General features: G+C 65.1%; 106 protein-coding genes, 1 tRNA gene and 2 pseudogenes. 53 read left to right on the forward strand and 56 right to left on the reverse strand.

The genetic code is table 11. From position 1 onward, the window contains the following. Positions 1-268 precede the first annotated feature (268 nt). The 4 genes from ACFC4D_RS21450 to ACFC4D_RS21465 form a co-directional block, all read right to left on the reverse strand. Positions 269-625, reverse strand: a complete 357-nt coding sequence (locus ACFC4D_RS21450) for a MerR family transcriptional regulator (protein WP_376065722.1) — start codon at positions 623-625, stop codon at positions 269-271. Between the two features lie 1624 nt (positions 626-2249). After that, positions 2250-3083, reverse strand: coding sequence for a DUF5753 domain-containing protein (locus ACFC4D_RS21455; protein WP_376065724.1), 834 nt, complete (start codon positions 3081-3083; stop codon positions 2250-2252). Then, positions 3080-3586, reverse strand: coding sequence for a DUF6879 family protein (locus tag ACFC4D_RS21460; RefSeq protein WP_376065727.1), 507 nt, complete (start codon positions 3584-3586; stop codon positions 3080-3082). The genes ACFC4D_RS21455 and ACFC4D_RS21460 overlap by 4 nt, the downstream gene beginning before the upstream one ends. Further along, positions 3564-3893: a hypothetical protein gene (locus ACFC4D_RS21465; protein WP_376065730.1), complete on the reverse strand. Its 330-nt coding sequence runs from the start codon at positions 3891-3893 to the stop codon at positions 3564-3566. Before ACFC4D_RS21465 ends, ACFC4D_RS21460 begins: the two co-directional genes overlap by 23 nt. A gap of 431 nt (positions 3894-4324) precedes the next feature. Between ACFC4D_RS21465 and ACFC4D_RS21470 the strand changes: the two genes are divergently transcribed. Continuing rightward, positions 4325-4708, forward strand: a complete 384-nt coding sequence (locus tag ACFC4D_RS21470) for a hypothetical protein (RefSeq protein WP_376065731.1) — start codon at positions 4325-4327, stop codon at positions 4706-4708. Positions 4709-4876: 168 nt separating this feature from the next. Then, entirely contained in the window at positions 4877-5239 is a 363-nt protein-coding gene (locus tag ACFC4D_RS21475) for a hypothetical protein (RefSeq protein WP_376065733.1), read from the forward strand. 36 nt (positions 5240-5275) lie between these two features. Here the strand turns inward: ACFC4D_RS21475 and ACFC4D_RS21480 are convergent, their stop codons facing one another. From ACFC4D_RS21480 to ACFC4D_RS21490, 3 genes are all read right to left on the reverse strand, one after another. Beyond that, positions 5276-7102: an acyl-CoA dehydrogenase gene (locus tag ACFC4D_RS21480; RefSeq protein WP_376065734.1), complete on the reverse strand. Its 1827-nt coding sequence runs from the start codon at positions 7100-7102 to the stop codon at positions 5276-5278. 169 nt (positions 7103-7271) lie between these two features. Further along, on the reverse strand, positions 7272-8648 hold the full coding sequence (locus ACFC4D_RS21485) for an NAD(P)/FAD-dependent oxidoreductase (protein ID WP_376065737.1): 1377 nt from the start codon (positions 8646-8648) through the stop codon (positions 7272-7274). Then, complete coding sequence (locus tag ACFC4D_RS21490) at positions 8645-9346, reverse strand: transporter (RefSeq protein ID WP_376065739.1); 702 nt, start codon at positions 9344-9346, stop codon at positions 8645-8647. The genes ACFC4D_RS21485 and ACFC4D_RS21490 overlap by 4 nt, the downstream gene beginning before the upstream one ends. Before the next feature lie 270 nt (positions 9347-9616). Between ACFC4D_RS21490 and ACFC4D_RS21495 the strand changes: the two genes are divergently transcribed. From ACFC4D_RS21495 to ACFC4D_RS21540, 10 genes are all read left to right on the forward strand, one after another. Beyond that, positions 9617-11128 (forward strand): flavin-containing monooxygenase, encoded by a 1512-nt coding sequence (locus tag ACFC4D_RS21495; protein ID WP_376065742.1) that lies wholly within the window; start codon positions 9617-9619, stop codon positions 11126-11128. Next, on the forward strand, positions 11121-12017 hold the full coding sequence (locus ACFC4D_RS21500) for an alpha/beta fold hydrolase (protein WP_376065743.1): 897 nt from the start codon (positions 11121-11123) through the stop codon (positions 12015-12017). The genes ACFC4D_RS21495 and ACFC4D_RS21500 overlap by 8 nt, the downstream gene beginning before the upstream one ends. After that, entirely contained in the window at positions 12014-13384 is a 1371-nt protein-coding gene (locus ACFC4D_RS21505) for a flavin monoamine oxidase family protein (RefSeq protein ID WP_376065745.1), read from the forward strand. The genes ACFC4D_RS21500 and ACFC4D_RS21505 overlap by 4 nt, the downstream gene beginning before the upstream one ends. 137 nt (positions 13385-13521) lie before the next feature. Next, on the forward strand, positions 13522-14946 hold the full coding sequence (locus tag ACFC4D_RS21510) for an APC family permease (RefSeq protein ID WP_376065748.1): 1425 nt from the start codon (positions 13522-13524) through the stop codon (positions 14944-14946). Positions 14947-15001: 55 nt separating this feature from the next. Further along, a complete protein-coding gene (locus ACFC4D_RS21515; protein WP_376065750.1) occupies positions 15002-15661 on the forward strand; it encodes a hypothetical protein in 660 nt (219 codons plus the stop codon). Further along, complete coding sequence (locus ACFC4D_RS21520) at positions 15654-17012, forward strand: glutamine synthetase family protein (RefSeq protein ID WP_376065753.1); 1359 nt, start codon at positions 15654-15656, stop codon at positions 17010-17012. The genes ACFC4D_RS21515 and ACFC4D_RS21520 overlap by 8 nt, the downstream gene beginning before the upstream one ends. Next, positions 17009-17776 carry a gamma-glutamyl-gamma-aminobutyrate hydrolase family protein gene (locus ACFC4D_RS21525; protein ID WP_376065756.1) on the forward strand — a complete coding sequence of 256 codons (768 nt, stop codon included), beginning with the start codon at positions 17009-17011 and terminating at the stop codon, positions 17774-17776. The genes ACFC4D_RS21520 and ACFC4D_RS21525 overlap by 4 nt, the downstream gene beginning before the upstream one ends. Then, positions 17766-20192, forward strand: coding sequence for an AMP-binding protein (locus tag ACFC4D_RS21530; RefSeq protein WP_376065758.1), 2427 nt, complete (start codon positions 17766-17768; stop codon positions 20190-20192). The genes ACFC4D_RS21525 and ACFC4D_RS21530 overlap by 11 nt, the downstream gene beginning before the upstream one ends. Further along, the gene (locus ACFC4D_RS21535) at positions 20189-21319 is read left to right on the forward strand and encodes a Zn-dependent alcohol dehydrogenase (protein ID WP_376065761.1); all 1131 of its coding nucleotides are present in this window, start codon (positions 20189-20191) and stop codon (positions 21317-21319) included. Before ACFC4D_RS21530 ends, ACFC4D_RS21535 begins: the two co-directional genes overlap by 4 nt. Next, positions 21316-22776 (forward strand): aldehyde dehydrogenase family protein, encoded by a 1461-nt coding sequence (locus ACFC4D_RS21540; RefSeq protein ID WP_376065764.1) that lies wholly within the window; start codon positions 21316-21318, stop codon positions 22774-22776. The genes ACFC4D_RS21535 and ACFC4D_RS21540 overlap by 4 nt, the downstream gene beginning before the upstream one ends. A gap of 33 nt (positions 22777-22809) precedes the next feature. Here ACFC4D_RS21540 and ACFC4D_RS21545 read toward each other — a convergent pair whose 3' ends face one another. Both ACFC4D_RS21545 and ACFC4D_RS21550 read right to left on the reverse strand, forming a co-directional pair. Beyond that, the gene (locus tag ACFC4D_RS21545) at positions 22810-23985 is read right to left on the reverse strand and encodes a PucR family transcriptional regulator (RefSeq protein WP_376065767.1); all 1176 of its coding nucleotides are present in this window, start codon (positions 23983-23985) and stop codon (positions 22810-22812) included. 788 nt (positions 23986-24773) lie between these two features. Beyond that, positions 24774-25841: an AraC family transcriptional regulator ligand-binding domain-containing protein gene (locus ACFC4D_RS21550; protein WP_376065769.1), complete on the reverse strand. Its 1068-nt coding sequence runs from the start codon at positions 25839-25841 to the stop codon at positions 24774-24776. A gap of 214 nt (positions 25842-26055) precedes the next feature. Here ACFC4D_RS21550 and ACFC4D_RS21555 point away from each other — a divergent pair, with 214 nt between their 5' ends. The 4 genes from ACFC4D_RS21555 (at position 26056) to ACFC4D_RS21570 (ending at position 30297) form a co-directional block, all read left to right on the forward strand. After that, positions 26056-27621 (forward strand): MFS transporter, encoded by a 1566-nt coding sequence (locus tag ACFC4D_RS21555; RefSeq protein WP_376065771.1) that lies wholly within the window; start codon positions 26056-26058, stop codon positions 27619-27621. Positions 27622-27968: 347 nt separating this feature from the next. Continuing rightward, entirely contained in the window at positions 27969-28436 is a 468-nt protein-coding gene (locus ACFC4D_RS21560; protein WP_376065774.1) for an NUDIX hydrolase, read from the forward strand. 74 nt (positions 28437-28510) lie between these two features. Next, positions 28511-29620: a helix-turn-helix domain-containing protein gene (locus tag ACFC4D_RS21565; RefSeq protein ID WP_376065776.1), complete on the forward strand. Its 1110-nt coding sequence runs from the start codon at positions 28511-28513 to the stop codon at positions 29618-29620. A gap of 29 nt (positions 29621-29649) precedes the next feature. Further along, positions 29650-30297 carry a nucleoside monophosphate kinase gene (locus ACFC4D_RS21570; RefSeq protein WP_376065779.1) on the forward strand — a complete coding sequence of 216 codons (648 nt, stop codon included), beginning with the start codon at positions 29650-29652 and terminating at the stop codon, positions 30295-30297. A 166-nt stretch (positions 30298-30463) separates the two neighbouring features. On the opposite strand, the gene ACFC4D_RS21575 is transcribed toward ACFC4D_RS21570, so the two are convergent. The 5 genes from ACFC4D_RS21575 to ACFC4D_RS21595 form a co-directional block, all read right to left on the reverse strand. After that, complete coding sequence (locus ACFC4D_RS21575) at positions 30464-31000, reverse strand: hypothetical protein (RefSeq protein ID WP_376065782.1); 537 nt, start codon at positions 30998-31000, stop codon at positions 30464-30466. 371 nt (positions 31001-31371) lie between these two features. Next, complete coding sequence (locus ACFC4D_RS21580) at positions 31372-32664, reverse strand: PA domain-containing protein (protein ID WP_376065784.1); 1293 nt, start codon at positions 32662-32664, stop codon at positions 31372-31374. Further along, complete coding sequence (locus ACFC4D_RS21585) at positions 32648-33037, reverse strand: hypothetical protein (protein ID WP_376065787.1); 390 nt, start codon at positions 33035-33037, stop codon at positions 32648-32650. Before ACFC4D_RS21585 ends, ACFC4D_RS21580 begins: the two co-directional genes overlap by 17 nt. Positions 33038-33065: 28 nt before the next feature. Further along, positions 33066-33563 (reverse strand): hypothetical protein, encoded by a 498-nt coding sequence (locus ACFC4D_RS21590; RefSeq protein WP_376065789.1) that lies wholly within the window; start codon positions 33561-33563, stop codon positions 33066-33068. Between the two features lie 596 nt (positions 33564-34159). Beyond that, the gene (locus tag ACFC4D_RS21595) at positions 34160-34801 is read right to left on the reverse strand and encodes an MspA family porin (RefSeq protein WP_376065792.1); all 642 of its coding nucleotides are present in this window, start codon (positions 34799-34801) and stop codon (positions 34160-34162) included. Between the two features lie 293 nt (positions 34802-35094). On the opposite strand from ACFC4D_RS21595, the gene ACFC4D_RS21600 reads away from it, so the two are divergent. Next, positions 35095-36360 carry a helix-turn-helix domain-containing protein gene (locus tag ACFC4D_RS21600; protein ID WP_376065795.1) on the forward strand — a complete coding sequence of 422 codons (1266 nt, stop codon included), beginning with the start codon at positions 35095-35097 and terminating at the stop codon, positions 36358-36360. Positions 36361-36590: 230 nt separating this feature from the next. Here ACFC4D_RS21600 and ACFC4D_RS21605 read toward each other — a convergent pair whose 3' ends face one another. Further along, entirely contained in the window at positions 36591-37154 is a 564-nt protein-coding gene (locus ACFC4D_RS21605) for a hypothetical protein (RefSeq protein ID WP_376065798.1), read from the reverse strand. Positions 37155-38032: 878 nt separating this feature from the next. Here ACFC4D_RS21605 and ACFC4D_RS21610 point away from each other — a divergent pair. Next, positions 38033-38296, forward strand: a complete 264-nt coding sequence (locus ACFC4D_RS21610; RefSeq protein ID WP_376066502.1) for a DUF1214 domain-containing protein — start codon at positions 38033-38035, stop codon at positions 38294-38296. Between the two features lie 109 nt (positions 38297-38405). On the opposite strand, the gene ACFC4D_RS21615 is transcribed toward ACFC4D_RS21610, so the two are convergent. The 4 genes from ACFC4D_RS21615 to ACFC4D_RS21630 form a co-directional block, all read right to left on the reverse strand. Beyond that, complete coding sequence (locus ACFC4D_RS21615; protein ID WP_376065799.1) at positions 38406-38813, reverse strand: hypothetical protein; 408 nt, start codon at positions 38811-38813, stop codon at positions 38406-38408. A 93-nt stretch (positions 38814-38906) separates the two neighbouring features. After that, positions 38907-39875, reverse strand: a complete 969-nt coding sequence (locus ACFC4D_RS21620; protein WP_376065802.1) for a TIGR00341 family protein — start codon at positions 39873-39875, stop codon at positions 38907-38909. Positions 39876-39885: 10 nt separating this feature from the next. Beyond that, positions 39886-40092 (reverse strand): hypothetical protein, encoded by a 207-nt coding sequence (locus ACFC4D_RS21625; protein ID WP_364644775.1) that lies wholly within the window; start codon positions 40090-40092, stop codon positions 39886-39888. A 138-nt stretch (positions 40093-40230) separates the two neighbouring features. Then, positions 40231-42864: a LuxR C-terminal-related transcriptional regulator gene (locus ACFC4D_RS21630; protein ID WP_376065804.1), complete on the reverse strand. Its 2634-nt coding sequence runs from the start codon at positions 42862-42864 to the stop codon at positions 40231-40233. A gap of 282 nt (positions 42865-43146) precedes the next feature. Here ACFC4D_RS21630 and ACFC4D_RS21635 point away from each other — a divergent pair, with 282 nt between their 5' ends. Further along, positions 43147-44298, forward strand: a complete 1152-nt coding sequence (locus ACFC4D_RS21635; protein ID WP_376065807.1) for an AI-2E family transporter — start codon at positions 43147-43149, stop codon at positions 44296-44298. Between the two features lie 52 nt (positions 44299-44350). Further along, entirely contained in the window at positions 44351-44725 is a 375-nt protein-coding gene (locus ACFC4D_RS21640; RefSeq protein ID WP_376065810.1) for an SHOCT domain-containing protein, read from the forward strand. Between the two features lie 56 nt (positions 44726-44781). On the opposite strand, the gene ACFC4D_RS21645 is transcribed toward ACFC4D_RS21640, so the two are convergent. Genes ACFC4D_RS21645 through ACFC4D_RS21655 form a run of 3 tightly spaced genes read right to left on the reverse strand, consistent with a single transcriptional unit; the run spans position 44782 to position 47865 of the window. Continuing rightward, complete coding sequence (locus ACFC4D_RS21645) at positions 44782-45438, reverse strand: GAP family protein (RefSeq protein ID WP_376065811.1); 657 nt, start codon at positions 45436-45438, stop codon at positions 44782-44784. Further along, on the reverse strand, positions 45431-47167 hold the full coding sequence (locus ACFC4D_RS21650) for a SulP family inorganic anion transporter (RefSeq protein ID WP_376065813.1): 1737 nt from the start codon (positions 47165-47167) through the stop codon (positions 45431-45433). The genes ACFC4D_RS21645 and ACFC4D_RS21650 overlap by 8 nt, the downstream gene beginning before the upstream one ends. Positions 47168-47205: 38 nt before the next feature. Beyond that, positions 47206-47865 (reverse strand): GAP family protein, encoded by a 660-nt coding sequence (locus ACFC4D_RS21655; RefSeq protein WP_376065816.1) that lies wholly within the window; start codon positions 47863-47865, stop codon positions 47206-47208. A 163-nt stretch (positions 47866-48028) separates the two neighbouring features. Between ACFC4D_RS21655 and ACFC4D_RS21660 the strand changes: the two genes are divergently transcribed. The 4 genes from ACFC4D_RS21660 to ACFC4D_RS21675 all read left to right on the forward strand — a co-directional run bounded on the left by ACFC4D_RS21660 (position 48029) and on the right by ACFC4D_RS21675 (position 49989). Continuing rightward, positions 48029-48451 (forward strand): DUF6325 family protein, encoded by a 423-nt coding sequence (locus tag ACFC4D_RS21660; protein ID WP_376065818.1) that lies wholly within the window; start codon positions 48029-48031, stop codon positions 48449-48451. A 15-nt stretch (positions 48452-48466) separates the two neighbouring features. Continuing rightward, positions 48467-48790, forward strand: a complete 324-nt coding sequence (locus ACFC4D_RS21665) for an SHOCT domain-containing protein (protein ID WP_376065820.1) — start codon at positions 48467-48469, stop codon at positions 48788-48790. Positions 48791-48867: 77 nt separating this feature from the next. Then, a complete protein-coding gene (locus tag ACFC4D_RS21670) occupies positions 48868-49077 on the forward strand; it encodes a hypothetical protein (RefSeq protein WP_376065821.1) in 210 nt (69 codons plus the stop codon). Between the two features lie 45 nt (positions 49078-49122). Next, positions 49123-49989, forward strand: a complete 867-nt coding sequence (locus tag ACFC4D_RS21675) for a hypothetical protein (RefSeq protein WP_376065824.1) — start codon at positions 49123-49125, stop codon at positions 49987-49989. Here the strand turns inward: ACFC4D_RS21675 and ACFC4D_RS21680 are convergent. From ACFC4D_RS21680 to ACFC4D_RS21695, 4 genes are all read right to left on the reverse strand, one after another. Further along, positions 49975-51354 carry a hypothetical protein gene (locus tag ACFC4D_RS21680; RefSeq protein ID WP_376065825.1) on the reverse strand — a complete coding sequence of 460 codons (1380 nt, stop codon included), beginning with the start codon at positions 51352-51354 and terminating at the stop codon, positions 49975-49977. The genes ACFC4D_RS21675 and ACFC4D_RS21680 overlap by 15 nt on opposite strands. A gap of 65 nt (positions 51355-51419) precedes the next feature. Continuing rightward, positions 51420-53321, reverse strand: coding sequence for an alkyl/aryl-sulfatase (locus ACFC4D_RS21685; RefSeq protein WP_376065828.1), 1902 nt, complete (start codon positions 53319-53321; stop codon positions 51420-51422). A 450-nt stretch (positions 53322-53771) separates the two neighbouring features. Then, positions 53772-53960 (reverse strand): YegP family protein, encoded by a 189-nt coding sequence (locus ACFC4D_RS21690; protein WP_376065830.1) that lies wholly within the window; start codon positions 53958-53960, stop codon positions 53772-53774. A gap of 122 nt (positions 53961-54082) precedes the next feature. Then, a complete protein-coding gene (locus ACFC4D_RS21695; RefSeq protein WP_376065833.1) occupies positions 54083-54511 on the reverse strand; it encodes a hypothetical protein in 429 nt (142 codons plus the stop codon). 204 nt (positions 54512-54715) lie between these two features. Between ACFC4D_RS21695 and ACFC4D_RS21700 the strand changes: the two genes are divergently transcribed. After that, complete coding sequence (locus ACFC4D_RS21700) at positions 54716-55075, forward strand: hypothetical protein (RefSeq protein WP_376065835.1); 360 nt, start codon at positions 54716-54718, stop codon at positions 55073-55075. 125 nt (positions 55076-55200) lie between these two features. Here ACFC4D_RS21700 and ACFC4D_RS21705 read toward each other — a convergent pair whose 3' ends face one another. Together ACFC4D_RS21705 and ACFC4D_RS21710 are read right to left on the reverse strand one after the other, a co-directional pair. Then, the gene (locus ACFC4D_RS21705) at positions 55201-55971 is read right to left on the reverse strand and encodes a 2-phosphosulfolactate phosphatase (protein WP_376065838.1); all 771 of its coding nucleotides are present in this window, start codon (positions 55969-55971) and stop codon (positions 55201-55203) included. 395 nt (positions 55972-56366) lie between these two features. Beyond that, entirely contained in the window at positions 56367-56750 is a 384-nt protein-coding gene (locus tag ACFC4D_RS21710; protein ID WP_376065839.1) for a hypothetical protein, read from the reverse strand. 213 nt (positions 56751-56963) lie between these two features. Here ACFC4D_RS21710 and ACFC4D_RS21715 point away from each other — a divergent pair, with 213 nt between their 5' ends. Next, positions 56964-57584: a DUF4304 domain-containing protein gene (locus ACFC4D_RS21715; RefSeq protein WP_376065841.1), complete on the forward strand. Its 621-nt coding sequence runs from the start codon at positions 56964-56966 to the stop codon at positions 57582-57584. A 51-nt stretch (positions 57585-57635) separates the two neighbouring features. On the opposite strand, the gene ACFC4D_RS21720 is transcribed toward ACFC4D_RS21715, so the two are convergent. After that, complete coding sequence (locus ACFC4D_RS21720) at positions 57636-58532, reverse strand: tachylectin-related carbohydrate-binding protein (RefSeq protein ID WP_376065844.1); 897 nt, start codon at positions 58530-58532, stop codon at positions 57636-57638. A gap of 267 nt (positions 58533-58799) precedes the next feature. Here ACFC4D_RS21720 and ACFC4D_RS21725 point away from each other — a divergent pair, with 267 nt between their 5' ends. The 3 genes from ACFC4D_RS21725 to ACFC4D_RS21735 all read left to right on the forward strand — a co-directional run bounded on the left by ACFC4D_RS21725 (position 58800) and on the right by ACFC4D_RS21735 (position 62226). Next, a complete protein-coding gene (locus ACFC4D_RS21725) occupies positions 58800-59234 on the forward strand; it encodes a hypothetical protein (protein WP_376065847.1) in 435 nt (144 codons plus the stop codon). A gap of 236 nt (positions 59235-59470) precedes the next feature. Further along, entirely contained in the window at positions 59471-59956 is a 486-nt protein-coding gene (locus ACFC4D_RS21730) for a hypothetical protein (RefSeq protein ID WP_376065848.1), read from the forward strand. Then, the gene (locus ACFC4D_RS21735) at positions 59953-62226 is read left to right on the forward strand and encodes a M48 family metalloprotease (protein ID WP_376065851.1); all 2274 of its coding nucleotides are present in this window, start codon (positions 59953-59955) and stop codon (positions 62224-62226) included. Before ACFC4D_RS21730 ends, ACFC4D_RS21735 begins: the two co-directional genes overlap by 4 nt. A gap of 163 nt (positions 62227-62389) precedes the next feature. Here ACFC4D_RS21735 and ACFC4D_RS21740 read toward each other — a convergent pair whose 3' ends face one another. Genes ACFC4D_RS21740 through ACFC4D_RS21775 form a run of 8 tightly spaced genes read right to left on the reverse strand, consistent with a single transcriptional unit; the run spans position 62390 to position 71274 of the window. Continuing rightward, positions 62390-63655: an alpha/beta hydrolase family protein gene (locus ACFC4D_RS21740; RefSeq protein WP_376065853.1), complete on the reverse strand. Its 1266-nt coding sequence runs from the start codon at positions 63653-63655 to the stop codon at positions 62390-62392. Between the two features lie 52 nt (positions 63656-63707). Beyond that, complete coding sequence (locus ACFC4D_RS21745) at positions 63708-64829, reverse strand: amidohydrolase family protein (RefSeq protein ID WP_376065855.1); 1122 nt, start codon at positions 64827-64829, stop codon at positions 63708-63710. A gap of 39 nt (positions 64830-64868) precedes the next feature. After that, on the reverse strand, positions 64869-65879 hold the full coding sequence (gene dmpG / locus ACFC4D_RS21750; protein ID WP_376065858.1) for a 4-hydroxy-2-oxovalerate aldolase: 1011 nt from the start codon (positions 65877-65879) through the stop codon (positions 64869-64871). Further along, the gene (locus tag ACFC4D_RS21755) at positions 65876-66817 is read right to left on the reverse strand and encodes an acetaldehyde dehydrogenase (acetylating) (RefSeq protein WP_376065859.1); all 942 of its coding nucleotides are present in this window, start codon (positions 66815-66817) and stop codon (positions 65876-65878) included. Before ACFC4D_RS21755 ends, dmpG begins: the two co-directional genes overlap by 4 nt. Beyond that, a complete protein-coding gene (locus ACFC4D_RS21760; RefSeq protein ID WP_376065861.1) occupies positions 66814-67632 on the reverse strand; it encodes a 2-keto-4-pentenoate hydratase in 819 nt (272 codons plus the stop codon). Before ACFC4D_RS21760 ends, ACFC4D_RS21755 begins: the two co-directional genes overlap by 4 nt. Further along, positions 67629-69383: a bifunctional 3-(3-hydroxy-phenyl)propionate/3-hydroxycinnamic acid hydroxylase gene (locus ACFC4D_RS21765; protein WP_376065863.1), complete on the reverse strand. Its 1755-nt coding sequence runs from the start codon at positions 69381-69383 to the stop codon at positions 67629-67631. Before ACFC4D_RS21765 ends, ACFC4D_RS21760 begins: the two co-directional genes overlap by 4 nt. Next, positions 69380-70408, reverse strand: coding sequence for a VOC family protein (locus ACFC4D_RS21770; RefSeq protein ID WP_376065865.1), 1029 nt, complete (start codon positions 70406-70408; stop codon positions 69380-69382). The genes ACFC4D_RS21765 and ACFC4D_RS21770 overlap by 4 nt, the downstream gene beginning before the upstream one ends. Then, entirely contained in the window at positions 70405-71274 is an 870-nt protein-coding gene (locus ACFC4D_RS21775; protein WP_376066504.1) for an alpha/beta fold hydrolase, read from the reverse strand. Before ACFC4D_RS21775 ends, ACFC4D_RS21770 begins: the two co-directional genes overlap by 4 nt. A 157-nt stretch (positions 71275-71431) precedes the next feature. On the opposite strand from ACFC4D_RS21775, the gene ACFC4D_RS21780 reads away from it, so the two are divergent. Beyond that, positions 71432-72070: a TetR/AcrR family transcriptional regulator gene (locus ACFC4D_RS21780; protein WP_376065867.1), complete on the forward strand. Its 639-nt coding sequence runs from the start codon at positions 71432-71434 to the stop codon at positions 72068-72070. Positions 72071-72088: 18 nt separating this feature from the next. On the opposite strand, the gene ACFC4D_RS21785 is transcribed toward ACFC4D_RS21780, so the two are convergent. Next, entirely contained in the window at positions 72089-73123 is a 1035-nt protein-coding gene (locus ACFC4D_RS21785; protein ID WP_376066507.1) for an amidohydrolase family protein, read from the reverse strand. 247 nt (positions 73124-73370) lie between these two features. Between ACFC4D_RS21785 and ACFC4D_RS21790 the strand changes: the two genes are divergently transcribed. Next, a tRNA-Arg gene (locus tag ACFC4D_RS21790) sits at positions 73371-73443 on the forward strand. 886 nt (positions 73444-74329) lie between these two features. Here ACFC4D_RS21790 and ACFC4D_RS21795 read toward each other — a convergent pair. The 3 genes from ACFC4D_RS21795 to ACFC4D_RS21805 form a co-directional block, all read right to left on the reverse strand. Beyond that, positions 74330-74821 (reverse strand): hypothetical protein, encoded by a 492-nt coding sequence (locus ACFC4D_RS21795; protein ID WP_376065870.1) that lies wholly within the window; start codon positions 74819-74821, stop codon positions 74330-74332. A 1-nt stretch (position 74822) separates the two neighbouring features. Continuing rightward, entirely contained in the window at positions 74823-75410 is a 588-nt protein-coding gene (locus ACFC4D_RS21800) for a hypothetical protein (protein ID WP_376065873.1), read from the reverse strand. Positions 75411-76015: 605 nt separating this feature from the next. After that, positions 76016-76663 carry an MspA family porin gene (locus tag ACFC4D_RS21805; RefSeq protein WP_376065876.1) on the reverse strand — a complete coding sequence of 216 codons (648 nt, stop codon included), beginning with the start codon at positions 76661-76663 and terminating at the stop codon, positions 76016-76018. Between the two features lie 390 nt (positions 76664-77053). On the opposite strand from ACFC4D_RS21805, the gene ACFC4D_RS21810 reads away from it, so the two are divergent. After that, positions 77054-77512 carry a family 1 glycosylhydrolase gene (locus ACFC4D_RS21810; RefSeq protein ID WP_376065878.1) on the forward strand — a complete coding sequence of 153 codons (459 nt, stop codon included), beginning with the start codon at positions 77054-77056 and terminating at the stop codon, positions 77510-77512. A gap of 140 nt (positions 77513-77652) precedes the next feature. On the opposite strand, the gene ACFC4D_RS21815 is transcribed toward ACFC4D_RS21810, so the two are convergent. After that, positions 77653-78468 carry a helix-turn-helix transcriptional regulator gene (locus tag ACFC4D_RS21815; protein ID WP_376065880.1) on the reverse strand — a complete coding sequence of 272 codons (816 nt, stop codon included), beginning with the start codon at positions 78466-78468 and terminating at the stop codon, positions 77653-77655. 137 nt (positions 78469-78605) lie between these two features. Between ACFC4D_RS21815 and ACFC4D_RS21820 the strand changes: the two genes are divergently transcribed. From ACFC4D_RS21820 to ACFC4D_RS21855, 8 genes are all read left to right on the forward strand, one after another. Next, positions 78606-79337 (forward strand): SDR family oxidoreductase, encoded by a 732-nt coding sequence (locus ACFC4D_RS21820; protein ID WP_376065883.1) that lies wholly within the window; start codon positions 78606-78608, stop codon positions 79335-79337. Positions 79338-79340: 3 nt separating this feature from the next. After that, on the forward strand, positions 79341-79703 hold the full coding sequence (locus ACFC4D_RS21825; protein WP_376065885.1) for a nuclear transport factor 2 family protein: 363 nt from the start codon (positions 79341-79343) through the stop codon (positions 79701-79703). 191 nt (positions 79704-79894) lie between these two features. Then, positions 79895-80326, forward strand: coding sequence for an Rrf2 family transcriptional regulator (locus ACFC4D_RS21830; protein WP_376065887.1), 432 nt, complete (start codon positions 79895-79897; stop codon positions 80324-80326). 92 nt (positions 80327-80418) lie between these two features. Beyond that, positions 80419-81174 (forward strand): SDR family NAD(P)-dependent oxidoreductase, encoded by a 756-nt coding sequence (locus ACFC4D_RS21835; protein WP_376065889.1) that lies wholly within the window; start codon positions 80419-80421, stop codon positions 81172-81174. Positions 81175-81186: 12 nt separating this feature from the next. Next, positions 81187-82296, forward strand: coding sequence for an agarase (locus ACFC4D_RS21840; protein WP_376065891.1), 1110 nt, complete (start codon positions 81187-81189; stop codon positions 82294-82296). A 1252-nt stretch (positions 82297-83548) separates the two neighbouring features. Then, positions 83549-83899: an STAS domain-containing protein gene (locus ACFC4D_RS21845; protein ID WP_376065893.1), complete on the forward strand. Its 351-nt coding sequence runs from the start codon at positions 83549-83551 to the stop codon at positions 83897-83899. Between the two features lie 362 nt (positions 83900-84261). Next, entirely contained in the window at positions 84262-84453 is a 192-nt protein-coding gene (locus tag ACFC4D_RS21850; RefSeq protein ID WP_376065895.1) for a hypothetical protein, read from the forward strand. A gap of 289 nt (positions 84454-84742) precedes the next feature. Continuing rightward, the gene (locus tag ACFC4D_RS21855) at positions 84743-85084 is read left to right on the forward strand and encodes a glyoxalase (RefSeq protein ID WP_376065897.1); all 342 of its coding nucleotides are present in this window, start codon (positions 84743-84745) and stop codon (positions 85082-85084) included. A gap of 150 nt (positions 85085-85234) precedes the next feature. Here the strand turns inward: ACFC4D_RS21855 and mqo are convergent, their stop codons facing one another. After that, positions 85235-86731: a malate dehydrogenase (quinone) gene (mqo, locus tag ACFC4D_RS21860; protein WP_376065899.1), complete on the reverse strand. Its 1497-nt coding sequence runs from the start codon at positions 86729-86731 to the stop codon at positions 85235-85237. 92 nt (positions 86732-86823) lie between these two features. On the opposite strand from mqo, the gene ACFC4D_RS21865 reads away from it, so the two are divergent. Then, a complete protein-coding gene (locus ACFC4D_RS21865) occupies positions 86824-87735 on the forward strand; it encodes a LysR family transcriptional regulator (protein WP_376065901.1) in 912 nt (303 codons plus the stop codon). Positions 87736-87894: 159 nt separating this feature from the next. Here ACFC4D_RS21865 and ACFC4D_RS21870 read toward each other — a convergent pair whose 3' ends face one another. From ACFC4D_RS21870 to ACFC4D_RS21880, 3 genes are all read right to left on the reverse strand, one after another. Beyond that, on the reverse strand, positions 87895-88230 hold the full coding sequence (locus tag ACFC4D_RS21870) for a hypothetical protein (protein ID WP_376065904.1): 336 nt from the start codon (positions 88228-88230) through the stop codon (positions 87895-87897). Positions 88231-88450: 220 nt separating this feature from the next. Then, on the reverse strand, positions 88451-89188 hold the full coding sequence (locus ACFC4D_RS21875) for a hypothetical protein (RefSeq protein WP_376065906.1): 738 nt from the start codon (positions 89186-89188) through the stop codon (positions 88451-88453). 175 nt (positions 89189-89363) lie between these two features. Further along, the gene (locus ACFC4D_RS21880) at positions 89364-90500 is read right to left on the reverse strand and encodes a DUF3558 family protein (protein ID WP_376065909.1); all 1137 of its coding nucleotides are present in this window, start codon (positions 90498-90500) and stop codon (positions 89364-89366) included. A 525-nt stretch (positions 90501-91025) separates the two neighbouring features. Here ACFC4D_RS21880 and ACFC4D_RS21885 point away from each other — a divergent pair. Beyond that, complete coding sequence (locus ACFC4D_RS21885) at positions 91026-91514, forward strand: hypothetical protein (RefSeq protein ID WP_376065912.1); 489 nt, start codon at positions 91026-91028, stop codon at positions 91512-91514. Positions 91515-92889: 1375 nt separating this feature from the next. On the opposite strand, the gene ACFC4D_RS21890 is transcribed toward ACFC4D_RS21885, so the two are convergent. Together ACFC4D_RS21890 and ACFC4D_RS21895 are read right to left on the reverse strand one after the other, a co-directional pair. Next, on the reverse strand, positions 92890-93780 hold the full coding sequence (locus ACFC4D_RS21890) for a hypothetical protein (RefSeq protein ID WP_376065915.1): 891 nt from the start codon (positions 93778-93780) through the stop codon (positions 92890-92892). 218 nt (positions 93781-93998) lie between these two features. Next, the gene (locus ACFC4D_RS21895) at positions 93999-94385 is read right to left on the reverse strand and encodes a hypothetical protein (RefSeq protein ID WP_376065918.1); all 387 of its coding nucleotides are present in this window, start codon (positions 94383-94385) and stop codon (positions 93999-94001) included. Positions 94386-94758: 373 nt separating this feature from the next. On the opposite strand from ACFC4D_RS21895, the gene ACFC4D_RS21900 reads away from it, so the two are divergent. Further along, complete coding sequence (locus tag ACFC4D_RS21900; RefSeq protein WP_376065920.1) at positions 94759-95343, forward strand: hypothetical protein; 585 nt, start codon at positions 94759-94761, stop codon at positions 95341-95343. 285 nt (positions 95344-95628) lie between these two features. On the opposite strand, the gene ACFC4D_RS21905 is transcribed toward ACFC4D_RS21900, so the two are convergent. Continuing rightward, positions 95629-97533 (reverse strand): alkyl/aryl-sulfatase, encoded by a 1905-nt coding sequence (locus tag ACFC4D_RS21905; protein ID WP_376065922.1) that lies wholly within the window; start codon positions 97531-97533, stop codon positions 95629-95631. Between the two features lie 118 nt (positions 97534-97651). Continuing rightward, the gene (locus ACFC4D_RS21910; protein WP_376065924.1) at positions 97652-98215 is read right to left on the reverse strand and encodes a TIGR03086 family metal-binding protein; all 564 of its coding nucleotides are present in this window, start codon (positions 98213-98215) and stop codon (positions 97652-97654) included. An 839-nt stretch (positions 98216-99054) separates the two neighbouring features. Between ACFC4D_RS21910 and ACFC4D_RS21915 the strand changes: the two genes are divergently transcribed. From ACFC4D_RS21915 to ACFC4D_RS21925, 3 genes are read left to right on the forward strand one after another with little or no spacing between them, the layout of a single operon-like run. Beyond that, entirely contained in the window at positions 99055-103032 is a 3978-nt protein-coding gene (locus ACFC4D_RS21915) for an amino acid adenylation domain-containing protein (protein WP_376065926.1), read from the forward strand. Continuing rightward, positions 103029-103727: a DUF6875 domain-containing protein gene (locus tag ACFC4D_RS21920; RefSeq protein WP_376065929.1), complete on the forward strand. Its 699-nt coding sequence runs from the start codon at positions 103029-103031 to the stop codon at positions 103725-103727. Before ACFC4D_RS21915 ends, ACFC4D_RS21920 begins: the two co-directional genes overlap by 4 nt. A gap of 39 nt (positions 103728-103766) precedes the next feature. Then, positions 103767-104738: an alpha/beta hydrolase gene (locus ACFC4D_RS21925; protein ID WP_376065932.1), complete on the forward strand. Its 972-nt coding sequence runs from the start codon at positions 103767-103769 to the stop codon at positions 104736-104738. On the opposite strand, the gene ACFC4D_RS21930 is transcribed toward ACFC4D_RS21925, so the two are convergent. Next, positions 104735-106294: an MFS transporter gene (locus ACFC4D_RS21930; RefSeq protein ID WP_376065934.1), complete on the reverse strand. Its 1560-nt coding sequence runs from the start codon at positions 106292-106294 to the stop codon at positions 104735-104737. The two genes, ACFC4D_RS21925 and ACFC4D_RS21930, sit on opposite strands and share 4 nt — an antisense overlap. A gap of 120 nt (positions 106295-106414) precedes the next feature. Between ACFC4D_RS21930 and ACFC4D_RS21935 the strand changes: the two genes are divergently transcribed. Beyond that, the gene (locus ACFC4D_RS21935; protein ID WP_376065936.1) at positions 106415-106750 is read left to right on the forward strand and encodes a hypothetical protein; all 336 of its coding nucleotides are present in this window, start codon (positions 106415-106417) and stop codon (positions 106748-106750) included. Positions 106751-106857: 107 nt separating this feature from the next. After that, complete coding sequence (locus ACFC4D_RS21940; RefSeq protein ID WP_376065939.1) at positions 106858-107295, forward strand: VOC family protein; 438 nt, start codon at positions 106858-106860, stop codon at positions 107293-107295. A 76-nt stretch (positions 107296-107371) separates the two neighbouring features. On the opposite strand, the gene ACFC4D_RS21945 is transcribed toward ACFC4D_RS21940, so the two are convergent. Continuing rightward, positions 107372-107692 (reverse strand): hypothetical protein, encoded by a 321-nt coding sequence (locus ACFC4D_RS21945; RefSeq protein ID WP_376065940.1) that lies wholly within the window; start codon positions 107690-107692, stop codon positions 107372-107374. Between the two features lie 248 nt (positions 107693-107940). Then, the gene (cynR, locus tag ACFC4D_RS21950; RefSeq protein ID WP_376066510.1) at positions 107941-108843 is read right to left on the reverse strand and encodes a transcriptional regulator CynR; all 903 of its coding nucleotides are present in this window, start codon (positions 108841-108843) and stop codon (positions 107941-107943) included. A 132-nt stretch (positions 108844-108975) separates the two neighbouring features. Between cynR and ACFC4D_RS21955 the strand changes: the two genes are divergently transcribed. The 3 genes and pseudogenes from ACFC4D_RS21955 to ACFC4D_RS21965 all read left to right on the forward strand — a co-directional run. Beyond that, a complete protein-coding gene (locus ACFC4D_RS21955; protein WP_376065942.1) occupies positions 108976-109569 on the forward strand; it encodes a carbonic anhydrase in 594 nt (197 codons plus the stop codon). Positions 109570-109677: 108 nt separating this feature from the next. After that, entirely contained in the window at positions 109678-110148 is a 471-nt protein-coding gene (gene cynS, locus ACFC4D_RS21960) for a cyanase (RefSeq protein WP_376065945.1), read from the forward strand. A gap of 26 nt (positions 110149-110174) precedes the next feature. Then, a pseudogene (locus ACFC4D_RS21965) lies at positions 110175-110418 on the forward strand (nucleoside deaminase); the annotation flags it as partial. 66 nt (positions 110419-110484) lie between these two features. On the opposite strand, the gene tnpB reads toward ACFC4D_RS21965, so the two are convergent. Together tnpB and ACFC4D_RS21975 are read right to left on the reverse strand one after the other, a co-directional pair. Beyond that, on the reverse strand, positions 110485-111942 hold the full coding sequence (gene tnpB / locus ACFC4D_RS21970; RefSeq protein ID WP_376065946.1) for an IS607 family element RNA-guided endonuclease TnpB: 1458 nt from the start codon (positions 111940-111942) through the stop codon (positions 110485-110487). Then, positions 111942-112127: pseudogene (locus ACFC4D_RS21975) on the reverse strand (IS607 family transposase); the annotation flags it as partial. The pseudogene ACFC4D_RS21975 and the gene tnpB, both read right to left, overlap by 1 nt. Before the next feature lie 607 nt (positions 112128-112734). Here ACFC4D_RS21975 and ACFC4D_RS21980 point away from each other — a divergent pair. Further along, positions 112735-113226, forward strand: coding sequence for a hemerythrin domain-containing protein (locus ACFC4D_RS21980; RefSeq protein WP_376065948.1), 492 nt, complete (start codon positions 112735-112737; stop codon positions 113224-113226). Positions 113227-113341: 115 nt separating this feature from the next. Here ACFC4D_RS21980 and ACFC4D_RS21985 read toward each other — a convergent pair whose 3' ends face one another. Next, the gene (locus ACFC4D_RS21985) at positions 113342-114550 is read right to left on the reverse strand and encodes an FAD-dependent oxidoreductase (RefSeq protein WP_376065950.1); all 1209 of its coding nucleotides are present in this window, start codon (positions 114548-114550) and stop codon (positions 113342-113344) included. A gap of 139 nt (positions 114551-114689) precedes the next feature. On the opposite strand from ACFC4D_RS21985, the gene ACFC4D_RS21990 reads away from it, so the two are divergent. Further along, positions 114690-115289, forward strand: coding sequence for a TetR/AcrR family transcriptional regulator (locus ACFC4D_RS21990; protein ID WP_376065952.1), 600 nt, complete (start codon positions 114690-114692; stop codon positions 115287-115289). Positions 115290-115343: the final 54 nt, after the last annotated feature.

The raw sequence follows: 115343 nt of genomic DNA on the forward strand, positions 1-115343 counted from the left end.
AGTAGACATCCACGTATCACGCGTCCGTGTCGGCACGAGCGGACAGGGTGCATGTCACCGGCCTCAACGGCCGGAAATCGATAGAAAAACCATTGAATCCGACCCTTTGACTCGATCTCGGGCCCCGGCGCACACAGCGCCGGGGCCCGAAATCGTGACATCACACCGAGCTGCCTTACCCGCGGTCGCGCCCTGGTCTGCCGATCATTGGAAGCTGGTGTGCGCCAGCTCGATACCGCACCCGAGCCAGGCCGGTTCGGCGCGTGTTCTACGGCCGCCCGGCAGGCGCGGCTGAGTTGTCGGCCGAGTTGTCGGCGCCGGCAAGTTCGGCGTTGAGCCGAAGGGCTTCGGCGAGTTGATCTTCGAGGATAATGATGCGGCACGCCGCGTCCAAGGGCGTGCCCTGATCGATGAGTTCGCGCACGCGCGCGGCCAGGCGGAGTTGATAGCGCGAATAGCGGCGGTGCCCGCCTTCGGAGCGCTGGGGAGTCAGCAGTCGTGCCTCGTCCAGGCTCCGCAGGAACGCCGGGGTGACCTCGAGCATTTCCGCGGCGCGGCCCATTGTGTAGGCGGGGTAGTCCTCGTCGTCGAATTTTTCGGTACCGGTTTGCTGGTCAGGGGGCATGTGTTCCTTTACAGGACAAGGACCCCGGTGCCGCGAGGCGGCACCGGGGTCCGGGTGGATGCGACCGTCCCACCGAAGCGGGGGGAATCAGTGGGCCCGCCGGGAAGATAGGCGCGGGTCGCCGGTCGCGTACTTACTGTTTCTTGCTATTCCTCTTACTGCTGTCCTGCTCGGGGACCGCAGCGAAGTCGTTCTCGCATATGCGGTCCCCGTCCCATCGACTTCGCGGGCAGTTCGTCGCCTCCCGCGCCCTCAGGATCTTTCTTCATTCTCAACAAGATTGAACCTACATGCATGATGCCGCTATGTCTATACCCATCACTACAGTTTTTCTGGCGTGCCGGACATGGGAAGTTGCCTCGCCCAGTGGGGCGATATGCCTGCACTGCAGCACGCGTGGAGCAGCCGATGCCTGCCGGCACCGCGACGGTCCTCGACCAGGATCGGCAGTTCGGTGGTGGAGTAGTCCAGTGGCAGGTACAGCTGCGCGCAGAAGGCAGCAACGCTGCCACACCCTGTCCCTCATCGGCGGTGTCGACACGTGTCGAGATTTCTTGCCGTGAATTCGCGGGCACCGATCCTTGCGGGGTGCGCTATCCGGAGGGATCCTGTCGGCGAATGTGTCAAAAGACCACGGCGTCTACAGTTTTCGCTCGTCGAGCGCTTCGCCGGTTTCGCCCCTTTGCTCGCAGCCGCCGACAACCTTTCCGGTCGGCACTCGTTGGGCACTCGTGCCTCCAACGACTGCTGGTCCCGGTGCAGTATCGACGGGCGTTGCATCTGTGCGGTTGTCGAGATTCGTGCACATACCCCGCGGAAGTGGGCGGGCGCGCCAGAGCATTGCCCAGGGGCCGTCCGGGTCGCATCTGGCTGATCGGGTGACGAGCCGAAGGGCAAGCCACTGCCGTCCCGCCCTTCGGTTCTCATCGATCAGGGCTCACCGCCGCCGCGGCTGTGCCCGGTCGTCCTGCCCGTCGTCGTCAGCGTTGACCGGTTCGTTCCAGTTGTCACCGGCCTGACCGTTGGGACCGGGTGCCCACATCAACTCGTTCATTGCTCACCTCCTCCGGCGAATCGATCGTGCGGAGGTCTGGTGGCGATCGCGCCGAGGTGCGACGGGCCGCGCACTGCCACACCGCCTCACCGGTGGTGGACGGGTCGCCCCGGGCCCAGTTCCAGCGATGGAGCGTTCGATCGCATCCACGAGCCCCTCCATCGCGGCCAGCGAGGAGAACGGATCGGTGTGGATCAGGCCGGGAAACTGATCCGAGCGCGCCACGAATGCGGCATCGGCTTCGGACCAACGCACCTGAATCGAGGACAACCTGATCCACTGTCGCGTGCCGTGCATGATCTACTCCTTTCCGGGGGCACTCGACAGCTCGACGTGTTCACCACAACATGATGGCATCGGCCACATGATCAAAGTAGTTGTACCGCACAGTTTTTCACCCAGGTTGACAGATGCGACACAGCTCGGGGGACGTGCGCGGATCGGCCAGGCCCGCCCCTCAGCACGCGATTTTCACCCCCGTCGGAATGTGCGTGTTTGAGCACGAGGTTCATGCAAGCCGCACTGTCACATGAAATGTCTAGTGCGGCATACTTACTCGACGCTTCACGCTCAGCTTCGCATCTGAATCGCTTGGGAGATCAAGGTTCGAGCCGCATCACCAGTTGCCGACTGCGCCGCCAACGTGTCGAAGGCGCGACCATACAGCGCGATCTCCCGAGGTTGGGTAATAGAGATATTTGCGGAGTGTCCCTCAACTTTCACCAACCGGTCATCGAACATGAAGAAGTTTTCGACCATAACCAATCCCATGGCCATCCGGGGAACGATGCCGAGGGTTACGCGTGGCATTCCAATGATCGCGTACAACCGGTCGAGTTGCGCAATCATGACCTGGTCGTCACCAAACGTGGTGTAAAGAGCTTGTTCTCCCATCAGGAAGTGAAACTTCTTATCCCGACGATAAAGAATTAGCTGGCGCTCCATACGGGCGGTCACCGCATCCTCCAGATCGTTTGGTATCCGATAGAAGGAAATTACATTTCCCATAACCGCAGCCGCGTAGTCAGCGGTTTGGAGAAGGCCCGACATCATTGCCGGTTCCCAGTTCCGGATAAACGTTGCCCGGGAAGCAGCTCGGTTCGACTCCCGCTGCCGACTCGCCATTCCAGTGCGTAGTTGCTGCCGCCACTCCACGTATGCAGTATCGATGTTGTGGAGGCTTGCCAGAAGGTCGTCCAGTTGGTCTTCGGCGTTGCAGTAGTGGCAGTAAGCGCGGATGTCGGCGTCGGAGGGACGCGTGACTCCATACTCGAGCTTGGAAATCTTCGACTCGTGCCAGTTCTTGGCATGAGCAAGCTCCCGACCGGTGACCGCCGCCCTACGGCGTAGTTCGCGCAGTCGCTTGCCGAGAGCCTCCCGTTGCTCCTGAACCGAACTCGTCACTGTGCGTATTTCACCAACGGCGTCGCCAGCGCCCAGAGACGCTCCCTGGTCCGCTGGCAGTACGCCACCAGCTCAGGATCGGTGCTGATTGCCGCCCCGCCCGGGGAGCGGCCATTCCTATCTGACAGACCGAACACGACTACTCGGTTGTCGATCACCCAGAAGTCATCTGGCGGAACCTGTCCCGCTTCATTCCTGGGCAGATAGCGCACTTCCTCGCCGGCCTCCACGTTCATAGGAGCGATGGTGAGCGACCAACGCACATAGTCGCTATGCGGGACAGTGACTACCCGCAGCCGACTGACAGCTACCTGGCGGTCCGTGAGGCCTTGGACGAACTCAGTCCAATCCTTAAACCAGCTTCGGTAGTCGAACGGTTCGGAGTTCAAGAAGCGCTGAAACGGTTCGTCCTCGCCTGGTACGCCATACTCGTCTCGCACCTCCAGATGGAACGCATCGTGTTGCGCTTCCCGAAGTAGCTCAATCGTGGGACGGAAGTCCACCGAAGTAGTCCCTCTCTGCTCGAGGTACTTCAATCACCGTCTCATATGGCTCGATCTTTATTTGAGATAAAGTCTCCTCAGCGGTTACTGGCTTCCCAGTGAGAGCGAACGTACCGCGGCCCGTATCTCTCAGGGGCGTATCCAAATAGGTATTCTTTTCCAGAAACCCCAGCAATGCATGCGGAATCTCTACGATTTCGACCTGCTCTGTCTTCCAAGCGACCACCACGTATCCGTCTTCCGCAGCGAAAAGTTGCGGGCACTCATCCTTATTAGAGCCAATTCGGCCCAGAAAACGCAAAGTCATGATTCTTGATCCTTGCTAACGGGTGTGCGGCACCTTGCAGCACCGCACCTCCAATGATGCCGCAGCCAGGCTCGCATTGAGGCTGAACCAGCCGGGTTCTGCAAGTCTCTGCAAACCAGTGGACTAGCAGGCAAGCCGTCCATAACTTCGAGCTAGGCACTTGGGATCGGTCTTCGCCGTCCCTCTCCAAGACGCCACCCACTGCAAGAAGACGGCGAAGGAGCGGCGATGGCTCTTACCGAACACGAGGCGAAAACCCTGGACACACTGGCCGGTCTCGACGTCGCGGGCGCGCTACCTATACGTGAACTCAGCGGGTGTACAGGGCTGACCGAATCCTCGATCCGTAAAGCGCTTGTGCGCCTTGTCCTTTCGAGGCCATTGCGAGAGGCCCAGGCTCGGACTGCCAACCAGCGGCGAAAGGGGCGGACATGAACCAGGCCGAGAAGGCCGTGATCTACATCAATCTGGGTGTTTCGACCACCAAGACCGCGCGGGACTGGGCGGAGGTCCACGCGCGGCAACGGGCGCTCGAGCTCGGGTTACGGGTGGCGGACGTGATTGTTTTGGGCAATTCGGACGGCGCTCACCTGCGGACCCTGTACAACACTGTCCGCAAGGTGGATGCGGGGATCGTGATCACGCCGAATCTTGGCCACCTGGGCGGGGATTCGGTGGATGTCACCGCGTTCGCCGAGCTTCAGACCGCCGATCCGGCGATGCGGTACCGGTGGCGTTTGCGGTTGTCGGAGAGGGACCTTCACGACGCGTTGGACTCGCGTCGCCCCCAGACCCACCAGGCCCAACCGCGATAGGCCACCGCACGATGCTCGGGAAGAAACGGAGGTGACCCAGAGACAACATCCAGGACTGAGCACTCGATCACCCCCGGGGTTCGGTTGATACAGGCAACCGCAACTACCTATTCGACCAGTACGTGCCCCGGGGGTCTTGCGCCCCTGACCTTGTGGAGAGCGATAACCATGCGCGCTATCGGATACGTGAGCAAAACCCTCGCCGGTGACCGGCGCTCGGAGATCGAACACCAGATGTGGGACACCGCAACACGATTCGGCATCGAGTTGACGATGATCGCCTACGCCGAAGCACCATCGATTGACCAACTCGAACGCCTGGAAACCCTTGTGCGGACCGACGACCCCTCATATGTGCTCGTACCCGACCTGGCACACCTCGGCGACATCGATCCCGTCGACATCGACGGCTGCCCAGACGTGTATCTGCTCGCCGAACAACGCCTGTACACGATCTATCTCGACAATGAGGAGCAACCCGAGGGCACTCCGAGGATCATCGAACCCTGGACCGGACCAGACGAACGATGATGTGTCAGCTCGGATGAGGGGCGGGACGGTGCGGGGTCAGAATCCTGCCTCGTCGAGATCCATGATGGTCAGGTCGGTGCCTGCGATCACGGCCAAGTCGGCGGAGATGTGGGGAAGAACGGAGTTGGCGAAGAAGGAGGCCACGGCGACTTTTCCTGCGTAGAACGCGGTGTCGTGGCCGGTGTCGATTGCGGCGAGGGCGGTTTCGGCGCCGACGATGAGGCGCCATGCGACCAGGAGGTCGCCGATGGTGAGCAGGAATCGGACGGCGTTCACGCCGATCGCGTGCAGCCCTTGCGGTTCCGCGACAGCGTTCAGCAGCAGGGTGGTGAGCCTGCCGACCATGTGGTGGACGTCCTCGAGCGCGTGGGTGAGCAGGATCTTCTCGTTCTTCAGCCGCCCGCAGTCGGAGTCCGAGACAGCGGTGGCGCGGACTTGGCCGAGGACATGGGTCAGGGCAATGCCGTTGTCGCGGGCGATCTTTCGGTAGAAGAAGTCCTGGGCCTGGATGGCGGTGGTGCCTTCGTAGAGGGAGTCGATCTTGGCGTCGCGGATGTACTGCTCGAGGGGATAGTCCTGCAGGAAGCCCGAACCGCCGAAGATCTGCAGGGATTCGGTGAGGTACTGGTAGGCGCGTTCGGATCCGACCCCTTTGACAATGGGCAGGAGCAGATCGTTGACGCGGGCCGCGAGGTCGGCGTCGGCGCCGGAGATGTGCCTGGCGACAGCCAGGTCCTGGTGGCCGGCGGTATAGAGGTAGATCGATCGCAGACCTTCGGCGTACGCCTTCTGCATCATCAGCGAGCGCCGGACATCGGCGTGATGGATGATGGTGACCTTCGGTGCGGCCCTGTCCGTGGCGCGGGTCGCATCGGTGCCCTGAATTCTGGTCTTCGCGTAGTCGAGCGCATTGAGGTAGCCGGTGGACAGGGTCGCAATGGCCTTGGTACCGACCATCATTCGTGCCTCTTCGATGATTTTGAACATCTGGGCGATGCCGCTGTGGACCTCGCCGACCAGATACCCCACCGCGGGGACGCCGTGCGCGCCGAAGGTCAGCTCGCATGTGGCCGATGCCTTGAGTCCCATCTTGTGCTCGACGTGAGTGACGAAGACGCCGTTACGCGCGCCGGGCTCGCAGGTGTCGTGGTCGAAATGGAGCTTGGGAACGAGGAATAGGCTCAACCCCTTGGTGCCCGATGCCGCACCCGCGGGGCGGGCCAGCACCAGATGCATGATGTTCTCGAACAGGTCATCCGAATCGGCGGAGGTGATGAAGCGCTTGACTCCCTCCAAATGCCATGAGCCGTCGGGCTGTTCGGTCGCCGACGTGCGCCCGGCCCCGACGTCGGAGCCGGCGTCCGGTTCGGTCAACACCATGGTCGCGCCCCAGTTGCGCTCCACCGCTTGCGCGGCCCATCGTCGCTGCTGCTCGGTGCCGATATCGGCGAGGACATCCGCTATCAGCGGACCGCTCAGGTACATGTAGGCCGCGGGTTGCGCACCGAGGACCAGTTCACTGATCGCCCAGTTCAGCATCGATGGCGCCGGCACTCCCCCGACCGCCTCGCTTTTCGCGATCCGCCACCATTGCGCGTCCTGCCACGCGCGCACCGCCTTCTTGAACGGTTCCGGGATGCGCACCGAGTGTGACTCGCTGTCGAATACCGGTGGGTTGCGGTCGGTGTCGGCATACGGCTGCGCCACCGGCCCCTCGGCCAAACGCGCGGCCTCGGCCAGCATCGTCCGCACAGTGTCGGCGTCGAGGTCACCGAACGCTGCGGTATCGAGTACCGCGCTCAGGTCGTAGACCTCGAACAGGTTGAACTCCAGATCGCGGACATTGCTCTTGTAATGGCCCACCGGACCCTCACCTCTCGATCGAGCCCGTCACACTCGGACGGGCGAGAACAATCACGGTGCGGTGTGCTGGACCGCACCGGTCATCGAAATGTGCTGGGGCACTACGCCATCGGAGTAGCCATCAGCGATGCAGGGCACCCGTGGAATCAGGGCCCGCGCGCACCATGCGCTATGCGCGAGTCATCGAGCCGCGCGGAGCAGCGGCAAATCCCTTGCGCGCGTTGCGCTTACTGCCATTGATCATGTCGTTGAACCTGTCCACTGCCCACGCCGCGCGCAATCCCGTGCGCCCCATGATCGCTGGGACCGCGCGGCCGAATCCGGGTTCGTCGACCCAGATGGCACGCAGATCCTCGGGGGTCGCGCCGGTGGCGATCCGATCCGCGATGAGGGACCCGATGTAGGTGGCCTGGGCGAGTCCGTGGCCGTTGCACGCCAACGAGTAGTAGACGTCCGCGCCGAGCGAGCTGGCCACCGGCAACCAGGTCGAGGTGATCCCGATCCAGCCGCCCCACGCACGGTCGATCGCCACGTCCGCCAGCGTCGGGAAGCGCCGCGCGAACCCGGCCGCGAGATCGGCGACCACCGCCGGATCGGGGGTGCGCTCGGGAAGGGGATAGTCCGAGGCGCGCTCGATGCGCCGGACGCCGAACACGATGGTGTTCCGCGCGGTGAGCCGGTAGTTCTCCATGATGTTGTGCTGGGTGATGAGCCCGGACCGACTGGACCACCCGAGAGCGGCCAGCCGCTCGGGCGCGATCGGCTCGGTCTCCACCTCGGTCACCCACATCGGCGACGACAGGCGTTTCGGCGTGATGTCCCACTCGCCCGCATAGGCGTTCGTGGCCAGCACCACCCGCTGCGCGCGAACCAGTCCCTCGCGCGTCTCGATGGTGACTCCGTCCGCACCGCGCACGATATCGACGACCCTCGACTGTTCGAAGACCCGCACGGTCGAGGCGAGCACCGCACGGCGCAGCCCCCGCAGCAGCTTTCCGGGATTCATGATGCCGCCGCGGATCTCACGCATACCGCCGAGGAAACCGTGCGGGATGCCGAGTTCGCGGGCCGAACCCTGCTCGACATGGGCACCGGCACGTCGCAGGATCTTCGTGATGCGACGCGTGCGTCGCAGCTGCCCACGCGATACGGCGGCGAATACGTTGCCAACGGCCTCGTAATCGCAGTCGATGCCCAGCCTGTCGATGAGGTCCTCGACGTGGCCCGCGGCGTTCTCGGTCAGACGCAGGATCGCGGGCATGCGCTTGCGGTAGAGCAGGTTCAGCAGCTGGATATCGCCACCCGGAGCGCTCGCCAGTTGACCGGCGTTGCGCGAGCCGGAACCGTGGCCGCAGAACTCCGCTTCGAGCAGGACCACGTCGAGGCCGTACTCCGCCAGGCGCAGCGCGGTCGCCAAGCCCGCGAGACCGCCGCCGAGGACCGCCACCGAGCAGGTCAGGTTCTCCCTCAGCGGCGGCCGGATATCGGCGGGCGGATCGACCCATCCGGTGAAGGCGGTATAGGTCGTATTCGCCGTGGGACTCATGCGATATCAACTCCGTGGACAGGGGGCGCAGCCGTCGGACCGAGACCCGAGGCGCGCTCGTTGTGGGCGGCGAAGGCCGTATACGCGCGGTAGATGACGAGCATCGCCAGGCCCCAGGTGAACAGGGCCAGGATGTAGAAGTGGGTGTGGTCGGCATCGTCGCCGGGGATGCGCCAGAAGTCGTAGATCGAGGCGACAACCACATTCAGTGCGGTAGCACCGCCCACCCATCCGGCGTGGGCGCGCTCGCCGATCTCCCAGAGGCGCCACGCGAAGTAGCACAGGAAACCGGAGGTCGCGAGTGCGGTGATCAGGAAGAACACCTTGCCGGGAGTGCCGATCTCCTCGGCGAACTCCGAGAGCAGGAACCCGAGAATCGCGGCGAGGGCGAAGGCGCTCACCTCGATCCGGGTGGCGGGTGTGTACCCGTGGGTGACAACCAGCAGCCCGAGAACCAGGATCAGCGTGAACCCGATCGAGCGCGAGAACGCATCCAGGAAGAACGCAATATGGTGTGCGGGCGAATCCGGACCGGCTTTCGTCATACCGTAGATCAGGAAATTGGATCCCGAAATAGCCATGATGATCCATTCGAGGCCGATCAAATAATTGTGATGGGTCCGAATGAATTTCACGCCACAGATGAATCCGGTGGCGATCATCCAGATATCCGCCGCGGCGAAAAGTATATCGCGCATGGCAGCGCCTCCTCGGGTGTGACCGTGATCTCGTGCGGCTTTCACAGTCGCCTGCGGTGGCAGGCTCCCGCTACGCCGAGGTGCAACCTCATCCCGCGCCGGACGCAACAGAGTGCACCAGCATGTGGTGTGACGGCGGCCTCGAGGGCTCCGGTAGTGCAGTGTGCACCACACCCTCGCGCAGGAGGGGGCACTGCGGCGTAGAGGCCGGGCCACCGCGGTGGGCACCGTGGAATCACAACGACGTGATCACCACCGAAAGGCCCCACGATGAACGCACCGAAGCAGCCACCCGAGCAATTCGACATCGTCATCATCGGTGCCGGCATCTCCGGCATCGGCGCCGCGCGCTACATCGTCGAGGCATTTCCCGGAAAACGCGTCGTCGTACTCGAGGGGCGCGACAATATCGGCGGCACCTGGGACCTGTTCAAATACCCCGGCATTCGGTCCGATTCGGACCTGCACACTTTCGGCTACGAATTCAAGCCCTGGAAGGATCGCGCCGCCATAGCGGAAGCCCCCAAGATCCTGAACTATCTGCACGAAACGATCGAGGAGAACGACCTGGGCGGCCTCATCCGCCTCGGACACAGCGTTCGCCGCGCCGAATGGTCCAGCGCCGACGCACGCTGGAGCATCGACGTCCACACCGCCGACGGCGATACCACCGTCACCGCCAACTGGATCTTCGCGGGCACCGGGTACTACCGGTACGACGAGGGCTACACCCCGCGATTCGAGGGCCGCGACGATTTCGCCGGCGACATCATCCACCCGCAACAGTGGCCGCAGGGATACGACTACGCGGGCAAGAAAGTCGTGGTGATCGGGAGCGGCGCGACCGCGGTGACACTGATCCCCGCACTGTTGAACGGCGAGAACGCCGCCGCCCAGGTGACCATGCTCCAGCGCACCCCCACCTATGTGATGCCGTGGCCGAAGGTCGATTCTCTCGCCCTGCTGCTCACCAGGCTCTTCGGCGAACGCCGCGGTTATGCGATGACCCGGTTCAACAACATCTGGATCGATCGGGGCGTGGTCAAGTCGCTGCGCACCTTCCCCCGGCTCGGGCGCGCATTCATCCGGCACATCAACAAGAAATCACTGCCCGCAGGCTACGACGTGGACACGCATTTCGCTCCGCCCTACGACCCGTGGGATCAGCGCCTATGCCTGTCCCCCGACGGTGATTTCTTCGCCGCGATCCGCGAGGGCAACGCCTCGATCGTCACCGATCGAATCGCGCGGTTCACCGCATCGGGGATCGAGCTCACCTCGGGTGAGCGGCTCGACGCGGACGTGATCGTCACCGCGACAGGGCTCAACGTGCGCCTGCTCGGGGGCATCGACCTGGTGGTCGACGGTGCGCCGGTCACGCTCGCCGATTCCGTTGTCTACCGCGGCACCCTGCTCTCGGGGATTCCCAACCTCGCCGTCGCCATCGGCTACACGACCTCGTCGTGGACGCTCAAAGTCGGCATCCTGTGTCGCTACTTCTGCGACCTGGTCAGGCATATGGACGCCTTCGGCTACGACAGCGTCCGGGTCGAGGCCGATCCCACCATGCCCACGCGTCCGGTCATGGACCTGAGTTCGGGATACGCGCAACGCGCCCGCGAGAGCACACCGAAGCAGGGCACCGGCAGGTGGCAGATGTCGATGTCGTACCCGCAGGACGCCAAACTGCTGCGCGGCCCACTGCTCGACGACGCGCTGCGCTTCGCCTCCACCACCGACGACCATGCGTCCTCGACCGCGAAAGAGGCGAGCCATGCATGAGAACACCGCAGACCGTTTCGTCACCCTGCCCGGCGGCACACGACTCTGCTACCGCATCGACGGGGAGTACGGCCCACCGGTGCTGTTGATCGCCGGTCTCGCGGAGGACCTGACGACATGGTCACCGCGATTCGTCTCCGCGCTGGCCGCGACCGGTTTTCGGGTGATCCGGCTGGACAACCGCGATTGCGGCCGATCTTCCTACGCGAGCACCCCGCCGCCGAGCACCCTGCGCCAGCTGCTGGCCCGCCCCCGCCGGGACGCGTACACGCTGGCCGATATGGCCACCGATGCCGCGCAGCTGATCGAGCACCTCGGGCTGGGACCGGCGCACCTGATCGGGCGCTCGCTCGGCGGGATGATCGCCCAGACCGTCGCGGCCCGGCATCCCGCACACACCATGTCGCTGACCAGCCTGTACTCCACCACCGGCGACCCGAAGGTCGGACAGCCCGCCCCGTCGACCCTGGCGTTGCTCGCCGCCCCGCCCCCACGGAACCGGGTGCAGGCCGTGCGCGCGCACCTGCGCCTGACCGCACACCTGGCCGGCACCGGATTCCCGATCGACGAGGTCGAGGAAACCGACCATGCCGTGCAGACGTGGAACCGCACGGCCGGCGACGCCGCAGCGGGCACCGCACGGCAGGTCCAGGCCATTCAGGCCTCGGGTGACCGGACAGCGGAGATCGCCGGAATCACCGCTCCCACGCTGGTGATCAACGGCGATCGCGACCTCATCGTCGCACCATCGGGGGGCGAGGCCACCGTGGCCGCGATCGCGGGCGCACGGCACGTGGTGATTCCCGGAATGGGGCACCACCTGCCCGACGCGCTCGCCCTTCTCATCGCCGACCACGTTGTGGGTCATCTCGAAGGAGCCCACGCATGACCGAACCACGCCGCACCGACGTCGCCATCATCGGCGCCGGGATCTCCGGGTTGACCGCGGCACGGCGACTGACCCAAGCCGGGCGGTCGGTCGTGGTGCTCGAGGCCGATGACCGCGTCGGCGGCCGCACGATGAATCTCGACGTCGCTGACGGAGTGATCACCGAAGGCGGCGGCCAATGGGTCGGCCCGGGCCAAGATCGGGTGCTGTTGCTGCTGGACGAGCTGGGCTTGCAGACCTTCACGACCTATATCGCGGGCAAGTCGATCTACCACCGGCGCGGTCGGTCCAAGCGCTACGACGGCCTCATCCCCCCGCTGAACCCCCTCGCTCTCGCCGACTTCGCCCAACTGCAACTGCGTCTGGAACGGATGGCCAGGACCGTACCGCTCGATGTCCCGTGGACCGCGCGCCGCGCTCGCTCCTGGGATGGCGTGACCTTCGGACACTGGCTCGACGCGAACGCTCGGACCTCGGAAGCCAAGGCGATGGTCACGATGGGGTTCACCGTCACCAACGCCGAGGACCCGCACACCACCTCGCTGCTGGTCCAGCTGGCGCGGATCCGGGGTGGCGGCGGGATCGACCACATGCTCAACATCACCGGCGGCGCCCAGGAATCGCGGGTGGTCGGTGGCACCGTCCGCATCGCGCAGCGTCTGGCCGAGGATCTCGGGGACGCGGTGGTGCTCGACTCGCCCGTCCGCGAGATCTTGCAGGACGCCGACGGGGTCTCGGTGCGGTCGGCGCGGGTCGAGGTCCGCGCGGACCGGGTGATCGTGGCCATGTCACCGGCGGACGCGGACCGCATCCATGTCACGCCCAGCCTGCCCACCCGCCGCGCGATGCTGCAGCGCCGCTGGAGCAGTGGCACCGAAAGCAAACTCTTCGCCGTCTACGACCGCCCGTTCTGGCGCGAGCAGGGGCTGAGCGGTCAGGCGGTCTCGGACCTGCCGGTGGCCCAGTACGTCGTGGACAACTCGCCACCGGACGGCAGTGTCGGGATTCTGCTGAGCTTCCTCGGCACCGCCGGGTCCGGCAGTGGACAGCACTGGCCCGATGAGATCCTCGACGATCCCGCCGCGCGGCGCGCGGGGTTTCTTGCCGATCTGACCGTGCTGTTCGGGCCACAGGCGGCGACACCGACCGCGTACCTCGAGAAGGACTGGACCCAGGAGCGGTGGATCAGCGGCTGTGTGGGCTCACGCGCACCGGGCTCGCTGACCCAGTACACCGACGCCGATCGCCGCCCGGTCGGGCGGATCCATTGGGCCGGTACCGAGACCGCGACGACCAATCAGGGCTACCTCGACGGTGCGGTGAGCGCCGCGGAGCGCGCCGCCCACGAGGTATCCACCACCCGGTGACGGCCGCTGGCGATTTCCCGGATCCTGTTCGCCGCGAACAGAACTCGCGGGTGCCTTGGTCCCGACATCACCTACCGAACGATCGGAAAGGCCGGTGGCCCGATCACGGACAGCAGTACGAAATGGAGTAGTTCATCATGAGTCCACACGACGAGAAGGCCCAGGCGGCACCGACCGATCTGGATCGCACCCTCGGTGTCCCGCACATCGTCTTCATGGTCGTGGCCATGGCCGCGCCCCTGACGGTGTTCGCCGGACTCATTCCACTGATGCTCGGCTCGGGAAACGGCATCGGAACCCCCGTCGACTTCGCGATCGTCGGCGTCGTACTCGTGCTGTTCACCGTGGGGTATTCCGCGATGACTCCCGAGGTCCGCCAGGCCGGTGCCTTCTACTCCTACATCCAGCGCGGCCTGGGCACCGGGATCGGGCTGGGTGCGGCGATGCTCGCCCTGGTCACGTACTGCCTTCTCATCGTCGCGGTGGGCGCCTATCTCGGGGCCGCCGCGCGCACCGTGGTCGAGACCTTCGCCGGTGTCACGGTGCCGTGGTGGATTCTGGCCGCCGCCGGACTCGGGGTCATCTGCTATCTGGGATACCGCAACGTCGAGGTCAGCGCCCGCGTGCTCGGCGCGCTGCTGATCGCCGAGGTCGGAATCGTTGCCCTCGTCGACCTGGCCATCGTGCTGCGCGGTGGCGACCACGGACTGTCCACACACCCGCTCAGCTGGGACGCGTTCACCAGCGGAGCCACCGGCACCGGGATCATGTTCGCCGTCTTCGGCTTCGTCGGTTTCGAGGCCACCGCCGTCTTCCGATCCGAGGCGAAGGACCCGGACCGCACGATCCCGCGAGCCACCTATATCGCGGTCGTCCTGATCGCGGTGATCTACGCCTTCTCATCCTGGGCCATGATCAACGGCCTCGGCCTCGCGCACGCCACCGAGGCCGCCGCGAACGACCCGCAAGGACTCGCCCCCGAACTCGCCACCCGCTATCTGTCCCGGGCCGCTCACGACGTGATGCAGGTGCTGCTCGTCACCAGCTTCTTCGCCTGCGTGCTCACCGCGCACAACGTGGTGGCTCGCTATCTGTTCGCCCTCGGACGCCAAGGGGCGCTTGCGGTGTCGCTCGGCTCGGTGCACCCCGCACACCGGTCGCCGTATGCGGCGTCGCTGCTGACCTCCGGGGTCGTCGCCGCGCTGCTGGCCGCCACGGCGATCGCCGGGCTCGAGCCGGTCGTGCAGATCTATGCCTGGTTCGGCGGCGCCGGAACCCTCGGACTGATCGTGCTGCTCGCCCTGACCAGCGCGGCGATCGTCGTGCATTTCCGCAGGGTGCGTACGGCGACCGCGTGGACGGGCACCGTCGCGCCCGCCCTGGCGCTCGGCGCGCTCACCACGATCCTCGTGCTGGTCATCGGCAATTTCGAGCTGCTGATCGGGTCACGCACCGGAGCGAATGTCTTCCTCGCGGTCGTCGCCGCGGCGTTCGCCGGCGGCCTCGCATGGGCGGCGCTACTGCATCGGCGCCGACCCGAGGTCTACGCCGCTCTCGCATGAGCGCGGATCCCCCAGCCCCCCACGCAGCACCAATGCCGTCGAAGAAAGGTACGACATGACGGACACCCCCACGATCTCTCCGGACCCGATAGCGCAGCGCGCGCCCACCCGGATCGATATCGACAACGATGCCTCGCCCATTGTCCGGCTGCTCGGCCGGACCCTGCGCGACGCGGTCCACGCCGGCCACGCGCTCGAGATACTCGAGCGCGGCACCGGAACGGTCGCGGTCCGCTCGCACAACACCCCACAGGCCGCCACCCTCACCATGCGCGACGGCGCTGTCGCCGTGGCAGGCGGGGTCTTCACCTCGGTCGACGCGACGCTGGTCGTCGACCTCGAATCCCGCTTCGCGCTCAGACAGGATCCGGCCGGTGATACCGAACTGGCCGAGGGGATGGTCCGCGCCCTGCGACCTCCCCTGCCGCCGTGGCGCCAGGCCGCCGCGCGCTTCTGGGAGCTGGCCCGCGCCATCGACGGCATCCCCGAGGTCCTGGTCGCCATCGCGCAGGGTCCCGACGGTCCCGAGGAGTCCTGGTTCGGGTCGGGCCCGACGACGTACCGGATGGTCGGCACGCCCGATGCGCTCGCGGGGGTGTTCACCGGCACCGACTACCTGCTCACCGCCCTGGATTCGGGTCTGCGGGTGCAGGGGACGCTCTCGCAACTATCGGTCATGACCGCCGCCTCGTGGAAGGTTCGCTTCGATGTCTGAATTCACCGAATCCACCCGGTCGGTACCCGCGAGAGCGGTCCGGCTCGAGGCCACCGGACACGACGGGAGCCTGCTGGGAAAGACCATCACCCCGGCGAAGTTCGCCTCGGGCAAGGAGTCGGGCTTCGCCTTCGCCGACATCCTGTTCGCGATCGACCTGGGCGATGCGTTCGTGTTCGGCGACGCCTTCCCGGACTGGCGCGGCAACCTCTACGACATCGCGATGGTCCCGGACATGGACACCCTGGTGCAGTGGAAACCGGGCCTGGACGCCGTCATCGGTGACTACTGGCTCCGGGACGGACGACCGGTGCCGATCTGCCCCAGAAATATGGTGCGCAGACTGGTCGAGCACCTGCAACGGCTCGGGTACACCGCCACGGTCGCGGTGGAGATCGAAACGACGCTGTTCGAGGAGTCCGTGCAGCAGGCGCGCGCCCGCGGCTACCGCGATCTCACCCCGCTCGGCGGAGACACCGGGGCCACCTACCATCTGGCGCGGTCGAAGGACTGGGTCGATTACATGGACGCGGTCACCGATCGGCTCGACGAACTCGGCATCGTCTGGGAGGCATGGACCGACGAGGCCGCCGCCGGCCAGACCGAGTTGAACCTCGCGCCCACCGATCCGGTATCCCTCGGCGACTCCTGGGTGCGCACCAAGCAGGTGATGCGTGAAGTGGCGTTCGAGCAGGACCGGACGGTGACCTTCATGGCCAAGCCGACCGCCGGTTTCGGGCAGGGCGCGCACATCAACCTCTCGCTGCACCGCGACGGGCACAACCAGTTCTTCGCACCCGAGGGACCCTCCGAGACGATGCTGCAAGCCGTCGGCGGTCTCCTGGCCACGATGGCGGGAAACACCTTGCTGGCGCTGCCGCAGATCACCTCGTACCGGCGACTGGTCGACATCAGCGGCCCACCGACCACCATCTCGTGGGGCGTCAACAACAAGACCGCCGCGGTGCGGGCCATCGTCGGGCACCCCAAGTACTCGCGGCTGGAATACCGGCTGCCAGGTTCGGACGTGAACCCCTACTACGCACTGGCTGGGGTGCTGGCCGGAGTAGTGGCCGGTATCGAACGACGCATGCAGGCCCCACCCCAGGTCGACGATATGGCGTGGTGCCTGCCCGATGACTGCGGGGTCGAGCGGATCCCGGACTCGATCACCAAGGCCATCGCGGCGTTCGAGCGCGACGAGGTGCTGCGCGAGTACCTGGGCGAGGAGTTCGTCGCCTTCTGGGTAGCCTCGCGCCGGTGGGAATGGATGGAATTCCACACCAAGGGCGGTGACCCGTACGCCGAACTCTCCGCGTGGGAGTCCCGTCGCTATTTCGAGTTCCCATGAGCGGCAAACCCCTGATCGGGATCACCGGCCGCCGATTCCAGCTCGGCCTGATCACCGGAACCGATGACCGCTACGCCAAGGCGTGCGTGGACTCGTTCATGTCCGCCTTCGCCACCCGCGTCGCGGCGGCGGGCGGCGTGCCGGTGCATCTGCCCTACGACGCCGATCCGATCGATGCCTGCGCGTGGCTGTCGGGGGTGGTGATCACGGGCGGGCAGGACGTGCACCCGGCCCGGTGGGGCGGTGACACCTCCGGGGTTCGGCAGGTCGACCCCCGCACCGATCCCCATGCGCACGACCCCGAACGCGACGACTACGAATTCGCCCTGACCCGCGCCGCCATCGACTCCGGTCTCCCGCTGCTGGGGGTGTGCCGCGGCATGCAGCTGCTCAACGTCGCATTGGGCGGCACGCTCATCGCGGACCTGCCGCCCGGCCCGGTGCCACACCTGTCGCTGCTGGCCGCGCCCACCGACGGCGACGCCGAGCACCTGGTGAGCTTCACCCCCGGCTCGACGGCCGCGCGGATCTTCGGTGACAGCGCCGTCACCAACTCCTGGCACCACCAAGCCGTGGACCGGTGCGGTGCGGGACTGGTGGTCACCGGCCGCGCGCCCGACGGAACAGCCGAGGCCGTGGAGGTTCCCGGCGCGCCGATCCTCGGGGTGCAGTGGCACCCCGAGTGGATGGAACGCGACGACCCGGCCATGGCCTGGATCGTCGATGAATCGAGAAAACGGCAGGAGTCCGATAATGCCCGCTGACAGGACACCCCTGACAACGCCCGGCGAGGCGATAGCGCGCCGGGCCGCCGTCACCCCCGATTACCTGGGGGACGCGCCCCGGTTGCGCACAGTCACCGCCCTGCTGGCGGACGGTACCGCCCGCACTCCCGGTGCGGAGCTACTGCGCTTCGGGCAGGAGTCATGGACCTACGAGCAGGTCGACGTGGCGTCCTCGCGGCTGGCGCACCGCCTGATCGAAACCGACGGCGTGGTCCCGGGTGCCCGCGTCGCGATCATGCTGCCCAATGTCGTGCAGTGGCCGCTGACCTGGTTCGCGGTGCTCAAGGCCGGCGCTGCCGCGGTGCCGGTCAACTCGGCCTATCGCGCCGCTGATCTGGCGTTCGTCCTGAGCGACTCCGGCGCGGGTGTGATCGTCACCGATACCGAACATCTCCCGCTGGTGCACGAGGTGGTGTCCGGCGATCCCGCTCTCGCGGGCATTCGCGTCCTCGACGTCGCCGACGCCGACGAGGCGTCCTTCCCGGCCACCGCCCCCGACGTCGCGATCACCCCGGGCACACTGGCCAACCTGCAATACACCTCGGGCACCACGGGATTCCCGAAGGCGTGCATGCTGACCCACAACTACTGGACCCGCATCGCCTGGAGCTGCGCCGCGGCCGCGGGCCTCGGCGAGGATGACGTACTGCTCACGGCGCAGCCGTTCTCCTACATGGATCCGCAGTGGAACGCGGTGCTCGCCCTGACCGCCGGTGCGCCGCTGGTGGTGCTGCCGCGGTTCTCCGCCTCGGGGTTCATGGCCGATGTACGGCGCCATCGCGTGACCTTCTGCTACGTCCTGGGATCGATGCCGACCCTGCTGTTCAAACAGCCGCCCGCAGCCGAGGACCGGGACAACCAACTACGGGCGGTGTTCTGCTCGGCGATCCCCGCGGCGCTGCACGCCCAGCTCGAAAACCGTTGGGGCGCACCGTGGCGCGAGGTCTACGGCATGACCGAGAGCGGGATCGACCTGATCAGCCCGCTCACCGATACCTCGGCCGTCGGTAGCGGCAGCATCGGGCGGCCGGTCCCCGGTAAACAGGTCGCGATCGTGGACTCCCACGGCGCCCAGGTCCCCGCGAACATCCCCGGCGAGCTGACAGTGTCCGGCGCGCCGATGATGCTCGGCTACTGGAACCGGCCCGGGGAGACCGCGCGGACGCTCCAGGGTGGATGGCTGCACACCGGCGATATCGCGGTCGCCGACGACCGCGGCGAGATCCGCCTGGTGGGCCGCATCAAGGATATGGTCCGGCGCGGCGGGGAGAACGTGGCCAGCGCCGAGGTCGAGGCCGCCCTCGAAACCGACGACCTGATCGTCGCGGCCGCGGTGGTCGCCGAGCCCGACGAGGTGCTCGGCGAGGAGGTCAAGGCGTTCGTCCAGCTCGCGGCGGGCGGTACCGGCGACCGGGCAACGGCCGAGGCCATCATCGCCCGGGTCGCGCAGCGGCTCGCGCGGTTCAAAGTGCCGCGATACGTCGAATTCGTCGCCGACTTCCCCCGCACCCCCTCGGAGCGAGTGTCCAAACCCGCGCTCACCGCGCGGGCCGTCGACAACCCCGGCACTACCTTCGACCTGCGCGAGCGGACCCCGACGGCCCCCTCCGTTGCCTCGGACGCGGCCGACCACGTGCTCATCGAGGTGATCGGCGATACCGCGGTGATCACCCTGCGTCGACCGGCGAAACTCAACGCGCTGACCGTCCCGATGCGCCTGCGCCTGGCCGCGCTCATCCGCGAATACGGCACCGGTGCGCGAGCCCGCGGCATCGTGATCACCGGCACCGGCCGCGCCTTCAGCGCGGGCGAGGACCTCGGCGCGCCACCGACCACCTTCGCCGAAATGCGAGAAACCTTCGAAAGCTTCCACGACATCACCCGCGCGGTGATCGAGACCACGGTCCCGGTCATCGCCGCGATCAACGGCATCGCGGTGGGCGGAGCCTCGGAGATCACGCTGTGCTGCGACGCGCGCCTGGGCACACCGCAGACCACGTTCTTCCAGCCGGAGAACGCCCGCGGCCTCACGATCTCCAATGCGTCGAGCGTGCTGCTGCCCCGAATCGTGCGCACCCATGCGATGCGGCTGGTGCTGGGCTCCGAACGCATCGATGCCCAGCAAGCGCTGCGGATCGGACTGATCGACCAGATCGTCGAGGCGGACGAGCTGCTGAACCGCGCGATCGACACCGTCCACGCCTGGACGCCACCGGGCGGCAACACCGCCCTGCATCTGGCATTGCTGCGGCCCTCGCTCGAGGAGATCGAACGCGCCTTCGTGCGGGAGGACGCCGCCGCCGACGCCTCCTGGCACAGCGGGGCGTTCACCGCGGGAATCGAGGGCTTCTGGAGCGCCAGGAAGTCCGCCACCACGACCGGAGAGAACCGATGATCCGCACCCGCGCGGCTGTACTCACGACGGTCGGCGAACCCCTGCGCCTGACCGACATCCACGTCGACGACCCCGAACCGCACGAGGTACGGATCGCCGTCACCCATGTCGGGCTGTGCCACAGCGACCTGCACTATATGAGCGGCACCGTCGCCACCGAACTTCCCGTGGTGGTCGGTCACGAGGTCGCCGGAATCGTCGAGACCGTCGGCTCGGCCGTCACGCATCTGCGACCGGGCGACCCTGTCGTCGGCGCGCTCACCCCCTCGTGCGGGGAATGCGCGAACTGCAATACGGCGCGTTCGACACAGTGCCTGCGACTCGACGAGATTCGTCGCCGTCCCCGGCCCGCGTACACCCTGCCCGACGGGACGCCGGTCTCCCGGCTCGGCGATCTGGGCGCGTTCTCCGAGCACATCCTGCTGCGCGCGAATGCCGCGGTGAGGCTCCCCGACGATGTGCCCACCCGCGTCGGCTGCCTCCTGTCGTGCTGCGTTGTCACCGGGGTCGGCGCGGTGTTCCGCGGCGCGCGGGTGCGGCCGGGCTCCACCGTGGCGGTGATCGGCTGCGGTGGCGTCGGCTCGGCCATCATCCAGGGCGCGCGCCTCGCGGGCGCGTCCGCGATCGTCGCGATCGACCTCGACGAGCAGCGATTGCGCGCCGCCCGCGGCTACGGTGCGACCCATACCGTGAACGGCGGCGTCGACGATCCTGCCGGTGCGATCCGCGCCCTGCTGGGCGAGGGCGTCGACTACTGCTTCGAAGCGGTCGGATCCGCCCGCACCGCGGCCACCGCCCTCGCGGTGGTGCGCCCCTCCGGCACGGCCTGCCTGGTCGGTATCGCACCCGGCGGCACCGAACTGACCCTGCCCGCCTCGGACTTCTTCTTCGGTGAAAAGCGTCTGATCGGCTCGTACATGGGGTCGGGGCAGGCCCGCGAGGACATCGCGCAGCTGGCCCGGCTGTACCAGCACGGCCGACTGCTGCTCGACGAAATGGTCACCGAGGTCATCGAATTCGATCAGATCAACGAGGGCTTCGAGGCGATGACGTCCGGTGCGGTGACCCGCATCGTCGTCGCCATGCCGGGCTGTTCCGACCACTCCCCGACACAGGAGCTCCGATGAACACCACGACCCCGCTCACCCCGCCGATGAACTACATCGCCGGCGAGTGGCTGCCCTGCCGCACGCTCGATGCCTGGAACCTCGACCCGAACACCGGCGAACCGATCCACCGCTCGGTGAGCACCGCTCCCGCCGACCTCGAGCGCGCACTGCAGCACGCACAACGCGCCTACGACACCCAGAACTGGGCCACGGATGACTTCCGGCTCGCACGGGCCGAGGCGCTCGACCGGGTCGCGGACAACATCGAGCAGCGACTCGAGGAGATCGCCCGCACCGATGCGATCACCAGCGGCACCGCGATCACCGCCACCCGCACGCTCGCCGCGTTCCTACCCGCCCGGATCCGGGGCGCCGCCGCCGAGACCCGCGGAATACCGCGAGTCACCGCGCTCGCCGCGGGCGGGCGGGACGTCCGGCTGCATCGAGTGCCGTGGGGGCCCGCCGCGATCCTCACCCCGTGGAACGGCCCCAGCTTCATCCCGGCGGCGAAGGTCGCCAGCGCGGTGGCGGCCGGGTGTCCGGTGCTGCTCAAGCCATCCGAGCACGCGCCCGCCAGCGCGCAGGTGATCGTCGAGTGCTTCATCGACGCGGGCCTGCCCGAGGGTGCGCTGCAACTCGTGCACGGCGCAGGTGATGTCGGCGCCGCCCTGACCGGCGACCGCCGCGTTCAGGTGGTGTCCTTCACCGGCGGCCCGGGTGCCGGGCGCGCCATCGCGCGCGCCGCGGCCGAGGACTTCACGGTGCTCCAGCTCGAACTCGGTGGCAACAACCCGGTACTCGTACTCGAGGACGCCGACCTCGAGGTCACCGCCGACGGGATCCTCACCGGCATGACCAACCTCAATGGCCAGTGGTGTGAGGGACCGGGCAAGGTCTTGGCACCACACCGGCTCGTGCAGCCGCTACGCGAGGCGCTCGTCGAACGTATCGCGCGCTTGCGGATCGGGCACTCACTCGATGACAAGTCCGACATCGGCCCGATCTCGAACGCCCCGCACTACCGCACCCTGATCGAGCGCATCGAGGGCCTGCGCGGGCTCGGTGCCGAGATCGACCAGCCCGGGGAGCTGCCCGGGCTGGCGGGCTTTTTCCTGTCCCCCACGCTCGCCACCGGGTCCGACCCGGACCGCACGACGGCAGAGCTGTTCGGGCCGGTCATCTCGTTGCACGGTGTGGATTCGGACGAAGACGCACTGCGTGCGGCCAACGCGTACCCATCGGGACTGGACGCCTATGTGTTCGGCACCGACACCGACCGCGCGATCGCCATCGGTGCCCGTGTCATGTCCGGTGAGGTGCGGGTCAACGGCGCGAAACTGGCCGATTTGGGCGACGACTCCGCCCAGAGTTTCTGGGGCACGTCCGGCATCGGCGGACACGGACCGGCGGAATCGGTGCGCGTGTTCTGCGGCGACCGGGTCGTTGGGGTCGATTCACCGGATCTGCCGTTGTGATCAGCCCGCGAGCCAGATCAACTCCAGCGCGGGTCAATCCCGCAATTGCACGAGCATGAGCGCCGCGACCACGCTCGCGGCGTTGTCCGAGAGCGGCACCGGCAGTAGCTGATCAGCGCGTGCCAGTCGGCGCTCGACGGTGTTGCGGTGCGTGAACAACCGCTCCGCGGCGGCGGAGCCGTTGAAGCGTTCGCGAACGTAGGTCAGCACCGTCTGGCGGAGCACCGGGTCGGCGGTCGCGAGTTCGCCCAGGGTGTCGGTGACGAATTGATCGGCCTGCGCCATATCGGCCGTGAGCACCGACACCAGTGCGACATCCTCATAGCGGACGATCGCGCGCGCCGAGCCCATCCGCGCCAGTAGCCGCTGTGCGGCGGCGGCATCGAGGTGACTGCGGCGAAAGCCCTCCAGATCACGCCCACATCGTCCGAAGGCGACATGGATCCCGGGCCGGGTCGCCAGGGCGGCCTCGGCCGTCTCGGCCGCGGGGACCACGTCCGCCGGAATCCATACCCAGAGCGCGGTGGCGCTCGCGTTCAGAGTGAACCGTCGTGCCGCGCCGCATAGCTTCATCATCGCTTCGGCCGCCGCATCCAGTGTTGCGGCCTGATCGGCGGAGTCGCTCCAGATGATCGCGGCGAGATGGGTGCCCGTCAGCGCGTACCCGAGACGCGTTTCGGCCAGCGCCCTGGCGATAGGTGCGCCCTCGAGCAAGAGCTGCACGGTGGTGTGCCGTTCGGCGCTGGCGCCGCGGGCCAGGTCCTCCCTTTCCTGCTCGACGAACTGGTCGAGCGCCGCGATCGAATCGTCGATGAAGGTCACCATCGACCGTTCGGACACCTTCATCAAATCGCGCAGCTCATCGACGGCGGCGGTCGCCGCGAAACAGGCATCCACCCACAGATCCCAGGCGCCATGCTGGGCACCCCGCCACGATCCGAGGTCGTGCATGTCCAAGCCGCGTCGCACCAGGTCCCGCGCGAACTGCAGAACTTCCGGGTCGACGCACGGCTCGACTCGCGCACCCGGGTTGTGCAGAGTGGCCGAGAGCCAGTGCCGGAAGTAGGCCTTGCTCATATGCCGGTCGGCCGCCGCGAGCTGCGGATCATCAAGCAGTGCACGGTATTCGGCGCCTCGATGGGCAGCTGCCACCACCTCGTCGACCGCCGCGCTCGTCGATGCCAGCAAACGCTCGGCGGTGTCCCGCATCAGTTCAGCGGTACGTTGGTTCGGTCGCGGCCATCGTGAGTCCACCCGTTGCACTGTAGCGCCCCACGACGCATCGAATATCCGGCTCGATCAGCATGATCGCCGCGCCCGTCGATATCCGGAGGCCACCTTGTCAGTCGGCGCCGCTGTGGTCGCGAGAAACGTGGTGCAGGTGTTCGATCGATCAGGGGGTGGTCGTGAACTCGACCCAGATGAACGTAGAATCTTCGGACGATTCAGCGTGGACACGGTGGAGCCGACCCGAACAGCTGGCCGCTCGAACAGAGTCGCTTTTTCCGCCGCGTAATGACCGTGCCGCTCAGGACGGGGCCCGCATAGGCGGCTGCAGCTTCAGCCCAGCCATGGTCTACCCGTACGCGCCAGAGATGTTGCCCGACAACATCGTTGGTCTTGTCATCGACCCCCACCCGAAATCCTCTACGAAGCCCATCATCCTCCGTTTCCGACCTTGTGGGCGGTCGAGCGGATTCTCGAAGCACGTATCTCTACCTACCGATACGAAGTGAGCAGGAGGCAACGCACCGCCGACGCAGAGTAACCACAGCTCCGGCAGACCGGCTGGATCGAACCAGCCGACCAACGACATGTTGATCTTCGAGCCACAGCAAGGCATGGTCCGATGACCGACCAGACAGCGGATTGTGTTCGCGGGCACATGCTTTCGCACAACACAAGGTCGCCCCAGCGGTATGCTGGGCCAAGTTTCTGCACCGCTGACCGCAAGACTGCGGAACTGAGGTTGTGTGGGCGGCGCGGCCAAGACCGATTCAGCCCGACGGCATCGAGGCTTCGGCACGACCGGTATCGCGCCGCATCGGCTCCGGACGCCGCCGGTAGGCGCTGGGTGGATTGCCGGTCCATCGAGAGAACGATCTGCTGAACGCCGCGGCGCTGGTGTAGCCGAGGCGGGCCGCGGTCTCTGTGACCGTGAGATCGAGGACTTCGAGCATGTCGACTGCCAGCGCACACCGAGTCTCCTCCTGCAGGATTCGGAAGTTGGTCCCCTCCTCGGCGAGTCGTCGGTGCAGAGTGCGGCGGTCCATGTTCAGTCCGGCCGCGATCTCGGTCGTAGTAGGCGCGGTGTGGATCTTGTGCAGAAGTATCGCGCGGATTCTGCCAGCGAGCGGGCCGCGGGCGAGCCGATTCTGAACCAAGTCCAGGCAATGTTGCTCGCATAGTGCAGCGGTCGCCGGATCCGGCATCGACATCGGTTCGGCAAGAAGATCGAGGGGAAACGTCAGTTCGGTCGTCGGTCGGTCAGCGATGATCCGGAGCCGTCCCATCGGATCGTGTGCGAGGTCGGTGAGCATCGCAGTCATGCCATCGATCAGTTTCGCCGCACGGTCCTCGGGAAGCGCCAACTCCAAGCGGGTATCGCCGAGACGGTCGACGAGTTGCGGACTGAGACAACGCAACACGATCACTCCGAAGATGAGGGCGATGTCACGTTCGAGCAGGAAAGTCCGGACGTCGACGGGAAGGTGCTTGTGCTGGAACGTTATTCGCCCTGTGGTCTGGGTGAAGCTGACGGTGATGTCGATGAATCGGTTGCCGATCCGCAAGGTTCGTAGTGCAACTTGAAGAGCTTCGCCGGCGGTGGGGCTGCTGAGCATCGCGAAGCCCAGTAACCCGAAGTTCGTCAGCGAGAAGCGCATCGCGACCTCGGTGCCGAGCCCCGGGCGGTCTCCGAGTGTGTGCACCAGGTTTCGCGCGACCGAGAGCTCTTGCACGCCTTCGACTTCCAGGTCGTCGGCGTCCAGATCGGCGAGAACAAGCCCTGTCGAGGCGAGCAGGCGGCGTTCGGAGATCCCGTGTTCGACTCCGACCTGGACCATATGCCGAATGCCGATGACGCCGCGTCTGAAATCCCACGACTTTCCCTCCACCGCGCCGAAAGTATCACGGTCCCGTCCCATCGGATCATTCCCGCGGTTCCGGGCGGCTCATACGGTTGCCTGAGGCCGTCCAGAAGTCGGCGCATGTACCGGGGCGATTCGCTCCCAGCTCCGACGCGGTACCGTCCGCCACAGACGAGAAGGTCCAAAATTGATGCGTTCCATGGTGATTCGATGGCTGGGACTGGCGGCGTTGTGCTTTGCCGAGCTGCTGGTGTTCCTGGACAACACCATCGTCAATGTGGCGTTGCCGAAGATTTCGACGGATTTGAATGCCGGCACCTCTGGTTTGCAGTTGGTGGTCGACATGTACACGCTCGTGTTCGCCGGCCTGCTTCTGACCGGCGGGTATCTGGGTGATCGCCTCGGCCGCAAGACCGTACTCCTGATCGGAATCACAGGTTTCGCGGTGCTGTCCGCACTCGCGGCGATATCGACCGACCTAGGGCAACTGATCGCCGCGCGAGCGGGCCTGGGACTGTTTGCCGCACTTGTCTTTCCGGCGACCCTGGCCATCGTGGTGATCCTGTTCGACGACCTCCGCGAACGCGCGATCGCGGTAGCCACCTGGGCCGCGGTGGCCGGAGTCGCCGCCGCGATCGGCCCGGTGGTGGGCGGCTGGTTGCTCGACCGCTACTCGTGGAGTTCGATCTTCTGGATCAATGTTCCCGCCGGTGCCATCGCGCTGGTCGCGGTCGTGGCGCTGATCCCGCCCAGTCGCAATCCCGACACCGGACGTTTCGATCTCGGTGGCATGGTGCTGTCGATGGTCGGGATCTCGATCGTTGTCTACAGCGTGATCGAGGCACCGAACCACGGCTGGCTGACCATTCGCACCCTCGGTGGGATCGTGGTCGGCGCAGTAGTCATCGCAGCGTATGTGTTGTGGGAGAACCGATTCCCGTCGCCATTGTTCGACATCCGCCTCTTCCGTGACCGCAACTTCGCCGCGGCGGCACTGCTGCTGACATTCGGCATGTTCGCGCTCATGGGATTCGTGTTCCTGATGACCCAATATTTCCAAGGCGTCAAAGAGTTTTCGCCCCTGGAGACCGGCACCCGCACACTGCCCTTCGCCATCGCGATGACACTCTTCGCCGGACCGAGCATGTGGCTGGGTTCGAAGATCGGAGCGGGTCGTACCGCCGTACTCGGATCACTCGTCATGGCCCTGGCCTTCTGGCTCACCATCCGGTACGACGCGATCACCTCGTACTGGGGAGTGATCGTGCCCGTCATGGTCACCTTGGCCGCAGGCGTGTCACTTGTCGCGGGACCGGCAACCTTGATGGTGCTCAACGAGCTCTCGACCGGACAGGTCGGAGCGGGATCGGCGGTCAACGACACAAGTCGCGAACTTGGTGGCTCTCTGGGAGTTGCCGTACTCGGCTCGATCCTCGCCTCGATCTACTCCGCGAGGATCACTACCGATATGGCCGACATCCCGTTGCCTCAGGCCGCACACGACGCGGCGACGAACTCCATGCTGGCAGGGATTCAAGCCGCGCGATCCATTCCGGATCCCACCGGTGCCCAACTCGGTGATCTTGTCAAAACCGCCTTCCTGCAAGGCTTTCACATTGCCTCCCTTACCGCTGGAGGTGTTGCGGCAGTCGCCGCCATCGCTGGCTGGCTCTTGCTCAGACCGGGCCCACAACCCCAGACGAGCGCTGACAACGTCACGGACGTGTCGGAGACGAACCCGTCGTCGGTGACCTGACGCTGTCGAACCACCCATAGTGACCAACGATCGCGGCACGATCGATACTGCCGTGGACCGGAAACGTTGAGATGCGAACGCGCTCTGTGGCCTTCGATATCGGTGCCACTGCAGTCAAGCCCGGACTGACGTCCGCGTCGCCGCATTCTCGATTCCACCGGAGGCTCATCCCACGTCGAAACATCGACGCCGTGATCGCTAGCAAAGGCAATGAGTTGCGCAGATCGGCAACCCCGCGTGGTCGAGCAAGCCGAATGATGAGTGGCAAGGACCACCAATTCCGGTTATATCGGAGCTGGTGATTTTCGGATTGCCGCCGAGAATACGCTCCAAGAACAGGAACGAAAATGACTGATATCACCAAATTCCAATATTGCCAGAAAATCTTCGTCATGAACGAGTCCAACTCCACCGCACTGCTGGCGCGCCGCGCCGGAGAGGCCGACTATGATGGGGCCTATTCTCTGATCGGCGGCAAGATGGAGCACAGCGACGGCGATATCCTCACCGGCCTTGCGCGTGAGAAGAACGAAGAAATCGGATCCGATGCGATTATCGAAGTGATACTGAACTACTCCTACAACACAACATTTGAAAAGAAGGACGGAAGCTTCATGATCCTTCCTCACTATTATGCGCGATACGCGGGGGGTGAAATCATACTCAACGAAGAGTACTCGGATTTCACTTGGGTTCCCCTCGCAAAATTGCCCACGTTCGAACCACTGATCGCGAATGTGCCCGAGATCGGAACGATCTTGAGCAAGTTGGTCGAAATAGCCACCCCCGAAGACTACGTTCGGCTGCCGTCCTAGGAACGAACCTCCAACCAGGTCGGCGTTGGTACGCTCGCTGAGGATCACCATTGCGATGATCCCGAATTGATCGTATGACCTGGTGGATGATGCCGAGATTCAGCCTCTACTTTGGAATGACATTCGGCCAGGTGCTGCGCCAACTCAGAAGAACCGCTGGGCTGAATCAGCACGACCTGGCCGTTTTCATCGATCGCGAGCACACCTACATCAGCAAACTCGAGGGCGGCAAAGTCCATTGCGCACCGGATGATGTGACCTTACTGGCCGACGCAGTCAAAGCGGACGCGGACGATCGTGCCGCTCTCTACCAGTCGTACGAGAATGAAACCGGTCGATCGGTTCTTGGAATCGACGGTGACGAAGTGTCCAGGAACATCGACGCACTCGTTCGTTCCACTCAGACTCTGCGTCTTTTGGGCGATCCCCGACTCGCCTACGAACTGGCCACCACTCAATTCGATCCGATCATGCGAGTTCTCCGCAGTGGGCAGGCATTGACTTCACGAGGTTCGCCGATCTTCCCACTGGTCTGTGAACTGGTTCTCGAACAGACTAAATCCGCCCTCGATTTCATGACCAGGCCTCAGGTGGTCAACGGGTCGTTGAATAGGGGGCTCGGCATCCAGCGTCAACTATCGGACCTCACTGCGGATTCGACGGCCACCGTGGCAGCGCACTTGTCGTGCGAGGCCGTACTCTACGCCAGCGGAGATATCCACCGAGCACATGAAGTCGGCTTGGAGCTAATTCAGGATTTCCCCGACTACAGCCCGATATGGGCATCGGAGGTGCTCCGGTCGGTCGCTATCAACGCAGGCCTGATCGGCGACGCCAGAGCGTTGAACGTTGCGCGCCAGCGTTTTTCGACGAGCCGGGGTCTGTTCACCGCCGAACAAGCGAGCTTCATCCTGGAAGGCCTGGCCCGCGGCGGAGTGCACATCAACCCGGCACGCGCCCGGGCAGACATCGACGAAGCGCGTGATCTGTATCAGCGAGTGTCATTGGTTCCTCCGATCAGGATGGTGCAACTGGCACGGGCACAGGCACTTTCGGACTTGTCCTCCGACCGTCGGAGCATCTCCGACGCGAGCCGGATCGAACTGGAGCAAGCCCTGGCCACCAGCCGAGCGAAACGCTATCTGAAATACGACAAGGAAATCGAAAGATTTCTCCTGATGTAACGCCTCCATACACGATGAGTAGGTGCACGATGGAGCTCATTCTTGTTCAGGGGAAGCCCGGTTGCGGGAAGAGCAGCGCGTCCGAAGCCGTGGTATCGGAATTGCGTCGACGCCATGGCATCGATGCGGTCTTCGTGTCGGTCGGTGACCGCCTTCGCGCGATCCGCGCCGGCACCGTCACATCGAAGTTCGCCGAACAGGTCACAGGAGCTGCGAAGGCATTGTCCTCTGGCCGACGTGTCACCGACGACCTGGTGACGGCGGTCGTCGACGAGTTCCTCACACTGAGATCGTCTTCGCAGGTACTGATCGTGGACGGCTATCCGAAGTACCGCCAACAGCTCGACCCGTTCGAATGCGCCGTCGCCCGCGCATCCGGCCAGATCAGGGGCGTGGTCTACATGGATCTTCCGGACGAGCTCGCCGTCGGTCGAATCGTCCGGCGCGGATCACGAATCGGCGAGCAGGCGTCCGCACAGCAGTTCGCTCGTGACCGAATCGCCTTGTACAACAGCGAGAACCGGGATATCGAGTCGATGCTGCGCGCCAGGTATCGAACGATCCGCGTCGATGCCTCGAACGACCGAACCCAAAGCTGCACGGCCGTGGTCAGCGCGGCCATGACCCTGCTCGCCGACCACATTCGGCGGGATACATCACTCTTACGCAGCCTTTGATGTCCTGCCCGACAACGGAATCCGTATCAGGACAGTTCGCCGAGTCGCGATATTGCCCCCAATGCGCACACGCTCGCCATCGAACCAACGAGCACAACACCACAGGCGGTCCGTCCCAGTTGCACCGATCGCGACAGATGGTTTCGACATGTAGAAACTCGAATGACTAACGCTGTTCGATCATGGTCGGCAGAGGGGCTGCGGTCCCTGTGGCTGTGCGGGAGAAACACGGGGAGGTCCCGCCGAGAATGAGGACGTCGGGGCCGACCCCGTCGTCGGTCGCGTTACCGTGGCGGACGATCAATTGATAGCCATCAGAGGTGGCGGCGATCGACTGCACGGCAAGTTCTGTCTCGGTGACGTTCCATCCTTGGCTGCCCCAGTACTTGCGTACATCGGTGAAGTATTGGTCTGCCTGACCCGACGGGATACCCGACACGTAGTACACGACCTGTGTCTTCACCGGTCCGGTCGTATCGTTCAGATCGCCGTCGCACGGGGCCGCGGCCATCGGCTGTATCAACTGATCGACAGAATGGCCTTCGGCCAGTCTTTCGGGAGCGAGAGTGAGGCGGACTCCTCGGGGCAGTGCGTTCAGGGTCGCCGTGAGGTACGACTCAATGCGGTCACGCGCAGTAGCCTGAGTCAAAGTCGGCGACGCCGATTCATCAGCGTTCGAGGTGCAGCTCGCTGTGAGCACCATCGTGGCCGCCGCCGTCAGAGCAGCTGTCACGCGGCCGCGGCGGGTCCGGCGACCTCTCACGCTACTGGCCGGGTTGAGGGATGACCAGGACAATGGCTCCGATCCTTTCCAGTTGGGGCACCTGATCGATCGAGATGTGGGTCCACTCGGACGGCCGGCCGACAATTATCGTGCCCATGCTGTCCATATCGGCAACGACGCGACGCGACAGACACATGGCGCCGGTGCCCGCATCGGCGGTGGAGGCGGCGGCCCTGCAGCTACACCCTGAACCCACTCTGATCCCACCCGCGGTTGTGTAGCGCCATAGGGAAATCTCCTCCGACGGCAAACTGGCCGCGACCGCCTAATCACTTTCATGCTCCGATTGGCTAATTTGCCCAGCGTGCGGCAGCGTAGGCCGATGCTTTCGCTGGGGTCAGTAACAGCGGAGTTCGAGAATCAGTGGCCGCCGCGGAGGTGAGTGCAATTCCGGTGACCGGAATGCCTGTGCTGGGAAAGCCTGCGGCGTTGGGTGATTCGTCCGCAGGTGCGGACCGGTAGCTGACGTCGTTGGCCTTGAGATAGTCGGTGAGTGTGGTGGACACCGACTGCGCACCGGTGAGCTTTTCACCTTGAGCGGGAGCGTCGTACACGGTGATCCCGGTGCCGCGGGTGTCGGCGATCGTCATCGCCAGGTAAGCCGACTCCTTCCGGGCATCGATGGCGATACTGGTGATGAAATGCCTGGATCCTGTTGTGTCAGTGGCACTGTCGGCCCAGAACCCGAACACGACGGGTTTGGATGGCTTGGTCTTCGCGAATTTTGTCGCGAGGTCGATCAATGCTGCCGCAGCGTAGATGGCGCCAGCGGGATTGGGTTGGGGGCCGATGCCAAGCGAGGTACCGACAATCAGCACGCCCTCAGTGCTATCGGGTCCGGTTCGGGCAACGACATTACGCGAATCCAGTTGTCGGATAACGTTATCGAGGACCACGACGGCGTTCGCATCCTCGCCCATGCCTCGCAGACGACTGCCATCCTCACGTGAGATCGCCACCATCGGTAACACAGCGGGTGGGTCGGGGGTCATGGTCCAGTCGGTAGGCAGATCGCCATCACTGACGATGATCATTGCCGCGGCCTCGGCGCGGCCAGCGTAGGACTGCTTTTGATGGAATGAGCAACCACCCCGGTTGACCACAACGATGGCATTGCGGACTCCTGCCGTGCGGTAGTCGTCGTTGTCGCAACCGGCGGAGTCGAGCATCACGAGACGACCGGTGACCCCTTGCTGCCCTGAGCTTTTGGAGAACGGCATAGGGTAGGCGGGAATGTCACTTCCGTTGACCGTCAGTGATACGGAGTTAGCGGAGTCAGTCGAGGCGGTGAAGGGTTTGTCATCGACAGCCAGCCCTGCACTCCGGAGCTTGGTCGCGATGTAGTCGGCGGCGGCGTCGAACCCTGAGGACCCGGGAGTACTTGCACCGCCGTTCTTCTCGATCAGTCCCGCGATATCGTCGGCATATTGAGCGATCGCGGCACTGTCCAAACTTGCCGCCAGATTCTCGGCGGTCTGGTTCGAATCTGTCGAAGACGTGCACCCGGCGACGAGCAAACTGATCTGGAGTAGTGCGACGATGGCAAGCATGGTGCGACCGGAGAAACTAGCTGGCATAGCCATGGCGGTTCACCTCATCCAGAGTGTTGGGGAGATCGGGGATTTGCTTGGTATCGCCGTACCAGAAGAGCTCATGGCGCTCGACCACGTCATTCGGTGCCATCGCGACAGGTTCGTATACGCCGAACATCGCCAATTCGATGCCCAGCCGCTGCGGGTCCGCAGTGTAGGGCTCAGTGATGCCGGTATCGGTGTCGGCGACGAATCCGTATAACCCAGGCCAGCGGGTCTGCTCATACACAACGAAGACGAATCGGCCTTGGATCCACGAAGCACGGACTGTGATGTCGGTACCCTTGAGTGGGGAATCGGTATCGATGTAGTCCAGCAATGCGGACAACACTCGTTGAGCTCGATCATGATCGGTGTCGGTCATCGAGGCGCTTCTCTCCAGGCGGTTGGGATCACGCTTGCGGACGGATGCCCGGGTCATCCGGGTTCAAGGGCTGGCCGTAGACGGTGCCGACAAACCCTTCTCGGCTGACCCAGCTGGGGCATTCGACAGTGCCTTCGCAGAACGCGGTGATGATCCCCTTCTGTTTTCCGTCGCCTTCAGGGTTCGCGGTTTCCACGACCATCTTCACGGTCACCTCCGTGTCGGTCTCAGTACAGATCATTTCTCGCGGGTTGGCCCAGGCGGAGCAGTCCTTCATTTTGATTGTCTTGTTGTAGATCAGGGTGCTGCCGCCCGGCTTCTCGGGCACTCCGCAGGTGGACTCCACCAGCTGCTGGACGGTGTCCATGTTGGTGATCTTGTGCTTGTGATTGATCTTGTCCCACCCGAATCCTTGAGGCTTACTGTTCTCGTCGTAGTAGCCGCGCCGGAGAATCACCTTGTTTCCGCACTTGTCGGTCGTCTCGAACTCGATCTCGTTGATTGGGTATGGCTTGTCGGTAGACACCCGAGGCACGACATCCGGTCTGAGTGTCGGAGCTTCCGGGACAAACGGAGTCGGCTGGCCCACGTCGGAAGGGCGTTGCGGAGCCGGAACCGCCTGCCCTGGCGCGATCGGCGGCACCGCAATGTTGGGTGCACCCGGGACCGGCACGATGGGCGCGCCGTTGCCAGGCCCTACCGGGGGCGGGGTGAGTGCGCCAGCGTGGGCACCCCCGCCAGTGCTTGGCTGGGACTGACTCGGCACCGGCGCTGTCGGCAGTGGCGGTGGAGTACTCGGCGGGCCGGGGGGTGGCGGTTTGGGAACTGGAATGCATGGCCAACCTGGGTGCATCTGCTGCCACTGTTCACACGGAATATCGGGCTGCGCGGACGCGACCGAGGCGTCGACAACCATCGTGGCAGCCGTGGCCAGGGCGAGAGTCATCAGGACTACCACGGTGCGCGAGCCTCGGCGCACCCCGGGCGCATCAAAAGTTCTCGGGACAAGTTCGGTGTGCATCGTTGCTCTCTTCCCTAGAGCCAGATGGGTCGCCATAGACAGCGACGGTGTGTCCGCGGTCGAGGTGGAAATGCGCGACAAGAGGTGGGGCGCTGGTGGTCTCACAACCAGATCGGGTCGCCGTAGACGGTTACGGAGTTATCGGCGGTCGGGGTGGAGATGCGGACCGTGGCGTAGGAGCGCAGGGTTACCGGTCCCATGCAGGCGTCGATCTTGACTTCGACCTGGTCGGCGGTGATGGACGCACGGTTGGTGGCCAGGGGTTTGGTGCCGAAGTCGATGGTGGCGATCGAGCCGGGTCGCAGGGTGGTGGAGATGTTGGGGTTGACCGAGGCTTGACCACCGATCGTGGCACCGGGGAATTGGGAGATGGTGACCGAGGCGTTCGGGCCGATGGAGAAGCCCATGCCCAGGGTCAGACCGCTGGAGACGTCGACCTGGCAGCCGATCTGATAACCCAGGGTGAGGCTGCCGGCCGAGACGGGTTGGCGCCCGGCACCTTTGACCTCGGCCACGGCCTTCAACGCGACGAACCCTTCGCGGGTGAACATGGTCGCGGCCAGGTTCGGATACCGGTCGAGGTTCTCGGCGGTCTTGGTGATCGAGAGCTGCCAGCCGTCATCGGTGTCGACGACGCGGTTCTTGTCCGGCACCGTGTCGGCGCCGGCGATTCCCGCTGTGAGCGTGCCCGCGGCGACGGAGGCGAATACCGCGCTGGTGAATACGGTGCGTGCGGTGACCATGTCCTGGGCTGCCCTTCTCGAAGTGACCCGCTCCGAACCCGGCGGCACTGCACGGGTTCGGAACGGGGGTCGATGAGTCGGCGGTGAGCGGACGAGCATTGGCGACCGTCACCGCTTCGACTTGGCAACTACAGCTGGAACCCTTCTGGAAACGGAAGCCCGACCGCCGTCACACCACGATGTAAACCCACTGTCACAGCGAGGTTTACACAGGTGAGAACTGCCAGTTCGCGTCGGAATCGCCCTGGATGATCCACGCCACAGTGACACCGCAGCGCCTAGAATTCGTATCCGTGAACCACCACGATCAAGGCCGAGAAGCGCTGGCCGAGCATCTTCAGCTACTTCGTGGTGAACATTCGGAGCTGAGCTTGCGTGCCATCGGTGACCGCGCACAGGTCAGTCACACCACGGTGGCACGGGCGTTGTCGACGGCCGACAAACTTCCGTCATGGCCCTCGATCGCCGCGATTGTCCGAGTCCTCGGCGGCACGGACTGCGAGGTCGAGCCCCTGTGGCTCTGGGCCTCCAGCGGCACGCCCCCGACAGCCGTGGACAACTCGGAGACTCCCGCACCACAAGCCGAGCCCGGCACACAGCGCTGGCCACGCTGGTTCATTTCAGTCTGCGTGGCCCTAACCGTCGCGATGATGATTCTGGCCATCGTGCACAGCGCCGTGCCGCCACAATCCAGCGCGGACCGATGGCTCGGCGATCTGGCCCAGACGGTGTTTGTCGCTGCGGCGACCGTGGCATTCGGCATCAACGGAGTGCATGCCCGAGGACGTGAGCGACAATGGCTATTGTTCGCCTGCCTGGCCAGTGGCTGCTGGGCCGCGGCCATGCTGTCCTGGACCATCGTCCACGAAATCGGCGGCAACCATGACCGCGGCACCCTGCTCGCCGAACTCGGCTTCCGCGCTTACTCATTGCTGATGCTCATCGCGCTGTGGCTACGCCACTCCCCCACCCGCGGCCGGGCACCGCGCAATGACGTCGTCCGCACCCTCGCCCTCACCGCCACCTCCGCCCTGTCGATCCCCGCGCTGATCTGGATCCTCGCCGCGCTACTGCACACCCACCCCGCGGAGCTACCCGACAACACCGCGATCCGACTGACCTACCTCTACCCGATCGCCGACGCCGCCATGCTGGCCTTGGCGCTACTCACCGATGCATGCGGGCACCGCATCACCCAATCACGTTTGCTCGCAATGGCATTCGCCGCTCACGCCATCGCCGCGACTCTCGCGACCATCGATACCGCCGCCGACGCCACCACCGACCTGGTCGCCAGCTCCGAACTCGGATTCACCATCTTCACCGCGCTACTCGCCGTCGCCGCCATCGCCCCCACGGACCACCGCACCCGCCCGTCGCGCCACCACCACCTCATCACCCGCGCACTGCAGAGCACAGGACTGATCGCCCTCGCCATTTACATCCTCACCCCGGCCATCGGCTCCCTCCCACCTGCCGTCAGCCCCCACATCGCCGCCGGTCTCACCCTCGCGCTGGCTGTGGCTCTGATTGGCAGCTTTCACCACACGAACCGCTGAACGTCCGATACCCGGCACCAATCTCGCCCGTGCGTCCCTCCCGAACGGAGGCATGGAGCAGGTCCGGGAGGCTGCAAGCCGAGGTGTGGCACCGGGAACCGGAACGGCTCGCCGTATGGTTTTTCGTCGGGCATGACACGATCATGAACGGCATCCTGCTCAGGTTCATGACGCTCCGTGACCCAGCCGATCAGCGCGCCCTGCGGCAAGGTGGGGCGTTCGCTGTGTGCTTACTGCGGCTGCACGTAATCGTCGATTCTTTGCGTAACCAAGTCACCTATCGCCCGCCGAAGATCGTCCGCAACCCGATAGAACATGTCGTCGACCTGGCAGAGCGACACCGGTTCGGCGTGTTCAGCGAGTGCGGCCCGTTCGGTTGCGAAGTACCCGTCGAAAACCTCTCGTGGCCCACTCAACACCGGTCGCTCACCACCCCAGGCGGGCAGCTGCGAGGTGGAATGCACATGATGCGCGGCCGACAAACAGGCTGAGGCCAGTTCTGGATGGCCCAGTAACCGCAGCGTGCCGGGAACATAGAACAGTTCGGAGGGGTGGTTGTACAGGAATTGCTCGTAGCCGCCGTTGCGGATCTCGTTCTCGAACACGCTCATCAGTACGACAATCCCCACAGGAGGAGTAATCCTGTCGAGCGGGATGCCCCGACGCCCGCTGCGCCAGTCGGCGGGGTAGGACGAGTTGCGCACAAAGGCCAGCGCGGCGACCTCGCCGATATCTCCTGCAGCGGCTAAGTCCAAGAGCCTTTGTCGATCGGACGCGGGTAGTCGGTACTCCACTCGGCAAAGATAGCCGAACGATAGCTGTCGTCGCGACCGCAGTCGCTTCGAAGTGACATCATCGGCACGATGATGCGTTGAGAAGCTGCTGTCGGACAGCCGGATTGGACAGCCGACCGACGCGCGGCTCCCGGCAAAAGAGTACGTCCGTCAGATCACGTCGTAGCACCGCCAGGGTAAGCCGTCCAGCGTTGACCAACCTTCCTGGCGAGTCGGGGTGAGGGATGCCGACGTATCGGCGGTGTTATATGCGGCACAATGGCCGCATCCGTAGTAGTAATGACTCAGTCGGCAAAAGCTCACGGTAACTGCCTGAGGATCAAATACACGCGCATTCCACCGGGCGCCTCATGGTGGCCCGACACCTAGAGTGGAGGCAACTGTCAATGAAAGTCTTGGAGTTGTATAAGGCTGGTCGCGTCGCCTCATATAAAACGATGTGGCGCGCAACGACCACTATCGTTTCGTTAGTCTTTCTGATTGCTGTGGCGTCCGCGCTCACGTGGCACACACGGGGATCGATGACAGGCTTCCTGACTCAGACCTTGCCAGCCGCCATCTGCATCTACATTTTGTGGATCCCCATTACTATTCGCTGGGCGCGAGCCGATCAGGTGGAGAAGAAGGACTAGGCCATACCCGAACCACGATGGGTTCTGCTGAACTGTGCGAGCTGAAAAGACTTGACGGTATGCGACCGGCGTGTAGCCGCCGGTTGGCGGCGCGGTTATGAAAGAAGACGTTATGGCCAACGAAGACACTGATGCGACAGCCGGAGCGGACAATACCGCCAATCCCGTGGCAACAGTTCGTCGCGGCACGGCGTTACGGAGATTCGCGGTCACGGCGGCGTCGACCGCCGCAGTTCTCTGTGTTCTCTGACCCTCTCAAACCCCGAACACTTCTTCGCGCCCAACGACCTCGAGCGCTACTCGCTGGGCACCAAGAACAAGACGATGAGCACCGGCCCCGACGGCACACTGACGCTGTACATCCAGCACAACTCGCCCGGAGCGGACCTCGAATCGAACTGGCTCCCCGCGCCGCGCACCGAGTTCGAGCTGACCCTCCGCACCTACTGGCCCAAACCCGAAGTGAACAAAGGTGATTGGACCCCGCCGCCGGTCCACCGGACCAACTGACTCCGCACCAACGGGTACCACCGCGATTCGGCATTGCCGTTATCGCGGTGGCCCGAACGCGGAACATTCACCGTGGCCGGTCAATGTTCGGGTTGAATGACGCTGCCTCTCAGACGATTTCAGGATCCCAGGTCGCGGCGGCCCAGATGACGACCGCGTCGAGGGCGATGAGGACGACCGCCCACCACGAGGCGTAGGGCAGGGTGAGGAAATTCAGGACCATCGACAGGGCGGCCAGGCCGATGGCGAACATCCGGCCCCAGACCGCGCCCATGATCAGGCCCAGTGCGGCGATGGCCAGTAGTGCGCCGACCACGATGTGGATCCAGCCCCAGGTGCTGAGGTTGAGGCGGTAGGAGTAGTTGTGTACTTCGGCGAAGAGTCCGTCGTCGGAGACGGCTGAAATCCCTTGCAGGATGGACATGGCCGCGACGGCGAGCAGCAATGTGCCTGCGGCGAAGGAGATTCCGAAGGCGAATCCCTGACGAACGGGATGCGCTTTGACCGGTTCACTCATGACAGCACCTTTCCGAATCGGGCGATAGGGCCACTGTCACCGACGCGTCACGCGGTGCGCCTCACCTGAATCGGATGAGTTGGAATCGGTGGATCAACGGTTTTCGGTCCGGCTGCCGACGGTGTGCACGATGACCACCCGCGGATTCCACGGCACGATATCGTCGACCTTGCGTTGCAATTGCTCGACGGCGGGCAGATCGGTCGGCGCGAGCACGTTCACGGTCGCGGTATCGCTGTGCAGGGTCACCTCGGTGACCTGCGCGCCCGGTATGTCGGTCAGCCATTCGCGGGTGGCGTTCGCGATCCGATCGGCCCACAACGAGGACAGCGAATTCACCACCATCGGTACCGCGACCAGTGCCAGCGCCGCGGCCAGAACCGCGTAGGCGTGGCCCCGGCGGGCCTCGCCCACGCCCGCTTCGTGGGCGTACCCGGTGGCGACGAGCACCACGGTGGCGGTGATGATCATCGCGATCATGTTGGAGGCGAACAGGATGAACGCGCCCAGCGCCAGAGACGGGGCATGCGAGCCCAGGCACACCCCCACCACGGCCAGCGGCGGTACGAGCGAGATCGCGATGGCCACACCCGGCAGCACGTCACCGACATCGCGGCGGATCATCGCGATCACACCGACCAGTCCGGTGGCCAGTGCGGCCGTGAGGTCCATCAGCTTCGGCGAGGTGCGGCCCAGCACCTGGGAATTGGACAGCACATTCGTCGGATTGGGCAGCACCTGCGCGAACAGGTACCCGACCACGATCACCAAGAGCACCCCCATCGCGACCAGCAGCAGGCTGCGACCGACGAGAGTCGCTCTGCCCGTGGCGATTCCGAGCGCCACGCCCAGGATGGGGACCGATAGCGGCGCCACGATCATCGCCCCGATCACCGTGGCGGTGGAATCGCCGATGACGCCGGAGATCGCGATGACGCTCGACAGGGTGAGCATGATCCAGAACGCCGACCGCTTCGAGCGTGTGTCCCCGACGGTGAAATCGAGCCGATCGTGCAGCTCGTCGAGGGTTCGGCGTTGGCTGCGCGGTGCCAGCAGATCCATGACGCTCTCCTCAATCGGGTAGTTGGCGCATCTCCAGCAGGGTCAATCCGAGGTTGTCCAGACGCGCCAGAATGCCCCGCATCGCGGTGGCATCGGTGACCGCGCCGAACAGCGTGGTCGTACCGTGCGTCGGAGGGGTCCACGACAGGTCGGGAAACGCCGCCAGCGCGCGGTCGGACAGCTCACCCTCGACCACGAACTGGTATCTCGTCGACATCGGCCATGGACCTCGCTTTCCCGCCACGCGTGTGGTTCGGGCGTCGGCGAGCCACCCGAGCTCTGCTCGTGTGGCAGTCTGCGCGCACCGTGCGCGGGCGAGCTTCATCCGATACGGGTGAATTGGACTGGGCGAGGTTCAGAGCAGACCGCTGCGGCGAGCCACGGCCATGACCTTCACCCGTGAGTTGGTGCCGAGCTTGGCGTAGATGCCGCGCAGATGGGTTTTGACAGTGTTGATCGAGACCCCCAGATCGTCGGCGATCTGCTGGGTGGTCCGCGCGGACGGCAGGTGCCGCAGCACCTTGAGTTCGGTGTCGGTGAGCGCGGGGTGCCGAGAACGTCTGTGCACCAGGGGATGTCGGCGAATGAACGCGGCGAAGCCGTCCTGGTGGGCGAGGCTGCCGGCGAAGGCGTCCAACAGCTCGAGCGCGCCGCCGACATCCAGGAACGGTCGCACAATGCCTTCGGGCGCGGCACGACGCAGCGCGTTCTCCATACCTTCGCGTGCATGGGTCACCGCGCCCAATTCGTGGTGTGCGCGAGCGTGCAGCAGCCACGCGGTCACCGCGTGGACCGGATGGGTGGGCGCGGCCGGGTCGAGCAGCGGCCGAACGAGGTCCAGCACCGCACGTGAGCGATTGGCCGCGGCCTCGAGCGCGGCTCGGGCCACCATGACCTCGGGCGAGTCGCCGTACACGGTGCGTGCTTGATCGACCAGCAGTTGCGCCTCGTAGGTCTGCGACACCGCCAGCAATCGCCACACCACGAAGGGGATCAACCCGCCGCTGTTGGTGGCCGGATGCGTGTCGAGCAGACGACCGAATTCGTGTCGCAGCGTCTCGGCGTCCCGGCTCGGATCGTCGGTGCTGTCGGCGCAGGTCAGCACCGCGACGATATGGGCGAGCCAGCCCCCGAGCGGACCTGTCGATCCGTCGAAGTGCTGCTGCTCCCATCGCGCGGAACGCGGCGACGCGATATCGGAATGCTCGCCCTGCACATACGCGCCCAAGCCCGCGATCGCCGCCGCGTGCGCGGCTTCGGCCGTATCGTCCAAGTGCTGTTCGTGTGCGAATTCCAGTGCGGCTTCGGCACGTTGGCGCATGGCGGTGAGGCTGCCGTCGAGGCCCGCGCTCAATGCCAGGCGAGTGCGGGCGCGCAATCGCAGTCGCGGGTGTGCCCGCTGATCGGCCACCGCGATGGCCGCCCGCAACCTGCGTTCGGCCTCGGGCACGTCACCGGTTGCCAGGAGCGCGGTCGCGGATTCGACGGCAAGGTAGAAATCCACATCCGATTGTCCTGTCGCGGTGGGGATTTCGGTGTCCACGGTGCCGGAGAAGGTACCCGTGGCCATGGCCAGCTCGAGATCGACGGCGCGGGTGAGGGCAGTGAGAGTCTCGGCGTGGACCAGCGAACTCGCTTGTGGGCGAGCCTGTTCGAAGGCGTCGTGGTAGGCGCGGGCGGTGGCGAGGTCGGTCCGGCTCAACGCGTCCACGACATGGAGTAATCGAACGAACGGGTCCGAGAGCGACCCGGCGTCCATTGCCGCCAATCCATCGAACAGCAGCGCGCCCTGTCCCTCGACAGTCAAGGCCAAGGCGTGCTCGTTCACGAAGTCCCGCAGCGGCTGCTCGCGCGCCACGGCCAGCAGATGGGGCAGCGCCGCGGCGATTTCGCCGATCGATTGCAGGTATAGGGCGGTCCGCAGCTGGAGCTCGTCCGCGATTTCGGTGCCCAGGCGGTTGAGTTCGGCCCGAAAGTACGCGCGCAGCATCGGGTGGAACACGAACCAGGTGCTGCCGTCCCGCCGCACGCTGGTGAGTGGATAGTTCAAGCAGGTGAGTTCATGCATCCACTGGGCCGTGCCGCCGCCGATCAGGCTGTCGGCCAGCTCCTCGGTGAATTCGGCGGGAATGCTCGTGTAGGTGAGGAACAGGCGCAATCCGGGAGACAAGGTGCTGATGAGCTCCCCTGCCAGCAGGTCGGAGACCGCTCTGGGCAGCGTCGCGAGCGCGGCGAGGGCCTGGGCCGGCTCCTCGCGTCGTGAGGAGAGGTAGATCGCGGCGATGCGCACCAGCGCTGCCCAGCCGCGGGTGAGGTCCATCAGCGCGTCGACACCGGATTCGTCGAGCGCGCAGTCCTGTTCGCGGCACAGCTGCTGAACTTCTGCCGCCGAGAACGCGAGATCCTGTGCGGACCAGCGGCGCAGTTGCGAACTCAGTTCCAGCAGGTGCCAGCGGATGGGAGGGTCGAATCTGGCCGAGAGAACGATGCGCACGCAGGCGGGGGCGTGCAGGAGGAAATGCTCGAGACCGGCGAGGGTCACCGGATCGGTGGCCAGATGTGCGTCGTCGAGGACCAGCAGGGTCGGCACGTCGCGTTCGGTGAGCGCGTCGGCGAGATCCGCGGCTTCGCTCAGGGGCGTGGTCAACAGGCCCCGGGCCGGGGCGGGCAGGTCCCATTCCGCGCGCAAGCGCTGCCACAGGGTCGGGGTCGAGTGCGGCCCATCGGTCAGGGTCACCCATGCCACGCCTCCGGGGAAGGCTCGTGGAGAGTGCTGGGAAACCCATTGGGTCAGCAGGACGGTTTTGCCGGTTCCGACGGGAGAGCAAATGAGTAGCACGTTCTCGTCGGAGTCGATAATCGCGTCATTCAACTGCGCCACTTGGCGGCGTCGGGGCACCGCGGAAAAGGCCAGTGTCGGGATTCCGTCTCCGGTCGTCGAAGACTGGCCCGGTCGCCGTGCCGGTCTTCGACTGTGGGAAACGGTCATCGTGGCTCCTGCGGCGGTCCGATAGCGGTCTATGGCCCTCGACAAGGCACGTTATCGGAGTCAATCGCCCATATTGGACACCCGACAGGAGTGTGTCCGAAACTTCACCCGGAACGGGTGAAGGGATATCCGCACATGTCGACCTAGCATTTGCGGTCCGATGCGCTCGACATTCCCGGACGGTCGGACGAGCGGATCCACGCGGTGCGGCACTCGGACCGGAGTCGCCGTTATCGCTCCGGGGATGAGGGTCAGCAACCTTTGAGCGGGAGGTGGGCCAGGGTGCCGGACACCGACGCAGCCGAACCCGGTGCCGTGCGGGTTCCCTGGTCCATCCCGCGCGGATTGATCGTGCTGCTGGCCACCGCGAGCACGGTGATCTCGATCGCGGGCATGAAGGTGTTCGCATCGATCATCGGACCTGTGTTCCTGGCGCTCATGCTCACCGTCGCGGTCCAGCCGATCCAGTCGTACCTGCGCCGCCGCGGCTGGCCGGCCTGGCTGGGCATGGTGACGGCGCTGATCGCGGCGTACGCGATCGTGGTGGGTTTGCTGGCGGTGCTGGTGGTCTCGGTAGCCCAGTTGGCCACCGAATTACCCGACTACTCAACACGTTTCGATGATCTGCTCGGTGGACTTCGCTCCACACTCTCGGGGCTGGGTGTGGGTCGGGACCAGATCCACGACCTACTCAGTGGATTGAGTTTCCAGCAGTTGCTGTCCGCGCTCGAGACGACGCTGAGCGGGCTCGCGAGGGTGTTGTCGAACCTGGCGTTCGTGCTGGCGCTGCTGTTGTTCATGGCCTTCGACGGCATGTCGATCGGGCGGCGGATGGAGATCGTGGATCAGGTGCGGCCCGACATCGCTTACGCGCTGGGCTCTTTCGCATCCGGAACGCGCCGGTATCTACTGGTGTCAACGGTTTTCGGGCTGATCGTCGCGGTGCTTGACGGGCTGGCGCTGTGGTGGCTCGGGGTGCCGCTCCCGCTGCTGTGGGCGGTGCTCTCGTTCATCACGAACTTCATTCCGAACATCGGTTTCGTGGTGGGGCTTGTGCCTCCCGCACTACTGGCTCTGCTCGAAGGTGGACCGCGGCTGATGATTTGGGTCATCGTCGTGTACTGCGTGATCAACTTCGTCATCCAGTCGATCATTCAACCCAAGTATGTCGGCGACGCGGTGGGCCTCAGCGTCTCCGTCACATTCCTGTCGCTGATCTTCTGGACCTGGGTGCTCGGCGCGTTGGGGGCGTTGCTGGCGATTCCGCTCACCCTGCTGGTGCGGGCCCTGTTGCTCGATATCGACCCGACCACCCGCTGGGTGAGCGCGTTGATCAGCAGTGCGCCCGGTCCGGTCGGCGGCAATTCCGCTGGGGCGGTGTCTGCTTCACCCGAATCGGGTGAGTCCTCGACCGCGCGCCGCGCACTACCGTGACCGGATCGCCCCACACCGGGCGGTATACCGCCGACGCAAATCGAGGTGCACCATGTCGTTCTGGGACGCAATCTGGCTCATCATCGTGAGCTTCGCGTTCATCGCGTACCTGCTGCTGCTGTTCTACATCATCGGCGATCTGTTCCGTGACCGGCAGACCTCGGGCTGGGTGAAGGCGATCTGGATCATCTTCCTGATCTTCCTGCCCATGCTCACCGCGCTGGTGTACCTCATCGCGCGCGGCAGCGGCATGCAGGAGCGGTCGGAGGCGGCGGCCAAGCAGATGCAAGCCGCGCAAGCCGATTACATCCGCGACACCGGGGGCACCAGTCCGGCGGCCCAGATCGCCGACGCCAAACGGCTGCTGTCCGACGGCACGATCACCCAGCAGGAATTCGATCACCTCAAGGCCAAAGCACTGGCATGAACCATCGGTAAGTATCACGCCCGCCGCCGAATTCGACCTTCGGCGGCGGGCATTTCTCAGCTCAGGTTCACCACGCCGCGCACGGTGAACAAGGCTCCGAAGCCGAACAGCACCACCAGCGATAGGGCGCGGCTGTGGCCGAGCATCCAGGACTCGGCGCGATCGAGTCCGGTGCGGGCGCGTTCGCCGAGCGCGGCGAACACGATCATCGGGATCAGGAAGTCCAGCGAGGCGGCGAGCAGCAGGATCGCCGTGGTGATGAGGGCGGCCGCGGTGCCGACGTGCGAGCTCGACACCGTGCTCATCGCCGCGATCATGATGAACAGATTCGGGTTGATCACCGCGAGGGCGACGCCGATGACGAAAGCCTTCGGCGGGCCTGCGGTGTCGAGTTCCAGGAGCAGGCGAGGCCGCTTGGCGACCGGTGGCGGTTTGCGCAGCGCCATCCAGCACCCGATGGCCAGGAACAGCAGCCCGACCGCCAGCCCGGCGCCATGTGAGACCTCCGGTGAGGTCGCTCCCGGATCCGACGCACCGCCCAGCAGAGCCGAGAGCGCGATCATCGAATAGACCACGAGAAATCCGGCACCGAACGCCGCGGCATTGGGAATCGGTGCCTGCGAGTGCAGTAGCAGGATGCATCCGATCACCGCGCCCGGCGTGATGAGCAAACCCACCATTTCCGGAAGTAGTTCCAGCAGTAGCTCACCCATGCTCGGCTCCCGGTCTCGGTGTCGAATCGCGCTCGCCGCCACCGGGTTCGGGGTCAGCGGGGAGATCGGCGATCGCGGATCGGATCGTCGGATACACCGCCGAGGTCAGTGTGCTGTTGTCGGTGGAACCCAGTTCGTCACCGAATTGCCCGATCGAGCGGGCGATGCGGAAATCGATGCGCCGTCGAGCAAGGCTGTCGCGCAAGGCCGTCAGCATCGCGGCGGCGGTGACGTCGATGGACGGGGAGGTCTCCGCGTCCAGGACCACGAGCCGGGTGCGCTCGGTCCACAGTTGCTCGATGCGCTCGCGGACATAGTCGGCATTGGCGAAGAACAGTCCCGATTCCACCCGCACCACCACCACATCGGGCCGCAGTGGCAGATCCGGATGCCGCTGCGCGTCCAGCCAGAGCGACCCCTGCTCGGCCAGCTGCGCCACATGGGGCTGGGAGGCGCGATAGACCAGCAGCAGCATGGAGATTCCGATGCCGATCAGCAGACCGGGAAGCGTGTCGAACAGCAGCACCCCGGCCATCGCGGTCACCGCGCCGATGAAGTCCGCGCGTGCGGCGCGGCCGTAGATGCTGCCGAGGCGTTCGGTCCAGACCCGGTACAGCGCGCGCAGTGCGGCGATGTCGACGAGTTCGATCACCGCCGCGATCACCACGCCCGCCAGGGTCGCCTCGGGCAGCTTCTCGAACAGTCCGGTCAGGAACAGCAGTGTCAGTACGGTCAGCGCCGCGACGGTCAGTCCGCTCAATTGTGTTTTGGCCCCGGCCGATCCATTGACCGCGGTCTTGGACAGGCTGCCGTTCACGACCATTCCCGAGGCGAGCCCGGATCCGAGGTTGGCCGCGCCGAGCCCGAGCAATTCCCGATTGGCGTCGACGGTGTAACCGGCTTTGGCCGCATACGTTTTCGCCGCGCCGAGCCCTTCAGCGAAACCGATCAGCACGACACCGACCGCGGGGCCGAGTAGATCGAGGTAATCGTGCAGGCCCACGCCGCCGGGCAGCCCCACCGCGGGCAGACCCGAATCGATGTGCCCGACAATGGCGACGCCGTGATCGTCCAGGTGCAGCACCGCGACGGCGGCGATGCCCAGCAGCACCGCCAGCAGTGACCCCGGCACCAGCGGTAACCAGCGCCGCAGCCCCAGCACCACCGCCAGGGCGATACCGCCGACAAGCAGTGCGCGCCAATTGGTGTCGCCGAGATGAGTCAGCACTCCCCAGGCTTGCTGGAAGAAGTTTCCCTCATGCTTGTGGATGCCGAGCAGTTTCGGAACCTGGCCGATGATGATCGTGAGCGCCAGGCCGACGATGAACCCCTTGAGGACCGGTTCGGAGATGAACGCGGCCACGAATCCGAGCCGGATCAGTCCGGCCAGCAGCCCCACCAGTCCGGTCGCGATGGCCAGTGCGGCGGTCAGGGCGATATAGCGGCCGCTGTCGGCTCCCGCCAGCGGAGTGATGATCGCCGCGGACAAGGCCGCGGTCGCCGACATCGGCCCGACGATCAAATGGCGCGAACTGCCCGCCAGCGCGTACAGCACCAGTGCGGGCAGTGCCGCGTACAGTCCCGCGACCGGCGGGACCCCCGCGATCGAGGCGTAGGCCAGGGCTTCGGGCACCATGACCGCCCACACGGTCAGGCCCGCGATGAGATCGGGGCGCAGCCACTTGGACTGGTAGCCCTGCAAAGACCCGAACACCGGCCACGTCGTCATCGGCTACCGTCCATCCTGTCGTCGACCGCTCGTGTCGTTCACAGACCGCCCACACCCTTGCCGATCACGACCGCGCCCATCACCAGCAGCACGATCGCCATGACCGCGTGATTGTTGGATTGCAGCCACCGCCGGGTGGCATCGAGGCTCTCGCGCAGGCGGTCCGCGGCCACCGCGTAGCCGAGGATGACCACCAGCACGCTGGCGGCGGCCAAGACGGTGAACACCACCACGGCCACCGATTTCTGGCCCGCAGTGAGCGAGCTGGATCCGATGGTCACACCCGCGGAGACGCACAGCAGCAGGTTTTTCGGGTTCACCGCCGACAGCAGCAGACCCAGCCCCACAGCTTTGGCGGTGGTGAACTCGTCGATGGCGCGCATCCATCCCGGCGGCTGCTCATCGGAGCGTTTGCGCCACTGGGATACGGCCAACGCCAGCAACACCACACCCAGCCCGACCTTGACCCAGGACCCGGCGGTCGAGGGTTCCCGGTCATCGGAGCCGCCCAGAACGCCGGACAGTACGACGAACACCGTGGTCGCCACGGCGATACCGGCTACCCAGCCGAGCGCGAACCCCGTCCCGGACCCGGACGCGTTGCTCGACAGGATCATCAAAATGGCGGCCACGATCGGTATCGGGGAAATCGCCACACCCACCGCCAGCGGGAGTAGATCACCCAGGACGCTGCCCATCCGGGCACGGTAGGCCGATGTCCACACCGGGCTGCTCACACGTTCCGGGTGAAATCGAATGCCGATGCCCATCGCACGCCGGTCATGGGCGGGACGGGCCGTGATGTCCTTCATCCGTTTCGGGTGAGGTGGGACGGGGCGAGGCGCTGACAGCATCAGCGCCATGACCGAATCATCGAACCCCGGACCGGTCGAACTGGTCGTGCTCACCTTCCCCGGCACGCGTGTCGACGCAGCGGTGCGGGCCGCGCTGAGCGAGGTCGTCGATCGGGGGTACGTCACGGTGCTGGACCTGATCTATCTGTCGAAGGATCTCGACGGCTCCCTCACCGAGGTGGAGATCGATGAGCCCCTCGAAGAACTCGGCCTGGCCGGGGTGAGCGTGGACGTGCGCGAGGTGATCAGCGACGACGACCTGGACCTGGTGCGCGACACCCTGCGCCCGGGAACCTCGGCGATCGTGGTGGTCTACGAACAGACCTGGGCCCGCGGACTCGCCGACGCGGTCACCGCCGCGGGCGGGGAAGTCACGCTGCACGTGCAGGTCCCGCACGACACCATCGAGGCCGCCCTGGCCATCCCGTGAGAAAGGTTGCCGCACATGATCATGCGTAGAGGCCGAATCGGCCGACCCGGCTTACTCGGAACCGTGGCCCGCACCGCGGTCGTCGCGGGTACCGCCAGCGCCACCGCCAACGCGGTCAACCGGCGGTCGCAGCAACGGACGGCCGAACAGGAGGCGTTCGCGGCGCAGCAAGCCCCGGCCTATCAGCAGGCCCCGGTCTATCAAGCGCCACCGGCCCCGGCGGCCCCGGACAGCGGTGACGATCTGGTCGCTCGGCTCGAGAAACTGGGCTCGTTGCACGCTTCCGGCGCGCTCTCGGATGCGGAGTTCGCCGCCGCCAAAGCTCGATTGCTCGCCTGAGTAGGGCCGAGCGGCGACTCGCGAGTGGTTGAAATGCCTATCACCCCAATGATTCTCGATCCGAAGGAGTGGCCGACATGTTCGCTGGAATCGCCCGTGCGGCGGTGGGCGCCGCGATCGCCGTCCCGCTCGTTGCCCTCGCCGCACCGTCCGCGTCCGCGGATCAGCCCGCGCCAACGGTGAACCAGCCCGGGAGAACGTACGTGGACGCGCCCTACATCTCGATCACCATCTGCGTGCACATCCCCACACCCGGATCGGCCACCTTGGACTGGTGCTGGCCGTAACGCCGGCGCGGCGGGTGATCCCTCGTGCGTTCGATGAGATCGCGAATGTCGTTGGCGCAGCGGGCCGCCGAGTTTCGTACCGCGGCGGTCGGCGGCTGGTTGCGCGATACGCGCCCCGGCCGGACCGTGGCGCGGGTGGTGCACGGGTTGGTCGAGATCCAGCTCGTGGATCGGGCCTTGGCGCTCGCGGCCCAGATGTTCACCTCGGTGCTGCCGGTGATCATCGCCGCGTCGGTGTTCAGCGGCTGGCATACCGGCGCGGAGACGATCAGTGACCAGTTCGGTTTCAGCACAGGGACGTTGGCCGCGCCCGATGCGGACACCTCGGATCCGTCGTTCGCCGCGTTCGGTGTGGTCGGCCTGCTGATGGTGGTGCTCAGTGGCACCTCCTTCGCCCGCGCGCTCGGCCGGGTGTACGGCGCGGTGTGGCAGGTGCCGTCGATGGGCCCGCGCGATGCGTGGCGATGGCTCGCGGCGCTGCTGGCGGTGGCGCTGTCGGTCGGGCTGGTCGGGCAGACCCGCGACCTGTCACATGTGCACTATGTCGGTTTTCCGCTCGCGGTGATCGGCGAACTGGTCGTGTGGACGCTGGTCTGGACGTTCGCGGCGTTCCTGCTGACCAAGGGTGCGTTGACCGGCCGCCTGCTGTGGGTCACCGGTGCGCTGACCGCGATCGGTCTGACGGCGGTGCACGCGGCCGGTCGCGTCGCCCTGCCGCGGATCACGGCGAACGCACAACAGCATTTCGGGTCCTTGGGCCTGGCGTTCACTTCTGTCAGTTGGCTTTTCGTGATGTCGATCGTCATCGTCGGTTCGGCGGCCATCGTTCGGGCGTTCGCCGACGACGAGACGTTCATCGACCGCTTCCTTCGCGGTCCCGATGGCGGAGCCGACGTATCAGATCGACTGTGACTCAACCTTTTCCGTGCGCGCCGCTGCGCGCGCATCGTCGGGTGCCGATACAGCCGTCACTTCCAGCACCACCAACGCCGCTGCCGCGATGACTGCCGTCACGATCACCACCAGCCCGGTCGGGTATCGCCAGAAGATCAGGGTGATCGCCGCGAGAGCCACGATCAGCACCCGCAACGGACCCCGGAAGCGGCCCAGGGCCACCGCGATCGAACCAGGTTCCCGCGCGTCGCGCCGCGACCGCAGCACGCCGATCGCCCGCGCGTACGCGGTGCGGATCGCGACCGCGCCGCGCGCGGATCCGCTGAGGTATCCCGCCAGCGCGATCACCATCGCCAGCACGAACACCGCGCGCATCGTGGTCCGCAACGGCACCAGCACCGTATCGATCAGGGTCGCGGCCACCGGTTGGGCGAGCACGTCCGCCGGTATCGCGCGCAGGTATTCCGCTCGTCCGATGCCGAGCGCGATCGCCAGTACCAGCATGGCAAGACCGAGCGCACCACCCACCCACGAAAACGCCCGTCGGCGAGCGCCTTTGGGCGCAACCCAGACCGCGGCCGCCGCGACGAGCACCGTGAGCCACGGCAGGACACCGGCCGCGCGATCGAGCAGCGCCACCCACCGCTGTGCGGTGACCAGTTCGGGAGCCCGGAACAGTACGAACGATTCGTCGATCGCGGGCACCCGCTTGGCGAAGGTGAAACCGCGCGCGGTCAGCGCGGTGCGCACTCGGTCGATGATCGGACCGAGTGACACGCTCACGGTGCCGTCCGCGTCCATGCCGACCGCGGCGGGGGTATCGCCGTTCAGCACCGCGACCACGCCCTGGTGCGCTCGCCGGTTCGCTTGGATCCACAGCGCCTCGAAATCGTCCGAGGCCAGCACCGATTCGGTTGTCTCGGAGACGAATTGCCGGGCTTGCTCCTGGACCAGCGGAGCCAGGCCGACAATGGCGGACGGGACGCGCGGGGCGTTGTCGGCAATGGCGGTCAGCGCTTGCGCGGTAATGGATTCCACGTCCAGGCGGGTCATGATCGCGTCGGTGACCCGGTTGGTGAGCCCACTGCGCAGCACCGGATCCGATCCCAGCGGCGTCACCGTCGTCACATAGCGATCGGTATCGAGCAACTCGGAGTTGACAAATCGCGCCAGGACCGACGAAAGACCTAGCAGGGCAACGAGAAACACCAGCACGGCCGTCGCGGCCCAGCGTGCTACTCGATACCGCCGCCCCCGAGCGACGCCGACCGCGTCGCCCCGCTCACCCGGCGAACCGTGCCGCGCCGCGGCTTCGCGGCGCAGCCGGATGAGCTCCTCGCGTTCGGTCTCGTCCAACGGACGGTCCGGATGCTCGGCGTCCATGCGATCAGCCTCGTTCCTGTCGGCCCCGGCCGAACTGCCACGCGCAGTGCCGAATCGGATCGGCGCTACGGTGCCTCGGGAGTGACGATCGCGAAGTTCTTGTCGCCGGGATCGAGCACCGCGACCAGGCGCTGCAGCACCGAGCCGTCCCCGGACAGTTGGCTTGCGGAGTTTGTGATTCCGTCCGCGCTCAGTCCGCCGAGTATCAGGAGCGGAAGTTCCTTGCTCGTGGCGGTCAGCGTCGCCTCGGGAGCGCCCGGCTGCGGGCGAGCGCTGTAGGTCAGCACGCCGTTGGCCAGGGTCAGCCGGTAGGTCTGCCCGGTATCGGTCAGCACGACATCGAGCGAGAGTTTCTCATCCCACGCGCTGGGGCCGTCGATCTGAATCGCGATGGCGTCGAACAACATCGCGGGCGTGAGCTGATTGAGCACATCGGGTGCGTTGGTCTCGGTCGGGGTGCCGAACTGTCCGTCGCGCAACTCGGTCGCGCCCGAGAGGTAGAAGTTGCGCCAGGTACCGTTCTCGGCGCCGTACCCGAGCTGCTCATAGGTGTCCGCGAGCAGCTCGCGCGCCGCGCCATGGCCGGGTTCGGCGAACACGACATGGTTGAGAACCTGTGCGACCCAACGGAAGTCGCCCTCGTCATAGGAGGCCCGCGCTTTGTCCACGACCGCGTCCGCACCACCCATGAATCGCACGTAGCGGATGGACTGCTCCACGGGAGTGTGTTCCCACAGGTGTGCCGGGTTGCCGTCGAACCAGCCCAGATAGCGCTGGTAGATCGCTTTGACGTTATGGCTGACCGAGCCGTAGTAGCCGCGCGCGGACCACGCGTTCTCCAGAGCGGGCGGCAGCGTGATCTGCTCGGCGATCTCGGGTCCGTTCAGGCCCTTGTTCATCAGCCGCAGCGTCTGATCGTGCACGTAGGCGTACAGGTCGCGCTGGGTCGCCAGGAACTCCCGCACCCGCTCGTTGCCCCAGACCGGCCAGTGATGCGAGGCGAACACCACCTCGGCGTCCCCGCCGAACAGGTCGATGGTTTCGGTGATGTAGCCGGCCCAGCCGTGCGGATCGCGCACCACCGCGCCGCGCAGCGTCAGCAGGTTGTGGAAGGTATGAGTGGCGTCCTCGGCCGCGCACAGCGCTTTGAAGTCCGGGAAGTAGACCAGCATCTCCGACGGCGCCTCGGTATCGGGGGCCATCTGGAACACCATCCGCACACCGTCGATGGTCTCCTCGTGGCCGGTGGTGGTGATGAAATCGGTGGGCGCGATCAGCGAGACGACGCCGGTGGAGATCGTCTGGCCGAGGCCGGCACCCACCGCGCCCTGCGGGCCGCGCGCCAGAGCGGCGCCGTACATGTACGCCGCGCGCCGGTTCATGGCGGTACCTGCGTAGACGTTCTCCGAGACCGAGTGCTCGATGAACCCTTCGGGCGCGAAGATCCGTACCGCGCCGTCATCGACTTCTTGCTGGGAGACAAAGCCTTTCACGCCGCCGAAGTGGTCGGCGTGCGAGTGGGTGTAGATGATCGCTTTGACAGGGCGGTCACCGCGGTGCTGCCGGTACAGCTGTAGTGCCGCGGCACCGGTCTCCGCGGTCAGGAGAGTGTCAATCACGATGACGCCCTCGTCGCCCTCGATGAAAGAGGTATTGGACAGATCCAGTCCGCGTACCTGATACACCCCGGGCACGACCTCGAACAATCCCTCGATAGCCGCCAGCCGCGACTGTCGCCACAGGCTCGGATTGACCGTGTCGGGGGCATCGCCCTGTAGGAAGGAGTAGGTGTCGTTATCCCAGACCACCGTCCCCTCCGCATCAGTCACCGCGTTGGGCTCGCGGCGGGCGACGAGCCCGCGGGTGGCGTCGTCGAAATCCTGGGTGTCGGTGAACGGCAACTGCTCGAGCAGCGCCTTGTTCTGGCGGACGATGGACTCGGATGCCGGATTCGGGGTAGCTGCCATGGCGAGAGTCTGCGATCCACGTCACGCGAGACGGTTCACCCGAAACGGGTGAAATCGACACCCGTCCCCCACCCGCGCACATCCGCACAGTGCTGCATTCTGCGTGAATGGTTCCCCTGTGGCCGCTCGGAGACCCCTGGGCCGTACCTGCCTGGAACCTGCCAGAAGATGCGGCCGAGTCCCATGCTCGGCCCGTTGATCTTCCAGCCCTGGCTGCGTCTCCGTCTCGAACCGCGTGAGTCGAGGCACAAGCGTACGTTCGGTGCCGCACCGGCATGGATCGCAATCGGCTCGATGTTGCTCTGCCGCAAGCATTCTCGACTCCGCACTGCGAGTCCGCCGAAGACATACCGGTGGAGAGCACGCCAAGGGTCGGCCAGTTGTACACGGACCGGATACCACGGCGCCCCAACCAGTTCCCACTGGTTGGGGCTCCGAATCGCTGGTGCTCTACTTCGCGTCGGTCAGGTCGACCAGCGCGGCACCCGCGGAGTTGGTCTGCACCGAGGCGATACCCTTCTTAGCCGCTTCCTTGCTCGCGTACGCCTGGCTCTGGGCGATGACCTCGCCGTTGCCCGCCTTGAGCCGCCACCGGAATTTGTCTGCCGCATCGGCGAACAGCTCGAATTTGCCTGCCATGACTACCTCGCTCCGCCTCATCGAGAAACGTGCATCTGACACGCATCAGCGTAGAAGCGAACAACCCGGACCTGGTGCACCAACATGCCCACAGCGCCGCCGGAATCGCCCGGGTCGCGGCGTCACAGGATATTTGTGACCTCGAAATCGCCACGCTCACCAAGGATGTACTGCTTCGAATAGCTGCCTTGGCTCTGTATCTGCGCGGAAGCCCATTCATCAGGACCAGGATCGAGGTCGAGTACGAATTCTGTCGGCGCCGCCGCGACCGCCAGTCCGTCCGACAGCACGCGATACGGATACTGCCTGCTCTCCACGAATCGGTACTCATGAACTCCGTGAACGATCAGCCGCACCTGACACCACTCGAACTGACGTCCACCACCGGTCGGAGCGATCACCGGTCTCATGCGGTCCATCGCCTGCAGCTCAACGGCTATTGTCGCGAACTTGCCAGGCAGCGCCCGGATATCGACGCCGACGATCACGGCGTCATAGAATTTGACGAACCGCTCCAGGAACGCCGCGGAGTTCTCGCTGGTGATCTGCACCGGAATCCCTTCCGTCGAAGATCTCAATGCCCAGAATGACTTCCAGCCTGACGATAGTCGGCCATCAGTTCACGACATGAGCTGCGGCGCGGGCTGCCGGTGGTCTCCGCGATGCGACGCTGGCATTTACGGTGAGCGCGCCACACGGTATTGAGCTCGTGCCTGGTGTGGTGTGTCGCCCCCCACTGGCGAGAGGAGAGCATCGTGGACCGACAGTTCGTTGTCCCCCATGAGGACGAGTTCATTCAAGAGTTGGGCATCGAACTCGAAGGAGCGCACTCCGGCGGGAGTGAGACCGTGCGGCAGGTGACACTCGATCTCGGTCCCGATGATCACGTGGTGTTCTCGTTCGACGTCACTGGCATGTCGGTACGCTTCCGCCGGGTCACCAGCGGTACCGTGCTGACCGATATCTATCGAGAGGCAGCCACCCGGCTTTCGATCGGCTGGGCCGGTGAATCCCGCCAATTCGTCACCGAATTCAACACCGATTCACTGGCTGGCAGACTCGTGATCACGGTCGGCCACTCGGTGGAGATCCTCGATCACATGCTGTTCGTCTGATCCGGGGCGCTCAGGGAGGTCGAAACCAGCGGCTGCCAACAACCATTCGACTGGCCCCTCAACCGCCTCGCGCTGACCGCTTCGGTCAGCGCTTCATGCGTCATGAGCGGATGCGTAAGTGCTTTTCACGAAGCGTGCGTGAAGGCTCCATCGACCACTATCGGCACAGCCTGGCTGGCGCCGATTTCTGTCGCGATGGCCACGTCCTCGCCGAATCCGATCGCAGCAAGTTCCCGACCGGACGCGCAATTGCGGATCAACGCACCGATGTCATCGATACCGTCGTAGCTGGCCTTGACGACCGATGCCTCCGGAGACAGTGGACCGGAGCCACGTTCGGCGAGCGCGGCAATGACCGCGGCGGCACCGAGCCAGTCCTCGACCGCCGGCCGAATTGCACCGCTGCCGGCGGGCCAGTGTTCGCCGGCAGCGATCACCGCAACGGGTTTCCACTGGGTTCCCCAGCCCTGGCCGGCAATCCAGTCCGCGACCGCCGAGGCGTTGCGAAGGCACGCCGCGATCACCGGAATTCCAGTCACAGCAGCGCTAATCGCGGATCCGTTCGGTGAGGGAAGCACCAGGCGCGCAGGAGCGGGCGCACGGCGCAGAGCGGCGGGAGACAGCGACCACGGATGTTGTTGCGAGACAGCCGTGCGACCGACTGCCAACTCTGCGTCCTGCTCTGCGGCGAATTCCGCAGCGTTGCCGTCGCGCCACCGATACGGCAAGACCCGGGTCCCAACGTCGACCGCGACCGAAACCGTTGTCGTGAAAGACAATACGTCCACCACCACGACAGCGGCGCTCTGCGGACCGAGCGCCTGCGCGCCCGCCAATCCCCAATCGAATCGCACACCGGATCCCAATTGCCTTGACCACTCCGGAAACTCGGACATCCTCGATCCCCTCCCATGCCCTGACTTACCACTCGATCAGCAGATCAGTGTGTCAAAGATCAGACACGTGCGCTGAACGACATCGCGGCGATTGAGCCTCTGATCGGCGCATGCGTTTCGGAAGTACTGGCGGACAACCGGTTTGGTCGACGAGCCAACGTGCGTCACGCGGCAGATGAGTGAGTTCCGGGGACAGCCGGTCACGCAGATACGCTCCGCGCACTACGCACCGCCGAGTCGAGCAGCTGTCTGGTGCGGCCTGCCCCGCCAGACATTCATCGATCCAGCACGGGCTGCGGGCAACGCACTGATCGCGGGACTGGAGTGTTCGCTCAATCCGCCACACCGACCGGGGCCCCGAACGCCCGGATCGCGACATGAGCGTGCGATTGCAGTCAGTCAGCTCGCAAATGATCGACGTACTCACGCATCCAGCCACGGCGCGTTTCGACGTGCAACAAGCGCTGCTGATCCCAGATCAACGCTCCGCCTCGGTGGGCCGCCTCGAACATGTCGACCACTCGCTCGGGCTCGCTGGCGCTCAACTCTGCCAGTTCGATCACCGATGCCCCTGTGGTGACCCCGGGCTCGCCAAGCAACTCCAACCCGAACCGGGCCGCGTACAGATGAATCAGATCGGTGCCGTCGGCGATCGCACGGTACCGCCAAACCGGAACATCGGGCCGGTCGTCCGAAACTGTCGAATCCCAGACCGGTACATGCGCCGCCTCCGGCGGAAGCTTCGCCCGCACCCGTCGCGTGTACTCCGATTCATCCATGTCAGAGCCTCGTCCTGCTCGGCTGTACACCACGGTAACGGCGATAGCCAGCAAGAAGCTACAGCTGGTTCGGGACGTCAGCGAGATCGCGTCATCGGCATGAGCGCGCACTCGAGTCAACTGAAGCCAACAGGCACGACCACAACCGATGTCGAGAAGGACCTGTTTGCTATTCGATAGCCTGAACGTTGACCGTGACAAGACAGGACAACGATGGACCAATTCGACTGTACGAAGAGCTATCGAGAGTTGCTTCGCGACCAGGTAGGACCGGTGCTGCGGTCGGCGGGATGGAAAGGAACCGCGCCTACGTGGACCATGACCAACCCTGCGGGCAACCGGGCTGTCGTCAACTTCCAAGGAAACAAGTACTCCCGACGCGAGCAGGCAAGGTTCTTCATCAATCTGCGAATTCAGCCGAAGGTGTGGGTCGAGTACTGGAAGGCCATATATCCGGATCAGCAGTTGACGACGAAATCCGGCCTCTGGTTCGAGCGAATGGACCCTCTCGGCGCCAACGAGTGGAACTTCACCACCGCCGCGGAAGCCGAAGAGTGCTTCGACCACATCGTCGCTCGGCTGAACGGCGAGGCACTCCCGACGATGCAGGAACTACTGGACAACGAGCGTCTCATCGCACTACTGACCTCACGCAGCGCAACCCATCCAGGAGTCGCCGTGCTGTTGACCGAAAACGGGCCGAGCAAGGAATTGACCGAACTCTGCCGGGCGCTGCAACAGCCCGCGGAGGACCAACTACGACGACGGTATCGCGACCAAGCGCTCGACTGGATCGAAACCAAGCTCGGCCCTATCGAGACATGGGCACTCTGAGGATTCGAATCTGCCGACGTTTCTCGATGGCAATATCAGTCCCTTGTGCGGTTACCATCCGTTCCCGATGATGTTGCGCGAGTGGGGATGCCAGCCAGTGCTGCCGGAAGGGTCCTGTGCTCCGTCGCCGCCGTAGCCATACCAACGCAGGTCCCCATTCTCCTCGACACCCCACAACGTGTCATAGCCGACGTCGATCCCATCGGCCCCGGCGATGGAACTGGGCCCGGCGAATAGGGACCGGAATCCGGCCCATCCTCGGCCGATCTGATTGCCGTTGTTGGCATGTGCCCCGGTGGCTCCGGACGGATCATTCTCACCATTGCCGGTGTACCGGTACCAGTGCAGGGCGCCGTCGTCGCGTACCCCGTAGATCTCCGGACCGATCCCGACGATGAATTTGAATCCGAACCAGCCATTGCCGATGATGTTGCCCGAGTTGGGATGCCAGCCGATCGCACCCGAGGGATCGTGCTCGCCTGTGCCCAGGTAGCGGTACCAGTGCAGGAATCCGTCGTGGTCGACCGCGTAGATCACCCGCTCGGGTTCGAATCCCAGCGGTCTGACGAAGGCTGCCCGGACAAATACGTGCAGGAAGTTCTGCCAGCCGTTGCCGATGGTGTTGCCATTGTTGGCATCCGCGCCCACTGCGCCCGCGGGGTCCTGGGTACCGTCGCCGGTGTACCGGTACCAGCGCAGATCGCCATTGTTCTGGATGCCCATGAGCACGCCGTCGCCCATGCCGAGAATATGCTGGAAATCGGTCCAGCCATGCCCGATTGTATTGCCGGAGTGCGTATCCCAGCCGGTGCTTCCGGAGTGGTCGGCGGTCCCGTCGCCGAGGTATCGGTAGTAGCGCAGATGACCGTCGGGTTCGACCCCGAAGATGCGCCCGGCGAACGGCGCGGACAACCCCGAGCCGCCGTGGCAGATGAGCCGGAATGACATGGCGTCCTCCTTGGATCGGCCGATAATGTCCCCGACCTTTCACATACTGGCGCGCGGTGCTGCGGTGGGCCTGAGTACCGGACCACTCGACTTTCACCGCATGGGCTCGGCATGACCCCTCCTTAGGCATATCCCGTTACTGCGCACTCGTGCGCAGCCGATCAGCGGGCTGCGGCATACGCGGATATCCAGTCGCGGGCGTGGACGTTTGTCTTTAGGGTCACGACGTGGCCGGGACATCTGGTCAAGGTCGAAAGAGGTTGTGGGATGAGCAGATTCGCTGAAGTCATCGTTCTGGCACGTGGGGCGGAGGAGGTCACGGAGCATCTGGAGCAGGACGACGATTCCCGGCGGTGGCATCAAACGTTCATTGCGATCGATGACACGAAGTTCTCGGGGGCGGGGTTTCAGTATCGATCGAGCGAATGTTACGCCTGGATTATCCAGTTCTCCCGAAACACCTGGGGCGGGCTGTTGTCGTATCTCGAAGCCTTACCGTGGCCACGCCCGGACTCGGTGCAGGTCCTCGTCCGCGACGAGGAGGACGACTGCTTCGGACTGTGGATGATCTACGACGGCAAGCTGACCGAAGTACCTCTTCCGCGAACAGAACGGGTCGAATCCCCCGGCTACTCCGTCACCGGTGTGTTGATCAGAGAGGACCGGCAAGAACCGCCTGAGCCCGCAGGCAATATCGGATGAGCTGAGCCGCAACAGCTCTGCTCGCCTGTCACCGTGCGGCGGCGTCGCGGCTCCGCACAGAGCGCATCATCTGGTGTAAGTGCGGCTCCTTCCGCAGGCCGCGCGGCAGGAGGCCGACGTGATGCAGACCGGGCGGCCAGACACGCACTGCCCTTGCGGGAAACGCCCGAAAACCTGAGTGTCGCACAGCTATTCGCGTCACACTGGAGCCCGCAGTGACCGATGGAGGGTGAGGAATGTCCGATCCGCTGGTGTCGACTCTGAGTAGGGACGTTGTGCGGGCGGCTTTCCCCGAGGAACTGCCGGCCTTCGACGCTGTCGCGGGCGCGTACTTCAAACGGGGTGACCGTCTGCTGCGCCGCGGGCGCGGTTCGCACGACCCGCTGGGGTTCGGTCTCGCCGACGTGGAAACCATTGCCACCGCTTACACCCTGGTCTATGCCAACGAGATCGTCAAAGAACTCGGCCTACTCTGGCTGAAACGCACTGGGGCACAGGCGCGAACCCGTTTCGAACGGTTTCGCCGTCGGCGCACGCCCCTGCCCACGCCCGAACAGATGCGAGAAGTCTTGGCGAGCCTCACACCTGAGCAGCGCGCGGCCATACTTTCGGTGGCCGGCACAGCCACCCGGAAGGTGGGCGCTCCCGCCGATCTGGCGGAGCGGATCACCTATGAGATGGACCTGCGCCTGCGTGCCGAGACCGACCCCGACGCCCCTTGACCCGCTCCCGCCCGCCCACGGGTACCACGATCCGCTTCATCGTGCTCATCCTGCTGGTCGCTGTCGCCGGGCTGTTCAGCTTCATCCAGCTCTTCTATCTGTTCCCGCCCAGCGCGAACCGCTTCTTCACCATCATCGGCGACTGCTTGACGGCTACGACCGGCTACGACCCGAATGTCGACGTGGGGGCCGTCACCGATACCTACCGCACGTGCGAGTCCGACGCCTTCCGCCTCGAATTGTGGTGGTTCCTGGGCGGTTTCGCGGTGCTGGTCGGACTCACAGTGCTCCTGTATCTGACACACCCGGCGTGGGTCTCGATCCGCAACGACATGAAGCCCTATCTACCCAACGAATACAACGCCGCAGTGTTGCAACGGTTGTCGATGCTGGCGGACCGCATGGACGTACATCCCGCCTGGTATTCAGCCGGGCGCGCTGTCGGATCCGCGGGCGGGCGCGCGTTCGGCCTGCCTGGACACCGCCGCGTGAGCATCAACCCTCCGCTGATCACACTGTGCACCACCGATCCCGAAGTATTCGACGCGACCGTGCTTCACGAGCTCGCCCACCTGCGCAACCGGGACCTGGACCTGACCGCGCTCACCATCGCCATCCTGTGGTCCTTCGTCGCGGTGGCCGTCGTGCCCGTGTACGCGCTGGTGCCGCTATCTCGCACCGAGTGGTATCAGGCCAAGCTCGTAACCCCTTCGGCCGCATCGCTTCTGGTGGATTGGCGGCTACTGCTCATACAGTCGCTGGCGCTCACCGTTCTGGTTTACCTGGCACGAAACGCCGTACTGCGGGTGCGCGAACTGCAGGCCGACGCGACCAGCGCGGCCTACGATCGGGCCACCCCCGAACTTCTGCGGCGGCTCTATCGGCAGTCCAACAGACACGGCCTCATGCAGTGGATCGTCCGTCACAACGGTACTCATCCCTCGGCCGCCACCCGCCTCGCGGCCCGCGAGCAACCGGAGCTCGCGTGGCGCCCAGCGTTGCCGGAGCTGACGATGATCGGCCTGGCCGTCGGTCTGCTCGCGTCCAACCTGCACCAACTCGGCAGCCAGGTGTATGTCGATCTGCTCCGCAGCATCAACACCTTTCATCCCGACGCACTCATCGGCCTATGCCTCGGACCGGTGTTCGTCGCACTCTTGTTGATCTCGTTGTGGCAGCGCACCGGGGAACGACGAGCCCCGTATCTGACCCACCCGATCGCCCTGCTCAGCGGTCTGTACCTGGGTCTGCTCGCTCCGCTGCTGACCCGCAGGCTCTCCAGCCCGGTAGACGGTTCAGCCGCGGTCACCCGCTGGTGGCGTGGTGATGTCGTGCCAGTGCTCGGTATAGGCGCGGCCTTGCTGGTGGGGGCGATCGTGCTTGCTTTGTGGTTCCGGGCCGCGACCGAACCTGACGCGTGCCCGCCGCACCGCACCCGCTGGGTGATCGTGAGCGCCACTCTGGCCGCGAGCCCATGGTTCGCCGCCTGGTACGTCTGGACAAGTTTGCCGCCGATCGCACGCACGAACGGCCTGAGCTGCTGGATAGATGGCGCCACTCAGGGGCGGTACGCGGAGGCGCTGCGATGTCCGCCCGCATTTCCCGCTCTCAACTTGGTGGAGGTCAATCCGGCGTTCCTGCTCGGCCTGACCCTGATGTGGCTGCTCCCACTGGGATTCGCCGGGCCGCTGCGAGTTCCGCTCATTGCGGGTGCCTGCGCGGGTCTCACGCTCGTCGGGGCGGGCATCGGATTGGCCTTCTGGACCAGGGACCGAGTGCCCGAGGCCAACCGCAAACTCAACACTGCCGCAGGTGTGGAATTCTTCGATACCTACTGGCACACCTATCTGGCGATGGTGCTCTTGGTCCAGATCGTCACCGCGGCAGCCCTTCTCGCCCTCGTTCGCAGTCGCCGCGCCCGCACCGCACTACTGACCATGTCGATCACCGCTGTACTGGCCACCTTCGCTCAGCTCGCCACCTGGGCCACCGCGCGTTGTCTCGATCTGTGGGGACGCCATCCCACCACCTGTGTCCCGCCGCTGGTTCCAACCAAACTTGCCGCGGACCTGCACACCATCACCCTCTACAGCCTGCTGGCGGTGACACCGGTGATCCTGCTCGGCTCGGCACTGCCTCGCATTCCGAGCCGCGCCACCGGCCCCACTCGCGCCGGTGGTGTCGCACTGACCGCGGTACTCATCTCCATCCTGCTCGCCGTCGTTCTCAATTGGCCTCTGGCATGGACGAACTGGGTGCGCTGGGGCTGACCGGGCGAACAGTAAACGGGGATCCACACCCGTCTTGCCAGAACCAGTACGAGCGACGCGCGGGTCGCGGCATGCGCGTGCGTTCGCATGATGTTTGTACAGGCGGAGTAAACGGTCACCGCGTCTACGAGTGCGGTCACAGCTGTGTGCAGCTCGGCTCGGATCAGCTCTGGCTGTGGACGGCGGCGATCACACCCGCTGCGGGCGCGTCGAGTTGCCCGCCGGTGCTGGTGTCGTTCTTGAGATAGCGGTCGAAGAAGGCGGTCGAGTACCGCATGTACGCCTGCGCTTTGGCTGTGAAATCGGCTTTGTCCCAAGGGAGTTGGACTGCACTGAAGTAGGGGTTCAATGCGGCGGCGTCGCTGACCAGGAAATGGTCGGTATCGCTGATTTCGACGAAGTATTTCGGTCCGTGGGCCGCGGCGTACACCTGCCACTGTGGTGCTCGGGAGGCTTCGAGGTAGGGGTCCGCACCGGTGATGAACATCAGCGGGATAGAGAGGTCAGCGGCGGCCTGTGGGATGTACGCGTCGCTGACGAAAACCGGTGAAGCGAGCGGCACGATCGCCTTGATTCGAGGGTCGCGGATCGCGTCCGCGGATGGCCATGCCTGTCGCGCGGGGAGGGCGCACGGATCGATGGCGGTGACAGGTGTGTGCGCGTCGATGGCGGGGATCGGGTGGTCGCACGGAATGCTCATTCCGCCCGTGAGGAGCGTGTAGGCCGCTCCCAGCGAGTGTCCGCTCATGCCGATCGCGTCGGGGTTCATCGAGCCGCCCAGGAGGTCGGCGTGATCGTCGTTGCGTCGCAGTGTCGTATCGAGTGCGGTACGGATTTCCTGCGGGCGGTAGGTCATCGCGAACTGGGTTCGTCGGAACCACTCGCCGTACAGGGAGAACACCGAATCGCTCGAGTTCTGTCCCACCAAAGCTTGCAGCCCCGCGGCCAATTCGGGGCCTTGCAGCCCGGGTACCGCGTCGGTGGCGTCGTCGTGATCGATGCCCACCACGACATATCCCTGACTGGCCAGGTTCTGGGTGTAGAAGTAGTAGCCGTCTCCCGGTGCGCCGAGTCCGGGCGAGAACATGATCAGTGGGTACGGTCCTCCCGAATGGTCGAGTGGCGCGTTTTCCACCGCCGTGCCGGTGATGCCGTTCGGGGTGACGAACGGTGGCTGCGAACTCGCCTGGGCCGGATACCAGGTAATCAGTCGCAGGTCACGACCGTTGTAGGTATAGGACGAGATGTTCACTCCGACGGGGTACCGCCCCAAAGGTGCTGCGGTCGTGACCGGTTCGGGCGGCGGCGGAATCGGCAGAGCCCGTGCCGATCCGCCGTGCACCACCGAGGTCACCGCGACGATGGCCGTGAACGAGATGGCTGCCGCGCAGTACCGCCGCAGGCGCGACTGCGATGTCGAGCGCACCATGGTTACTCCTGACGAGAGATTTCGATTCGCTCCGCCCTGTGCTCGAGGGCGGCTATGTCGCGACGGCTTCGGCCAGTCGCGGGAGTTGACGCAGGGGGTTGTGGTGTTCGACTTCCATGCGTTGATCGGCGTCGAAGATGTCGCTGAGTCCCGGTGCGGGGTCGTGGCTCCCTCTCTGAGGCAGGGTCGCGGCGCTGAAGGGCCAGTCCGATCCGAACACGATGTGATCGCGGCTGGTGACGGCGAGGACGCTGGCCATGGCCGCGGGGGCGCCGCTGAGGGCGGTGTCGTAGTAGAAGCGGGAGATCTGGGTGGCGGTGTCCAGGACCGAGGGCCGGGGCAGGGTGTCGGGCCACAACTCCCCCAGCACGGTCTGCGAGGCCACCCCGATCCGGTGCGATACGAACGGCAGTGTGCCACCGGCGTGGGCGAGCTGGAATCGGATGTCGGGGTAGCGCTGGGTGACGCCGGTGAACATCATCAGGGTCGCGGCCCGGGTGGTGTCGAAGGTGAACTCTTCCAGGAAATCCGGAAGGGGCAGTTCGGGTTTGGCGTCGGGCGCGATGGCCGCGGGGTGGACGAACACGAACGCGCGCCGGCGATTCAGTTCGGCCATGAGTGGTTCGAATCGTGGGTCGCCGAGGTAGATGCCGTTGTAGGCCGACAGCAGCACCACCCCGTCCAGGCGCAAAGTGTCCAGGGCGAAGGCGATTTCGGCGATGGATGCGGCCAGGTCCGGCATCGGCAGCACCGCGAAGGCGCCGAAGCGAGTGGGGTGGGTGCGGAACAGGTCCGCGGCGTAGGTGTTGCAGTAGCGGGCCATGTCGATCGCCTCCTGACCGCCGAGGAAGGACACACCCGGATCCGAGACCGACAGTGCTTGGGCTTGGATTCCGTAGTAGTCCATGAACCCGATGGCCTCCTCCGGTGACCAGTTCGGGGTCGGGTAGCCGCCGATCGTGAAGTGGCCGTGTTCGATCAGGGCGGCCCGGTAGTCCGGTGGCAGGAAGTGCGCGTGCAGGTCGATGCGATAGGTGCCCGACGGAGGCTGCTGGCTGCGCGCGGGCCCGGCCGCCATCGCGGTTCCGAGGGCGGCGAATCCCAGTGCGCCGGCGGCTGTTCCACCGAGGAGGCGGCGTCGACTGGTCTGGCGGGAGGAAGGAAAAGAGGTCACGGTCTCACTCACGGTCGGTGGAAATGGACAGGGTCGGATTCACCTGGACGCGGCGCACAAATCGAGCGCGACATCGACGATCATGTCTTCCTGACCGCCGACGAGTCCGCGCCGCCCGGCTTCCAGGAGCAAGGTGCGTACATCGATTCCATATGTGCGCGAAGCGGTTTCGGCGTGGCGCAGAAAGCTGGAGTACACCCCGGCGTAGCCCAGGGTCAAGGTTTCGCGGTCGACCTGCACGGGTCGGTCCATGAGCGGGCGGATGAGGTCCTCGGCGGCGTCGGTGAGCGCGTTCAGGTCAGCGCGGTGCTTCCATCCGCTCAGATCCGCGACCGCCACGAATGCCTCGAGCGGTGTATTGCCCGCTCCCGCACCGAGTCCGGCGAGCGAGGCGTCCACCCGGGTGACACCTTCCTCGACAGCGACGACGCTGTTGGCGACCGACAGGGACAGGTTCTGGTGGGCGTGCACACCGATCTCGGTGCTGGGTGCGAGGACGTCGCGATAGGCGCGCACGCGGTCGCGAATCCCGTTCATGGTGAGCCGACCGCCCGAGTCGGTGACGTAAACACACTGTGCGCCATACGATTCCATCGCCCTGGCTTGTTCGGCCAGCCCGGTGGGAGTGTTCATATGGCTCATCATCAGAAAGCCCGACACGTCCATGCCGAGTTCCCGGGCGAATCCGATGTGCTGGGCGGCGATGTCGGCTTCGGTGCAGTGGGTGGCCACCCGCACCGAGCGGACTCCCAGGTCGTAGGCGCGGCGAAGGTCGGCGATGGTGCCGATCCCGGGCAGCAGCAGTGTGGTCAGCCGAGCGTGGGTCAGGGCCTCGGCGGCCGCTTCGAGCCATTGCCAGTCGGTATGGCTGCCGGGGCCGTAGGTGAGGCTGCCGCCGGAGAGCCCGTCACCATGTGCGACCTCGATCGCGTCGACGCCCGCGGCGTCCAGCGCGGTCACGACCGCGGCGATGGTGGCGGGAGTGATGCGGTGACGCAGAGCGTGCATGCCGTCGCGCAGCGTGACGTCCTGCAGGAAGAGCTCGGTCATCGGATGTGCTCCCGGGTCGAAGCGATCTGTTCGGCGACGCGCATCGCGGCGGAGGTCATGATGTCGAGATTTCCGGCGTAGGCGGGCAGATAGTGCGCCGCGCCTTCGACTTCCAGAAAGACCGAAATCTGGTGTGTCACAGGCTCACCGCCGGTCAAGGTGTGCACCGGGCTGTCGTGCGGAATCGGGGTGATCTGGATCTGCTGTTTGAGCCGGTAGCCGGGCACATAGGCCGCGACCGAGTCCACCATCTCGCGCACGGCGCGCTCGATCGATGGTGCGGCTGCCCCAGCGGGGTCATGCACCAGCGCCAGGACCGTGTCGCGCATGATCAGCGGTGGTTCGGCGGGGTTGAGCACGATGATCGCGCGCCCGCGTCGCGCGCCGCCGACATCGCGGATCGCCGCGCTGGTGGTTTCGGTGAATTCGTCGATGTTCGCGCGCGTTCCCGGTCCGGCCGATTTCGAGGCGATGGAGGCGACGATCTCGGCATAAGCGACCTCGACCACTCCGGAGATGGCCGCCACGATCGGGATGGTGGCCTGCCCGCCGCAGGTGACCATGTTGACGTTGCGGGCGTCGCGGTGATCATCGAGGTTGACCGCCGGGACCACGAACGGGCCGACCGCGGCGGGGGTGAGGTCGATCAGGAACTTGCCGAAGGGCTCGAGCGCGGCCGCGTTGGCGCGATGCGCGCCCGCGGAGGTCGCGTCGAACACGATGTCGATCTCGTCGAAGCCGGGCATCGCGATCAATCCGCGCACACCGGCGGCGGTGACGGGCACTCCGAGGCGTTGTGCGCGCGCCAAACCGTCCGAGTCCGGGTCGATTCCGACCATCGCGGCCATCTGCAGGTGTTCGGACAGCCGCAGCACCTTGATCATCAGATCGGTGCCGATATTGCCCGACCCGATCACGGCTACTTTGGTGCGAGTCATGCGATCTCCCAAGTGAATTCGACCGAGCTCAGGATCGCGGTGCCGAGCGAGAGCTCCGCGCGAACCTGCTCGCCGGGAATCAGTGGAGCCATCGGGCCCAGTGCACCCGAGAGGACAATGTCCCCCTCCCGCAAGGGATTTCCGAGTTCGCGGGCGGTACGCGCCAGCCATGCCAGTGCATTGAGCGGGTCGCCCAGGCACGCGGCGCCGGTGCCTTCGGAGACCAGATCCTGGCCGATGCTCATGCGCATGGTGATCTCGCGTGGTTCGAACTCGCTCAGCATCAGATGCCGCTCACCGAGGGTGAACCAGCCACTCGAGGCGTTGTCCGCGACGGTGTCGGCGAAACTGATATCCCATCCGGCGATACGACTGTCGACGATCTCGAGGGCGGCGACGGCATAGGCGACCGCGCCACGCACGGTGTCGGCGTCGAGTCGATCGTGATCGAGATCCGCGGCGAGCACGAAGGCGAGTTCGGCTTCGACCTTGGGCTGCAACAGAAGTGGACGTTCGGCCGGCGGGGTCTGCGGAACCTGCATGTCGTGGAATAGCACGCCGAAATCGGGCCGGTCCACCCCGAGCTGCTGCTGCACCGCGGGCGAGGTCAATCCGATCTTGCGTCCGATGATCCGTGCCCCGAGAGCGCGCCGGTGGGCGACTCCGATGCTCTGGACCGCGTAGGCCGCCTCGATATCGTCGCGGCCGATCAGATCGCGGACCGGAGCAACCGCGGTGCCGCTGGTCGCGGCCGTACGCAGGCGTTCAGCGGCGCTCTGCAGCGTCGAAACCTGTTGGGTGCTCTGGAGTTTCATCGGGTCTCCTCGTAGTGGTTGCCGATCAGGTCCGGCTCCACCGGGGCGCTCGGGGTGCGGAGTGTCTGCGCGGGGCTCGAATGTGCCGCGAGGCCGAGCTGGCCGGTGAGGGCGGCGATCAGGGTGGGAGCGTTCTCGGGGGTGGCGGTACCGAAGACGAAACGGTCCGGGCGGATCAGCACGACCGCGCCCGCTCGCACACGCGCGCGCTGGAACCAGCGGGTCAACACCCCGGTGTGATCCTCGATATCGGTCACATCGTCGCGCCCGTCACCGGGTTTGCCCTGCGGGCGTCCACCGACGGGATAGACGGTGACGAACCGCGTGCCCATCGCGCGCAGGGCCTCGAGGTCCCGCGCGCCGAGTGTGGTGCGCGGATCCACACCGAGCCCGACCAGTGCGAAACCGAGTCCGAGGGCGTCGTCGAATCGCTGAAGTTTGCCGTCGTAGGTGCGCACCTGCGGCTGGGGTGTGAGCCGACCTTCGATGCCGAACAGGATCGAACGGTCCATCCCGAGATAGGCGCCGCGGCGAAATCGGGGTGCGGGCTTCATCTTCGCGCCGCGTACCCAGCCACCGAGGCCGGGTACGCGTACCGCGGTGGCGAGTGCGATATCGCGGAGGGTCGCGAGCACCGGATTATCAAGGGAGACAAGGTTCTTGTTGAACACCGACAGGTCGATCATTGCCTTGGCGTGCGGTCGGCGTTCGGTCTCGTAGCTGTCCAGGATCGACCCGTCCGCGCCGTGGCGCAGGATCGCGGTGAGTTTCCAGGACAGGTTGTCCACGTCGCGGACGCCGGAATTCATTCCCTGACCGATGAATTGGGGTGTCATGTGCGCCGCGTCGCCGGCCAGCAGGATTCGCCGGTCGCGCCAGCTGTCGGCGACGACGGCATTGAAGGTGTAGACGAGTTTGCGCAGCACCCGCACTTCGCTGGTGTCCACGAAACGGGAGATGTGCCGCTCGACGGTGGCGGGGTCCTCCATCTCCTCTTTGGTCTGGTCCTCGCGGAGCATGAACTCGAACCGGTGATGCCCATCGGGCTGCGGGCACGACACGATCGGCATGGCCGGATCGCAGACGAAGTCGAAGTAGGGCAGGTGCCGGAAGGCATCGATACCGTCGCGGGCTTCGAGGTCCACGACCAGCCACCGTTCGGGAAAGCTGGTGCCGGACATATCGATCCCGAGCCGGGTGCGCACAATGCTGCGGCCGCCGTCGCATCCGATGAGGTAGCGCGCCCGGACCCGCTCGCGGCTCCCGGGTTCGATCTCGAGGGGACCGGTGCCGTATCCCGAGCTGGTGCAGTGCTCGTGGTCGATCACCACCCCGTCGGCGTCCTGCTCGAAATCGGTGACCGAGCGGCCGCGACGAACGGTGACGTGCGGGTACTGCTCGAGTGCCCGTTCGAGACTGTTCTCGAGATAGGGCTGATAGAGAAAATTCGCCACCGGCCAGCCCAGCGGACGTTCGACCTGACGGAACTGCGCCAGGACCCGGCCGTCGCGGCGCACCCATTGCACGGTGGAGTCGGTGTTCATATCCGCGGCGAGTTCGTCTGCCACACCGGCGGTTTGGAAGATTCGCATGCCTTCGTCGTCGGTATAGACCGCGCGCGCCAGGCCGTAGTAATGCGGTTCGCGCTCGAGCACCAGCACGTCGATCCCGCGCCGGCCCAACAGGTTGGCCAGGGTCAACCCGGTCGGCCCGAGGCCGACGATCACGACCTCATGATCGAATTCGCTCATTTGCCTGTACTTCCGATGAGTTCGGGGACGGTGATTTCCGGGGTGCGCAGGCGCGCAACGACATTGCGCAACTGGTCGAACCTGTCCAGCGGGCTCTGCGCGACGGTGTTGTGCCCCCAGATGCTGATGCCCTGGTAGGTCGTGGCCGTCCAGGCGCGGTCCAGTTCGGGGGTGATCACGACCGGGTTCCAGCCGACCTCGAGTTCGAAACCCGAAGGGGTGACGCAGTAGAAGGACAGTTCGCGGTCGTTGGTGTGCTGCCCGACCGACCACGCCATCCGGAATCCCAGGTCGGTGACGCGTCCGAACGCGGCGAGCATGTCCTCGAGGGTCGCCGACTGGATGTTGACGTGCTGGACGCGGGTCCGGATGGGGTCGATCTTGAGGCCGCGGATATTGGCGACGGCGATCGAATGATGGCGTTCGTTGACGCGCAGGAATCGGATCTTCATCCTCAGTCCCGAGACGTTCTCGTCGATGAAATCCGACAGGCGCGAGTCGAACAGGGTGCGGTAGTAGGCGTGCATGAACTCCGGCTCGCGGGACACGATCGCCACGTGGCCCAGGCCGGCCTCGCCGGTCACCCATCCGGAGCTGAGCATCCGTAACGGCTCATCGGTGGTGATCGGGGTGGTGAAGACTTCTGTCTCAATGCCTTTGGGGCCCGGGAAGCGCCAGAGCCTTTCCACACCTCGCAGCGCGCAGTCCTCGGCGGTGCCCTCCCGGATCGGTACGCCGCGGTCGCTGACGCGGGCCAGAATCCGGTCGAACGTTTCGTGATCGTCCACATGCCAGCCCAGCGCGGTGACGTCCTCGGTGGTGCCGCGCCGGATCAGGAATCGGCATGCGCGGTCATCGAGCCGAAAGCGCAGTGTGTCCGCGTCGGGCCGGTCGGTGTGCAGTCCGATCGCGAGCGCACCGAACCGGTGCCAATCCGCGAGTCGCTGGGAGTGCACCACCAGATAGCCCAGATGTACTGCGCCATACACTGATTCGCTCGGATCGATCCGGGGGCGGTCACTCATGCCGACTGCCCCAGGAACGCCACGACGAGATCGTTGAACAGTTCCGCGCGTTCCCACTGCACCCAGTGGCCGGTGCGCGCGGCCAGATAGAGATCGCAGTTGGGCATGCGGTCGGCCAGCATGCGGGCGCCCTCGGGCCGGTTGACCTGATCGTCGGCACCCCAGATCACCAAGGTCGGGTGAGTGACCGAGCTCAGGCGCGGATCGCGGGTGAAGTCCATCCGCCATAGGGTGCGCAGCGCGCCGAGTCCGGACGGACGACGCAGCGGCGGGTTCGCCACCACCTCGGGATCCATACTCGCGCGGTACCGTTCGTCGATGATGTCGTCGGTGATCGCGCTCGCGTCGTACACCAGGTAGTCGCGCAGGAATTGCGCGAGTTTCTCCCGGCTCGGGCCCTGCCCGGTGTAGTAGGACAGCAGGGACTGCAAACCACTGGTCGGCAGCGTACGGGTAGTACCGACGCCACCGGGGCCCATGAGGATCAGCTTGCCGACCTGTTCGGGCCGGTCCATTGCCAGCCGCAATGCCGCGGCACCGCCGTAGGAGTTGCCGATCAGATGGGCTCGGGGCACCTGCAGCGCCTCCAGCAGTCCGCCGATCGCGGCGGCGAGATCGCCGAACGGGTCGCGCTGATCGATGTGCTTGCTCGATCGGCCGTAGCCCGGCAGATCGGGCACGATCACCCGGAACCGGCGGGCCAGGACCTCGATATTGCGTGAGTAGTTCGACAACCCCGACGCTCCCGGTCCACCGCCGTGCAGCAGCACCAGCACCGGGCCGGTGCCCGCCTCGGTGAAGAAGATGTCGCGGTCACCGACGCGGACCGTTCGCCCGGCCTCGACCTTGTTGTCTGTGCTTGTCACGGCTACCTCCAGAGCGTTGATGATGAAATCATCAGTCAAGATGGTTTCCTCTGTCAAGCAAGATTTGATGATTTGATCAGAACTGTGAGTTGCATCGTAAATCGGAGCTGACAGATTCCTCAGATATGATTTGGCTTCCAAGAGGGAAGTAGGTCCGATGACTGCCGAACCCGCGGCGCCCACCCGCACCGACCGCCGCCGCGAGCGCACCCGCAACGCGCTGCTGGCCGCCGCGCGTGGGTTCCTGTCCGAAGGCCGGTCCTCGGTGAGCATCCAGGAAATCACCGATGCCGCCGACGTCGGCTTCGGCAGCTTCTACAACCACTTCGACTCCAAGGAACAGCTTTTCGACGAAGCGGTCCGCTCGGCCCTGCTGGTCTACAGCGAGATGCGCGATCAGATCGTGGCGCTGTACGAGGACCCGGCCGAGGTGTTCGCGGTCAGCTTCCGGATGACCGGGCGCCTGCAACGCCGCATACCGGAAATGGTGAAGGTCGTGCTCAACTCGGGGATGGGCGTCATGCTCCGCAACGAGGGACTCGCCCCGCGGGCACGTCACGATATCCGCGCGGCCCAGGACGCCGGGCGCTTCGAGCCGATGGACGCGGATCTGGCAGTCATGTCCGCGGGCGGGGCCCTGCTGGGACTACTGCAATTGCTCGACGCGGACCCCGGCGCGGACGCCGACGCCCTCTCCGACGAGATGACCTATCGCATGCTGCGCATGTTCGGTATGAACAAGCGCACTGCGGAACGACTCAGCACCGGCGCACTGCCCGAGATTCCGGAACTCTGAATCGGTTCCGCTGCCGAGTCACCGGCGGTTCGCGGCGCGCGCCACCGCCCGAAACACGCGCGTGCGCACCTCGTTTCGCACTCGGGTGCGCAATGACCGCTCGCGCACCGGAGCCGCCACGCCACCGAAACGCGGGAATAATGCGGCGGCGTTCGCGCGGTCGATCGCCGCGCGCGTCGTCTCGTCGACCCCTCGAAACTCGGTGAGACCGGCCTGGAAGTAGTGCACGGCCGGTTCGGGGGCGAACGGCCAGTCGCTGCCGTAGAGCACATGGCCCGGTGCCGCGAACTCGAGCAGCGTGGGCAGGGCGGCCGCGCTCGAAGTCAACGCGGTATCGAAGTAGAAACTCGCGAGCTCATCGAGAACCTCGATCGGGCTGCGCCCGGTCTGGGTGAAGATGCTCAGCGCCATGCGATGCGAGGCATAGGGGACGAATCCCCCGCCGTGACTGAGCACGAACCGAATGTTCGGGTATTGCTGACGAATACCATTGCGCACCAGCAGATATGCCGCACGGCTGGTATCGAGCAGGAAGTCCGCCGCGAACGGCAGCACCCCCGGGACGGTGGGGCCGGGCAGATCCCCCGGGTGCACGAACGCCACCGCCGCGCGCTCATCGAGCACGCGGAACAACGCGTCCTGGCCCTCCTCACCCAGGTAGGTACCGCGCGAATTGCCCAGCAGGACAACCCCATCCGCACTCAGATCATCCAGCGCCCGGGCCGCCTCCTCCGCCGCGGCCGCCACATCGGGAAGAGGAACCGTGGCGAAGAACCCGAAGGTCTCCGGCGCGCCCGCCGCCAGCTCGGCGGCGTAATCGTTCGCCGCTCTAGCCAGCTTCGCCGCTTCAGCGGAATCGGACAGGAAGGTTGTGCCGGGAGTCGACACGGACAAGATCGCCGATCCGATACCGGAACCCGCCATCGTGTCGATGGCTTCCCGCGGGCTCCAGACCGGAAGCTCTCGGCCACCCGCCACTGTGATGCCGTGCGAACGGAGCGCTTCTGCATAGACCGGCGGAATCATGTGCTGATGCACGTCGATTCGGTTCAGCGACATGCCGAACGTCCTCTCAGTCGAACTCGGAGTCGTGTGGTTCATGCACCACAACCTTTTCGACAGTATGATCATTTCTGAGACTAATATCAATAATGGCAGAGGCATGAATCGTGCCTTAGACATGCCGAGCAACGTTCAGCCTGTTGATCTTTCGGGATGCCAATTGGCCGGTGCGCGCCATGAGCGGACATCCTCGCCGCTACCCTCTCCTTAGGGAAGCAGGTATGTTTCTGATCGGGCTGCCCTCGTAGCTCAGGGGATAGAGCGACGCTCTTCTAAAGCGTGGGCCGCAGGTTCGAATCCTGCCGGGGGCACCGTCAAGACAGTCTTTCACTCAGATCGGCTGAGCCGCTGGATCTTCCATCGCACTGCTCTAGCCGGTTCGATCGGCGCGGTATACGGCAATGGCGTGCGCTCGGAACCGGCCGCCTGCGCGACGGGGGAACCACGCCGAAAGCACATAGGAGCGGGATACTCGGGCTTCCCGGCAGCATGATGATCGCGTGGACTCTGCCCCAACCATCGGGCTCAATCTCGAGCACGAGTGATCACCGATGCCCATAGACGTCTCGCGGAGGATTTCGCTGTCATTGCCTCTCCGCGGTGGTCGGAGCGCGCACTCTCCGCATGCTTGAACCGGCTCATGACCAGCACCGTCACGGGAGTCGTCGCACATCGCTGTCCAGGATGCGTGGGCAGAGGACGAGTGGACGGTCGTGGTCGTCTATCGATCCCCCTGATCGGCCCAGAACGAGACCGAGAATGCCAGCTCATCGCCGTGGTAGTCCGTGCGGATCCGGAATCGCTCTCCCGGCCTCAACCACCGATCTTCGCCCAGCGGTTCCAGCCAGAGGATGAGCCATCCGGCGGAGTCATTGCAGACATCCATACCGCAGCGTAGCGACCACTCGCAGATGAGCCTGAGATGATCTGGGCGCGTTGGTGCCGCGGGGCTTCGAACCGCGCGATCAGCGGCAATGCAGTGCGCTCCAGTGGGCCTCGGTCAAACCTGGATCCGGTGGTCAGTCACTCTCATTCGCTCACTTCACCTGATCCGGTCAATCCGAACTTTCTGACTCGCGCGGCAACAGTCCTGTCCCAAGCCCGCTCCCGTCGCTCCGCGAGGGTCCACAGCAACCCACTCGAGCATCCGAGACTGGCAGCTTCCGGCGAACAGATGTCGCATGATTCCAGACCTGGTCAGGAGTCTGATACAGGCCAGCCGCTCATGTCGTTTCTGCATCCCGTTGTCTTCTCGAGTGGATTGGGGACAGGTGCATGTACGCGTGCGAGGTCTATGTCCTCTTGTGAGACTGAAGACCGAGGCGCGACGCCGAAGTAGATAGTCAGAGGATTGGCGTTGAAGTCAGGAACGCAGATCCCCAGTACGACGAGTTGTTCTTTCGGGACGCCATCGAGGTTGTCGCCGTCCCGAAGTGGGACAACGCGAGGCTGACCGACGGGACGCATCACCTTTCCGTTTGAGAGTCCGAGTGAGTCCTCGGCCCGCGGTAGGGTTTCGCCGATTACGGAGTCGAAGAGTACGAGGTGATTAGGAGCGGGGTTCTCTACGCGCGCGGGTTCCGGTGCACGCCAGTTGATGAATATGATCACAATGCCGACTAGCGCAGCCAACACAGCCACTGCGACAACCGCCAGCGTTCGCACCGAGATCTCAATGGTCTTTCGCATATCAGGGCTCCGGTTCGACGACGGGATTAAGCGAAGTTATTGGGTTGTAATACGAGCCACTGGCAGTTCCCGTTTCCATCGTGGGCCTACACCCCTTCAGCCAGCTGCTGCAGTCGTAGCGCTGCCAGATCCCCTCCCAATCTGAGCGTGTGTACTGCTGATAGAAGGCGATCTGCTGGCCAGGTGGGATATCATATTTTGAACAATCAACCGTGACCGTATCGCTCAGCCCACTCGACGTCGATTCCGAGTTGGTAATCGAGACGTTACCACTTGCCCCACCAGCGCCGGCGCTCCCGCCGACCGATGTACTAGTTACGCTGATCGCCTCCGAAGACCAAGTCTTCGTATAAGAGTTCTTGTCGCCCGACTTACAGACGATCAACGGATTCTGCTTCAGCGGCGGATTGCTGGAGCCTCGGTTCTCTACACGGTTGATTACCCAGTGGTAGTAGTCGTCTTCCCGACTCCAGATTCCCGGCAGCGGCCCAACATCACCTGGAATAATGTTGCCATTCTTGTCCTTTGGGCAGCTGGCGCATCCATTACCATTCGGACCGCTACCAGGTGGCGGTTCCTTTGCGTCCAATTGGACAGAATGTAAGGGAAGATCGGGGCGCAGAGGTTGTGAATTCGGTGCGGGTGGAGTCTGCGCATTCTGCGGTGGCTGTTCGGCAGGAGCTGGCCCGGTCGGTGGCGGAGCGTCGTTCGGGCCGGGGCCTGCGGCCGGAGGCTGCGGTGGAGCCGACACGGCAGGCGGAGGTGGCGCGTTGCCGGGTCCAACGGGCGGGGTGTAGCCCGGGACCGGGACGATGGGGGTGCCGTTGCCGGGTCCGACCGGTGGCGGGGTGAGCGCGCCGGCGTTGGTGCCGCCGCTGTTGCCGGTCGAGGGTTGGCCCGGTATTACCGGGGTCGGCAGCGGTGGTGGGGTGGACGGCTGGCCCGGCGGCGGGGTTGGTGGTTCGGGGACGTCGATGCACGGCCATCCTGGGTGCATCTGCTGCCACTGCGCACAGGGGATATACGGTCCGGCCTGCGCGGGCGAGGCACCCCGGCCCTCGACGACGAGTATCACGATAGCGATCACGAGCAATTGCGCCGCACCCAGCGTCCCCGTGGTAACGGTTCGCCGCCGGTGGATTCCACGGTCTTGTCCGGCCATGAAGGCTCTCCTTTCGACGGATCGAAACTGGTTCACAGCCAGATGGGGTCGCCGTAAACGGTGACGGTGTTGTCCGCGGTGGGGGTGGAGATGCGGGCGGTGGCGTAGGAGCGCAGGGTGACCGGTCCCATGCAGGCGTCGATCTTGACTTCGATGCCGTCGGCGGTGATCGAGGCGCGAGGTCCGGCCAGGGGTTTGGTGCCGAAGTCGATGGTGGCGATGGAGCCGGGTTTCAATGTGGTGGAGATGTTGGGTGAGACCGAGGCGCTGGCGCCGACGCTGACCGACGGGAACTGGGAGATGGTGACCGAGGCGTTGGGGCCGACAGAGAATCCCATGCCGAGGGCGAGTCCGTTGGAGACGTCGACCTGGCAGCCGATCTGGTAGCCGAGGGCGACCGTGCCCGTCGAGATGGCTTGGGTGCCGGTGCCGCGTACTTCGGCGACGGCTTTGAGGGCGACGAAGCCTTCGCGGGTGAACATGGTGGCGGCCAGGTTCGGGTAGCGGTCGAGATTCTCGCTGGTTTTGGTGATCGACAGTTGCCAGCCGTCGTCGGTGTCGACGACGCGGTTCTTGTCCGCGACAGTGTCGGCCTGGCTCGTACCCGTGCCCAGGACCGGCAGGGTCGCGGTGATGGACGCCGCAAGTACGGCGGTGAGTGTGGTGTGTCCGGTGACCATGGATGTCACCCGCTCCTTCGTGGGAGGCACCTGCGCGAACCCGGCGGCGTTGCGTGGGTTCGGGTGGTGTCGTCGAATCGGGATGTCACCGCACAGCAGCGACTCCGCTACTAGAGCTGGAACACACCTGTCAACGGAATGTGGTCACCTGGCACACCAGGTGGAAACCTGGCGTCACACCGAGGTTTACACAGGTGGTGGAGCCCTTCTTCGACCTGATTCGGGGGAGTGAGCTGCGTCACCGTGCTGCGGTGGGTGCCTGGAATCGGTACCCGTGAACCACTGGGAATCGGGACAGGCGGGTCTTGACTCACCGACTCCGCAACTTCTAAGCGAATATTCTGGTCTCACACGCCAACGCCGGACCCTGGGCAGATCGTCAAGGCAGCCGTGGCCGCATCACTGGCGGCCGTATCGCTGGTGGCGGTCGGCTGCGCCGGTACCCGCTCCGCCACTCCGGATACGGGTGCGGCCACGGGGATCGATCCGCTGGGTGCGGCTTTCCTCTTCGGTATGGCTACCGCCAGTTTCCAGGTCGAACGCGCGACACCGGACAGCAATTGGTCGCGCTACGCCAACAGCGGCGCGGTCACCCATCCCGTCGGTGACGCCACCGACTTCTATCACCGCTACAACGACGACATCGTCCTCGCCCGGGGCCTGGGTGCCGAGGTATTTCGGATCAGCGTGGAATGGACACGCCTGCAACCGAACCCAGGAGAGCGGGACCCAACAGCGCTCAAGTACTACGACCGTGTCCTGGCCTCGATCCGCGCCGCGGATATGCGGCCCATGATCACACCCGACCACTCGGTCTATCCGGGCTGGAAATCCGATCAGGGCGGATGAGCCGACCTCGGCTTCGTGACCGACTGGACGGCTAACGCCCGCACGGTCGTGGACCGGTACTCCGGTCACAGCCCTCGCCCAGCCGCAGAAGAGGACGTTGGGGAGGCCAGGGGCAAAGTGTCGCCCTCGAGGTCGACGGCTCAGTGTCGGATCGAATCGGCGCGTCGTGTCAGGGTCGAGAGGGCTTCGACGCTGCCGGGTGCGGCTGTGCCGACGAGCAGTTGCTGTCCTGGCGTGTGTTGGACGTCGAAGGTTTGGTAGATCAGCTCGACTCGCCCGCAGCGTGGATGGTCGAAGACTTTGGTCTTGCGGCCGAGACTGTGCACGTCGTTGGTCTGCCAGAGTGCAGCGAATTCGGTACTGGTGGTGAGGAGTTGGTCGATCAGGGCAACGGTACAGGCATCACGGTCGTGGCTCGTAGCCAGGCGCAGCGCCTGCACGGTGTCGCGGGCAATCTCGGGCCACGCGGCGAACAAGGTCCGGGCGGCAGGGTCGTGGAACAGCGAGTAGACCATGTTGCGGGTGTCGGCGAGCGGTTCGAGCAAGGCGTCCGCGAGGGCGTTCGCGGCGAGGATGTCGAGACGCCGGTTGACGATGTAGGCGACCGCCGTAGGGAAGGCGTCCATGAGGCGGCGCAATTCGGGGTCGACCTCGTCGGGTGCGGCGGTGGTTTCGGGACGGGGCAGCAAGCCCGCGAGCCGGAACAGGTGCCAGTGCGCGTCGGAATCCAGGCACAGTGTCCGCGCGAGCGCGTCGACCACTTGCGCGGAGGGGTTGGTCTCGCGGCCCTGCTCGAGCCGGGTGTAGTAGTCGGCGCTGACGCCGGACAGCACGGCGACCTCTTCGCGGCGGAGGCCGGCGACTCGACGCGGACCGGTGGTGGGCATGCCGACCTGTGCCGGGGTCAGCCGGGAGCGGTGGGCACGCAGAAACTCACCGAGTTCGTTGCCGGTCATCAGCCCAGCCTACGTCCGGAGGATCCTGGGTGCCGCACTCCTAGGAAGCCGGGGCCTGGGTATTCGCGGTGAATGATCGGATGCTCAGGAGTGCGGCGGCCGAACGAGGCCACCGATCACCGACAGAAGGGGAAGATGTGCCTGAGGCGGACGGCAAGGTTGTGCTGATCACCGGAGCCAGCAGCGGAATCGGCGAGGCGACCGCTCGCATCCTGGCTGCCGCGGGTCATCTGGTTGTCCTGGGCGCGCGGCGAGTGGATCGAATTGAAGTGCTGGCCAAGGAGATTCGAGCCGAGGGCGGTAACGCCGAGTACCACGCGCTGGATGTGACCAGCCTGGAAGATACGCAAGCGTTCGCCGCGCACGCACTCGAACGGCACGAGCGTATCGATGTGCTGGTCAACAACGCGGGAGTGATGCCGCTCTCGCGGCTGGACGCGCTCGCGGTCCAGGACTGGGACCAGATGATCGATGTCAACATCCGGGGCGTGCTGTACGGCATCGCCGCGGTGCTGCCGTCCATGCGTGAGCGCGGGCAAGGCCACATCGTGAATCTCGCGTCGGTATCCGGGCATCGAGTCGATCCGACCGCCGCGGTGTACAGCGCCACCAAGTACGCGGTGCGCGCGATCTCGGAGGGCCTGCGGCAGGAAAGCCGCGATATCCGCGTCACCGTCATCAGCCCCGGCCTGACCCGCAGCGAACTGACCGATGGCATCTCCGACAACGACATCCGTGAGGCGGTGCGCGACAGCATGCGTGAGGCGATACCCGCGAGCGCGATCGGTGCCGCGATCCAGTACGCGATCACCCAGCCCCAGCAGGTCGATGTCAACGAGATCGTCGTGCGTCCCACGGTCCAGGGCTGAACCATGGCGATCACTGAGCATCAAGTCCGGACTTGGGTCGAGGCATACGTGCGCGCGTGGAATACCAACGCGGCCAAGGACATCAGCGCCTTGTTCAGTCCGGACGCGGAGTATCACGAATGGCCCTACGCCACTGACTGGATCGGACGCGAGGCCATCATCGAAGGCTGGCGCGGTCGCCAGGCATGGCAAGAAGGCGGCTGGACCTTCGACTGGTCGCTCCTGATGATCACCGGCGACACCGCCGCCATCCACGGCGTCGGTCACTACAAAGAGCTCGGTGAATTCGCCAACCTGTGGACCGTCACCTTCGGCACGCGCGGCAAATGCATCATGTTCCGGATGTGGAACAACCAGCTTCACTGAAATACCGAACGAGGCCCAGCCAGAACTCGCAGACCGGCACATCGCGCTCATTTTGCAGTTGCGGATACTTCGCAGACCCCAAATCGGCTCGGCCGGTTGATCTTCGGCAGTTCAGTGCCAGCAGGCTGGGATAGGTTGCAAGATTTAGTCGTAACTATTATTGTTACGTTCGAAGGGAAGGTGAGGATGCCGTGAGCGCGAACAGCAAGCTGACCGTCGCCGCGCATACCCTGACCTGGATCGGGCTGTATCAGCGCCGCGGCAACGACGTTGCCACCTCGGAGCAGATCGCCACGAGTGTCAACACCAATCCCGTGGTGATCCGCCGGCTTTTGGCCGAGTTGCGCAGGGCCGGTCTGGTCGATTCCCGGCGGGGCGCCGGTGCCGGTTGGATGCTGACACGGAACCTGGCGTCGATCAGCCTGCTGGACGTCTACGAAGCGATCGAGCCCGGGCCGATCTTCGGCATGCACCCGTCTCCTCCAGACCCCGAGTGCGTCGTGGGCCACGGTATCGGACCCGCAATGACCACCGTGTACGACGGAATCGAAGCCACTCTGCGCACCGAATTGGCCCGAACCACCCTCGAAGACGTATTGCGGGATGTGCTGAAAACCGCCTGACCACAGTCGTCGACGCCTTCTCGACACGGGAAGGCTCACGCCACGCTCGTCGATGTAACAAAAATAGTTACCTCAAAGTATGGGAGAAGACCATGGGTCAACTGGACAACAAGACCGCTCTCGTGACCGGAGCCTCCACCGGCATCGGCTTGGCCATCGCCCGCCGGTTCGCCGCCGAGGGAGCGACCGTCTATCTGACTGGCCGCCGCAAGGCCGAACTGGACGCCGCCGTCGACCGGGTGGGCAGCCGGGGAATCGGTATCCCAGGCGACGTGTCCAGCCTCGAGGATCTCGACCGGCTCTACGCTCAGATCGGTGAGCAGAGCGGCCATCTCGACATCGTCGTGGCCAATGCCGGGGTTGGGGACTTCGGTCCGCTCGGCGACATCACCGAAGCCGACTATGATCGCACCACCGCCATCAACCTCAAGGGCACCGTGTTCACCGTCCAGAAGGCGTTGCCGCTGCTGTCGACTGGTGCGTCGGTGATTCTGCTGTCCTCGAGCGCGGCTCTGCGGGGCGTTCCGGGCCTGGGCATCTATGCCGCGACCAAAGCCGCCATCCGGAGCTTGGCTCGCACCTGGGCCGCCGAACTGGCCGGCACCGGTATCCGGGTCAACGCACTCACCCCCGGTCCTGTCACGACCCCCGGCGGCGAGGAACTACGGGCCGTGTTCCCCCAAGACGACCGCACCGGCCCGGCCGCCGAGTCCGCAGCGCCGACCCCGCTCGGCCGGGCTGGCCATCCCGACGAAGTCGCGGCAACCGCGCTCTATCTGGCTTCGGACCAGAGCTCCTTCACCACCGGTGCGGAACTGTTCGTCGACGGCGGCGCCACCCAACTCTGACGAAGGAGCCCCATGATCAGCCACAGTCCGGCGTTCCGGATCCAACAGACCGGGGCCCGTTGGACATTCGTCGACCCGGCCGGAGCACAGTTCGTCAGCGTCGGTGTGGCCCACGCGGACGAGACCAACCTGATGTACCCGCACAATCTGCATGTGTGGCGTCAGCGTTATGGCAGCAAAACGGCCTGGCTGCGCAATGGTTTGGAAGCGGACCTGTCTGCGTGGGGATTCAACACGATCAGCGCCACCGAGGAGGTCGTGGCCGGACACGACCTCGCCGCCGCAGGCGGCCCGGTCGACATCGCGCACAGCAGCGGCTGGCCGGCACCCGACTACCAGTTGACACGCATGCCCTATTGCGTTCCCCTGCGGCCGCTGGAAATCGAGTCCTGGAACGGCTTCCCCGCCTACCGAGATGTCGAGTCACCGAATTTCGCCGAATACTGCGACTATCTCGCGCGCCGCCACGTACTACCGCACGCCGGCAATCCACTGCTGCTCGGATACTTCCTCACCGATGCCCCACGCTGGCAAGACCATCCATCCGGTGCCGGCTTCGCCGGAGCCGATTCCCCTGACCGCCTCTACGAACTGGCGACGGCCTACTACCATGCCGTCACCACCGCCATCCGGCACTACGACCCGCACCATCTGATCCTCGGTGACCGCTACGGTCTCGTTGCCGGGATGCCCGAACCGGTACTCACAGCGGCGACACCCTACATCGACGCCTGGTCGGTCCAAGTCTTCACCGGCGCCGACCCGGGCAAACTACAGCACGCCCTCGACACCTTCGACGCGCTCTACGAGCGGACCAGCAAACCGATCCTGATCGCCGACACCGGAAACTGGTGCGCTACACCGACGAGTCCCCACCGTGTCTCCGACATCCCCGACCAACGCAGCCGAGCCATCCACTACCAGCGAACGATCACGGCCTACGCATCCCGCCCCTGGCTGCTGGGCTGGCATTGGTGCGGATATCTGGAAAACCCAGCACGCGGCGTCGGCATGAAAAGCCCCGACGACGAGCCCTACCTCGCATTCGTCGAGCCCGTAAGCGAATTCAACCACGCCACCACCACCGCCCTCGGACACGGCCTCCACACTCGGACACGATGATCGCGCAACCCACGCAATGACATCAGGCCGCCTCGGCGAGATAGTCTGCGCCACAAAGAGATCCAGCCGAACTCGGATTCCGCGAGCCGGATCAATTGAACCCTGGATCATCACGTAATCGGCAGTTCAGTGCGTTCGGTCAGCACCGGATCACCACGGCCGGTTGATCTTCCATCGCATCGTGCTGGCCGGTTCGTTCTGCGTGGTATGCGGTGTGGCCTCAGGCGGTAGCGGATGTTTCGACGGGCTCGGGTCCTCATGGGTGGTCGCGCTTCCGCTATGGCAGCAATAGGGTGAGTTCTGCGGCTGGCTGCGGACAGCGGCTGCCTAAGTCCCCTGGGAAGGCGATGGTCGTGACCAACTTTCCGAGAGTTGTAGAGCCTGCACTGTTGGAACTCGCAGGTCTGATGACGGCAATGACCGACACCGAGCGGGCGACATTGGCTCCGCGCCTGAACGCGATCGCGCAGGTGTTGCGCGGGCTTGCGGTGATCCTTCCGCCCGACCCGCGGTCGAACTGACATCGGCTCGGATGATCGAGGGGCTCGGCCATATGGCGTGCAGTACCTCTCGGCGGTCTTGGACCTCCACTCTCTGTTGGTCCGCTGCCCACAGGGCCGCTTTGTCAGTGCGCCACGCGGCAATATCGAACGCCCTGTCGGACTTGGACCTTCATAACTGGTTACCGCTTCCGCAGTCCCGCGTCGACCGCTTCAACTGGCGCGGTATACGGCCAGTTGGACACTTGTTGTCAGGATTCGTTGGGACACCTCTCGAGGGGCGTCGAGCAGGCAAGGCAGTAGTCAACCGGCCGTGCCGTCTCTGTCAGGGAGGCCAGGTGGCCCGGACGCTGGGGGGTGGGTGCGTCCGGGCCTGGTCTGCCCGAGGCTGTGGCCAGTTCCAGGCAGTCGGAGTTGGTCGCCGAGCGGAGCGGGTCACCGGGTGGCGGGAGCTGGGTACACCACCTGATGACGCGCGAGTGCGGGAGGACCGCACGGCGGCCGTATGCCCGGTGGGGCGGAGCCTGGGCCGACACCGGCGAGCGCGCCGCCGGTGCTTCCAGTGTGAAACATTGTGTGCTGCTCCGCATCTCGTGCGCGGTACGACTCCGGATCGGGCACGAGGGTCGGCGGTGACTGGTCGGTCGGATTGGCACGAATGGTCAGTGGGAACACCAGTACCGAAGTTGCCGGTGAGGTGGTAAAACCCATTACGGGATGGTGTGGATCGGCCAGCATGAAGGAGCTCACTGATGCACGATCCGGACCGGACTCAGCTCCTGCAGGTAGAGCTCGACGAAAACGCCGCGATCCCGGTGGTGACCGCTAGCGGGGAAATCGACGTGACGTCCGCTCCCGTGCTGGAGCGGGTACTGCGTCGAGCATTGCGGGCGGGCCCGCGCACCGTGGTGGTGGTTATGACGGGGGTCAGTTTCCTTGGCTCGGCCGGGATCACTGTCCTGGCCGCGGTGGCGGAAGAGTGTCTCGAACCGCCGCGCATCGTGGCCTCGTACCCGGTGCGCCGTCCGATCGAGGTGACCGGCGCGGACGCCTTGTTCGTACTGTGCGACAGCCTCGCCACTGCTCTGGGCCAGTCCGTGTAGTCCGGCGCGAGGGTTCCCGCCGTCCCTCTCGGGTGGTTGGTTAGCGCCGTCGAAACGAGGGTAAGAGATCGTGTGTCGACGCCTTCGGGACAGAGACCGAAAGTGCCGATGTGGTGTGTTGCCCGCCCATCCTGCCTGGACGCACCCCCGTTCACGGGGCGGGCAATGCCCACACCTCCGGTATCGAGCCACCACCTCGGGCGCCTTTCCACGCGATGACGGAGTGGCCCGACGCTCACCTGATGTGAGCCAGGTAACATCATCTTCGGTGTGAGAAGTGTTGCGACGGCGTGTTTTTGGGTAGAACGAGCGGTATCAGGCCGCGGTGTGGCGGGTGAGCTTCTTAGTTTGAAGGAGTGCTCATGTCGGTAGCCATGATGGTGACGGTGGGTGTGCTCATGCCGGTGACGGTGGTGGCCGCGGCGTACGGGGTTGTGGCCGTTATCTACTGGTGGGAAAAGCGCAGCGTCCCGGCTCCCCGCTCGCGGGTGCTGCCGGGCGAGATGACCCTCGTGGAGGGTGGGCTGGTGCGGCAACGGATCCGGTGGCCCTGAGCCTCTCACGCCAGATGGATAGTGCTGGTTGAACTTCCGTGGCACCGCGTTGGCCGTTCCGGTCGACGCGGTAACGGCAATTGAGCGCGTTCGGTGCGCGGAGGTTGTGCCATCAATATGTGTGTGCGTTCACCAGCGGCCAGCTCGGAACCCGCCAACCGCACGGTGCGAGATGTTCCGCCAGGCGGCGGATTGAATCAAGCAGTACGCTTGTCCTGCAAAGAGTGTCAGGAGGGGAACCGTGATTCACCACGTACAAGTCGCCTGTCCACCGGGTGCCGAAGATCGCATGCGGTCCTTCTACACCGGCGTCCTTGGCTGGGTGGAACTTCCCAAACCTCCATTGCTTGCTGCCCGCGGCGGCTGCTGGTTCATGGTTCCGGGCATGGGCGGTCCGGATGGCGAACTTCATGTGGGTGTCGAGGAACCCTTTCACCCCGCACGAAAAGCTCATCCCGCCTTCATCGCGGACGTGGACGCCCTCGCGACCGCTCTCACGGCGGTCGGCCATGAAGTCCGTTGGGCCGACCCCGCCGAGATTCCCGGCCGCCGCCGTTTCCACACCACTGACCCGGTAGGCAACCGTCTCGAGTTTCTGGGCGGCAAATCAGTTGTCACCGAGACACACTAGGCCAAGCACACCCCCGCGATCCTCGCGCTCCTCGGCAGTAGTGTGCGTTCCGCACCCTCACCGGTTGATCTTCCACCGCATCGCGCTGGCCGGTTCGGTCAGCGCGGTATGCGGCATGTTAGTACGTTCGTCATCCCGTAGCTTGGTGCTCTAGCTCAGCGCCAGGTGCTGTGCGGTGAGTGCGTAGGTGTCGTCTACGCGTTGTTGTTCAGTGCCGACCGGTGTGGTCAGGCCCGGCATCATCTCGTGCAGGGTCGGCTCCCATTCCTGGTGGTGAGTCGGGAAGCATCGTTGCAGGAGGCCAGTCATGATGGCGGGGGCGGTCGAGGCGCCGGGCGAAGCTCCCAGCAGCCCCGCGATAGTGCCTTCGGCTCCGGTCACGAGTTCGGTGCCGAAGGTCAGGACACCGATGGTGCGTGGGTCTGGTTTGACCAGTTGGGCACGTTGCCCGGCGTGGATCAGGTGCCAGTCCGCGGGCCGCGCGTTCGGGTAGAACCGTTGCAGCTGTGCGAATTTCCGGGTGCGGGTAGACAGGAGCTGCCCGATTAGATAGCGCACCAGTCCGATGTTCTGCAGGCCGACCGCGAGCAGGACCACGATGTTGCCGAGACGCAGTGTGGTGAACAGGTCGGAGAGTTGGCCGTGTTTGAGCAGTCGGGTGCTGAAGGTGGCGTAGGGACCGAACAGGAGTGATTCCTGTCCGTCGACGATGCGTTTGTCCAGGTGTGGCACCGACATCGGTGGCGCTCCCAGCGCGGCTTGGCTGTAGATCTTTGCCTCGTGCCGTGCGACCACCTCTGGGTTGTCGGTGCGCAGGAACTGCGCGCCGAATGGGAACACCGCGTATCCGCGGACTTCGGGGATGCGGGCCTTCTGCAGGAGTTTGAGGGCGTATCCGCCGGCACCGACGAAGACGAATCGGGCTCGAACGGTGAAGCGCTGCTTGGCTTTACGGTTACGGCCAGTGATTGTCCAGATACCCTCGGCGTCGCGGCATAGTCCGGTGACTTCGTGGGAGAGGTGCACTTGTGCGCCGACCTCGACCATGACGCGGGTCAAGGATTCGGTGAGTGCGCCGAAGTCGACGTCAGTGCCCGCGGCGTAGCGTGTGGCGGCGATGGGCTCGCCGCGATCACGCCCTTCCATCAGCAGCGGAGCCCACTCGGCGATGACCGCGGGGTCCTCGGAGTATTGCATCGCCGAGAACAGCGGCACCGACCGCAGCGTCTGAAAGCGCTGTCGTAGGTAGCGCACGTCTCGGTCACCGAACACCACATCCATATGTGGTGCGGAATGGACGAAGGCGGCAGGTTCAGGCAGATCGCCTTGAGTAACCAGTGCGGTCCAGAACTGCCGGGACAGGTGGAACCACTCGGCGATCTGCTCAGCTTTGGCCGAGTCCGTGGGATCGGGCATGTAGTTCAGCTCGCATAACCCGGCATGTCCGGTGCCGGCATTGTTCCAGGGGTGAGAGCTTTCGGCGGCGATCACGTCGAGGCGTTCGAACATCGCCATCGACCAGTCGGGTTGAACCTTGGCCAGTATCGCGCCGAGCGTGGCGGACATGATGCCGCCTCCGATCAATGCGACATCGAGAATCGGTTCCGGTGCAACCGATTTCGTGTTGGTGATCCTTGGTGAATGCATGTGAGATCTCCCCTTGCTGCTGTATCGAGGCAATCGTCACGCGCATCGCATCGATCCGTCTACAGGCAAGATCTGATGATTATCATCCGGGAATGGATGAATTGAATTCGGCTGAGGTCGAGACGTTGGTGCCGTTGCTGGCGGCGTTCGACGTGGCCGCACGCGAGGGACACATCACACGTGCCGCACAGGTGCTGGGCGTTCCGCAATCCTCGCTGAGCCGTCGGTTGAAAGCTGTCGAGAAAACCGTGGGTGCGCAGCTATTCCAACCGGCGGGGCGCGGCATCACCCTTACTCCAGCTGGACGCGAGCTCTACGAACGCACACACAACCTGGTGCACTTGCTGCGCGACGCGGTCAGTGTCGTTCGCGGCAACGCCGACCCCGACGCCGGTCTGGTGCGGTTCGGTTTCCCGCTCACACTCGGGCCGGTCAGCGTGCCCTCGCTGCTGGCCGATTTCCACACCGCGGCACCACGCATTCGATTGCACCTGGTCCAAGCGCACGGTGAAGCACTGGCCGCCATGACCCGCGAGGGACTGCTCGATCTCGCCGTGATGATCCCCGCGCCCACCGATCTGCCCTTTGTGATCCTCGGGCACCAGCGCATCCATCTCTACACCGCTCACGGCCACCGTCTATCCGGGTACGACACCATCGACCTCACCGAGGCAGCAGGCGAGAACTTCATCGCCAATCCCCCGAACTACCACCTGCGCCGCATGCTCGACACCTGGTGCGGCGAAGCGGGATTCACACCACACGTCGCGTTCGAGATCACCGAATTCGAAACCTTGCGCGCCCTTGTCGCCCACGGCCTGGGAGTCGCACTACTACCGGATCCCGAAACCCCGCACCCCGGTCTGCACCGCATCGCCTTGACCCACCCCCGTGACCGCACCATTGGTCTCGTCTCCGGCCACCAAAAACCAACCCCCGCGGTCGCCCGACTCCACGACTACATCGCCGAACACGCACCCACCCGCCTCGGAACTGACCTGTAGTGGCTGCCATAGCTTTCGGGCATGCCCCTCGTTGGATCAATGGACTCGAAGGGGCCCGGATCGCCAGGGGCGGTTGATCTTCCACCGCATCGCTCTGGCCGGTTCGGTCAGCGCGACCGGCGGCAAGACAGGGTTTTGGGATCTGCGCTGGCCGTTGGGTCACTGTCCGACGATTGTCCACGGACCGAGGACCTCCGCCCGAACGTCGAAGAGGAACGGCAGACCGCGGCGGCTGGTGATCCACCATGGGCTGACCGTGGCTATGTCACCGTTGATCTCTTCGATCGAGCATGGAATGGAGGCCGGTCGCGGGTACGTCGATGTCGGCAGCAGGTCGGCAGCAAAATCGACACTCTTGCCGACCAGCCAATGCGGTCGGCCCTGGGCGTCAACGAATTCGACCAGGACCAACCCCGGCTGTGGTTCATCGCAAAGCCAGTGGTCCACGATGGCCGGTAGCTCGCACTTGTCGCCCTTGGCCCAGCTCGTTGTCATGTCTGGACGATAGCGGCACAACCCCAGAGAAGCGATCCGTCGGACAAGGCGTTCAGAGCAAGAGTCATTCGTCCGAAACTCGGCATGATGGTGCGTTCCGCCGGCCTCGGACGCGCACGGCCAGTTGATCTCCCGAGGTGCCGCGGTGGCCGTTCCGAACAGCGCGCCATGCGGCAGGAGAAGACGTTCTCCGCAGTGTCGCCTTCCTCCGGACCAGTGCTCAGGTGACAGCCTTGCCTAGCCAATGACGGGCGTGGGGATCGAGCGGCTTGCCGATGATTGTGGAGACCGAGTCGAGGTGTTGTGGCTCTATCCGTATCCCCAACGCACGGGGCCCCGGGTTGCCAGCGACGGCGAAGATCAGGGGAATCAGATTGTCGGGGATCTGCCATATCTGACGTTTGATGGTCTCGCCGTTGATCGTCCCGTCCGCGGTGTAGGTACTGGTCATCTCCCAGATGAATGGAGCGTCGAGGGGTTGAATCGAGGGATCACACAGACGGCATCCAGCCTCACCCCGAAAGACCATGTGCCGGACGCACATTTCGAGGCGATACGGCTTCGGCGCAATGGTCCAGTCACCCATGTGGCTGTCGATCTTCGGGCTGGCGCGAAACGTGGTGAGCATCCGCATGAACGCGCCGAGGTTGTAGTCAGCCGAGGGCGTGTAGTGCAGTTTCTTCCAACCGGTCCGGCGGATCGCGCGGTCGAGTACGACGATGAAGAAGTCCTGCTCGGCTTGGTGGTCCTGAGTCCATGGAAGCTCAGCCAGGTCGAACCCGCCCATTCCGATGGCGTATCGCACCAGGTCGCAGAAATGCAGCATCAGGTTCTGTTGCCACACGGTTCGGGCCACCGAACAGCCCGCCAGCGCCATCACGTCGCAGAACACGTCGGTACTGCCGTTGTTCATATAGACGTCCAGACCGAGCGCGTCCGCGCTGAAATGGTTGCCCACGGCCGCCACCCTAGTCGCGCTGAGATACCCAATCCGTTGCGACACTTCGCGTTGCATTCGGCTAATAGAGTGCGTTCCTCGGCCTCGGATCGCCACGGCCATTTGATCTTCCACCGCATCACGCTGGCTGGTTAGGCCAGCGCGCTATGGGATGGGGGCTCAGGTGGTCATCTGGTCAGGTCGTGGCGGGTAGCGCTCCTGCTGTTGCGTTCACGACTCGTTTCAGCTCGTCGCACAATGCGGCCTGTGGCCGGTCTTCGTTCAGTGAGGCCTCGAGAGTGAGTGTGCGGCCGCCCTTGTCGGCGATGTTGGCCTCGCCGGGCACCTCGAAGAGCAGTACGCACCATAGATTGCTGTCGCGCCAATGCATTTGGACCGCGCGGCGGTCACCGATGGTCACCGGTTTCGGGTCGACGTATGCGGAGTCTTCGTAGGCAGACCATTCGAAGGGGGCATCGCTGGAGGACACTTTCAACTGGTACCAGCCGCCGCTCCACACGCATGTCGCGTAGTCGACGGAGTTGTCGCCGTGTAGTTGAGAGCCAACATCGAGTCCGGCGGCCGTGAGGCTGGCCGCGGGGAGTTGGCAGGGATCCCACACTTGCACGACGGCTTTGGTCGGGGTGGGTGTGCTGGTGTGGTGAGTCTGCGACGGCATGGTCAGTGTTGCTGTCGGAAGGGTCGAAGGGATTTGTCGGGCAAGGGACTTCGCGATTGATTCGGTACCGGTGCGGAGATCGGCTCGCAGGTCCGGGGAGTCTGCGACCGGGAAGGTTCCGGGGACGCCTGACCAGTCTTTGCCCCAGGTCTCGACGGTGACGATCAGGTTGTCGATGCTGAACTTCACGCTGACCCGCCGCGGATCCCCGGCGGTTTCCCAGATGATCGCGGCCTGGCCGATATCGGCGATCGGGGTAGGGCGCGGACTGTCTGTGCGCGTTGATCCGGGCACGTAGTCGATGAGTTGTTGAGGGCTCATTGTGTGGCGGTCGGGATATAGGGACAGGAAGTAAGAGATAGACACGTGGCGCCACATGGGCGTGCGGTCCGTCTCGAGCGGTCCACGTTGGATCGAGCTTCCGAACTTCAGCGCGCAGGTCAGCCCCTGACTGGTGTCGTCGACCTCGCGTGCGGCGTCGGCCGCATCGGCGAGGGAGTCCTGCGCTTTCCCCGCGAAAGCCTTCACCTCTTGCTCGGCGGGCTTCCACGCCTGCGAGCAGCGGGCGGGCAACTGCGAGAATCCGATGCTGCCAGGCGGCCCGGCAATCCGGGCGCAGCTGCTCATACCGACCATCAGCAACAGCACCAGCACCGCCGACACCCCACGACCACGATGCATCCTCACGACCGAACGTCCCCCCGATTGAGTCACCCATGCGCGACAAGGTGTCCGAGTCTGTCGGCAGGTTCTAGGCCTGTCAAACCGGTCCGGATCGCCAGGCACTCTGTGGCGCTGCGTTATTCGAGGTCGTCACCTGACCCGCCACTTCGACGCTGTCCAGCGCCGGAGGCGAGCTCGGCGTCGAGCACCAGGGGCGAGGGCTCGCGGCGGACTTGATAGCGGTCATCGCTCATCTGAGCTCTGACGGCCGCATATCGGCGCGATACTCGGCAAGGGCGGACGACCGGGACGGGTCAGTTCGACACGGCCGGTTGATCTTCCACCGCTCCGCGCTGATCACTTGGGTCAGCGCGGCATGCGGCAGAATAGTTCATCTTCAGCGGTCGCTATCGTTTGCAGTCGATACGGTCCGGCCGGATTTGCGGTCCCTCGGTCCGGAGAGAGCGCGGCGACGGACGGGACAGAATGACTGAACTCCCACTCCGCATTCCAGCGATGCCGGACAGCATGGGGATGCTCGGGGTAATCGATCCCAGCGCTTACCATCCGATGGTCGAGGATCATGACAACTGGCCAGCGGTGTTGTCGCACTTCGACCTCGAGATGGGGAGGCGCACGCTGCTGCTCTGGGCCACGGGCGCCCAGGATAGTTGGTCTGTCGATGTCTCGGTGTCCCCGGTGGATCGGGGAGGATCGATCCGGACGCAGGCGCGAGGTTCTATCGCTGTGACAGCGGGCAGGCTGGTGTTGGTCAACAGTGAGATGCTTCAGACGATCGCCCAGTGTGAGAGCGAGGATCTCTGGGAGGATCTGAACTGGTACGACAACAGGTTCGAGTTGCCGGACGGCTCCTACGTGTGCACGGTGACGATGCTCGGCAACTCGGAAGATCTCACTGAAGCGGGCAGATTCCATCTGCAGTTCGAACCCGGTGAGGTCACGGTGTGGCAGGAACCCGCTTGGTTCGAACGTTGGCGCTGGTAGCGCAGTCTGGCGACCGCTTGCTGTTCGGCAGTTCAGTGCGTTCGGCCCGGCCGAGATCGCCTCGGTGCGTTGATCTTCGGCCCCCGCCGCGTGGCCGATTCGAACCGCGCGCCACGCGCCATGAGCGGATAACCTGGAAGTTGCGCGAGCTCACAGCCAGCGAGTCAGTCTCCGAGTGGCCCAGAGCTCTTGTATACCCTGCCTCGAAAGTACCCGCCTCCCATGATGTACCAGGGCAAACGCTCGAGTACTGCTGGTGCTTCTTGCGGGGTCAGCGACTCAGCGACCTCGGGGGTGATGATGCCGAGGTAGAAGCGGCCGGAGCTCCGGTACGCCTCAACCTCATAGAAGTAGTGCAGCCACTGCGTGCCGCAGCTGATGCAGGTCTTGACCGTCACGTCCGCGTAGCGCCAACTCGAGTTGTCCATGCCAATCCACCGTCCCTCGTTGCCCAGCGGCCCGAATCGCTCAAACGGCTCGAACGGAGCTGTAGTGCAAAGGCATTCAGACATCGACTCACTCCCTGTTCGAAGACGAATCGCCGGACCCGAAATCGGGACGCCTCTGAATCTCCTCCATCACACGCCCACTACATCACGCTTCCCTACCATCTACCACCTCCACCTGTTCGTGGTCATCGGCAATTCAGGATGTTCCGTCGGCCGCAGATCGCCTCGGCCGCTTGATCTTCGAGAGCGTCGCGTTGGCCGCTTCGGTCAGCGCGCCATGCGGTAGGAGAGGATGTTCAGCACGGCCTTGCGATGCACCTCTCAGTCGCTCATCGCTGCCGCCAATTCGGCGCACAGACCCGCGAGTTCGGAGGAAGGGATCCGGGGCGCATCCGGTGAATCGGCGTTGTGCCACGCCACATCTCGTGCCGTTCCGATGGGCCGGGTGAAGACGTGTTGATGGAGGTGGACCCCAGCAACACTCAATCCCGCGACAAAGGTGAAGACATGGGCGGGTTCCAGGACCCTCCGCAGTGCGCTGATCGACGCCCGGACAGTGCGAGCGAAGGCAATGGTCTCGGTGTCGTCGAGTTGATCGAGTGTCGCAACGTGGCCTCGAGGCTCCACGAACAGATACCCCGGCCGGACCCAGTCTTCCTGCGGTGGACGGTGAGTCACCACCACCAGCTCATCCACATGCACAACCGGACTCACCAATGGCCCGGTCCCGTTGTGTTTATCGCAGATCACGCACCCCCACATACAGGTGACGATATCGCTGAGCCCGCGGCACCGCCCATCCTCAGAGCGATCTTCGACAAAGCACGGGCGCACCCCGCTGGTCTGCTGAATCCAGGCGGGTCGCGGCATTTCCGTACGTTCGGCGGCGAGCTGGGCGAGACGGCTCGGGTGGTTGTCCGTAAGAGTCACTCAGCCCATGAGAAGGAATCGACCCGCCACAGAGTGTCTTCCTTTGTCACGCCGACGATCGCTTCCCGGTCTGCCAGGCCCGATGCTTCCGGAAAGCTAGCCATGGCCCGGAGACGAGGCCGGCCTGGCCCCCACAGGTCGAATGTGATCGCGGTGTAGCTGAACTCCGGGACGATGCCGCCCAGCCACATCAGTTTTCGGAGCCGATCGACCGCCTCATCGGCGGGTGAGTCGTCGAATTCACCCCGACAGCGAGCGGACAAACGGTGCCGGATGACGGCCGGCAGAGCCAGGGATATTCCACGCTGCAGCTCGATCAATGCCTCCGACGAACCCGCGCGATCCCACTGCTCGGGAGGAAGATCGTCGCTGTCGTCGTCCCGGCTCTCGGCCTCTCCGATTACTGTGTGCAGTGTGTCGAGGAGATTGCCGAAAACCTCGGGCTCCCAACGGCAATACGCCACGTCGCTGTCACTCGCAACGTCCGCTACCGGGAAGTTTGTGACCAATGAGCCCGCGAGGTCGATATTCTCGCCGATCAATGTGTGTGTCCGCCCCGCAGGCGCGGGGTGGAACCTTCCAGGGACGGACTCGCCCCCGACACGGTCACCGTTGAGAAAGGGTTTATCGGCGGGATGGAAGTATTCGCCGACCAGAAATTCCGCGCTCGCCCCCCATCGCTGCGAGCCCCCCAACTCCGACACCGGGTAAAGAAGCCACGACCCGAGCCCCTCGATACCGCTGCACATTGCCATGAGCTCGCGGTATTGGCCATCGAACCTCACCCCCAATCGTTGCTCGGCGGCGGCGAGTTCGGCCTCCGACGCCGGAACTCCCGGTGTCGCTCCGATCGCCACAGCTCTGGCAATAAGATCCCGAAGCGCCATGGAAATGGACTCTACCAGCGCAAACAGGCCGTTCAGGCGTGCGGCCCACCACGGCGGCAATGGTCTCGGACCCCCATACGGACCATCGCTGGTTCGGCCGACGCTACATACGGCTGAGCGGACACGGCGATGGCCCGATATACCTTAGGGCCGTTGATCATCAGCTAGGTCGAGTTGACCACTGTGGAACGCCCGGGAGGCGGTGCGGGCCCAGGCGGTCATACTCTCTGGGCAAATTCGTTGGTGAGGTGCACGTGTGACGGCAGGCTGAGGTTCAGGTGTTCGACCGCCGCGCGGACACTGACGTCGAGCTCCCAGTGCAGGCCTACGACATGACCCGCCCACACGTCCCACAGGCAGCTGACAGTGTCGTCGATGATCAATCGAAGCGTCGAACCAATCTCCGGATCACCGGGATCATCCATCCATCCAAGCTGTACGTCGTACGTTCCCCGAAGAATGAGGCGCCACCGATTCAGCTCCCCATGCGAGAAGAACCCGTCGTTCAACTGAACGATAGCGATACCAACTGTCACAGAGGGCACTTCCGGTGATGAGGAGCAGCAATCCAAACCGATCACCATCCAATCGTCGCTGTGGATCACGTCCTGGACAACCTGGCCGCCCTACCGACCCGGACTTCGCGCTCATCGCCACTATGGTGCGTCGCCCGTGACTGAACGGCCTTCTATCCCTGGATCTTCTGCAGGCCCGCGCTGGCTGAGTCGAACCCTGCGGTTAGCGACATTTCAGAGCGATCGTCGCGTCCATTCGACCCGCGTCGAGTTGCTGCCGGTCGGCCTCTAACCAGCCCCAGATCAACTGCCCGACCACATTGACATCGTGGATCTTGGTGTCGAGGGGGTCAGGGGTTCGGCGTGTCTGTCAGGTAGTGGGTGTCGCAATAGTGGGTGGCGGCTGTTCTCGGTCGGCTGCGCGGTGTCGGAAATCGTTGAGAGGCTGGCAGAATGGCGCGGCATGAGTGGGTTGCGTTGCGGCGCTGCGATTGTCGTCGCGGTGTGTGCGTTCGTGTTGTCGGGGTGCAGTGAGGATGCTACGCAGCAGTTGCGGTTCGGGGAATCGGTGACGGTGTCACGGATCAATGGGACGGTGGGGATCGCTGTGCTGCGCATCGATCGGGGCTCAGCGTCGGATCTCGAAGGGCTCACCGGTGCTTTCACCAACCCGCTCGCCGACCCGCTCGCGAAATCCCCGGCGATCGATGGCACTCCCTACTACGTTCGCTACCGCCTGACCCGTACTTCGGCCGGTGCTGACGTCGGCACCTACTTCGTCGTCAACACGGGCCGCAAAAGCGTTGGGCAAATGACTATTAGCCCGGCGCCGTTTTCGGGGCTGACCGGGTTCGCCGAGAAATCCGGCGTGGAAAAGCTATGCGCGGGGGTGGGCCAGGACGAGTTCCGGGCATTGAGCCAGGGACAGAGCCTGGAAGGGTGCACGCCCTTCCTCGTGCCTTCGTCATTCGGCCCCGAAGCTCCGACTCGAGTCCAGTGGGTGCCGTACAAGGGCAACGTGGTCGCGACCTGGTTCTCCGGTACGTAAGTCGACGAGCGGCGCTCTGCCCGGCATATACATGCGGCCCATTTGGGGCAGCGACCAGGGCCGGTGAACGACGCCCTCGAGTAGACACAAATCCGAAGTCTGATGGAATGACGCCCGGCCGCGCAATTCTCCCAGTCGTCGGCATGAGCGGATGCCTCTGCGCCACGGTCGATCTCGCCGCCAACAGCGCACTCCGGCCGGTTGAGTCAGCGCAGTATGCGGCAGAGCGAATAGTGTTGTGGGTCGGCTCGGGCGTGAATCCAGACTGCCCGAGCCGACCTGTTCTCATGGGGTGACGATGGCGAACGCGGGATCGAATTCGTCGAGCAGGGAGCTGTAGGTGTCCAGCGCGGCGGTGTCGCCGTCGAGGGTGATTTTCCCGTCCTTTGCCAATCCGGCGGCCGCAGAAGGTTCGAGCAGTGTGGGGACCATCAGTTCTTTCGGTCCGGTGATGGTCAGTTGGGCGTCTGCGGAAGTACCGGGGCGGGCGTTGAGAACGCCACGCCGGATCCACATCGTCCATTGTTCGCCCGCGTCGGTGAAGTGCAGGTCGATGCGCAGGTCCGCGGTGGCGGCCTTGTCGCCGATGATGTGCACGGCGACAAAGTCGAACAGGATGTCGATCGGCATGGCCAGGATGGAGTCCCGGCTGGCGGTGGCGTAGGGCGGCGGCTGGGTGCCTTCGCGCAGTTCCAGTGCGGCGGAAAGGAATACGCCGCGCCATTGCGGTCCTTCGGCTTGGTAGCCCATCTGCTCGTAGGCATCGGCCTGCAGGTCTTTGGCGCGCTGGTTGTCGGGTTGGGCGAAGACCAGCGGGTGCAGGATCTGTGCGGCCCATCGGTAGTCGGCGGCGTCGATGGCGCGTTGGCCTTCGGCGAGAATCTTGTCCGCACCGGCGAATTCGACGAATCGCTTCGACGACTCGACCGGCGGGTGCGGATGCAGTGAAACCGGGTCGCCGTCCCACATGCCCAGTTCCTTGGTGTACACCGCGCGCACGTCGTGGTGCAGGGTGCCGTGATAGCCGCGATTGGCCCAGTTGCGGCCCAATTCCTCGGGCAGCTCGATCACCTCGGCCGCTTCGAGCGGGGTGTAGCCCTTGTTCGCGAGCCGCAACGCCTGGTCGTGGATGTATTTGTAAGTGTCACGCTGGGATTCGAGCAATGCGGTGACATTCTCGTTGCCCCACACCGGCCAGGTGTGCGGGCCGTAGTGCACCTCGGCCTCGTCACCCCACCGTTGCAGGGTTTCGTCGAGGTACCGGGCGAAGTTGCGGGCATCGCGGGTGCGCGCGCCACGCAACGTCTGGATGTTGTGCAGGGAATGGTTGGCGTTCTCCGCGCACGTCAACGCCTTCAACTGCGGGATCCAGATATGCATTTCCTCGGGCGCCTCGGTATCGGGAGCGTAGAGAAATTCGAACTCGATCCCCGCGATCTCCCGTCGCGCACCGGTCTCGGTGATCAGATCCGTCGGCGGAATGTAGGAGATAGTGACATCGCGGGCGGTGACCGCGCCGATGCCGCAGGAGACGAACCCTTCCGGGCCCGGGGGAAGGAGTCCGCCGAAAGCGTAGAAACTGCGCCGCGACATGGCATTACCGGCGATGATGTTCTCGCCGATGGCGTACTTGTTGAACTGCAGGCCCGGCGCGATGATCGGCACCTTGCCCGAGGCCACGTCCTCGGCAGAGACCACACCCTTGACTCCGCCGTAGTGATCGACGTGGGTATGGGTGTAGATCACCGCTTTCACCGGTTTGTCGGTGACATGCTCGCGGATCAGGCTCATGCCCTGGCGCGCACTTTCCACACCGGCCATACAGTCGATGACGATGATCCCGTCCTCGCCCTCCACGACCGTGAGGTTCGCGATGTCGTTATTGCGTGCCTGGTACACGCCCTTGGTGACCTCGAACAGGCCGCCGACTGTGACGAGCTGCGATTGCCGCCACAGACTCGGGTTCACCGTGTCCGGGACCGGCGGGTCACCCCGCAGATAATCGAACTCTGCCGGGTCGAAACTGATCTTCGACGGATCGCTGTCGGAATAGACAGGTCCCGGCAACGACGCGATCAAACCCCGCTGGGCATCGGTGAAGTCCTGCCGGTTGGCCATGTCGTAGAGCTCGGTAGCAGCCCGGTTGGCCTCCGCGGTCGCGGGACTGGCAGGCTTCGGCTTCTGGCACATGGGCACGCTCCTGTCGGAAAACACGGATCGAACCTTCATGCTCAGCCCGTTCGTGGACTGCGTGCCTCACCCGAAGTGGGTGAATTGGCCGAAGCGCGCCGCAATCCGGATCGCACCGTCAGGGTTGCCGTCCACCGAAGGCGGCGAGGCGGTCATACAGTCGTGCGTCGTCCGAGGTCGTGACCACGGGCGCAATATGGAATCCGTCGGCTTCGGCGCCCCGGACCTGCGGGACCAGATTCTCCCGAGCCCACCCCAGCGCGAGCTCACCGAGCTCGGGATCCAACTCGAGGGATTGCCCGGTGGCCTTGGCGATATCCCAGGCGTGGATCGCGAATTCCGTGGTCTGCTGCCCGATCGCCCATGCGGCCGGCACCGCACCGCCGGGAAAGGTATGCGTCCGCTCCATGGCGTTCGGCGCCCGCCACGCCGCCCGCAACCGCGCCGCGGCCATGGCGAACGCCGAATCCCACTCCGCCCCTACGTAATCGCCGTCACTGGACCCGCGCCGCCCGGTCTCCACCGACTCGGCGAACCGATAGGTCTCATCGACCACATGATTGACCAGATCACGAACGGTCCATGCCGCACACGGTGTCGGCAGGCCCGCCTGCTCCGGCCGCACATCCGCGATGAGCGCACCCAACTGGTCGAGAGCGCGAGACAGGTGATCGATCCTCATGATGTTCCTCCGGGTATGCGTGTTACCCGTATCGACGGAGTGCGCCACGGAAATTCATCGCACCACACAGCCGATTCGATCAGCTACGGTCGCCCGGTAGGTATTGAGGTTCTTGCTGGCGTCCCTCCCTGTGCGGTCAGCCAAGCGGTGTGGACGCGGTGAGGCTGCCGAGTAGTTGCGGGCGTTCTTCGCTGGGGATCCGGGTTCGGTGGTGAATCCGCGGTCGGGACTGCAACTCGTGCGGCGTACAGCCTTTCGCTCGGAACACAGCGAAAACCTGCTCACACGAGGCGAGAATGTGGCATTGCCCGCCCCGGGAACGGGTGCGTCCAGGCAGGATGGGCGGGCAACACACCACATCGTCACCCTCGGTCTCTGTCCCGACGGCATCGACATCACGCACATACCCGGCCTCGAACGCCCCAATCACCCACCGGCAATGAATTTTTTGCCAGCATTCGGGCAACTGGCACCGAGCTTCCCGCCCCACGACAGCCGCGGGTCCACCCGAATTCGCGATGCCTGAACACATCGCCCCGATGAAAAGCAAAGCCGCACAAACAGATCGGACTTTGATAGAGGTCAACCGCCAGATGGCGAGACCACGAATGCACCCCAGCCGTCCACCTCTCCCGCCAGGTGCACCTCGGCCTCTCTGCGATGGAAACCCGCACCGTTTCGCGCACATCGCCGTCACGACCGCGGCCACACCCCGTCGGCTACGACATCCGCGGATCAACGGTCGCGGCACAGCGGTTCCTCCACGGCTCGAGGGGGTGTGTGCAGTAGGTTCCGACTGGACGGTTCGACCGAAGGCGCTCGGGGCGTGAGGAGGCACGTTGACGCGGACCGATGAAGACTCGATATCGGGGTCCGCGGCGCGGACCATAATCGCCGAGGCTGCCCCCGACACCGGGCTGCCACTGTCCGCGGCGCAACTGCGCTGGTGGGTGGCGCAACAGTTGTATCCCGAGGTGCCCAATACCGTCGCCCTGTATCTGGCGCTGCGCGGGCCGCTGCAGGTGGATGTGCTCAGAGAGCAAGCCGGGCTGGCTGCGGCCGAGGTGCAGTCGCCGCTGCTTCGCTTCCGGATCGAGGGCGGCTATCCCACCCAGTATCTGGACCCGGACGCGTTCGGGCCGATGGGGTTCGAGGACTTCAGCGCGCTGCCCGAGGCCGATGCGGTTGCCGTCGCGATGCTGCGGATGGAACGCGATCACGGTTCGCCGCTGGACCTGATCGCCGATCCACCGACCGTGGCCACGGTATTCCGAGTAGCACCCGAGTATCACCTGCTGTATCTGCGCAGCCACCATATCGTGCTGGACGGAATCGGTGCCGCGGTGATGCTACGGCGCACCGTCGAGTTGTACGCCACCACAACAGGTTTGGCCGAGGCAGACGGACCCGCCCGTACACTGCCCGGTTGTCCGATGACAATCGCCGAACTCCTGCACGACGAGCGCGCCTACTGCGAGTCGGCCCGAGCGCGGGCCGATGGCCAGTACTGGCGCGAGCAGTTGGCGGGTATGCCCGAACCGGTACGGCTGGCGGGACGTCCAGCGGTCCGGCCGCGCACACCACATCGGGTCAGCGCCTCCGTACCGTCGCATACAGCGCAGCGGGTGGCAGTGTGGCGTCAGCGCGGATACACGCTGCCGGAACTGACCATCGCGGCATTCGCCTCCTATCTGGCTGCCCTGACCGGTGCCGAGGACATCGTGCTGTCACTGCCGGTGGCGGCGCGCCCGACGGCGGCGCTGCGCCGATCGGCCGGGTCGGTGTCGAACGTCGTTCCGCTGTGGCTGCGCGAGTTTCGTGACGGGACCGCTGCCGGTGTGGTCGAGCAGGTGCGCGCCCGCGTGGTCGGGGCTTTGCGGCACCAGCGGTACCGGTATGAGGATATTCAGCACGATCGAGGTGAAAGCCACACCGTGCGAGGCGGTTTCGGTCCCGTGGTGAACATGCTCGGGGCAGTCGCACCGCTGAACATGGGACCGCTCACCGCGCAGGTGCAGCTGCTGGCCTTGGGGCCGGTGGAGGACCTGCTGGTCAACGGCTATCAGCTGGGGCCCGACGATGACGCGATCACCATTGGCATGCAGGCCAATTCGGAGCTGTACTCCGCGGACTCGGCGCAGGCGCTGCATCGAGGATTTCTGGCCTATTTCGATCGCTTCCTCACCGACCCCGACCGCCCGATCCGGAACGTCGCGCCGGGCGAGCGGCGAGCGTTCCCGGCGGCCGAGGGTACCGATCGACTGCTCCCGGATCTGCTCCGCGGCATGCTCGTCGGCCCAGATCCCGAACCGGGTCCATTAGCTGAAGACGTTGCGCTACAAGATGGTTCGCGCTCCTGGTCCTATCGCGAACTGGACCAGATGTCCTCGCGGTGGGCGCGCGAGCTGATCGATACCGGAGCGGGGCCGGGCACCGCGATTCTGGTCGCGATTCCACGTTCGGCGGAATCGGTGCTGGCGGTGTGGGCGGTGGCAAAGACCGGAGCCACCTTCGTCCCGGTCGATCCCGCCGACCCAGCGCATCGACTCGGCGTTGTCGCTGCGGATTCCGGTGCGCGCCTTGGGCTTACCGTCGCAGCGGTCCTGGACCGCTTGCCCGCCGGACCGCAGTGGCTGGTGATGGACGATCCGCACGTTTGCGCGCAGGCGCGGCGGCGGACGGGCACTGCGATTCAGGACACCGAGCGGACGCACCCGCTGCTGCCGGACCATCCGGCATATCTCATCTTCACCTCGGGGACCACCGGCACCCCGAAGGGGGTGGTCGTGACCCATCGCGGACTCGGACCGCTGACCGACCATATTGTCGAACACTATGGGGTAGAGCGAGATTCGCGCGTTCTGCACGCCCATGCCCCCTCCTTCGACGCGCACCTGCTGGAACTGCTGGCGGCGTTCGCCGCCGGAGCCACCCTGATCGTCGAACCACCGTCGGTCATGGCGGGCCCCGCCTTGGCCCGGCTGTTGAACGAGGCGGCTATCACGCACTTCCTCACCACCCCCGCGGTACTGGCCACGCTCACTCCCGAGCAGGTGCCGTCGCTGCGGGTCGCGGTCGTGGGCGGCGAATCGTGTCCGGTGGATCTGGTCCGGCGTTGGGGCCCGGCACTGCGACTGTTCAACGGCTATGGTCCGACCGAATCCACGGTGATGGCAACACAATCGGCGGCTCTGACACCGGCGGGTCCGGTAACCATCGGTGCGACGCTGCCCGGGTCGCGGGCCTTGATCCTGGACCATCGACTGCGTCCAGTGCCCCCGTGCGGCGCGGGCGAGTTGTACCTGGGTGGCCCAGGTGTGGCGCGGGGCTACCTCGGGCGGCCGGTCGCCACGGCCGAACGCTTCGTCGCTGACCCGTCCGGGACCGGCGAACGCGTCTACCGCACCGGCGATCTCGTCCATGCGGCGCTCGATGGCACCCTGGATTTCCTCGGACGGGCCGACGACCAGCTCAGCGTTCGCGGGCGTCGCGCCGAACCGGCCGAAATCGAAGCCGCGCTGACGACGCTGCCGGAGGTCGCACACGCCGTCGTTACCCCTCACGAGGGACCTGGCGGCATCCGCCTGATCGGATATATCGTTGCCGCGCAACCGCATCGACTCGACCACGCCGATATGACAGCGCGCCTGCGCGAGCTGCTGCCCGCCGCGCTCATGCCGGCACAGCTCGTCGAGATGGATCGGCTTCCGGTCACCGCGCACGGCAAGATCGACCGCTCGGCACTTCCGCTGCCGTTGGTCGTGCGCCAGCCCTACCGCGCGCCGGAGTCGGATCTGCAACACCTCGTCGCCGACCATTTCGCGCAGATCACCGAGACCGCCCGGGTCGGCCTCGACGACGACTTCTTCGAGATCGGCGGCAATTCCCTGACGGGTGTCGCGCTGTCGGCCGAGCTGGCCGCGGCCACCGGACTTCCGATAACGGTGCGCTGGCTCTACACGGCTCCGACCGTCCGGGAGCTGGCCGCACGGCTGGCCGGGCACGACGGCGGAACCGCCACCGACGACGCGCTCGGCATAGTTCTGACATTGCGCCGCAACGGATCTCGCCCGCCACTGTTCTGTGTGCATTCGGCGGTCCCGCTGGCCTGGTGCTACGCCGCATTGGCACAGCAGCTCGACGACCGCCCCGTGTACGGCCTGCAAGCCTTGACCCTCGACGGTGAACCCCGCGCGGGGGCCACTATCGACGACCTCGCGGACGGCTATGTGCAGGAGATCCTGCGGGTGCGGCCCACCGGCCCCTACCATCTGCTGGGTTGGTCGCTGGGCGGGCAGATCGCGCATGCCATCGCCATTCGGCTGGCCGAACGCGGCGCGAAGGTCGCCACACTGGCCATGCTCGACAGCATCGTCTTCCCCGACGATATGCCCGCTCCCCCACTCCCACGCATGCGTGATCTGCTGACCCATCTGCTCGGGGACGAACCCGACAACGGCGATGACCTCCCGGACCTCACCGCCGAGCAGGCCGCAGCCGAATTGGCCTCTGCCCCGGCCTCATTCGGCACCGGGCTGACAGCCGAACAACTGATCCGGCTGCACCGCGGCTATGCCGACGGGGTTCGCCTCTCCCACGGTGCCCGCCCCGGCGTGTTCAGCGGTGATCTGCTCTACTTCTCAGCCACTCGCGGCGCGACCGAATCTCTCGACGCGCAGATGTGGCAACCCCATATCGACGGCACGCTCATCGAGCATCCGATCGCGACCACCCACGCCCAGTTCTGCAATGCCGACGTGGTCGCGATCCTCGGCCCATTGCTCGCCGCGCACTTGGACGCCGGTGATGACCGATGAGGACCGGGTCCCGCTCGGGCGTGCGCTGGTGGAATGTGTACGCGGACACCGGACAATGGGAACGGCAAGGGCCCGAGGCCGCCGCACTGCTGCGATGGATGACCGAACACCTGCCGCGCCCACATCCGGAGCTGGGGCGCACCGGGCCGGTATGCCCGTTCGTGCGCTCCAGCGCCGCACATCAACTCATCTGGGCGGGATCGGTGGACGGTGGTGATGCGCTGACGCGGGACCGGCTATACCTGGCGATCGACGACGCGTTCGAGGTGTATCACGGGCTGCTGCGGGAGAACCCCGCGCAGGCACGACGGTTAACGCTGGTCACTACGTTTCCCGGGCTCACCCGCTACGACCTGATCGACGCGGTGCACCTGGCGCGCAAATCCGAGGCCGTGGCCGATGGGCTGATGCTGGGACAGTTCTATCCCGGCTGTACGGTGCCCGGGCTATGGAACCGCCACTTCCATCCGCTCGACGCGCCGGTGCCGATGCTGGTGCTGCGTCCGATGATGAGCACCGACTATCCCTTCCTGGTCTCGCGCACCGAATGGCTGTACGCGTACTTCACCCAGTTGGCACCGAATCTGCCCAGGGCGCTGCGATGGTCGATTGCCGAGCGAATGCTGGTCTGCGGTCCGAACGCGAATGAAATAACCGCTCTGCGAATACATTCCGTCGACGAACACGCGCGCTGATACCCCCTATTCCAGCCCTGGCCGGTTGATACTGGACTCATGCACCGAATCCTGCGCTGTTCCCTCGTGCTCATCGCCGCATTCGCTGCCCTATTGCCGATACCGGGGCACGCCGATCCGGGCTCCTCGATTCTGGAGGTACGCCCGCTCGGTGGCCGGCAATTCGAAGTCACCGTCTTCTCTGCCGCCATGAACAGGGCGATACCGGTATGGGTGTCGCACCCCGATGGTCCCGCGCCCGCGCTCTATCTGCTCAACGCGGTCGACGGCGGCGAGAATGGCGGGCCGTGGACCAACCGCACCGATATCGCTCAATTCTTCGCCGATAAACCGGTCAATGTGATTCAGCCGATCGGCGGGCGCGCCTCCTACTACACCGACTGGGTGGCCGACGATCCGGCGCTCGGGCGCAACCGGTGGTCCACGTTCCTGATCGATGAGCTGCCTCCGTTGCTGGAGAACCACTTCGGCATGACCGGCCGCAATGCCGTTGCCGGAACATCGATGTCGGCGACCTCGGCGCTGAACCTGGCCATCGAGGCTCCAGGCAAGTATCAGGCCGTGGGTTCCTACAGCGGCTGCCCGCGCACCAGCGATCCCGTCTCGACCGCGTACGTGTACTCCCAGTTGCAGCCGTACGGTGCGAGCGCGTCCAATATGTGGGGCGCACCGGGCAATCCGGCCTGGGCCGCACACGATCCGATCGTGAACGCGGACCGCTTGCGCGGTGTGGCACTGTACATTTCGGCCGGAGACGGCACGGCCGGTGTGCACGACACGCTTGCCGATCCATCGATCGGCGGTGACGCGGCACGACTGGCCGATCGTATGCTGGTGGGCGGCAATATGGAATCGGTTGTGCGCGGATGTACCGCCACACTGACCGATCGACTTGCCGCACAAGGTATTCCGGCTCAGGTCGTCTACCGGGCCGGTACGCACGCCTGGCCGTACTGGCAGGACGACGTACACGACTCCTGGCCGATGTTCGCCGCCGCGCTCGGGGTCTAGCCCGCGTCCTCGCCAGTCGCGGGTTCGGGCAATGCGAGCGTGAGCACCCCGATAGCCACGCCCACCACCGCGATCGCGGTGAACATGGTGACGCTTCCGGCCACGGTGTGCGCACGGAAGAACACCGCGCTCAGCAGTGCCAGCCCCAACGCGTTGCCGAGCTGCTCGATGGTCGGCACCATACCCGAGGCCGCGTCCAGCTGCCGCTGCGCCAGACCCGAAAGCATGATCGGTTGCAGTGGCACACAGAATATTCCGACACACAGACCCGCCAGCAGAACCGGGCCGATCACCAGTGGCACCGAGACAACACCCGCGCTCACCCGCAGATAAATCGCCCCGATCGCGACCCATATACCGAAACCGGTGATCGCCACCGCCAACGTGCGAACTCCCCAGCGCCGCACCAGAAACGGCGAACCGAGCGCGCCCGCGCAGGCACCCACCGCGAAGGGGGTCATCACCAGACCGGTGCGCCAGGCGGAGAAGCCGAGTTCGTCCTGCAGGGTGATCGACACCGCGAAGACGAAGGCGGTGAACATGCCGAAGAACGCGGTCACCAGCGCGCATCCGATGGCGAATCGGCGGTCGGCGAACAGATCGAACCGCACCATCGGGCAGCGGCCACGCCGCGCCTCGCGTCGCTGTTGGACGACGAATACCGCCCCGCACGCGATCGCACCGGCGATCATCGCCGACGAATGCAGCCGCCAGCCGTGCTGCTGAACATCGGTGAGCGCGTACAGGAGTGCGAAGAGACCGACGGTGGACAACGCCGCTCCGGCGGGATCGAGCCGCTCGCGATTGTCCGGTCGACCGAGATGCAGATACCGCAGCGCCAACACCCAGGCGACCAACCCCAGCGGCAAATTGATCAGAAACACCGAATGCCAACCGAGCCCGAAGAGATCGGCTGTAACCAGCGCGCCACCGAGGATAGGTCCCACCATTCCGGCGAATCCGGCCACCGCACCGTACAGGGCGAACACCTGCTGATGCCTGTCCCGAGGAAAGGTGGCCGCGACAATGGCGATGGTCTGCGCGGTCATACCCGCGGCCGCACCGCCCTGCACAACCCGTGCCACTACGAGTTCTGTTGCACTGCTCGATATTCCGCACCACACCGAAGCCGCGGTGAATACCAGCACCGACGCCACGAATATGGTCCGCCGCCCCACCAACTCGCCGACGCGCGCCGCCGTCAGCAACGTGCACGCGAAGGCCAGCGCATACCCCGACACCACCAGCAACTGCGCCTGACGCGACACCGCCAGATCCACGGTGATACTGGGCAGCGCCGTGGTGACGATCGTCCCGTCGATCATCTGCATGAAGACCGCGATCAAACAGCCCGCGAAGGACAGCCACGCCCCGGTCCGCCCACCCGCGAATGCCCGCGAGGCGGCCGGATCGCGCCCGGAATCGACGACGACCCGCGCGTCCGCGCCGGACTTCTCGAAACTCTGCAATGAGTCGATAGGGCGAGCATATCCGGGTCGGTCTGCGCCCTCCGGTACCCCGCCGTACTGATCTTCGCCCGTGGTGCCGGTGCGCACGGCTCTCATCGTTCCGCCGAACCAGGGCTGACGGCGGATCTACGTCAAAACGACTGCGGGTCTATGCCTTTGGCGGTTGACTGGGATGCGAGAACGTCACCGAAGTTCAGGGATGTCGCGATGTATCGCAAGGCAGTGTTTCAGCGTTCACAACGGGCATTGGCCCTCGCGCTCCTGGTCGTGGCAGGTTGTGCGAGCAACTCCGCCGACAAGGAGCCCGCCCTTGATACGACCCGGATCGGCGACTGCTTCAGGGAAATACCCGGCCGCAACCAGATACCCATGCACCCGACGCGGGTGGATTGCACGGATTCCGCCGCAGGATCGAAGGTTACGTTGATCCTGTCCGGAAGCAGAGGTCGCGACTGCCCGGCCATGGGCGGCATCGCCACTGGCGGCACATTCTCCTATTACTTCGAGGTCGGCGGTAAGACCTTCTGCTTGGTGCCGCGTTAGAGAGTGGCCCGACCCGGGTGAGGTCCCCGGTGGTGGTTGCGGGTGCGGCCCGGACGCGCGCAGCACGCCACCAGAGCCATTCGTCCCAGCTCGGTAGCATGTAGCGCATGGCCATCAGACTCGAGAACGTCGGCATCGCCGTTCGCGATCTCGACGCGGCGATCGCGTTCTTCACCGACCTCGGTCTCACGGTCGTCGGCCGTGACACGGTCAGCGGTGAGTGGACCGACACCGCCGTCGGCCTCGATGGCAACCACGCTCACATTGCGATGCTCCGTACGCCGGACGGTCATGGCTGCCTCGAACTGTTCGAGTACATCCATCCCGAGGCAATCGAGACCGCGCCCACTCTTCCCAACGAGATCGGCATGCACCGTGTCGCGTTCTCTGTCGACGACCTCGACAAAGCCCTCGAGATAGCCGCGAGACACGGCTGCCGTCCACTTCGTGGCGTGGCAACCTATCACGACATCTACAGGCTCACCTACGTCCGCGGTCCCAGCGACATCATCGTGATGCTCGCCGAGGAACTGAACAAGAGCTGACCGCAGCCACCCCGGTCGATCAACGTGTTCGCCCGAACCCGGCCATTGCTGGGCACGTCTACAACAACATGTGCGGTCAGTTCAACGTCAGCACCCACGATCCATTGCACCCGCCGTCGTTGCCCGCCATCGGATCCCATGCCCACGCGTCCGAGATGCCATCGGCCATTTGGACATTGAAGCTGCCGGTCGAGGAGGTGATGCGGTCTCCATCGGCGAGAAACGCGATTTCACCCGGGCTGAAGTCCCATGTGCCCGAATAGCCGTAGGGATAGTTCAGCCTGATACTGGTGTCGTAACCGGAGTGATTCTGTACGAGCAGACACGCCCCCGGTGCACCGTCGGCACGAGCGGGCGCGGCGGACACCCCGATCACGGCGGCGACAGCCAACGACATTGCCCCAGTTACTGCTACACGAACGACTCTCATCGATTCCCCCTCCTTGTTCCGGGAGAAGGTACACACGCACGCGAAAAACTCTCCACTGCAATATGTCTCACGCCCGGTGCGCTGGTTCCCGGCACGAGGTTTCGCAAGCCCGCCGCCACGAGTACCCGAGGCTAGTCCCCTCCCCTACCCTGCTGAGGCAAATCTGCAGCGCGGCAGTGTGTTTCGAGCTCTCGCTGCCGGTCACCGACCGAGGGTCACAGCGCGGGCGGTGCGAAGCCACGCACGTGTACGAGGTCGTGGGTGAGTCGGGTGAAGGCGCGGGTGGCGGCGCCAAGGTAGGCGCCGTCGCGGTGCAGCAGCACGACGGTGCGGGCAGGCAGGGGCGGATCCAGGGCGATGGGGGTCAGGTGGGGGTGGTCGTGGGTGATCGCATCAGGTAGGACCGTGGCCAGCGCGGTGCGTTGCACGATTTCGGTGAGCGCCTGAATAGTGTTGGCCTCGACCATGATTCGCGCCGCGACGTCATGCACCGCGAAGTAGGCGTCGATATGCCCGCGGGTTGCGAAGTCACCGCTGAGCAATGCCAGGTGCTCGGCGCCGAGGGCCTGCACCGGAAGAGCCTCCGTTACGGGGCGATCGGGACGGGAACCGACTACGAGACTGAGGGTTTCGGTGAACAGCGCGGTGGCGGAAATGCCGGGCAGGTGGGGTCCGGCGAAGGCGATACCCAGGTCGAGATCATCGGCGAGCAAGGCCGCCTCGATGCGGTCCTGCGAATCCTCGATCACGCGCAAGCTGATGTTCGGGTGGCGGGTGTGCAGTTCGGCGGCGAGAGAGCCGATCAGGTAAGCGGTGAATGTGGGCGTGACCCCCAGGCGCACGTGCCCCTGGGACAGGTCGCTGACATCGTGTACCGCACGCTGCGCGGCACTCAGCTCACCGAGCGCGCGACGCGCGTGCGCGGCATAGGCGGCACCGGTGTCGGTGAGTCGCACCGTGCGCCCGGTGCGGTCCAACAGCTGTGCGCCCACCGCGCGTTCGAGCTGCTTGATCTGCTGCGACAGGGTCGGCTGGGAGATGTGCAATTCGTCCGCGGCGCGGGTGAAGTTGCGGTGTTCGGCGACAGCGAGCAGATAGCGCAGGTGTCGCAGTTCCACGGTCGCCACACCACCACTATAGACACCATCAATAGTGGAGATCGATATCAAGTCTTGGACTCTATAGACAAAGGTCGGAAGAGTAGATCGTGCCGGCCCGGTCGGGTCGGCGAGCACCGAAGGGAGTGACCCATGCAGGATCTCGCCGAGGGCGTCGCCCGTTTCCAACGCGATGTATTCCCGGCCAAGGCGGACCTGTTCGCCCACCTGGCCACCCACCACACCCCACACACCCTGTTCATCACCTGCTCCGATGCCCGTGTCGTCCCGGAATTGATCACCAGCGCGCAGCCGGGTGAGCTGTTCGTGATCCGTAGCGCCGGAAACCTGGTGCCGGCCTACGCTTCCGCCGCCGACGCGGTCACCGCGAGCATCGAATACGCGGTCTCCGCGCTCGGGGTGTCGGAGATCATCGTGTGCGGCCACTCCGCGTGCGGGGCGATGACCGCACTGGCACACGGCGACGATCTGAGCAGCGCACCCGCCGTCGCGGCCTGGCTGCGGCATGCCGATGCCTCGGTCGCCCGCACCGCCACCAGCGGCGATGTGCCGGCACTGGTGCGCGAGAACGTACGCGCGCAACTGACCAACCTGGCCACCCATCCCGCGGTCGCACGCGCTCTGGCCGAGCGCCCGCTCGCCCTGCGCGGCTGGGTCTACGACATCGGCACCGGCGACATCGAGATCGTGTCCACCACCGACGCGGGGTCCACTACCGCGGCCTGAACGCTTACTGCTGGCGCACCTTTCGGGGCCAATACCCCGGCGCACCGTCATCACCGACCGCTTCCGCACCCGCGGAAGCGGCCACTCCACGAAAAGGACGTAAAGACAATGATCCACTCCCAGTTCGATCCCACCGCTCGTCAACTGCTGGCCAACGCCGCGGTCGAAGCCAAGATGGTCAAGGATCTGTCGTGGCAGCAAATCGCAGACGCCGCAGGGCTTTCGGTCGCCTTCGTGACCGCCGCGGTCCTGGGCCAGCATCCGCTACCGGCTGACGCGGCCACGGCGGTGACCGAACTGCTCGGCCTGGACGCGGACGCGGCGCGACTGCTGCAGACGATCCCGACCCGCGGCTCGATCCCCGATCGCGTGCCCACCGACCCGACCATCTACCGCTTCTACGAGATGCTCCAGGTCTACGGCACCACCCTCAAAGCCCTTGTCCACGAACAGTTCGGCGACGGCATCATCTCCGCGATCAACTTCAAACTCGACGTGCGCAAGGTCGCCGACCCCGACGGCGGCGAGCGCGCGGTGATCACCCTGGACGGCAAATACCTTCCCACCAAACCGTTCTGACACCTTCGACTCCCGGGAGAACGTCCATGGACTTCGCACAGCACACCATCGATCTGGCCCGCCGCAATGTCGAGGCGGGTGGGCGGCCATTCGCGACCGTCATCGTCAAGGACGGCGAAATCCTCGCCGAGAGCCCGAACCTGGTCGCCCAGACCAATGACCCGACCGCGCATGCGGAAATCCTCGCCATCAGCCTGCCTGCGGCTGGGCACCGAGCACCTGAGCGGCACCACCATTTACGTTCTGGCCCATCCTTGTCCGATGTGCCTGAGCTGACTCGCTGTACTACTGCTCCGTTGCCTTCTGGTGAGCAATTGTGAGCATTGCTCGAATCCATCAGGCAGCCGTACCTTGCGGTACGGCGGTCCCGGTCCGATCAACCATCTGGTTGTGCCGGGTTGACGCTTCCTCGCCTGCTGCGTTGACCACTGTCGTGGTCGCGGACTCCTGCCTGGCTCCACGTCCGTTTCCAGTCCTGTGACTGGCGGCCGGGCCACTCCCGGTACCGGTCCCGCCGAGGCGGGCGAGGTTGATCGCGGCATTGAGATCACGGTCGATCACCACACCGCAGTGCTCACATACATACGTCCGGTCCGCGAGTGTCAGGTTTGGCTTTCCCCTGCCACAGCCGGAACAGGTTTTCGACGACGGAAAGAAACGGTCGGCCTCCACCAGAACCGAACCGTACCAACGAGTTTTATAGGTCAGCATGCGTCGGATCTCGGCGAGCGCGGCATCAGCGATCGACCGATTCAGCCCCCGCTTACGGGCACCACCCCCCGCGCGCATCCCGGAGACGTTCAAGGTCTCCACCACGATCACCTGATGTCGCTGAGCGAGCTCGGTGGTGGCCTTGTGGAGCGCATCGCGCCGCACGGCCGCCGCATGCGCGTGAGTGCGACCGACCCGGCCTTGGGTGCTGCGCCAGCGATTGGACCCCTGCCGCCTGGACTGTGTGACCCGATCGTAGGGGCCGAGCTGCCGCGCTGCGCGGCGCTGGAGCGCGCGTAGTCGTTTCTGGGCGCTGGTCAGGGATTTCGGAGCCCGAACGCGGTCGATTTCGCGGCCATCGGGCGTGGCGATGACCAGCAGTGAATCGGCCTTCACTCCGACGTCGACACCCACCACCGGAGCTCGCGCACCGACATGAGCGGGAACCTCGACCGCTCGGGCGACGAGCGTCTGGAACCCCACATGCCACCGCCCGGCCGCGTCCTGGGCGAGGGTGGCCGAGAGAATCCGCGCGCTACCGGAGTCGATGCGGCGGTGCAGCTTTCGCGTCGACTCATGGGTTTTGATCCGCCCGATCCGCGGCAACACCACATGGTGACGGTCGGCCTCGACCCTGATGACGCCGGTGGTGAACCGCACCGAACGCCGGGACCGAGCGGTCTTGAACCTGGGGAACCCGACCGGCTTGCCGGCCCACTCACCCCTGCGGGATCTGTTCCACGCGTCGAGTGCGCGAGCGAGGGAGTCGAGGCCGGAGTTGTATGCCTCTTTCGAGTTCTCGGCCCACCACGGCGCGACCACGTCCTTGCGCTGGTTCCAGTCCTTGCGCAACCCGGCCAACGTCCAGTTCATCGGCGGCGTCAGCCCGGGATCGGCGATGCCGTAGGAGCGTTCGGCAGTGCGCTGGTCCATGACCGCTTTCACCGCACCCAGCATGACGTTGTGGGCTTTGCGGGCACCGCCGGCATGAGAGCGGAACGAGCGTTCCTGGGCTGGGGTCGGGTCCAGGGCGAACCGATACCCCTGCACCACCCAACCGGCAGGGATCTCGAACCTGGTCATCAGATCACCTGTGCCGGTTCGGCTCTGGTGGCGGTGATCGCTCGCAGCGCTCGATTACGCGCACCACGGCGGCCATAAAGACCGGCACACATCCAGGTCAGAACCTCGATCATCTCGCGCACCAGATCATCGGTCCTCTCGCCCGGATCGGCGACCACGATCCCGCGGCCGGACGCGCCGAGGGCGAGGAAACGCGGGCATAGAGCACGGCCCGACCAGTGGATTTCCCCGTCGAGGCGTCGACCCAGATCGTCCCCGATTCCAGCCACAGGGCGCGCACGGGCATCTTGTCCCGGAACCACCGATACGCGGTGTGCGGGTGAACACCGTTTCCACGAGACCATACGGCCAGCTTCACACACACAGTAAAACAGCCATTCGACCACGTTTGCTCACATAATGCTGAGCTATTCGTCACCCTGACGGCAGAATCGCTCATCCCGCCAGGTCCCGAGTCCGCCTACTCCACGACGCACTAGGTTGTGTCGCACAATGATTCGAGTCATTCGTCGATGAGAGCCGCGATCTCCTGATACGGGTACCGCGCCCGATGATCATGTAGGTAGGGTTCGGTGTGTGTCGCGTTCCGGCGCCAGGTGGACGGCGTTCGGAATGGAGGCAACGTATTTCGGAGGCAGCCATGGGTCCACAACTCCAGCCCTGCTGATATGAGTCTCGCGCCACGTCAGTCGGCGCGTATCTGCCACTCCCGCATGATCTTTCGGGTTCGCGCGCGCTCGCGCCCCCTTTGGTGACGGCCGTGCCCGGCCTTCCTCACGAAACGTGATTTCCATGTCCTCCACACAAAGCGATCGCGCCCGAGCTCTCGGTCGCGAACTGATCGACACCCACAACTGGCTGCGCGGTGAACTCAAACGGGTGGCCCGCGAACTCGACGAACATCGCGACGGCACCCTCGTCCTCCCGCTGCGCGAGCTGCGCGGCCACTGCCTGGCCTTTTGCCGCGCACTCACCAACCATCACACGAACGAGGATCGGACGTCCTTCCCCGTTCTGGCACAACGGTTTCCAGAACTGGCCCCCGTGCTCACCGAGTTGAGCGCCGACCACCGTCTGGTCGCCGACATCCTGACCAGAATGACCACTCTGCTCACCGACGTCCAGGCCGAGACGCTCGCGGCGGTCCGCAGCGAGATCATGGGTCTGTCGGCCATCCTCGAATCCCATTTCCAATGGGAAGAACGCCGCATCACGGCCGCGCTGGATGATTTGCCCACTGGTGATCACACCGGAAAGGAACTGTTCGGCACGTCTATCCAGTAGGCCGTGTCTCCCAATGCGGTGAACCATTCGACGACGAGAATCAGGACGAATCTGGACGCGGCGACCGGTCGGCCGCGAAATCCCATGGGACGAAATGGGGTTTTGCGGCTGTGGCTCAGGCGTCGTTCCGAAGATCGTCCAGGGCTTGCCTGCGTCGATATTCCGCCGCCCTGGCCTCATAGTCTCTGTGTTCCTGTGCATGGTCCGGGGGCAGGTGCGGTGTGTCGGTTGTAGCGAAGAATCGTGCGAGGGCGGTGTTCGAACTGACGGCGAGTTCGCCCGACCGCGCGAACATCGCTGTCTCATAGCGGGCGATCGCGTCCTCGAGACTGTTCTCTTTGTAGATAGCGTGCGCGAGTTCCGTGCCGTCCAGTAGCGCGAGGTTGGTGCCGTGGCCGCCGAAGGGTGCCATCAAATGCGCGGCATCGCCGATCAACGTGACGCCGGGAACGTGATTCCAGGTCAGCGGCGCGGGCAGGGCCCAGAAGCTGCGCGGAATGTAGTCACTGTCGATGTCGGTGATCAGCGGCCGCATGAGCGCGGACCATCCGCTGAACTCGCGCAGCAGGTAGGCGCGGACGGCGTCGCGGTCGGTGAGGTCGACCCCGGCGGCGACGTCCCAGTCGAGCGGTGCGCGGAAGGCGACGTAGCCGCGGACAACGCCATTGCTGTTGCGCTGCACGATGACCGCGCGGCCGTCGCCGTCGGCGGAGAACATGTGCCCGTCACCGACGATCGCGGCGACCTCGGGATGGCGGACGTCCACATCGTCGAAGCGGGCATCGAGGAAGCAGACGCCGAGGTATTGCGGCGTGGCGTCGGTGAGCAGCGGCCGGACCCGCGACCACGCCCCGTCGGCGCCGATGAGCAGGTCGACGTCCGCGCCTACTCCGTTGGCGAATTCCAGACGGTGCGACCCGCCTCCGAGCGGGATGGTGTGGCGGAGTTTGTGCCCCCAGCGGACCGTGCCGGGACGCAGATGCCCGTAGAGCATGGTCCGCAATTGGCCGCGGTCGATCTCGGGAGCCGCTACGTCGCCCTCGGCCGGGATGAACTCGGCCAGCACGGTGCCGTGCTGATCACGACGGCTTTTGGCTTGGCCTTCGATTCTGGCCAACGCGCCGAACGCGTCCATCAACCCGGCATCTTCCAGAGCGATCTGGCCGGCGTCGGCGTGCAGATCGAGGGTGCCTCCCGGATCACGCGAGTCCACAGCGGCATCCGCGTCGTACACGACCGGTTCGAGGCCGTGCCCCTGCAAGATTCGAGCGCACATCAGGCCGGCGGGCCCGCCGCCGACGATGGCAATGCGTGGTGTGTTCATGAGGTGAACCCCTTCCGTGTGCGGTGGCGATGTGGATCGGCGAGCGTGCTCACCCTCCGACGAGGCTAGGTGCAACCGTTCGAAAAGTAAATCGGTTCTATTTTTAAGTCCGATCAACCATTGTGCTAAGTTCGGGGTTGTGACCGAGATCGGGCGTCGTGAGCGCAAGAAGGCCGCCAACCGCCAAGCCCTGGCCGACGCCGCGCTGCGGCTGTTCCTGGAACGCGGCTACGACGCGGTCGGAGTCCGAGAGATCGCCGAAGCCGCGGACGTCTCGGTGGCCACGCTGTTCAAACACTTCCCCGGCGGCAAGGAAGCGCTGGTATTCGACCAGGACGCCGGGCGCGAGGCAGCGCTCGTCGCGGCCGTCCGCGAGCGCCCGACCGGCCAGTCCATCCCGCAGGCGCTGCGTGAGCTGCTGCGCGACGAATCCTCCCGGCAGGTGCGAGAACACCCGCGCTTCGCCGACTTCCGCCGCCTGATCGACACCACACCCGCCCTGCGCGAATATGCCCGACGCATGTGGCTCCGCCACGAAAACGCCCTGGCCACAACGATTGCCATCGACAGTGGCGTACCAGAGCACGACCCCGCCTGCCAGGCACTGGCACACTTCGCCCTCGAGGCCGTCACCCTCGTGTACGGACGGGACGATGCCGACTCCGCCCTCGACCGGATCTTCACCCTGCTCGACACCGGATGGACCGCAACGGCGGCCACTCCCCGTGGCGACGGCTGACCGCTTCGGCATACCGGCTGTTTTCACTCGACGGCCAAACCTGTTGGCAATTCC

Origin of the sequence: Nocardia sp. NPDC056000 (assembly GCF_042269265.1) — a bacterium.
In the GTDB taxonomy this organism is placed as follows: Bacteria; Actinomycetota; Actinomycetes; order Mycobacteriales; family Mycobacteriaceae; genus Nocardia.

Coding starts and splice junctions, on each gene's coding strand:
- ACFC4D_RS21780 (WP_376065867.1), top strand. CDS start 71,432: ATGACTGCCGAACCCGCGGCGCCCACCCGCACCGACCGCCGCCGCGAG.
- ACFC4D_RS21805 (WP_376065876.1), bottom strand. CDS start 76,663: ATGGTCACCGGACACACCACACTCACCGCCGTACTTGCGGCGTCCATC.
- ACFC4D_RS21685 (WP_376065828.1), bottom strand. CDS start 53,321: ATGGCAGCTACCCCGAATCCGGCATCCGAGTCCATCGTCCGCCAGAAC.
- ACFC4D_RS21670 (WP_376065821.1), top strand. CDS start 48,868: ATGTTCGCTGGAATCGCCCGTGCGGCGGTGGGCGCCGCGATCGCCGTC.
- ACFC4D_RS21565 (WP_376065776.1), top strand. CDS start 28,511: ATGACCTGGTGGATGATGCCGAGATTCAGCCTCTACTTTGGAATGACA.
- ACFC4D_RS21770 (WP_376065865.1), bottom strand. CDS start 70,408: ATGAGTGACCGCCCCCGGATCGATCCGAGCGAATCAGTGTATGGCGCA.
- ACFC4D_RS21475 (WP_376065733.1), top strand. CDS start 4,877: ATGCGCGCTATCGGATACGTGAGCAAAACCCTCGCCGGTGACCGGCGC.
- ACFC4D_RS21650 (WP_376065813.1), bottom strand. CDS start 47,167: ATGACGACGTGGCCGGTGTTCGGGTCTTTGCAGGGCTACCAGTCCAAG.
- ACFC4D_RS21545 (WP_376065767.1), bottom strand. CDS start 23,985: ATGCGGGACACCGCCGAGCGTTTGCTGGCATCGACGAGCGCGGCGGTC.
- ACFC4D_RS21945 (WP_376065940.1), bottom strand. CDS start 107,692: ATGTCGTTGGCTGTCGCCGCCGTGATCGGGGTGTCCGCCGCGCCCGCT.
- ACFC4D_RS21900 (WP_376065920.1), top strand. CDS start 94,759: ATGAGTGGGTTGCGTTGCGGCGCTGCGATTGTCGTCGCGGTGTGTGCG.
- ACFC4D_RS21870 (WP_376065904.1), bottom strand. CDS start 88,230: ATGACAACGAGCTGGGCCAAGGGCGACAAGTGCGAGCTACCGGCCATC.
- ACFC4D_RS21675 (WP_376065824.1), top strand. CDS start 49,123: ATGTCGTTGGCGCAGCGGGCCGCCGAGTTTCGTACCGCGGCGGTCGGC.
- ACFC4D_RS21725 (WP_376065847.1), top strand. CDS start 58,800: ATGAGCAGATTCGCTGAAGTCATCGTTCTGGCACGTGGGGCGGAGGAG.
- ACFC4D_RS21710 (WP_376065839.1), bottom strand. CDS start 56,750: ATGGATGAATCGGAGTACACGCGACGGGTGCGGGCGAAGCTTCCGCCG.
- ACFC4D_RS21980 (WP_376065948.1), top strand. CDS start 112,735: ATGTCCTCCACACAAAGCGATCGCGCCCGAGCTCTCGGTCGCGAACTG.
- ACFC4D_RS21910 (WP_376065924.1), bottom strand. CDS start 98,215: ATGAGGATCGATCACCTGTCTCGCGCTCTCGACCAGTTGGGTGCGCTC.
- ACFC4D_RS21505 (WP_376065745.1), top strand. CDS start 12,014: ATGACCGAACCACGCCGCACCGACGTCGCCATCATCGGCGCCGGGATC.
- ACFC4D_RS21535 (WP_376065761.1), top strand. CDS start 20,189: ATGATCCGCACCCGCGCGGCTGTACTCACGACGGTCGGCGAACCCCTG.
- ACFC4D_RS21715 (WP_376065841.1), top strand. CDS start 56,964: ATGGACCAATTCGACTGTACGAAGAGCTATCGAGAGTTGCTTCGCGAC.
- ACFC4D_RS21515 (WP_376065750.1), top strand. CDS start 15,002: ATGACGGACACCCCCACGATCTCTCCGGACCCGATAGCGCAGCGCGCG.
- ACFC4D_RS21580 (WP_376065784.1), bottom strand. CDS start 32,664: ATGGCTATGCCAGCTAGTTTCTCCGGTCGCACCATGCTTGCCATCGTC.
- ACFC4D_RS21465 (WP_376065730.1), bottom strand. CDS start 3,893: ATGACTTTGCGTTTTCTGGGCCGAATTGGCTCTAATAAGGATGAGTGC.
- ACFC4D_RS21450 (WP_376065722.1), bottom strand. CDS start 625: ATGCCCCCTGACCAGCAAACCGGTACCGAAAAATTCGACGACGAGGAC.
- ACFC4D_RS21720 (WP_376065844.1), bottom strand. CDS start 58,532: ATGTCATTCCGGCTCATCTGCCACGGCGGCTCGGGGTTGTCCGCGCCG.
- ACFC4D_RS21560 (WP_376065774.1), top strand. CDS start 27,969: ATGACTGATATCACCAAATTCCAATATTGCCAGAAAATCTTCGTCATG.
- ACFC4D_RS21485 (WP_376065737.1), bottom strand. CDS start 8,648: ATGAGTCCCACGGCGAATACGACCTATACCGCCTTCACCGGATGGGTC.
- ACFC4D_RS21550 (WP_376065769.1), bottom strand. CDS start 25,841: ATGGTCCAGGTCGGAGTCGAACACGGGATCTCCGAACGCCGCCTGCTC.
- ACFC4D_RS21885 (WP_376065912.1), top strand. CDS start 91,026: ATGCCGGACAGCATGGGGATGCTCGGGGTAATCGATCCCAGCGCTTAC.
- ACFC4D_RS21570 (WP_376065779.1), top strand. CDS start 29,650: ATGGAGCTCATTCTTGTTCAGGGGAAGCCCGGTTGCGGGAAGAGCAGC.
- ACFC4D_RS21665 (WP_376065820.1), top strand. CDS start 48,467: ATGATCATGCGTAGAGGCCGAATCGGCCGACCCGGCTTACTCGGAACC.
- ACFC4D_RS21615 (WP_376065799.1), bottom strand. CDS start 38,813: ATGAGTGAACCGGTCAAAGCGCATCCCGTTCGTCAGGGATTCGCCTTC.
- ACFC4D_RS21855 (WP_376065897.1), top strand. CDS start 84,743: ATGCGGTCCTTCTACACCGGCGTCCTTGGCTGGGTGGAACTTCCCAAA.
- ACFC4D_RS21520 (WP_376065753.1), top strand. CDS start 15,654: ATGTCTGAATTCACCGAATCCACCCGGTCGGTACCCGCGAGAGCGGTC.
- ACFC4D_RS21760 (WP_376065861.1), bottom strand. CDS start 67,632: ATGAAACTCCAGAGCACCCAACAGGTTTCGACGCTGCAGAGCGCCGCT.
- ACFC4D_RS21815 (WP_376065880.1), bottom strand. CDS start 78,468: ATGACCGGCAACGAACTCGGTGAGTTTCTGCGTGCCCACCGCTCCCGG.
- ACFC4D_RS21890 (WP_376065915.1), bottom strand. CDS start 93,780: ATGGCGCTTCGGGATCTTATTGCCAGAGCTGTGGCGATCGGAGCGACA.
- ACFC4D_RS21595 (WP_376065792.1), bottom strand. CDS start 34,801: ATGGTCACCGCACGCACCGTATTCACCAGCGCGGTATTCGCCTCCGTC.
- ACFC4D_RS21925 (WP_376065932.1), top strand. CDS start 103,767: ATGCACCGAATCCTGCGCTGTTCCCTCGTGCTCATCGCCGCATTCGCT.
- tnpB (WP_376065946.1), bottom strand. CDS start 111,942: ATGACCAGGTTCGAGATCCCTGCCGGTTGGGTGGTGCAGGGGTATCGG.
- ACFC4D_RS21555 (WP_376065771.1), top strand. CDS start 26,056: ATGCGTTCCATGGTGATTCGATGGCTGGGACTGGCGGCGTTGTGCTTT.
- ACFC4D_RS21705 (WP_376065838.1), bottom strand. CDS start 55,971: ATGTCCGAGTTTCCGGAGTGGTCAAGGCAATTGGGATCCGGTGTGCGA.
- ACFC4D_RS21530 (WP_376065758.1), top strand. CDS start 17,766: ATGCCCGCTGACAGGACACCCCTGACAACGCCCGGCGAGGCGATAGCG.
- ACFC4D_RS21540 (WP_376065764.1), top strand. CDS start 21,316: ATGAACACCACGACCCCGCTCACCCCGCCGATGAACTACATCGCCGGC.
- ACFC4D_RS21865 (WP_376065901.1), top strand. CDS start 86,824: ATGGATGAATTGAATTCGGCTGAGGTCGAGACGTTGGTGCCGTTGCTG.
- ACFC4D_RS21525 (WP_376065756.1), top strand. CDS start 17,009: ATGAGCGGCAAACCCCTGATCGGGATCACCGGCCGCCGATTCCAGCTC.
- ACFC4D_RS21850 (WP_376065895.1), top strand. CDS start 84,262: ATGTCGGTAGCCATGATGGTGACGGTGGGTGTGCTCATGCCGGTGACG.
- ACFC4D_RS21935 (WP_376065936.1), top strand. CDS start 106,415: ATGTATCGCAAGGCAGTGTTTCAGCGTTCACAACGGGCATTGGCCCTC.
- ACFC4D_RS21620 (WP_376065802.1), bottom strand. CDS start 39,875: ATGGATCTGCTGGCACCGCGCAGCCAACGCCGAACCCTCGACGAGCTG.
- ACFC4D_RS21630 (WP_376065804.1), bottom strand. CDS start 42,864: ATGACCGTTTCCCACAGTCGAAGACCGGCACGGCGACCGGGCCAGTCT.
- ACFC4D_RS21625 (WP_364644775.1), bottom strand. CDS start 40,092: ATGTCGACGAGATACCAGTTCGTGGTCGAGGGTGAGCTGTCCGACCGC.
- ACFC4D_RS21845 (WP_376065893.1), top strand. CDS start 83,549: ATGCACGATCCGGACCGGACTCAGCTCCTGCAGGTAGAGCTCGACGAA.
- ACFC4D_RS21795 (WP_376065870.1), bottom strand. CDS start 74,821: ATGCGAAAGACCATTGAGATCTCGGTGCGAACGCTGGCGGTTGTCGCA.
- ACFC4D_RS21755 (WP_376065859.1), bottom strand. CDS start 66,817: ATGACTCGCACCAAAGTAGCCGTGATCGGGTCGGGCAATATCGGCACC.
- ACFC4D_RS21740 (WP_376065853.1), bottom strand. CDS start 63,655: ATGGTGCGCTCGACATCGCAGTCGCGCCTGCGGCGGTACTGCGCGGCA.
- ACFC4D_RS21490 (WP_376065739.1), bottom strand. CDS start 9,346: ATGCGCGATATACTTTTCGCCGCGGCGGATATCTGGATGATCGCCACC.
- mqo (WP_376065899.1), bottom strand. CDS start 86,731: ATGCATTCACCAAGGATCACCAACACGAAATCGGTTGCACCGGAACCG.
- ACFC4D_RS21575 (WP_376065782.1), bottom strand. CDS start 31,000: ATGGTGCTCACAGCGAGCTGCACCTCGAACGCTGATGAATCGGCGTCG.
- ACFC4D_RS21510 (WP_376065748.1), top strand. CDS start 13,522: ATGAGTCCACACGACGAGAAGGCCCAGGCGGCACCGACCGATCTGGAT.
- ACFC4D_RS21835 (WP_376065889.1), top strand. CDS start 80,419: ATGGGTCAACTGGACAACAAGACCGCTCTCGTGACCGGAGCCTCCACC.
- ACFC4D_RS21690 (WP_376065830.1), bottom strand. CDS start 53,960: ATGGCAGGCAAATTCGAGCTGTTCGCCGATGCGGCAGACAAATTCCGG.
- ACFC4D_RS21470 (WP_376065731.1), top strand. CDS start 4,325: ATGAACCAGGCCGAGAAGGCCGTGATCTACATCAATCTGGGTGTTTCG.
- ACFC4D_RS21825 (WP_376065885.1), top strand. CDS start 79,341: ATGGCGATCACTGAGCATCAAGTCCGGACTTGGGTCGAGGCATACGTG.
- ACFC4D_RS21640 (WP_376065810.1), top strand. CDS start 44,351: ATGTCGTTCTGGGACGCAATCTGGCTCATCATCGTGAGCTTCGCGTTC.
- ACFC4D_RS21660 (WP_376065818.1), top strand. CDS start 48,029: ATGACCGAATCATCGAACCCCGGACCGGTCGAACTGGTCGTGCTCACC.
- ACFC4D_RS21585 (WP_376065787.1), bottom strand. CDS start 33,037: ATGACCGACACCGATCATGATCGAGCTCAACGAGTGTTGTCCGCATTG.
- cynS (WP_376065945.1), top strand. CDS start 109,678: ATGATCCACTCCCAGTTCGATCCCACCGCTCGTCAACTGCTGGCCAAC.
- ACFC4D_RS21955 (WP_376065942.1), top strand. CDS start 108,976: ATGCAGGATCTCGCCGAGGGCGTCGCCCGTTTCCAACGCGATGTATTC.
- ACFC4D_RS21985 (WP_376065950.1), bottom strand. CDS start 114,550: ATGAACACACCACGCATTGCCATCGTCGGCGGCGGGCCCGCCGGCCTG.
- ACFC4D_RS21920 (WP_376065929.1), top strand. CDS start 103,029: ATGAGGACCGGGTCCCGCTCGGGCGTGCGCTGGTGGAATGTGTACGCG.
- ACFC4D_RS21495 (WP_376065742.1), top strand. CDS start 9,617: ATGAACGCACCGAAGCAGCCACCCGAGCAATTCGACATCGTCATCATC.
- ACFC4D_RS21730 (WP_376065848.1), top strand. CDS start 59,471: ATGTCCGATCCGCTGGTGTCGACTCTGAGTAGGGACGTTGTGCGGGCG.
- ACFC4D_RS21840 (WP_376065891.1), top strand. CDS start 81,187: ATGATCAGCCACAGTCCGGCGTTCCGGATCCAACAGACCGGGGCCCGT.
- ACFC4D_RS21680 (WP_376065825.1), bottom strand. CDS start 51,354: ATGGACGCCGAGCATCCGGACCGTCCGTTGGACGAGACCGAACGCGAG.
- ACFC4D_RS21500 (WP_376065743.1), top strand. CDS start 11,121: ATGCATGAGAACACCGCAGACCGTTTCGTCACCCTGCCCGGCGGCACA.
- ACFC4D_RS21645 (WP_376065811.1), bottom strand. CDS start 45,438: ATGGGTGAGCTACTGCTGGAACTACTTCCGGAAATGGTGGGTTTGCTC.
- ACFC4D_RS21940 (WP_376065939.1), top strand. CDS start 106,858: ATGGCCATCAGACTCGAGAACGTCGGCATCGCCGTTCGCGATCTCGAC.
- ACFC4D_RS21655 (WP_376065816.1), bottom strand. CDS start 47,865: ATGGGCAGCGTCCTGGGTGATCTACTCCCGCTGGCGGTGGGTGTGGCG.
- dmpG (WP_376065858.1), bottom strand. CDS start 65,879: ATGACCGAGCTCTTCCTGCAGGACGTCACGCTGCGCGACGGCATGCAC.
- ACFC4D_RS21765 (WP_376065863.1), bottom strand. CDS start 69,383: ATGAGCGAATTCGATCATGAGGTCGTGATCGTCGGCCTCGGGCCGACC.
- ACFC4D_RS21905 (WP_376065922.1), bottom strand. CDS start 97,533: ATGTGCCAGAAGCCGAAGCCTGCCAGTCCCGCGACCGCGGAGGCCAAC.